The 110,360-nt window shown below is 68.2% G+C and carries 108 protein-coding genes (1 of these 108 only partly in view); 51 read left to right on the forward strand and 57 right to left on the reverse strand.

What is annotated here, in order from left to right:
• Positions 1-749, forward strand: the 3' portion of a protein-coding gene (locus AC1DVU_RS06660) for an APC family permease (protein ID WP_476921646.1). The gene continues 715 nt to the left of window position 1, outside the view; the window shows 749 of its 1,464 coding nt (coding positions 716-1,464); its start codon lies off the left edge, out of view; the stop codon is at positions 747-749.
• A 107-nt stretch (positions 750-856) separates the two neighbouring features.
• Here the strand turns inward: AC1DVU_RS06660 and AC1DVU_RS06665 are convergent, their stop codons facing one another.
• Together AC1DVU_RS06665 and AC1DVU_RS06670 are read right to left on the reverse strand one after the other, a co-directional pair.
• Complete coding sequence (locus AC1DVU_RS06665) at positions 857-2,206, reverse strand: flavin monoamine oxidase family protein (protein WP_476921647.1); 1,350 nt, start codon at positions 2,204-2,206, stop codon at positions 857-859.
• 110 nt (positions 2,207-2,316) lie between these two features.
• A complete protein-coding gene (locus AC1DVU_RS06670; RefSeq protein ID WP_476921648.1) occupies positions 2,317-2,931 on the reverse strand; it encodes a TetR/AcrR family transcriptional regulator in 615 nt (204 codons plus the stop codon).
• 273 nt (positions 2,932-3,204) lie between these two features.
• Here AC1DVU_RS06670 and AC1DVU_RS06675 point away from each other — a divergent pair, with 273 nt between their 5' ends.
• The 3 genes from AC1DVU_RS06675 to AC1DVU_RS06685 all read left to right on the forward strand — a co-directional run bounded on the left by AC1DVU_RS06675 (position 3,205) and on the right by AC1DVU_RS06685 (position 7,105).
• Positions 3,205-4,350: an acyl-CoA dehydrogenase family protein gene (locus AC1DVU_RS06675; RefSeq protein ID WP_476921649.1), complete on the forward strand. Its 1,146-nt coding sequence runs from the start codon at positions 3,205-3,207 to the stop codon at positions 4,348-4,350.
• Positions 4,351-4,396: 46 nt separating this feature from the next.
• Positions 4,397-5,800, forward strand: a complete 1,404-nt coding sequence (locus AC1DVU_RS06680; protein WP_476921650.1) for an NAD(P)-binding protein — start codon at positions 4,397-4,399, stop codon at positions 5,798-5,800.
• A gap of 99 nt (positions 5,801-5,899) precedes the next feature.
• Positions 5,900-7,105 (forward strand): MBL fold metallo-hydrolase, encoded by a 1,206-nt coding sequence (locus tag AC1DVU_RS06685; RefSeq protein ID WP_476921651.1) that lies wholly within the window; start codon positions 5,900-5,902, stop codon positions 7,103-7,105.
• A 388-nt stretch (positions 7,106-7,493) separates the two neighbouring features.
• Here AC1DVU_RS06685 and AC1DVU_RS06690 read toward each other — a convergent pair whose 3' ends face one another.
• The gene (locus tag AC1DVU_RS06690) at positions 7,494-8,963 is read right to left on the reverse strand and encodes an MFS transporter (protein WP_476921652.1); all 1,470 of its coding nucleotides are present in this window, start codon (positions 8,961-8,963) and stop codon (positions 7,494-7,496) included.
• Positions 8,956-9,603 (reverse strand): TetR/AcrR family transcriptional regulator, encoded by a 648-nt coding sequence (locus AC1DVU_RS06695; protein WP_476921653.1) that lies wholly within the window; start codon positions 9,601-9,603, stop codon positions 8,956-8,958. The genes AC1DVU_RS06690 and AC1DVU_RS06695 overlap by 8 nt, the downstream gene beginning before the upstream one ends.
• 65 nt (positions 9,604-9,668) lie before the next feature.
• On the opposite strand from AC1DVU_RS06695, the gene AC1DVU_RS06700 reads away from it, so the two are divergent.
• On the forward strand, positions 9,669-10,028 hold the full coding sequence (locus tag AC1DVU_RS06700) for a DUF1801 domain-containing protein (protein ID WP_476921654.1): 360 nt from the start codon (positions 9,669-9,671) through the stop codon (positions 10,026-10,028).
• Between the two features lie 12 nt (positions 10,029-10,040).
• On the opposite strand, the gene AC1DVU_RS06705 is transcribed toward AC1DVU_RS06700, so the two are convergent.
• Positions 10,041-11,081 carry a saccharopine dehydrogenase family protein gene (locus tag AC1DVU_RS06705; protein WP_476921655.1) on the reverse strand — a complete coding sequence of 347 codons (1,041 nt, stop codon included), beginning with the start codon at positions 11,079-11,081 and terminating at the stop codon, positions 10,041-10,043.
• A gap of 72 nt (positions 11,082-11,153) precedes the next feature.
• Between AC1DVU_RS06705 and AC1DVU_RS06710 the strand changes: the two genes are divergently transcribed.
• Complete coding sequence (locus tag AC1DVU_RS06710) at positions 11,154-12,098, forward strand: GlxA family transcriptional regulator (protein WP_476921656.1); 945 nt, start codon at positions 11,154-11,156, stop codon at positions 12,096-12,098.
• Between the two features lie 12 nt (positions 12,099-12,110).
• On the opposite strand, the gene AC1DVU_RS06715 is transcribed toward AC1DVU_RS06710, so the two are convergent.
• Positions 12,111-12,866 carry an endonuclease/exonuclease/phosphatase family protein gene (locus AC1DVU_RS06715; protein WP_476921657.1) on the reverse strand — a complete coding sequence of 252 codons (756 nt, stop codon included), beginning with the start codon at positions 12,864-12,866 and terminating at the stop codon, positions 12,111-12,113.
• 62 nt (positions 12,867-12,928) lie between these two features.
• Here AC1DVU_RS06715 and AC1DVU_RS06720 point away from each other — a divergent pair, with 62 nt between their 5' ends.
• Positions 12,929-13,507 carry a hypothetical protein gene (locus tag AC1DVU_RS06720; RefSeq protein ID WP_476921658.1) on the forward strand — a complete coding sequence of 193 codons (579 nt, stop codon included), beginning with the start codon at positions 12,929-12,931 and terminating at the stop codon, positions 13,505-13,507.
• Here AC1DVU_RS06720 and AC1DVU_RS06725 read toward each other — a convergent pair.
• The 10 genes from AC1DVU_RS06725 to AC1DVU_RS06770 form a co-directional block, all read right to left on the reverse strand.
• Positions 13,476-13,982, reverse strand: a complete 507-nt coding sequence (locus AC1DVU_RS06725; protein WP_476921659.1) for a nitroreductase family deazaflavin-dependent oxidoreductase — start codon at positions 13,980-13,982, stop codon at positions 13,476-13,478. The two genes, AC1DVU_RS06720 and AC1DVU_RS06725, sit on opposite strands and share 32 nt — an antisense overlap.
• Position 13,983: 1 nt before the next feature.
• Positions 13,984-14,487 (reverse strand): pyridoxamine 5'-phosphate oxidase family protein, encoded by a 504-nt coding sequence (locus AC1DVU_RS06730; protein WP_476921660.1) that lies wholly within the window; start codon positions 14,485-14,487, stop codon positions 13,984-13,986.
• A 132-nt stretch (positions 14,488-14,619) separates the two neighbouring features.
• Complete coding sequence (locus AC1DVU_RS06735; protein WP_476921661.1) at positions 14,620-15,642, reverse strand: zinc-dependent alcohol dehydrogenase family protein; 1,023 nt, start codon at positions 15,640-15,642, stop codon at positions 14,620-14,622.
• 68 nt (positions 15,643-15,710) lie between these two features.
• Entirely contained in the window at positions 15,711-16,172 is a 462-nt protein-coding gene (locus AC1DVU_RS06740) for a MerR family transcriptional regulator (protein ID WP_476921662.1), read from the reverse strand.
• A gap of 19 nt (positions 16,173-16,191) precedes the next feature.
• Positions 16,192-16,908, reverse strand: coding sequence for a hypothetical protein (locus AC1DVU_RS06745; RefSeq protein ID WP_476921663.1), 717 nt, complete (start codon positions 16,906-16,908; stop codon positions 16,192-16,194).
• Between the two features lie 91 nt (positions 16,909-16,999).
• The gene (gene alc, locus AC1DVU_RS06750; RefSeq protein WP_476921664.1) at positions 17,000-18,007 is read right to left on the reverse strand and encodes an allantoicase; all 1,008 of its coding nucleotides are present in this window, start codon (positions 18,005-18,007) and stop codon (positions 17,000-17,002) included.
• Positions 18,004-19,359, reverse strand: coding sequence for an allantoinase AllB (gene allB, locus AC1DVU_RS06755; protein WP_476921665.1), 1,356 nt, complete (start codon positions 19,357-19,359; stop codon positions 18,004-18,006). Before allB ends, alc begins: the two co-directional genes overlap by 4 nt.
• A 3-nt stretch (positions 19,360-19,362) precedes the next feature.
• A complete protein-coding gene (gene pucL / locus AC1DVU_RS06760) occupies positions 19,363-20,268 on the reverse strand; it encodes a factor-independent urate hydroxylase (RefSeq protein WP_476921666.1) in 906 nt (301 codons plus the stop codon).
• 4 nt (positions 20,269-20,272) lie between these two features.
• Positions 20,273-20,605, reverse strand: coding sequence for a hydroxyisourate hydrolase (uraH, locus tag AC1DVU_RS06765; protein ID WP_476921667.1), 333 nt, complete (start codon positions 20,603-20,605; stop codon positions 20,273-20,275).
• A gap of 37 nt (positions 20,606-20,642) precedes the next feature.
• Positions 20,643-21,905: a DUF6986 family protein gene (locus AC1DVU_RS06770; protein ID WP_476921668.1), complete on the reverse strand. Its 1,263-nt coding sequence runs from the start codon at positions 21,903-21,905 to the stop codon at positions 20,643-20,645.
• Between the two features lie 37 nt (positions 21,906-21,942).
• On the opposite strand from AC1DVU_RS06770, the gene uraD reads away from it, so the two are divergent.
• Entirely contained in the window at positions 21,943-22,443 is a 501-nt protein-coding gene (gene uraD, locus AC1DVU_RS06775) for a 2-oxo-4-hydroxy-4-carboxy-5-ureidoimidazoline decarboxylase (protein WP_476921669.1), read from the forward strand.
• Here uraD and AC1DVU_RS06780 read toward each other — a convergent pair.
• Entirely contained in the window at positions 22,415-24,607 is a 2,193-nt protein-coding gene (locus AC1DVU_RS06780; RefSeq protein ID WP_476921670.1) for a malate synthase G, read from the reverse strand. The two genes, uraD and AC1DVU_RS06780, sit on opposite strands and share 29 nt — an antisense overlap.
• Before the next feature lie 326 nt (positions 24,608-24,933).
• Between AC1DVU_RS06780 and AC1DVU_RS06785 the strand changes: the two genes are divergently transcribed.
• The 5 genes from AC1DVU_RS06785 (at position 24,934) to AC1DVU_RS06805 (ending at position 31,180) form a co-directional block, all read left to right on the forward strand.
• Positions 24,934-26,367, forward strand: coding sequence for a xanthine dehydrogenase small subunit (locus tag AC1DVU_RS06785; protein ID WP_476921671.1), 1,434 nt, complete (start codon positions 24,934-24,936; stop codon positions 26,365-26,367).
• Positions 26,364-28,787 carry a xanthine dehydrogenase molybdopterin binding subunit gene (gene xdhB / locus AC1DVU_RS06790; protein WP_476921672.1) on the forward strand — a complete coding sequence of 808 codons (2,424 nt, stop codon included), beginning with the start codon at positions 26,364-26,366 and terminating at the stop codon, positions 28,785-28,787. The genes AC1DVU_RS06785 and xdhB overlap by 4 nt, the downstream gene beginning before the upstream one ends.
• Complete coding sequence (xdhC, locus tag AC1DVU_RS06795) at positions 28,784-29,611, forward strand: xanthine dehydrogenase accessory protein XdhC (RefSeq protein WP_476921673.1); 828 nt, start codon at positions 28,784-28,786, stop codon at positions 29,609-29,611. Before xdhB ends, xdhC begins: the two co-directional genes overlap by 4 nt.
• A gap of 70 nt (positions 29,612-29,681) precedes the next feature.
• Positions 29,682-30,713, forward strand: a complete 1,032-nt coding sequence (locus AC1DVU_RS06800) for a Gfo/Idh/MocA family protein (protein ID WP_476921674.1) — start codon at positions 29,682-29,684, stop codon at positions 30,711-30,713.
• Complete coding sequence (locus AC1DVU_RS06805) at positions 30,710-31,180, forward strand: heme-degrading domain-containing protein (RefSeq protein ID WP_476921675.1); 471 nt, start codon at positions 30,710-30,712, stop codon at positions 31,178-31,180. Before AC1DVU_RS06800 ends, AC1DVU_RS06805 begins: the two co-directional genes overlap by 4 nt.
• 2 nt (positions 31,181-31,182) lie before the next feature.
• Here the strand turns inward: AC1DVU_RS06805 and AC1DVU_RS06810 are convergent, their stop codons facing one another.
• Complete coding sequence (locus AC1DVU_RS06810) at positions 31,183-31,836, reverse strand: TetR/AcrR family transcriptional regulator (protein WP_476921676.1); 654 nt, start codon at positions 31,834-31,836, stop codon at positions 31,183-31,185.
• 56 nt (positions 31,837-31,892) lie between these two features.
• Here AC1DVU_RS06810 and AC1DVU_RS06815 point away from each other — a divergent pair, with 56 nt between their 5' ends.
• From AC1DVU_RS06815 to AC1DVU_RS06825, 3 genes are read left to right on the forward strand one after another with little or no spacing between them, the layout of a single operon-like run.
• Positions 31,893-32,579 carry a class II aldolase/adducin family protein gene (locus tag AC1DVU_RS06815; RefSeq protein WP_476921677.1) on the forward strand — a complete coding sequence of 229 codons (687 nt, stop codon included), beginning with the start codon at positions 31,893-31,895 and terminating at the stop codon, positions 32,577-32,579.
• Positions 32,576-33,526, forward strand: a complete 951-nt coding sequence (locus tag AC1DVU_RS06820; protein WP_476921678.1) for a carbohydrate kinase family protein — start codon at positions 32,576-32,578, stop codon at positions 33,524-33,526. Before AC1DVU_RS06815 ends, AC1DVU_RS06820 begins: the two co-directional genes overlap by 4 nt.
• A gap of 43 nt (positions 33,527-33,569) precedes the next feature.
• On the forward strand, positions 33,570-35,081 hold the full coding sequence (locus AC1DVU_RS06825) for a flavin monoamine oxidase family protein (protein WP_476921679.1): 1,512 nt from the start codon (positions 33,570-33,572) through the stop codon (positions 35,079-35,081).
• A 63-nt stretch (positions 35,082-35,144) separates the two neighbouring features.
• Here the strand turns inward: AC1DVU_RS06825 and AC1DVU_RS06830 are convergent, their stop codons facing one another.
• From AC1DVU_RS06830 to AC1DVU_RS06855, 6 genes are all read right to left on the reverse strand, one after another.
• A complete protein-coding gene (locus AC1DVU_RS06830) occupies positions 35,145-35,951 on the reverse strand; it encodes an ABC transporter permease (protein ID WP_476921680.1) in 807 nt (268 codons plus the stop codon).
• Complete coding sequence (locus AC1DVU_RS06835) at positions 35,948-36,871, reverse strand: ABC transporter ATP-binding protein (protein ID WP_476921681.1); 924 nt, start codon at positions 36,869-36,871, stop codon at positions 35,948-35,950. Before AC1DVU_RS06835 ends, AC1DVU_RS06830 begins: the two co-directional genes overlap by 4 nt.
• Positions 36,872-36,973: 102 nt before the next feature.
• Positions 36,974-37,711, reverse strand: a complete 738-nt coding sequence (locus AC1DVU_RS06840) for an SDR family NAD(P)-dependent oxidoreductase (protein WP_476921682.1) — start codon at positions 37,709-37,711, stop codon at positions 36,974-36,976.
• Between the two features lie 7 nt (positions 37,712-37,718).
• Entirely contained in the window at positions 37,719-39,185 is a 1,467-nt protein-coding gene (locus AC1DVU_RS06845; RefSeq protein WP_476921683.1) for an aldehyde dehydrogenase family protein, read from the reverse strand.
• Between the two features lie 11 nt (positions 39,186-39,196).
• Positions 39,197-40,477, reverse strand: coding sequence for an NAD(P)/FAD-dependent oxidoreductase (locus AC1DVU_RS06850; RefSeq protein WP_476921684.1), 1,281 nt, complete (start codon positions 40,475-40,477; stop codon positions 39,197-39,199).
• A 25-nt stretch (positions 40,478-40,502) separates the two neighbouring features.
• The gene (locus AC1DVU_RS06855) at positions 40,503-41,177 is read right to left on the reverse strand and encodes a haloacid dehalogenase type II (RefSeq protein ID WP_476921685.1); all 675 of its coding nucleotides are present in this window, start codon (positions 41,175-41,177) and stop codon (positions 40,503-40,505) included.
• A gap of 198 nt (positions 41,178-41,375) precedes the next feature.
• Between AC1DVU_RS06855 and AC1DVU_RS06860 the strand changes: the two genes are divergently transcribed.
• The 6 genes from AC1DVU_RS06860 to AC1DVU_RS06885 all read left to right on the forward strand — a co-directional run bounded on the left by AC1DVU_RS06860 (position 41,376) and on the right by AC1DVU_RS06885 (position 46,907).
• Positions 41,376-42,059, forward strand: coding sequence for a GntR family transcriptional regulator (locus tag AC1DVU_RS06860; RefSeq protein ID WP_476921686.1), 684 nt, complete (start codon positions 41,376-41,378; stop codon positions 42,057-42,059).
• Positions 42,060-42,338: 279 nt separating this feature from the next.
• Positions 42,339-43,271: an ABC transporter substrate-binding protein gene (locus tag AC1DVU_RS06865; RefSeq protein WP_476921687.1), complete on the forward strand. Its 933-nt coding sequence runs from the start codon at positions 42,339-42,341 to the stop codon at positions 43,269-43,271.
• Positions 43,272-43,306: 35 nt separating this feature from the next.
• Positions 43,307-44,194, forward strand: a complete 888-nt coding sequence (locus AC1DVU_RS06870) for an amino acid ABC transporter permease (RefSeq protein ID WP_476921688.1) — start codon at positions 43,307-43,309, stop codon at positions 44,192-44,194.
• A complete protein-coding gene (locus AC1DVU_RS06875; protein ID WP_476921689.1) occupies positions 44,191-44,979 on the forward strand; it encodes an amino acid ABC transporter ATP-binding protein in 789 nt (262 codons plus the stop codon). The genes AC1DVU_RS06870 and AC1DVU_RS06875 overlap by 4 nt, the downstream gene beginning before the upstream one ends.
• Positions 44,976-46,166, forward strand: a complete 1,191-nt coding sequence (solA, locus tag AC1DVU_RS06880) for an N-methyl-L-tryptophan oxidase (RefSeq protein WP_476921690.1) — start codon at positions 44,976-44,978, stop codon at positions 46,164-46,166. The genes AC1DVU_RS06875 and solA overlap by 4 nt, the downstream gene beginning before the upstream one ends.
• A 66-nt stretch (positions 46,167-46,232) precedes the next feature.
• The gene (locus tag AC1DVU_RS06885; protein WP_476921691.1) at positions 46,233-46,907 is read left to right on the forward strand and encodes a haloacid dehalogenase type II; all 675 of its coding nucleotides are present in this window, start codon (positions 46,233-46,235) and stop codon (positions 46,905-46,907) included.
• Positions 46,908-46,938: 31 nt separating this feature from the next.
• Here the strand turns inward: AC1DVU_RS06885 and AC1DVU_RS06890 are convergent, their stop codons facing one another.
• Complete coding sequence (locus AC1DVU_RS06890; RefSeq protein ID WP_476921692.1) at positions 46,939-47,610, reverse strand: GntR family transcriptional regulator; 672 nt, start codon at positions 47,608-47,610, stop codon at positions 46,939-46,941.
• Positions 47,611-47,675: 65 nt separating this feature from the next.
• Here AC1DVU_RS06890 and AC1DVU_RS06895 point away from each other — a divergent pair, with 65 nt between their 5' ends.
• The 4 genes from AC1DVU_RS06895 (at position 47,676) to AC1DVU_RS06910 (ending at position 52,254) form a co-directional block, all read left to right on the forward strand.
• Positions 47,676-48,944: an aminotransferase family protein gene (locus AC1DVU_RS06895; protein WP_476921693.1), complete on the forward strand. Its 1,269-nt coding sequence runs from the start codon at positions 47,676-47,678 to the stop codon at positions 48,942-48,944.
• A 36-nt stretch (positions 48,945-48,980) separates the two neighbouring features.
• A complete protein-coding gene (locus tag AC1DVU_RS06900; protein ID WP_476921694.1) occupies positions 48,981-50,477 on the forward strand; it encodes an NAD-dependent succinate-semialdehyde dehydrogenase in 1,497 nt (498 codons plus the stop codon).
• Positions 50,474-51,580: a tartrate dehydrogenase gene (locus AC1DVU_RS06905; RefSeq protein ID WP_476921695.1), complete on the forward strand. Its 1,107-nt coding sequence runs from the start codon at positions 50,474-50,476 to the stop codon at positions 51,578-51,580. The genes AC1DVU_RS06900 and AC1DVU_RS06905 overlap by 4 nt, the downstream gene beginning before the upstream one ends.
• Positions 51,581-51,645: 65 nt before the next feature.
• Entirely contained in the window at positions 51,646-52,254 is a 609-nt protein-coding gene (locus AC1DVU_RS06910; RefSeq protein ID WP_476921696.1) for a glyoxalase, read from the forward strand.
• A gap of 55 nt (positions 52,255-52,309) precedes the next feature.
• On the opposite strand, the gene AC1DVU_RS06915 is transcribed toward AC1DVU_RS06910, so the two are convergent.
• The 8 genes from AC1DVU_RS06915 to pcaH form a co-directional block, all read right to left on the reverse strand.
• On the reverse strand, positions 52,310-52,666 hold the full coding sequence (locus AC1DVU_RS06915; protein WP_476921697.1) for a DUF1622 domain-containing protein: 357 nt from the start codon (positions 52,664-52,666) through the stop codon (positions 52,310-52,312).
• Between the two features lie 28 nt (positions 52,667-52,694).
• Positions 52,695-53,378: a 3-oxoacid CoA-transferase subunit B gene (locus AC1DVU_RS06920; RefSeq protein WP_476921698.1), complete on the reverse strand. Its 684-nt coding sequence runs from the start codon at positions 53,376-53,378 to the stop codon at positions 52,695-52,697.
• Entirely contained in the window at positions 53,375-54,046 is a 672-nt protein-coding gene (locus tag AC1DVU_RS06925; RefSeq protein WP_476921699.1) for a 3-oxoacid CoA-transferase subunit A, read from the reverse strand. The genes AC1DVU_RS06920 and AC1DVU_RS06925 overlap by 4 nt, the downstream gene beginning before the upstream one ends.
• Positions 54,043-55,230 (reverse strand): thiolase family protein, encoded by a 1,188-nt coding sequence (locus AC1DVU_RS06930; protein ID WP_476921700.1) that lies wholly within the window; start codon positions 55,228-55,230, stop codon positions 54,043-54,045. The genes AC1DVU_RS06925 and AC1DVU_RS06930 overlap by 4 nt, the downstream gene beginning before the upstream one ends.
• On the reverse strand, positions 55,227-56,426 hold the full coding sequence (pcaDC, locus tag AC1DVU_RS06935; RefSeq protein ID WP_476921701.1) for a bifunctional 3-oxoadipate enol-lactonase/4-carboxymuconolactone decarboxylase PcaDC: 1,200 nt from the start codon (positions 56,424-56,426) through the stop codon (positions 55,227-55,229). The genes AC1DVU_RS06930 and pcaDC overlap by 4 nt, the downstream gene beginning before the upstream one ends.
• Entirely contained in the window at positions 56,423-57,667 is a 1,245-nt protein-coding gene (locus tag AC1DVU_RS06940) for a lyase family protein (protein WP_476921702.1), read from the reverse strand. The genes pcaDC and AC1DVU_RS06940 overlap by 4 nt, the downstream gene beginning before the upstream one ends.
• Complete coding sequence (gene pcaG / locus AC1DVU_RS06945; RefSeq protein ID WP_476921703.1) at positions 57,664-58,233, reverse strand: protocatechuate 3,4-dioxygenase subunit alpha; 570 nt, start codon at positions 58,231-58,233, stop codon at positions 57,664-57,666. Before pcaG ends, AC1DVU_RS06940 begins: the two co-directional genes overlap by 4 nt.
• 76 nt (positions 58,234-58,309) lie before the next feature.
• Complete coding sequence (pcaH, locus tag AC1DVU_RS06950; RefSeq protein ID WP_476921704.1) at positions 58,310-59,077, reverse strand: protocatechuate 3,4-dioxygenase subunit beta; 768 nt, start codon at positions 59,075-59,077, stop codon at positions 58,310-58,312.
• A 67-nt stretch (positions 59,078-59,144) separates the two neighbouring features.
• Here pcaH and AC1DVU_RS06955 point away from each other — a divergent pair, with 67 nt between their 5' ends.
• The 3 genes from AC1DVU_RS06955 to AC1DVU_RS06965 are packed head-to-tail and all read left to right on the forward strand — an operon-like array spanning position 59,145 to position 62,652.
• Entirely contained in the window at positions 59,145-59,897 is a 753-nt protein-coding gene (locus tag AC1DVU_RS06955) for an IclR family transcriptional regulator (RefSeq protein WP_476921705.1), read from the forward strand.
• Between the two features lie 59 nt (positions 59,898-59,956).
• Positions 59,957-61,132 (forward strand): 4-hydroxybenzoate 3-monooxygenase, encoded by a 1,176-nt coding sequence (locus tag AC1DVU_RS06960; RefSeq protein ID WP_476921706.1) that lies wholly within the window; start codon positions 59,957-59,959, stop codon positions 61,130-61,132.
• A 44-nt stretch (positions 61,133-61,176) separates the two neighbouring features.
• Positions 61,177-62,652 (forward strand): aldehyde dehydrogenase family protein, encoded by a 1,476-nt coding sequence (locus AC1DVU_RS06965; protein WP_476921707.1) that lies wholly within the window; start codon positions 61,177-61,179, stop codon positions 62,650-62,652.
• 12 nt (positions 62,653-62,664) lie between these two features.
• On the opposite strand, the gene AC1DVU_RS06970 is transcribed toward AC1DVU_RS06965, so the two are convergent.
• Genes AC1DVU_RS06970 through AC1DVU_RS06995 form a run of 6 tightly spaced genes read right to left on the reverse strand, consistent with a single transcriptional unit; the run spans position 62,665 to position 69,201 of the window.
• Positions 62,665-63,768, reverse strand: a complete 1,104-nt coding sequence (locus AC1DVU_RS06970) for an NAD(P)-dependent alcohol dehydrogenase (RefSeq protein ID WP_476921708.1) — start codon at positions 63,766-63,768, stop codon at positions 62,665-62,667.
• Positions 63,769-63,792: 24 nt separating this feature from the next.
• On the reverse strand, positions 63,793-65,271 hold the full coding sequence (locus AC1DVU_RS06975) for an aldehyde dehydrogenase family protein (RefSeq protein ID WP_476921709.1): 1,479 nt from the start codon (positions 65,269-65,271) through the stop codon (positions 63,793-63,795).
• Positions 65,272-65,299: 28 nt separating this feature from the next.
• Positions 65,300-65,761, reverse strand: a complete 462-nt coding sequence (locus AC1DVU_RS06980) for a MaoC family dehydratase (RefSeq protein ID WP_476921710.1) — start codon at positions 65,759-65,761, stop codon at positions 65,300-65,302.
• Entirely contained in the window at positions 65,758-67,308 is a 1,551-nt protein-coding gene (locus AC1DVU_RS06985; RefSeq protein ID WP_476921711.1) for an acyl-CoA synthetase, read from the reverse strand. The genes AC1DVU_RS06980 and AC1DVU_RS06985 overlap by 4 nt, the downstream gene beginning before the upstream one ends.
• A gap of 38 nt (positions 67,309-67,346) precedes the next feature.
• Positions 67,347-68,246, reverse strand: coding sequence for an amidohydrolase family protein (locus tag AC1DVU_RS06990; RefSeq protein WP_476921712.1), 900 nt, complete (start codon positions 68,244-68,246; stop codon positions 67,347-67,349).
• A gap of 4 nt (positions 68,247-68,250) precedes the next feature.
• On the reverse strand, positions 68,251-69,201 hold the full coding sequence (locus AC1DVU_RS06995) for an SDR family NAD(P)-dependent oxidoreductase (RefSeq protein ID WP_476921713.1): 951 nt from the start codon (positions 69,199-69,201) through the stop codon (positions 68,251-68,253).
• Positions 69,202-69,423: 222 nt separating this feature from the next.
• Between AC1DVU_RS06995 and AC1DVU_RS07000 the strand changes: the two genes are divergently transcribed.
• From AC1DVU_RS07000 to AC1DVU_RS07040, 9 genes are all read left to right on the forward strand, one after another.
• The gene (locus AC1DVU_RS07000; protein WP_476921714.1) at positions 69,424-70,617 is read left to right on the forward strand and encodes an ABC transporter substrate-binding protein; all 1,194 of its coding nucleotides are present in this window, start codon (positions 69,424-69,426) and stop codon (positions 70,615-70,617) included.
• The gene (locus AC1DVU_RS07005; RefSeq protein WP_476921715.1) at positions 70,614-71,393 is read left to right on the forward strand and encodes an ABC transporter ATP-binding protein; all 780 of its coding nucleotides are present in this window, start codon (positions 70,614-70,616) and stop codon (positions 71,391-71,393) included. The genes AC1DVU_RS07000 and AC1DVU_RS07005 overlap by 4 nt, the downstream gene beginning before the upstream one ends.
• Positions 71,380-72,057: an ABC transporter ATP-binding protein gene (locus AC1DVU_RS07010; RefSeq protein WP_476921716.1), complete on the forward strand. Its 678-nt coding sequence runs from the start codon at positions 71,380-71,382 to the stop codon at positions 72,055-72,057. The genes AC1DVU_RS07005 and AC1DVU_RS07010 overlap by 14 nt, the downstream gene beginning before the upstream one ends.
• Positions 72,054-72,908: a branched-chain amino acid ABC transporter permease gene (locus AC1DVU_RS07015; protein ID WP_476921717.1), complete on the forward strand. Its 855-nt coding sequence runs from the start codon at positions 72,054-72,056 to the stop codon at positions 72,906-72,908. Before AC1DVU_RS07010 ends, AC1DVU_RS07015 begins: the two co-directional genes overlap by 4 nt.
• Complete coding sequence (locus AC1DVU_RS07020; RefSeq protein WP_476921718.1) at positions 72,905-73,903, forward strand: branched-chain amino acid ABC transporter permease; 999 nt, start codon at positions 72,905-72,907, stop codon at positions 73,901-73,903. The genes AC1DVU_RS07015 and AC1DVU_RS07020 overlap by 4 nt, the downstream gene beginning before the upstream one ends.
• The gene (locus tag AC1DVU_RS07025) at positions 73,900-74,364 is read left to right on the forward strand and encodes a MarR family winged helix-turn-helix transcriptional regulator (RefSeq protein WP_476921719.1); all 465 of its coding nucleotides are present in this window, start codon (positions 73,900-73,902) and stop codon (positions 74,362-74,364) included. Before AC1DVU_RS07020 ends, AC1DVU_RS07025 begins: the two co-directional genes overlap by 4 nt.
• Positions 74,361-75,107, forward strand: a complete 747-nt coding sequence (locus AC1DVU_RS07030) for an IclR family transcriptional regulator (RefSeq protein WP_476921720.1) — start codon at positions 74,361-74,363, stop codon at positions 75,105-75,107. Before AC1DVU_RS07025 ends, AC1DVU_RS07030 begins: the two co-directional genes overlap by 4 nt.
• Before the next feature lie 95 nt (positions 75,108-75,202).
• On the forward strand, positions 75,203-76,321 hold the full coding sequence (locus AC1DVU_RS07035; RefSeq protein WP_476921721.1) for an aromatic ring-hydroxylating dioxygenase subunit alpha: 1,119 nt from the start codon (positions 75,203-75,205) through the stop codon (positions 76,319-76,321).
• Positions 76,318-77,325, forward strand: a complete 1,008-nt coding sequence (locus tag AC1DVU_RS07040; RefSeq protein ID WP_476921722.1) for a PDR/VanB family oxidoreductase — start codon at positions 76,318-76,320, stop codon at positions 77,323-77,325. Before AC1DVU_RS07035 ends, AC1DVU_RS07040 begins: the two co-directional genes overlap by 4 nt.
• A gap of 6 nt (positions 77,326-77,331) precedes the next feature.
• Here AC1DVU_RS07040 and AC1DVU_RS07045 read toward each other — a convergent pair whose 3' ends face one another.
• From AC1DVU_RS07045 to AC1DVU_RS07090, 10 genes are all read right to left on the reverse strand, one after another.
• The gene (locus tag AC1DVU_RS07045; RefSeq protein ID WP_476921723.1) at positions 77,332-78,267 is read right to left on the reverse strand and encodes a fumarylacetoacetate hydrolase family protein; all 936 of its coding nucleotides are present in this window, start codon (positions 78,265-78,267) and stop codon (positions 77,332-77,334) included.
• Entirely contained in the window at positions 78,264-79,196 is a 933-nt protein-coding gene (locus tag AC1DVU_RS07050; RefSeq protein ID WP_476921724.1) for an MBL fold metallo-hydrolase, read from the reverse strand. The genes AC1DVU_RS07045 and AC1DVU_RS07050 overlap by 4 nt, the downstream gene beginning before the upstream one ends.
• Positions 79,197-79,238: 42 nt before the next feature.
• Complete coding sequence (locus AC1DVU_RS07055; RefSeq protein WP_476921725.1) at positions 79,239-79,661, reverse strand: MarR family winged helix-turn-helix transcriptional regulator; 423 nt, start codon at positions 79,659-79,661, stop codon at positions 79,239-79,241.
• Between the two features lie 47 nt (positions 79,662-79,708).
• Positions 79,709-80,647: an alpha/beta hydrolase fold domain-containing protein gene (locus AC1DVU_RS07060; protein WP_476921726.1), complete on the reverse strand. Its 939-nt coding sequence runs from the start codon at positions 80,645-80,647 to the stop codon at positions 79,709-79,711.
• Between the two features lie 121 nt (positions 80,648-80,768).
• Entirely contained in the window at positions 80,769-81,365 is a 597-nt protein-coding gene (locus tag AC1DVU_RS07065) for a hypothetical protein (protein ID WP_476921727.1), read from the reverse strand.
• Between the two features lie 216 nt (positions 81,366-81,581).
• Positions 81,582-82,352: an SCO1664 family protein gene (locus tag AC1DVU_RS07070; protein WP_476921728.1), complete on the reverse strand. Its 771-nt coding sequence runs from the start codon at positions 82,350-82,352 to the stop codon at positions 81,582-81,584.
• Positions 82,349-82,909: a DUF3090 domain-containing protein gene (locus AC1DVU_RS07075; RefSeq protein ID WP_476921729.1), complete on the reverse strand. Its 561-nt coding sequence runs from the start codon at positions 82,907-82,909 to the stop codon at positions 82,349-82,351. The genes AC1DVU_RS07070 and AC1DVU_RS07075 overlap by 4 nt, the downstream gene beginning before the upstream one ends.
• A gap of 9 nt (positions 82,910-82,918) precedes the next feature.
• The gene (locus tag AC1DVU_RS07080; RefSeq protein WP_476921730.1) at positions 82,919-83,626 is read right to left on the reverse strand and encodes a histidine phosphatase family protein; all 708 of its coding nucleotides are present in this window, start codon (positions 83,624-83,626) and stop codon (positions 82,919-82,921) included.
• A 10-nt stretch (positions 83,627-83,636) separates the two neighbouring features.
• Positions 83,637-84,059 carry a DUF4345 domain-containing protein gene (locus tag AC1DVU_RS07085; protein WP_476921731.1) on the reverse strand — a complete coding sequence of 141 codons (423 nt, stop codon included), beginning with the start codon at positions 84,057-84,059 and terminating at the stop codon, positions 83,637-83,639.
• Positions 84,059-84,889 carry an SDR family oxidoreductase gene (locus tag AC1DVU_RS07090; RefSeq protein WP_476921732.1) on the reverse strand — a complete coding sequence of 277 codons (831 nt, stop codon included), beginning with the start codon at positions 84,887-84,889 and terminating at the stop codon, positions 84,059-84,061. The genes AC1DVU_RS07085 and AC1DVU_RS07090 overlap by 1 nt, the downstream gene beginning before the upstream one ends.
• 96 nt (positions 84,890-84,985) lie before the next feature.
• On the opposite strand from AC1DVU_RS07090, the gene AC1DVU_RS07095 reads away from it, so the two are divergent.
• On the forward strand, positions 84,986-85,669 hold the full coding sequence (locus AC1DVU_RS07095) for a winged helix-turn-helix transcriptional regulator (protein ID WP_476921733.1): 684 nt from the start codon (positions 84,986-84,988) through the stop codon (positions 85,667-85,669).
• Here AC1DVU_RS07095 and AC1DVU_RS07100 read toward each other — a convergent pair.
• The 3 genes from AC1DVU_RS07100 to AC1DVU_RS07110 are packed head-to-tail and all read right to left on the reverse strand — an operon-like array spanning position 85,658 to position 90,866.
• Positions 85,658-86,095 (reverse strand): acyl-CoA thioesterase, encoded by a 438-nt coding sequence (locus AC1DVU_RS07100; RefSeq protein ID WP_476921734.1) that lies wholly within the window; start codon positions 86,093-86,095, stop codon positions 85,658-85,660. The two genes, AC1DVU_RS07095 and AC1DVU_RS07100, sit on opposite strands and share 12 nt — an antisense overlap.
• Positions 86,096-86,142: 47 nt before the next feature.
• Positions 86,143-87,432: a Glu/Leu/Phe/Val family dehydrogenase gene (locus AC1DVU_RS07105; RefSeq protein WP_476921735.1), complete on the reverse strand. Its 1,290-nt coding sequence runs from the start codon at positions 87,430-87,432 to the stop codon at positions 86,143-86,145.
• Entirely contained in the window at positions 87,432-90,866 is a 3,435-nt protein-coding gene (locus AC1DVU_RS07110) for a bifunctional proline dehydrogenase/L-glutamate gamma-semialdehyde dehydrogenase (RefSeq protein WP_476921736.1), read from the reverse strand. Before AC1DVU_RS07110 ends, AC1DVU_RS07105 begins: the two co-directional genes overlap by 1 nt.
• Positions 90,867-90,985: 119 nt before the next feature.
• Between AC1DVU_RS07110 and AC1DVU_RS07115 the strand changes: the two genes are divergently transcribed.
• The 4 genes from AC1DVU_RS07115 (at position 90,986) to AC1DVU_RS07130 (ending at position 96,071) form a co-directional block, all read left to right on the forward strand.
• Positions 90,986-91,882, forward strand: coding sequence for a LysR substrate-binding domain-containing protein (locus tag AC1DVU_RS07115; RefSeq protein WP_476921737.1), 897 nt, complete (start codon positions 90,986-90,988; stop codon positions 91,880-91,882).
• 130 nt (positions 91,883-92,012) lie between these two features.
• On the forward strand, positions 92,013-93,188 hold the full coding sequence (locus tag AC1DVU_RS07120; protein ID WP_476921738.1) for a PucR family transcriptional regulator: 1,176 nt from the start codon (positions 92,013-92,015) through the stop codon (positions 93,186-93,188).
• Between the two features lie 172 nt (positions 93,189-93,360).
• Entirely contained in the window at positions 93,361-95,184 is a 1,824-nt protein-coding gene (locus AC1DVU_RS07125) for an amino acid permease (RefSeq protein WP_476921739.1), read from the forward strand.
• The gene (locus AC1DVU_RS07130; RefSeq protein WP_476921740.1) at positions 95,181-96,071 is read left to right on the forward strand and encodes a universal stress protein; all 891 of its coding nucleotides are present in this window, start codon (positions 95,181-95,183) and stop codon (positions 96,069-96,071) included. The genes AC1DVU_RS07125 and AC1DVU_RS07130 overlap by 4 nt, the downstream gene beginning before the upstream one ends.
• A 78-nt stretch (positions 96,072-96,149) precedes the next feature.
• Here the strand turns inward: AC1DVU_RS07130 and AC1DVU_RS07135 are convergent, their stop codons facing one another.
• Positions 96,150-97,709 carry an aldehyde dehydrogenase family protein gene (locus AC1DVU_RS07135; RefSeq protein ID WP_476921741.1) on the reverse strand — a complete coding sequence of 520 codons (1,560 nt, stop codon included), beginning with the start codon at positions 97,707-97,709 and terminating at the stop codon, positions 96,150-96,152.
• Between the two features lie 143 nt (positions 97,710-97,852).
• Between AC1DVU_RS07135 and AC1DVU_RS07140 the strand changes: the two genes are divergently transcribed.
• The 6 genes from AC1DVU_RS07140 (at position 97,853) to AC1DVU_RS07165 (ending at position 105,134) form a co-directional block, all read left to right on the forward strand.
• Complete coding sequence (locus tag AC1DVU_RS07140) at positions 97,853-99,412, forward strand: GMC family oxidoreductase (protein WP_476921742.1); 1,560 nt, start codon at positions 97,853-97,855, stop codon at positions 99,410-99,412.
• A 120-nt stretch (positions 99,413-99,532) separates the two neighbouring features.
• Entirely contained in the window at positions 99,533-101,086 is a 1,554-nt protein-coding gene (locus tag AC1DVU_RS07145) for a sugar ABC transporter ATP-binding protein (RefSeq protein ID WP_476921743.1), read from the forward strand.
• A complete protein-coding gene (locus tag AC1DVU_RS07150; RefSeq protein WP_476921744.1) occupies positions 101,083-102,153 on the forward strand; it encodes an ABC transporter permease in 1,071 nt (356 codons plus the stop codon). Before AC1DVU_RS07145 ends, AC1DVU_RS07150 begins: the two co-directional genes overlap by 4 nt.
• A 51-nt stretch (positions 102,154-102,204) precedes the next feature.
• Entirely contained in the window at positions 102,205-103,341 is a 1,137-nt protein-coding gene (locus tag AC1DVU_RS07155) for a sugar ABC transporter substrate-binding protein (protein ID WP_476921745.1), read from the forward strand.
• Between the two features lie 84 nt (positions 103,342-103,425).
• A complete protein-coding gene (locus tag AC1DVU_RS07160) occupies positions 103,426-104,373 on the forward strand; it encodes an alpha/beta hydrolase (RefSeq protein WP_476921746.1) in 948 nt (315 codons plus the stop codon).
• On the forward strand, positions 104,370-105,134 hold the full coding sequence (locus AC1DVU_RS07165; protein WP_476921747.1) for an SDR family NAD(P)-dependent oxidoreductase: 765 nt from the start codon (positions 104,370-104,372) through the stop codon (positions 105,132-105,134). The genes AC1DVU_RS07160 and AC1DVU_RS07165 overlap by 4 nt, the downstream gene beginning before the upstream one ends.
• 298 nt (positions 105,135-105,432) lie before the next feature.
• Here the strand turns inward: AC1DVU_RS07165 and AC1DVU_RS07170 are convergent, their stop codons facing one another.
• From AC1DVU_RS07170 to AC1DVU_RS07180, 3 genes are all read right to left on the reverse strand, one after another.
• Entirely contained in the window at positions 105,433-105,786 is a 354-nt protein-coding gene (locus tag AC1DVU_RS07170; RefSeq protein WP_476921748.1) for a hypothetical protein, read from the reverse strand.
• The gene (locus AC1DVU_RS07175) at positions 105,779-106,120 is read right to left on the reverse strand and encodes a hypothetical protein (protein WP_476921749.1); all 342 of its coding nucleotides are present in this window, start codon (positions 106,118-106,120) and stop codon (positions 105,779-105,781) included. Before AC1DVU_RS07175 ends, AC1DVU_RS07170 begins: the two co-directional genes overlap by 8 nt.
• Positions 106,121-106,541: 421 nt before the next feature.
• Positions 106,542-107,102 (reverse strand): dihydrofolate reductase family protein, encoded by a 561-nt coding sequence (locus AC1DVU_RS07180; RefSeq protein WP_476921750.1) that lies wholly within the window; start codon positions 107,100-107,102, stop codon positions 106,542-106,544.
• Positions 107,103-107,384: 282 nt separating this feature from the next.
• Between AC1DVU_RS07180 and AC1DVU_RS07185 the strand changes: the two genes are divergently transcribed.
• Together AC1DVU_RS07185 and AC1DVU_RS07190 are read left to right on the forward strand one after the other, a co-directional pair.
• Positions 107,385-108,374 (forward strand): LURP-one-related family protein, encoded by a 990-nt coding sequence (locus AC1DVU_RS07185; protein WP_476921751.1) that lies wholly within the window; start codon positions 107,385-107,387, stop codon positions 108,372-108,374.
• Between the two features lie 406 nt (positions 108,375-108,780).
• Positions 108,781-109,233 (forward strand): pyridoxamine 5'-phosphate oxidase family protein, encoded by a 453-nt coding sequence (locus AC1DVU_RS07190; RefSeq protein WP_476921752.1) that lies wholly within the window; start codon positions 108,781-108,783, stop codon positions 109,231-109,233.
• An 80-nt stretch (positions 109,234-109,313) separates the two neighbouring features.
• On the opposite strand, the gene AC1DVU_RS07195 is transcribed toward AC1DVU_RS07190, so the two are convergent.
• Positions 109,314-109,658, reverse strand: coding sequence for a hypothetical protein (locus tag AC1DVU_RS07195; protein WP_476921753.1), 345 nt, complete (start codon positions 109,656-109,658; stop codon positions 109,314-109,316).
• Positions 109,659-110,360 lie beyond the last annotated feature (702 nt).

Raw genomic sequence — 110,360 nt, forward strand, 5'->3', positions numbered from 1 at the left:
CCAGACCCGAGCGCACGATTCCCCGGGCCACTTACATTGCAGTCGCTTTCCTGGCGGTCTTCTACGCGCTCAGCTTCTGGGTCGTCATCTACGGATACGGCACTGACGGTGCGCTCAAGGAGGCGCAAGGCGACGGGTTCCTCAACATGGTGTTCGCACAAGCCGACACCTATGTGGGAGAGGCGCTGGTCACCGCGTTGCAGCTCCTCATCGTGACGAGCTTCCTGGCGACGATCATCGCCTTCCACAACGCTTGCACGCGGTACTTGTTCTCGCTGGGCCGTAGCGGCATGCTTCCGCGCGTCCTGTCGAGGACACACCCTCGGATGGCGTCGCCGCACTACGCGAGCATGACGCTGAGCGTGATCACGTTCGTGGTCGTCATCATCGCGATGGTCGCGGGTCTCGACCCCTACCTCGAGCTCGGCACCTGGCTCTATGCATCGGGCATCATCGGCGTCGTGGCGGCGCAGGCGCTGTGCGCCATCGCTGTGGTGATGTTCTTCCGACGTGACCGTCGCGGTCACAGTGCGGCGCGCGTCATCGTGGCCCCGCTGTTGGGGTTCATCGGCCTTGTCGGTGCGCTCTACCTGATGGCGAGCAACTTCAGCTACCTCAGCGGCTACACGGACTTCCTGCCCAACGCGCTCATGATCGGCGCCATGCCTGCGGTCTTCGTCCTCGGTGCGGTCCTCCACCGAATCCGCCAGAGGGGATCGGCAACCGTCGAGCCGGCCGACATCGGGTGATCATCTGAAGACACGTGACAGCGGGTGCTCGGTTCTCTGAACCGGGCACCCGCTGGTGTGTGGGCCTCGGGTTGTACAAGACGTTCCTACAGGAGCCTCGAAATCGGCTAAGGCTGACGGCTCAAGATCTCGTCGGCGACACGGTAGCCGGACCGGATCGCGCCGTCCATGTAGCCGTTCCAGACGGTGGATGTCTCGGCACCGGCCCAGTGGATCCTGCCGACCGGCGTGGCGAGCGCATGACCGTATGCGGTCCAGACACCGGCCCCGAGGCGGCCGCCGTAGCAACCGCGCGTGAACTCTTCCGCATTCCAGTCCTGTTGCAGGACGTCGAAAGGCTCGGCGGCCTTCTGCCCGAAGAAGTCGACCAAGGTGTCGACGACGAGCGAACGTCGCTCGTCCTCGCTCAGCTGCTCTGCTTTCCGGGCGAAGGTGCCCTCGATGAACCCGACCAGGACGCCGCATGACGCGTCGGCGGGGCTGTTGTCCAACACGACGTTGAACGCGTGATCGAGGCTCTGCACGAGACCATTCAGTCCGTCCTCGCGCCAGAATGGGGTCTCGTAGCCGACCTGGAACTTGATGACGGAGCCGGCCGGCATCTGCTGGGTCACGGCGTCACGGGAAACGGGCAGGGGAGGGACGTACCGGATGCGACCGGCTAGCGTCGGCGGGACTGCGACAACAACCCGCTGGGCGGTCATCGATCCGCCTTCGTAATCGACGGTGACGCCGGCATCGTCCTGACGAATCGTGCGCACCACCGTGCTCAGGCGGACCTGATCTCCCAGGTCCTCGGCCATCCGCTCGGAGATCCGATGGGTGCCGCCGACGACGCGCTGCTCCTGTGCGCCGCCGGTGGTGGTGATCAGCACGCCCAAGCTCGTGCCGGACCTGACGTAGAACAGGAAGTGCAGCAGCGACAGCTCCGCTGACTCGGCCGAGAACACCGCAGGGATCAGCACGCGAAAGTAGCGCCGCGCAGGCTCGTCATCGGTGGTCGCCACCAGCCAGGCATCGAGGGTCTGCCGGTCCAGATCCTCGGCCTCCGGGGTGTCCCAGGGCGAGTCGACGGACACCGTGGTCGCGAGAGCTTCGAGCTGTGCATGGAGGCGGTTGACCTCCGCGGCTGATTCCGGCGAGAGTCCCCACGTCGCGTCATCGAACCGGTGCGGTTGACCATCCATGTACAGCAGCGAGTCGCCGGTGTCGTACGTGTCGTACCGCTCGAGGCCCAGCTCGTCTGTCAGAGCCTTGGCCACGTCCTGGCTCTCGCCGATCCACTGCCCGCCAAGCTCGACGTCGACGCCGTTGGACAGTGTCCCGCCCAGGGTCCGGCCCCCGACGCGATCGCGCGCTTCCAGCACCGCAACGCTCTTGCCTGCGGCCACCAGCTTGCGGGCGGCCGCGAGACCAGACAGGCCCGCTCCGACTACGACGACGTCAACTTCGCTCATTTCACGCTCAACTCTCATCCAAGTCAGTCGTATGACTGAGTTTGAAATGTACGTGACGGTCCCTTCGGTGGCAAGGGGTTGTTGAACGCGTCGAAGTCGCCACGCGGTCGTTAAGCAGAGGGCGGCGGCTGGATGTCGGCGAGGGAGACGGTCATAGTGATGAGTGCCTCGAGGTCTTGTGCGGATCTGCGATCGTCGGGATCGCAGAGATGCTGCAGGATCAGCCCATCGAGCCCCGCGACGATGAGGCGCGCGAGCTGCTCGAAGGGGACCGCGCACTGTTCGCCGGCCTGGGCGGCCGCGTCCTCGCACCAGCGAGCCACGTTCTCGCTGTAGCGCCGGTACTGCCAGTTGGCCAGGCGCTCGTGTCCGGCCGAGCGCAAGGCATGCGTGGTGAGCTCGTACTGCATGAGTTGCAGCTCTGAGTGACCCGTCACCAGGCTCGACCAGAACGTGGTCAGATTGCGCCGGATGACCTCCTCGAGGCCGCCGTCGCTCGTGGTCGACGTCCCGAGAACGTCGGCGATCTCGTCGTTGACGTCGTCGACAACGGCCTGCAGCAGCTCACGCTTGGACTTGAAGGCATGCTGCATCGTGCCAAGCGGCACCTCGGCCTCAGCTGCCACGGAACGCAATGACGCGTCGGCCACGCCGTCTCGGGCCATGACGCGACGGGCTGCGGCGACGATCTGTTGGCGCCTGACGGGTGCTGAAACGTAGACCATGTCGACCATCTGCAGAGGGGTTGGATGCACGCCATGCTTACACACGCCGCGATTCGGGATCCGGAAAGTTGTGTCGAGCTGAGTCGGATTTCGGCGGGGCCTGCGCGCATGTTCAGCCGCGGCTTGGCAATTACGAGAACCGGCAACCGCAAAGTTCGCGCAATCCCCGTAGAGCGTGCGCTCGATCCGAGTGGATCATCAGTCAGTCATCGGTGCGCCCGAACCACGAAGATCGCTCGGCCACCAGTCACGAACGCACGAGAGGCCGTCGAGATGAAGCGCGACATCTACAACGAGGACCACGAGGACTTCCGGAAGTCCGTTCGAGGCTTCCTGGAGCGGTCGGTCATCCCGAACATCGACCAGTACATCGAGGATCACGCCTTTCCGCGTGAGCTGTGGCTGGAAGCAGGTGCCCAGGGTTTGTTGGGTCTGCAGCTCCCTGAGGAGTTCGGAGGGGCCGGGGTCGACGACTACCGCTTCACTGCGGTCGTCGGCGAGGAGTTCTCGGCGGTCAATGCGGCCCTGCACAGCTGCTGGGGAATCCACGCCGACACGGTTGCGCCCTATCTTGTTGCGCTGTTGACCGACACCCAGCGGAAGCGGTGGTTGCCGGGGGTGGTGTCCGGTGAGATCTGGTGCGCCATCGGCATGACAGAGCCCAGCGGTGGCTCGGACCTCGCAGCCTTGAAGACGACCGCCGTCAGGGACGGCGACTCATGGGTTTTGAACGGCTCGAAGACCTTCATCACGAACGGTTACTCCGCCGATCTCATCGTGGTCGCCGCTCGGACGTCGCCGGAGAAGAAGGCGCGTGGGATCACCTTGTTCGCTGTTGAAGCTGGCGCGGAGGGATTCTCGCGGGGCCGCAAGCTCGACAAGGTCGGACAGGTCGAGTCCGACACGGCTGAGCTGTTCTTCGAGAATGTCCGGCTCAGCGACGACGAGGTCATCGGCGAGGTGGACGGTGGGTTCATCCACATGATGCAGCACCTGCCGCAGGAGCGACTGGGCTCGGCCGTCGGCAACCTGGCACACGCAAAGCAGATCTTGCTCGAGACCCTGGAGTACACCAAGGAGCGCAAGGCGTTCGGTCAGTCCGTCGGCTCCTTCCAGCACAACAAGTTCCTTCTTGCCCAGTTGTTCACTCAGGTCGATGTCGCTCAGGCGTTCGTCGACCAGTGTGTGCGGGCGCATTCCGAGGGAGAGCTCAACGCGATCGATGCTGCCAAGGCGAAGTGGTGGACCTCGCAGACGCAGTCGGAGGTGCTGGACCACTGCGTCCAGCTGCACGGGGGCTATGGCTTCATGAACGAGTACCGCGTCGCGCGTGCGTGGCGCGATGCGCGGGTGACCCGAATCTGGGCGGGGTCGAACGAGATCATGAAGGAACTGATCGGCCGCGACCTGGGCCTCTAGCCCGATCACCTCACCACAACGACATCTCCGGTAGGGACAGAAAAGTATGAAGCTGGAAACCGACTACCTCGTGGTGGGCGCCGGTGCGTCTGGCATGGCATTCGTGGATGCGCTCATCGAGCAGTCATCGGCGGACGTCATCATGGTCGACCGCCGTCACCGCCCCGGTGGGCATTGGCACGACGCCTATCCGTTCGTGCGGCTGCACCAGCCCGCGGCCTGTTACGGCGTTTCCTCGACGGATCTCGGCGCGGACCGGATTGACGCGCTGGGCAACAACGCCGGGATGTACGAGCTGTCGTCGGCGGCCCAGATCTGCAGTTACTTCGCCGAAGTCATGGATCGGGTGCTTTTGCCGTCCGGTCAGGTCAGGTTCCTGCCCATGAGCGAGTACCGGGTGACCGAGGCTGGCGAGCACGTGGTGACTTCGTCGCTGGATGGTGAGGAGGTGGAGATCGTCGTCCGTCGCAAGGTCGTTGATGCGACCTACATCGAGCCCTCGATCCCTTCCACCCACAAGCCGGCGTTCGACATCGACCCAGGAGCAGTGGTCATTCCCCCTAACGACCTGGTCAAGCTGCGAGCCTCGTCGGCGGGATTCACCGTCCTCGGTGCAGGCAAGACAGCGATGGACACCTGCACGTGGCTGTTGGAGAACGGTGTCGACCAGGACTCAATCACCTGGATCAGGTCCAGGGACGTGTGGTCGATCAATCGAGCCTGGACCCAACCCCTCGACCTGGTGGAGTCCCGCGCCCGCTTCAACGCCGCATGGCTCGAGGCTGCCGCAGGCTCCCGGACGGGCACCGAGATGGCGCTCAAGCTGGAGGAGATGGGTGTATTTCTCCGTCTGGATCGCGATGTCGTGCCGACTGCCTTCCGCGGCGCCACCATCAGCGAGACCGAGGTCGAGGGCTTGCGGACCATCTCGAACGTCGTACGGGCCGGTCGTGTGCGCCGCGTCCGCGACGGCGGGGTCGACCTGGTCGACGGCAGCATCGACCTGCCGCGGGATCAAGTGTTCGTCGATTGCACGGCAACGGGCCTTCGAACGCTCGAAGTGCGGCGCGTGTTCGAGCCTGACCGGATCACATTGCAATACGTCACCCCGGGATTTGCCTGCTGGAGCGCCGCGATCCTGGCTGTGGTCGAGGCCAACGTCGAGGACGACGTCACCAAGGAGCACCTGGCTCTTCCCGTCGTCTACACAGGTGACGTTGACGACCTGCTGTCCTTCACCCGGGACTACCTGGTGAGCGCGCAGCGCCGCAGCGAGGTCGCGGACGTCCGGTCGTGGTCGGGTCGAACGCGCCTCAACCCCGCAAGAGGGTTGCGCGAACGGCTGACGGACCCCGAGGTCGCTGGTCCACTGGACACGGCGCGCGAATGGCTTGCACCGGCGATGAAGAACATCGAGGAGCGCGTAGGACCGGTCAAGGACCTCCTATGACCTTGGGCCCCGCCGGATTCGGTGCAACCGTCGCACTGTCTTTGTGCTGGGCATCGGGGTCAAGTTGGCATCATCAAGCACTGAATACCGGAGGCAGACATGAGTGACATGGATTTTGAGCAATTCTTCAATGCGATCCCTGCGAACTACCTGGTCTATGACCTGGACTGGAACATCGTGGCCGTCACTGACGCGACTCTGGGCGACACGTTGACGCGCCAGGAGGTCATCGGGCGCAATCAGTTCGACGTCTTTCCTGACAATCCCGACGCACCCGAGGGATCAGGTCGCAAGGCGATGGAGGCTGCATTGCAGCGGGTCATCGACGAGCGCGCCGGCCATGAGATGCCGGTGACGCGCTATGACATCGCCGATGAGAGCGGCGTCTTCCGAGCGCGGTACTTCAAGCCGGTGAACCAGCCGGTCTTCGACAGCGATGGCAATGTCACCCACGTCATTCACGGGGTTGTGGACGTCACGGAGGCCCACGTTCCCGGCGGCGGCTCCATGACTACCACCACTGCACCTGATGTCCCGATCACCTTGATCGGTGGGCCGACGGCACTGATCGAGTACGCCGGCCTCAGGATTCTCACTGACCCGACGTTCGACGAACCTCAGGCCTACGGCTCGGACCTGACGGGGTATGAGGGCTACACCATCGTCAAGACCGAGTCGCCGGCAATGCAGCCTGAGGAGCTCGGGACTATCGACGTGGTGTTGGCGTCCCACGAGCACTTCGACAACCTCGACCTCTCCGGTCGGAGGTTCTGCGCGGGCGTCCAGCACGTGTTCACCACCGACGTGGTGGCGGACATCGTGCCGGGCGCCGAGGCACTCGTCGACTGGGACATGCGTCAGGTGACGTCCGCGACCGGGCAGGTCGTGACCTTCACCGCGGTGCCGGCGCACCACGGACCGGAGGGCATCTGGCAGGCGATCGGCCCGGTGATCGGGTTCGTCATTGAGTCTCCCGGAGAGAAGACCATCTACTTCTCGGGCGACAACTCCGATGTCGACATCGTTCGTGAAGTCTCGGATCGGTTCCCGAACATCGAGATCGCCCTGCTCAACGTCGGTGGACCGAAGTTCGTCGAGATGCTCGGCGATCACTACATCACCTTCAGCGACGAGACGGCGGCTGACGCGACCGAGGTGCTTGCCGGTGCCACCATCATCCCGGTGCACGCGGATTCCTGGGGGCACTTCACCCAGACGACGGCCAGCATGAAGGCCGTCGCCGAGACGCGCGGTGTCGCCGAGCGCGTTGTCGCCCTGGCGCCCGGGCAGTCGACCACGGCCTGACCCGAGCGCAGTCACTCGTCTGGAGGAGCTGATGAGTCAGTTTCAGATCGTCACCCCGCGATCTCAGAGCTGGAAGCCGATGTCCTTGAGGGATGCGCATCTCCGTCACCACGCCAAAGTGCGGACGCTGTGCGGACGATGGTGCACGGACTGGCCAGTCGCGTGGCATGCGGAGTTGTCCGCGAGCGACGATCGCTTGTGCGCAGTGTGCTCAGATCTGGCAGCGCGCTGAAGTCGAATCGGACAGCGCCAGCGTCCGTCGCCAGACGTCTGTGGAGACTCCTGTTGATGATCGTGGGAGAGCATTAAGGCCCCTGACCAGCAGAAATGCCGGTCAGGGGCCTTTGTCATGTCTGCGGCGCGGGACTGCAAGCCCGACGGGCCGCGATCACTCGGCGAGAGCTGGCTCCGGGGCGGGGGCCGGCGGGGCGACCTTGTTGACGCGGATGAGTGCCAGCGAGGCGATGAGCGCCAGCACCGTCACCACGAGGGCCGCCTGGAAGGCATGCTGCTGACCGGCGACGAAGATGTCGGACTGGCCCGCTGCGGTGCGGGCGCGCTGGCCGATCTCGCCGGCGCGGTCGGCCGCGGCGTGCGCGAAGACCGTGCCGAACGCGGCCAGGCCGATGGCGCCACCGACCTGCTGACCGGTGTTGAGGAGCGCCGACGCGAGGCCCGTCTCGTGCGGCTCAACGCCGTTGACCGCGGTCATGGTCAACGGCACGAAGCTGCAACCCATGCCGAGGCCGAGCAGCAGGAGCGATCCGAGGAACGGCCAGTAGCTGCTGCTCGCGTCGAGCTGTGCGAACGAGATCATGGCGGCGATGGCCAGGATCGGCCCCGCGGTCAGGAACGGGCGTATGCCGATCGTCGGGATGAGCCGGCGGACCACCACGATGGACATGAACATGATCGTCGCCGGCATGGGCAGGAAGCCGATGCCGGTGTGGAACGGACTCCAGCCGTGCACGTTCTGCAGGTACTGCGCCATGAAGTAGAACGTCGTGAAGAGCGCCGCCGCGAGGAACAGCATGATGAGGTACGCGCCGGTGCGGTTGCGGTTGGCGAAGATCCGGAACGGCATGAGCGGGTGGGTCGAGGAGAGCTCGATGAACACGAAGGCGACCAGCAGTGCCGCCGCGATGCCGAGGGTCACCAGGGTGGTCGTGGATCCCCACCCGTCGCTGGCGGCCTTGGTCAGGCCGTAGACCAACGTCGACATGCCGGCGGTCACGGAGATCGCGCCCGGCAGGTCGAGCTTGGTGCCCGAGCCCTGCGACTCGTTGAGCACGCGCGGGGCCAGGAACAGCACGATCGCACCGATCGGGGCGTTGATGAACAGCGCCCAGCGCCAGCTGGCGTAGTCGGTCAGCACGCCGCCGAGCAGCAGCCCGAGCGCGCCACCTGACGCTGCCATGGCCGCGAACACGCCAAAGGCGCGAGCGCGAGCGGCCGGCTCGGTGAACGTCGTGGCGAGCAGGGCGAGCGCGGTGGGCGCGGCGATGGCGCCACCGGCGCCCTGTGCGGCGCGGGCGATGATGAGCATCGCCTCGCTGGTCGCGAAGCCGCCGACCAGTGATGCGGCCGCGAAGATCGAGATGCCGATCATGAACATGCGTCGGCGACCGAAGAGGTCGCCGGTGCGCCCGCCGAAGAGCAGCAGCCCGCCGAAGGCGAGTGAGTACGCGGTGACGACCCAGGTGAGGTTGTCGCGCGAGAAGTCGAGGTCGTCGCGAATGCTCGGCAGCGCGACGTTCACAACGGTGGCATCGAGGACGACCATGAGCTGCGCGACGCAGATCACGGCCAGGGCGAGCCCGCCGTTGCGGGTCGCTTGCGTGGGTGGTGCTTCAGTCATGGGTTGTCTCCGTGTCTGTGGTCGAGATGGGGCGTGCGGGGCGGCCGAGCACGGGGAGCAGCACGCTGCTCACGACCTGCTCGGCATAGGCGCGTCCGGCCGGCTGGCCGGTCATGAGTACTCGCTGCAGCATGAGTGACGGCATGAGGCTCGCGGCCATGGCGATGTCGATGTCGGATCCGAGCTCGCCGCGCTGACGGGCACGTTCGAGGATTCCGGTGATGCGGGCAATGCGCGGCTCCGTGAACCGGACCCGGAACGCCTCGAGCAGCTCGGGCTCGCGGGGGAGCGCGGAGCAGATGCTCGCCATCACCTGCAGCAGCAGCTCCGAGTGCGGGCTGCACGACGCCGCGATCATCAGCTCGATGTCGCCGTCGAGCGAGCCGCTGTCGATCGTGTCGATGGCCGGCTTGAGTGTCGCCATCGCATCGATGACGAGCTCGGCCTTGTTGCCCCACCGGCGATAGACCGTGGCCTTGCCGACGCCGGCCGCAGTGGCGACGGCTTCCATCGTCAAGCGGTCGTAGCCTTCGCGTACGAGGAGGTCGATCGCCGCGTCGATGATCGCCTCGTCGCGGCTCGGGTCGCGCGGGCGGCCACGGCGGGGTTCGTCTGTGATGACGGAATTGTTGCTGGGCACGACGTGGAGCCTATCACGAAACGGAACGAGTCCGTATCGTAAAGATTCTCGGCACGGAGCCGCGCATGAGTACAGTCGCGGTCATGACAGCTGACTGGCGCACCCAGACCGTCGACACCGTGCGGAGTCTCATCGTCGAGGCGGTCCCGGACGTGGTCGAAGAGGCCAAGTGGCGCAAGGCGTCGAACCCCGATGGGGTCCCCACCTTCTCCAGCTCGGGCCTCATCTGCACCGTCGAGACCTACAAGGACAAGGTCAAGGTGACTTTCGCCAAGGGCGCGTCGCTAGAGGATCCGCACGGACTGTTCAACGCGAGCCTGGATGCCGGGACCCGCCGGGCGATAGATCTCCAGGAGGGCGACTCGCTGGACCGCGGCGCATTCGTCGACCTCGTGCAGAGTGCCGTCGCCGTCAACGAGGGCTGAGCCGGCGCAGCACTAGCTGGCGGGTTGCAGCCAGCTTCGCCGCAGCGTGAGCCCCTCGACTTCCTGCTCCAAGGTCGCGAGCACGTCGGCGGCGTCGAACACCTCCCCGGGAGCGACGGCGCCCGGGCCGCGGTGTCGCCCGTCGAGCAGCCGAGCTGCGCCTTCGACCACGATCGGCGCAGTCACGGCGTAGATGTCCTGGCCGGCAGCGCTGACGCGCCGGGTCTCCGTGCCTCGCCGTACGCGGACGTCGACGACGAACTGCTGGGCCGAGCGTCCGAGGTCGTCGGCGGCAGACGGTGGTGGAGTCGTGGTGTTGCGCAGGTCCTCGAGGGATGCGGTGTTGAGGTAGGAGCGGAGCTCGCCCACGTCGAGGTGGCGGTCGATCGTGATGACCTCGGAGAACGGCAGCTCAACGACCGGCTGGTCGCCCATGGGGGAGGGATACGACCAGGTCGCGGTGGGCGCCGGACTGGTCAGCGGGGCCAGCGCCCCGTCACGGATCACCAGCCGGGTGGCGGTGTTGCGTTCGCCCGTGACACGGGTTCCGGCGGTCGGCCACCAGCGGTCGAGGCCGATCGCGACCTCGATCTCGTCCGCACCCGAGGCCCCGTCGAGGGCGCTGGTGACGAGCATGTCGGCGAGCCCGCCGTAGAACGCCATGGCCGGTACGACGGCGACCCCAGCGGCTCGGGCCGCTGCGTCGAGTTCGCTGTAGAGGGCCTGCACGGCCGGCTGCTCGGCAGTGACGTCGAGGTAGTGGGCGCCGGACTCGACGGCGGCACGCGCGAGGGGGAGCGCCGTGTCGAGGAACGGGCCGGCGCAGTTGATGACCGCACCAACCCCGGCGAGCGCCTGGTGCAGCGACTCGGGATCGTCGAGGTCGACAACGCGACGCTCGAGCGCGGGGTGTTCGGACGCGACGGCGGCGAGACGCTCGGCGCTGCGCCCGGCGAGCACCGGCGTGAGCCCGCGTCGCAGCAGCTCGTTGACGACGAAGCGCCCGGTATGACCGGTGGCGCCGAAGACCAGGACGTGTCGTTGTGCGTTCATGCAGACCATTCTGGGGCGACGCGACGGGCGAGGACGAGCGTCCGAAACGACCTCATGCGTACAGTTTCGGACATGCCCCGGGTCGCCCTCGTCATGCACAGGTCCGCCATGCTCTACGAGGCGGCGATCGCCTCGGAGATCTTCGGCGTCGACCGGTCGGACCTTTCCCCCAACGGCGAGTGGTACGACTTCGTCGTCTGCACGGCTGACGGGGTCGCTCACCCCTGGCTGCCGAATGCCCCGACGGAGTCATTCGCGTCCATCCCGTACGCCGACTCGGTCATCGTGCCGTCGACTGAGGACCTCGACGGGGATCCGGACCCCGAGCTGATCGAGGCACTGCGCCTGGCGCATGATCGCGGCGTACGCGTCGCGTCGCTGTGCACGGGGGCCTACGTGCTGGCCGCGGCCGGGCTCCTCGACGATCGCGTCGCGACCACGCACTGGATGCACGTCGACGATCTGGCCCGGCGTTACCCGAAGGTCTCCGTACGAGCCGACCTGCTCTACATCGACGAGGGCGAGGTGCTCACCTCGGCGGGCAAGACGGCAGCCCTCGACCTCTGCATCCATCTGGTTCGCCGGGACCTCGGTGCGACGGCCGCCAACGGGATCGCGCGACGCCTGGTCGTGCCTGCCCACCGCGGCGGAGAGCAGGCGCAAGTCATCACCGCACCGGCCGAGCCGCGCAACCCCGACGGCCTGGCCCCGACGCTGGAATGGGCGCGTGCCCGCCTCGACCAGCCGTTGACGGTGCGTGAGCTCGCCGGGCATGCCCGCCTCAGCACCCGGCAGCTCGCGCGCCGTATGCAGGCCGAGCTCCAGGCCCGGCCACTCGACTGGCTGCACCAGCAGCGCATTCTCCGTGCTCAAGAGCTCCTCGAGCGCACCGACGCATCCGTCGAGCAGATCGCCGCGAGCTGCGGCATGGGCGGCGCCGCCACGCTGCGCCGGCACTTCCACCGAACGGTCGGCACCACGCCGACGGCCTACCGGGCCGCGTTCCGGCTCCGCTGACGCGCTCTCCAGTCAACCCACGTCGACGACCAAAGCACAGTGGTCCGAGATCGGCAGCTGCCGCGCCTCGCCCTTCACCGTCTGCCAGCTGGCGTCAGACAGCACGTGGTCGAGCTGCTCGCGGGGAGCATCGACGGGGAACGTCGGCGTATCGATCAAGCTGCGCATCCCGGTGATGGCGGTCGCGCGCTCGGAGCTCATGTTGAGGTCGCCCAGCAGCACGAGAGGGTGTTCAACGCGGTTCAACGAGGCCATGAGCGTCTTCAGCTGGCGCGCGCCCCACCGCGACACGAACGAGAGGTGCGTGTTCGCCACCGTCAGCATGCCGTCGGGAGTGTCGATGACCGCCGCGACGGCGACGCGCGGCTCGTCCCGCACGAGGGTGGGCACGGGACTGTCGAACCACATCGGCACGCGCATGCGCAGGGTGGGGAGGCGCACCACTTCCCACGCGGCGACCGGGTACCGGCTGAGGAGCGCGATCCCGTACGCCGCAGCGTCCGGGTGTTCGCGGCCGGTCGCGGCGATCCAGGTGGCACCGGGTCCGCCGCTCAGCGCTGCGACGAAGCGGTGGTCGACGGCGCCCATCGCCTCTGCAGCCTCCGCCGTCAGATCGGCGTGGCCGGACCGCGGCTGGCTGCGGTCGACCTCCTGGAGCGCCAGCACATCGGCGTCCAGTGACGCTATCGCTCCCTGGAAGACGTCGAGGTCGACCTCGTGGTCGGACGCCGTACGCCCGTTGAGGATGTTGAAGGTCGCCACTCGCATCGAGAATGACGTACCCCGCTGCGCCGGACATGACACGTCCCAAGACGGGTACACCATCGAACGTGACGGACAGGAAAGACTGGGGCAGGGACCTGCGGGAGGCGTTGAAAGTCGTCGCCGTGAACCTGAAGGAGAGCGGCATCCCCTTCGCGCTTGCTGGAGGCTATGCCGTGTGGGCGCGTGGAGGGCCAGAGCCTGACCACGACGTCGACTTCGTCGTGCCGCAGGACGACGCCGCCAAGGCGTTCGAGCTGTTGGCCGAGCGTGGCTTGAACGTGGTGCACCCGCCAGAGGACTGGCTGTTCAAGGTGTACGTCGATGAGTGCATGGTCGACGTGCTGTTCCAGACCAGCGGGGTGTCCGTGACGCGGGAGACGCTTGCCGACGTCGAGGAGATCGAGGTCGAGTCGATTGCGATGCCGGTCCTCTCGGCGACCGAGCTCATGGGGCAGAGGCTCAACGCGCTCGAGGAGCACGCGTGCGACTTCGGCCGGCAGCTGCCCGTGGCCCGGGCGATTCGTGAGCAGGTCGACTGGCACGAGGTGCGGGCCCACACAGCCGCGAACCCCTACGCCGTCGCGTTCCTGTTCCTGCTCGAGCGCCTCGACATCATCGAGGCTGTTCGCGCGGCTCCAGAATGACCACGGGGATCTCGCGGTCGGCCCAGGTGTCGTACTTCGCGAAGTCCGCATACAGCTCGACGAGCCTGGGCCACAGCTCCGCCTTCTCCGGTGCGGTGGCCACCCGCGCCACCACCTGACGGCCTCGCTCCTTGCGCAGATGAACCTGGGTCTGCGGGTTCGCGACGAGGTTGGCGTACCACTGCGGGTTCTTGGGCAGTCCGCCCTGGGACGCGACCACGATGAGGTCGCGGCCGTTCTCGAGATAGAGCAGCGGGGTGGTGAACGTCGTGCCGGACTTCCGGCCGATGTGCTCGAGCAGCAGCGTCGGGACGGGCTTCCTGAACCCCGCGCCGACCCGCCACTTCGACCCGATCCGGCCGTTGGTCAGCCTGAACGCATGCACCTGGGCCTTGGATCCGTACTTGATCAGCTTGCTGGTGATGGGCGAGTCGAGCCCAGGGGGCTTCTCGTCCGGCAGTGTGAAGCGGCCCATGTCAGACACCTCCAGCCGGCGCCGTCGTGCCGCCGAGGGGGATGGGGTCGAGCCCGAGCTTGCGGTGGTCCCACGACCGGGTGCGCTCCACGTCGAATCGCACCGCGACTCGGTTGTGCAGCATGAGCTCGACGAGTGGCTGCACCTCCTCGGTGTAGGGGCCGTTGTAGCGCTCCCACACACTCACGCCGACCGCCCACAGCGCCTCGGGCTGGTCGACGATCGTGCATCGTCCCTCGAGGGACACCCCGCGGAGGCTGTCGTACGTCTGGCCGTCCTCGACCAGGACGGTGGCGCGCGGGTCCCTCCGGAGGTTGACGGTCTTCTGCGCCTTCGCCTTGGTCTCGAACCAGATGACGCCGTCGATGACGGCGAACCACATCGCCACCGCATGGGGATGGCCGGTACGCCCGAGCGTGACCAACGTGGCAGTGCGGCGGGTCGGGATGAATGCCTCGATCTCCTCGGCGGTCATCGCGACCTGGGAGCGCTGGTTGATGCCCATGACTCTCGTCTCTTCGTCGTCGCCAATGGCCGCAGGGAGGGGCGACCAAGCATTTGCTCGACTCGAACGATAGGGCCGGATCGGCCGATAGTCACGATGCGGGCCCGTCGTGGACCCGCACCGTGCCCGGACTCAGAGCGTCAGCATGACCTTGGTGGCCGTGCGCTCGTCCATCGCCTTGTAGCCCTCGGCCGCCTTCTCCAACGGAAGCGTCAGGTCGAACACCTTGCCGGGGTCGATCGTGCGATCCCAGATCAGCTGGATGAGGTCCGGCAGGAAGCGGCGAACCGGCGCGGGTCCGCCGAGGGCGTGGATGCCGGCGAAGAACAGCTGGATGCCAGGGATCTGGACGTCGTAGTTCACGCCGACATAGCCCATGTGCCCGCCGCCACGCGTGGCGCCGACGGCCTGCATGAACGACTCCTGCGTGCCGACCGCCTCGACGACGGAGTGTGCGCCGTAGCCGCCGGTCAGCTCCTTGATCCTGGCGACGCCCTCGTCGCCGCGCTCCTCGACGATGTCGGTGGCGCCGTAGAACCGTGCGAGCTCCTGCCGCTCGGGGTGGCGGGACATCGCGATGATGCGCTCCGCGCCGAGCTGCTTCGCGGCGAGGATCGCCATCAGGCCGACAGCACCGTCGCCGACGACCGCGACGGTCTTGCCGGGACCGGCCTGAGCCGCCTCGGCAGCGAACCAGCCGGTGCCCAGGACGTCCGACGCCGCCAGCAGGGACGGGATCAGGTCCTCGTCGGGCTGACCAGGGGTGACGACGAGCGTGCCATCGGCATACGGGATGCGCGCCTTCTCGGCCTGCGTGCCGATGTCACCGTGGACGAACGACGCATGGATGCACTTGGACTGGAAGCCGTCCTGGCAGATCTCGCAGGTGTTGTCCGAGATGACGAACGATCCGACGACGAAGTCGCCCGGCTTCATGGTCTTCACGTCGTCGCCGATCTCCTCCACGACGCCGACGTACTCGTGGCCCATCGCGAGGTGGTCTGCCGGCTCGATGCCTCGGTACGGCCACAGGTCCGACCCGCAGATGCAGGTCGCAGTCAGCCGGATGACGGCGTCAGTGGGCTTCACGATCGTCGGGTCGTCTCGTTCCTCGACCCGGACGTCGCCGGGGGCGTACATCACAACTCCACGCATGAATGTCTCCTTGTTTGTTGAACGGCACGCCCGATCCGCGGACCTTCCAGTCCGTCGGGCGCGGTTGGTCAGTGCTGCTTGGTGCGCTTGAGCTCGCCGGCCAGCGCGAAGGCCTCGTTCGACAGATGCTCGACCCGGGCGTCGTCGCCCGCCTCGACGGCGCGCCAGTAGTCGATCTTGAGCTGGACGTAGCGCGCCCTGAGCGCGACATGCTCGGCCTCGGCCGCCAGTCGCTCTCGCTGCGCGCTGAGCAGCTCGATCTGCTCAGCTGCGGCCTCGGGCCCCAGCGCGCCGTTGGCCACATACCTGCGCATGTCCTCCACCGACATGCCGGTGGCGTTCAGGCACGCGACCCACGTGAGCAGGTCCAGGTCTTCGTCGGTGTAGACGCGGTGCTTGCTGCTCTCACCTCGGCTGATCGGCGCGATGACACCGATCGACTCGTAGTAGCGGAGCGTGCTCGCCGGCAGCCCGGTCAGCGCGGCCGCTTCCTTGATGGAGTACGTACGTCCCGTGGTTCCTGTGCTCACTTCTTCAACGGTAGGAACTTCAAGTACTTGAAGTCAACCGCCCGGTTTCCGCCGTGCTCACGCTGCGCCACGCGTAGTAGCCCAGCCCGATCACGCCGGCAGCCATGGGGATGCTCGTGATGAGTCCGAGCGGGCCACTGCCCGGGACGATGAAGGTGAGGATCGTGAACAGCAGGGCGATCGGCACCCAGATCGGCACGACATGTGCCCGGAAGAGACCCACGCACTGCAGGACGGTGCCCAGGATCACGAGGAGCGCGCCGGGGATCAGGAACGCGAAGATGTGGCCTTGATCGTTGTTGGCGGCCTCGATGACAGCGTTCCCGACCTTCCGATCGACGGAAGGATCCGTCGGGTAGAAGTAGGCCGATGCCCAGCCGGCGACTCCGACCGCCTGAGCCGCGATGCCGAGCCACATCAGCGAGCCGCCCACGGTTGCCCAGACGCTGCCGCGTCCGCGGACGAGAAACATGGTGACGAACGCCTGCAGCGTGACGTTGATCAAGGCGATGACCGCGATGGTCCCGAGCAGTCCCCACCACAAGTCGCGGTCCGGCGCGATGTCGGCGTAGGAGTAGGTCTCACCGCCGTCCTCCGGCTCCGGCCAGAAGACCCCGCCCACAGCGGCGCCGATGGCGGTGACTCCCAGCACGATGGCCACGAGCGCGATCCGGGATCGCGTGCTCCTGTCGACGACTGCCGCGGGGTGGTGGTTCGTGATGCTGTCCTCAGTCATGGCGCCTCCGTTCACACCCCGATGGGAGCGACGTTGCAACGTGTCACGACCTGTGTCAATGCCCCGATCGGAGGATCTCGGCCCGCGAGGGTCAGCGGTCGGTGAAGGCCTCCAGAAGTCGCTGGTACGCCTCGGGCTCGATCTCGCCCCACACGCGCAGGCGGGAGATCCCCCCGTCGGGATAGACATCCAGCCTCACGAGCTCGACCGGGTCGGATGCGTCCAAGACCAGGACGTGGCGGGTGTCGGGCAGCACCTGGCGCCGCGTCACGAGCGGGATCCACGACGAGGGCTCGTCGAGATCCTCATGGTTCGTGATGCCGACGAGCTGGACCTCGCCGGGTGCGTTGCCCACGAAGTAGGACGTGTCGATCTCCACCCGGCGTACGCTGCCCCGGCTCGCCAGGGCGACCGTGAGGTGATCGTTGCCGTCGTCCCGGCGCCGGGCGTTCTCCCAGCCCTCGCCCATGCTGCGGGCGCGTCCGGGCAGGAGCACGTGGTCAGGAGCGGAGTAGAAGCGATTGGAGCAGTCGACGACCGTCCCGCCGTTCTCCAGCGCCGCGAGGTCGATCGTCCCGCTGAGCAGGCGAGGATCGGGCACCACCTCCCCGTGGACACGGAGTCGCGCGACACCTCCGTCGGGATAGATCGTCAGGCGTACGTGGGTGTAGCGGTGGGGATCGTCGACCGGGTAGAGGTTCTCGGTGTCGCCCTGCGCCGGGCTCTTGGCGACGAGCGTCGTCCATGACGCGGCGTGCAGCACTTCGGGGCTCACGATGTCGTCGATCTCGGCCGCCTCGATCGAGATGTACGGCGGGTAGTTGCCGGTGAACCACGCGGTGTCGACCACGACACCGTGAACCACGCCCGGAGCGCCGAGCCTGACGATCGCCTGATCGTGCTCGCCGCCGTCGCGCCGCCGCCGCGTCTCCCATCCGTCGTAGACCTTGCCCTTGTGGCCGAACTCCGCTGCTGAGAACGTCGACGGCTCCGGCTTGATGAGGTTCTCTCGCTGGGCGAACAGCTCATCGCTGGCCCAGACGACACTGCCGGCCAGGAGCCGGGACGCCAGGTCGGGATGATCGCGGAAGTCGGTCATGGGTTTCCTCTGCTCAGTAGGTGCCCGCGCGGTTGGGTGTCGGTCGTTCGTGGGCCGAAGATCGGGACTCCTCGCAGCCAGGTCTGCCTGATCGTGCCGGAGAGCCGGCGGCCGTCGTAGGCGCAGACCGCGTTGCGGTGCAGCAGCTGCGCGGCATCGACGGTGAAGACGTCGTGAGGGGCGAAGAACGAGAAGTCCGCGTCGGCGCCCACCTCGAGTCGTCCCTTCGTTCGCAGCCCAGCCCGGTCGGCCGGAGCCTGCGCCATCCACCGAGCAACGTCGGTGAGCTCGTGCCCCCGGCGGTGTGCCTCGGTCCACACCAGCGACAGCCCCAGCTGAAGGGACGAGATGCCGCCCCATGCGAGGCCGAAGTCGCCGGAGTCCAGTCGCTTCAGCTCGGGCGTGGACGGCGAGTGGTCGGAGACGATGAAGTCGATGTCGCCGGCGCGAAGTGCGTGCCAGAGCCGGTCGCGGTTGTCGGCCTCGCGTATCGGCGGGCAGCACTTGAACTGGGTGGCGCCGTCAGGGATGTCCTCAGCGGTCAGGACGAGGTAGTGCGGGCAGGTCTCCGCCGTGAGTCGTACGCCGTCCTGCTTGGCCGACCGGATCATCGGGATGGCGTCGGAGCTCGAGAGGTGAAGGATGTGCGTACGGGCACCGGACCGCTTCGCCTCCTCGATGACGTGGGCTATCGCGAGGTTCTCAGCCTCGCGTGGTCGCGAGTCGAGGAATGTCCGGTAGTCGGTGCCCTGGGCGGGCGGGGCGTGGTCGATCGTGGCGGCGTCCTCGGCGTGCACGATCAGCAGGCCGTCGAAGGCGGCGATCTCGTCCATGGCCGCGCCCAGCTGGTCGGCGTCCAGGTGGGGGAACTCGTCGACCCCCGAGTGCAGCAGGAAGCACTTGAAGCCCATGACGCCGGCATCGTGGAGCTCGCGCAGCGTGCCGAGGTTGCCCGGGACCGCGCCGCCCCAGAACCCGACGTCGACATGGACCTGCGGCCGGGCGGTCTGCTGCTTGAGGTGGAGCGCCTCGACATCGCAGGTTGGCGGGATGCTGTTGAGCGGCATGTCGACCAGGGTCGTGATGCCACCCGCGGCGGCGGCGCGCGTCGCGCTGCTGAATCCTTCCCACTCGCTACGCCCCGGATCGTTGATGTGGACGTGCGTGTCGACGAGACCCGGCATCAGGACCTCGTCGTCCGCCAGGTCGATCACGAGCCGCGCGTCATCGGCGATCGCCGAGTCGAGGTCCTCCACCGCCGCGATCACGCCGTCGCGGATGCCGACGGCCCTGGGGCCGGAGCCCTCGGGGGTGATGGCTGTCGCGGCCCGGACGACGAGATCGAAGGTCATCGCTCAGCAGAACGCCGGTACGGCGGTCCAGGCGTCGCCGGGCGGGGGCGCATCGTCGCGGACGACGCTGGCCTCGATGAGCCCGTACGGCCGGTCCGCTGCGATGAACACCGCGCCGGGATTGTCGGTCCCGAACGGTGACAGGTCGACGAGGAAGTGGTGCTTGTTGGGCGCCGAGAACTTGATCTCCGCGACCTCCGGATGCTGCTCGAGCACGGCCTTGCCCATGCCGTAGAGCGTCTGCTGCAGCGCGAGGCTGTGGATCGTGGCGAACTGCTCCAACAGGATCGTCTTGATGGATGCGTGTGCGGCGTCCCAGTCGACGTCCGTGTGCGCGTAGCGCCACCTGGCCACGAGGGACGTGGCGAGGATGCGGTCGTCGGTCTCCTGAAGGGTCGTGTACTCGTCCTTGAGGAACCCCCGGAACTCCGAGCCGGTGGTCTTGGCCACGACCAGGTCGCCGACCCCGGAGATGACGTGCGTGCGTGCGTCCGCATTTCGGCCCTCGATCGTGACGATGGTGTTGCGGATGCCCTGCCCGCCGCGGACGAACGAGTGGTCATGCCCGGTGCCGCCCACCGGGATGCGGTCCCAGTGATACTCCTCGACGATGACGCGAGCGCCGGTCGCGTGGGGAGTCTGGTGCACGAGGTGCTCGCCGAGCGTCCGCGCATACTCCTCGATCGAGGTGAGCGGTTTCTGCTTGGCGAATGCGAACGCGGTGTTCTTCTGGGTGTCGGTCGGCAGGACCGCCGACTGGTCCCCGGTGACATGGGCGTCCTCGAAGTCCCCGCGCAACGCGGTTGAGACGTTGAGGTCGCGGATCTCGTGGCGCGCCGTGTCGCGGAAGACGCGAACGACGCGGGACTCGGCCTTGCCGTACTGATTGGGTCCAAGCGAGATGGCCACGAGATCAGACTCCTCGATACGTCGAGTACGCGTAGGGGCTCAGGAGCAGCGGTACGTGATAGGGCCACTCGCCGTCGACCACGGTGAACGTGACGCTGATCGAGGGATAGAAGCTCGTCTGGCCCGTCCGCGCGAAGTAGTCCGTCGGGTCGAACGTCAGGCGGTACGTCCCGGCGCCCGGCAGGTCGGGGGTGAGCTCGCGGACCCGGCCGTCCTCGTCGGTCGTGGCATGCGCGACATACGTCGCCCCGTCGTCGACCTGCTCCAGCGTTACCGGGATGCCGTCGCCGGGACGGCCCAGCGTCGCGTCGAGCACGTGGGTGGTGACTCGGGACATGACCTCAGCGCCTTCCGGTTCGCGTCATGGCCCGAGCCTACGACGCATCCGGGCCGGTGAGGCGCTTCGCGAGATGCGCGAGGGTCGCGATGTCCGGAGCCCCGGCGGCTGCGAGGGACTCCGGTGTCGCGGCCCCGCAGTCGAGTGCTCGCAGGATGAACTGCGCCAGCGCTCTGGCGGTCGCCGGCTCGTCCATCACTCCGGAGGCGGCGTCCGACAGGTAGTTCGTCAGTCGCCGGATCGCCGTCGGCAAGCCCTCGTCCATGAACGCGAACACCGCGGCGTAGCGCGTGACGAGCTGCGCCGGGTGGAGATCCCAGCCCTGGTAGATCCCGCGCTCCAACGAGCGCCGGACCAGTCGCGCATGCAGGGCCCAGGCATCGCGAACCTCCTCGGTCGTCCCGACCGGGAGCACGTTGGTCGAGCCGTCCGACATGAAGACGCCCGTGCCGGCGACCGCCACATGCATCGTGGCCTTCGCGTGATCGGCAACCGGGTGCTCCATGCTCTGGAACGCGGGCGCGATGCCCGACGCGGCGGCGTAGTCGTACGTCCCGTAGTGCACGCCGGTGCACCGCCCGGCCGCTGCGTGGATCATCGGCGCCACCGTCGCGCGTCCGTCGGGGCCGAGGATGCTCTGCGAGGTCTCGATCTGGAGCTCGAACAGCAGCGTGTGCGGGTCGAGGCCGTACGCACGTTCGAGCACCTCGCAGGTCTCGACCATGGCCTGCACCTGGGCGACCGAGGTCACCTTCGGCAGTGTCACGACGAAGCCGTCGGGGAGGCCGCCGGTCGCGGCGAGGCCGCGGACCACGATGTCGAGGGTGCGCAAGCCGCGCTCACGGGTGTGCGCCTCGAGCGACTTGAACCGGATGCCGATGTGCGCCGGTCCCGTCGGCAGCTGCGCGACGGTGCGGATGACGTCGACAGTGTCTGCGGCATCGGCGTCCTCGTCGTCCGAGGCCGGACGGTAGCCGTCCTCGAAGTCGATGCGCAGGTCCTCGATCGGCTGATCCGTGAGCTTGCGGGTCACCCGCTGGACGAGGTCGCCCGACGGCGACGACAGGTTGAGGGCCTCGAGCAGGACGTCAGAGCCGTGGGTGTCCAGGGCGAGCAGCGCGTCCTGCGACCACGTGTGGATGACCTCGGCGTTGGACCGATTCGCCGGCACATAGACGGTGTGCAGCGGTTGACGTACGCCACGATCCCCCGGGTAGTGCTCGGCGAGGAGGGCGTCCGCATCACGGAGTCGCTCCGCGGCAGTCGTCAGCAGCTGGGCCAGTACGTCTTCGTCAGGCATGGTGTCACCCTCCTCGGGGAACCCTATTGTGTTGCGGATGAACACGACACGTCTGCTCGACGGCATCAATGCCCGCGCGGACTGGGTCGGTGCCGAGCTCGAAACGGTCTGCACCAGCAAGGAATGGCAGCGGCGTCTCATCGACGGCGGTCCCTACGTGAGCGCCGATGCCGTCTACGCGCGGTCCGACGAGGCGGTCGCGGGACTGTCGGCCGACGACTTCGACGAGGCCCTGGCCGGGCACCCGAGGATCGGCGAACGCGCGCAGGACGGTCACAGCGCGTTGTCTGCGTCGGAGCAGAGTGGCATGAGCTCGGCGACCGATGAGCTGACGCGCCTCATGCGCGCAGGGAACCTCGAGTACGAGGAGCGGTTCGGCCGGGTCTATCTCGTGTGCGCGACCGGCCTGAGTGCGCACGAGCTGTATGCGCGCCTGATGACCCGCCTGGACAATGACGACGCGACGGAGGACCGGGTCGCGCGGGGCGAGCTCGCGAAGATCAACCGACTCAGGCTTCGCCGGCTCCTGGAGGAGTGACGGCTTTCTTGGCGCGACGTCCTGCGTGGAGGATCGGCTCGGTGTAGCCGCTGGGCTGCGTCGTGCCCTCGAGGATCAGTCGCCGGGTCGTCTGGAACGCGATGCCCTCGAATCCCGGCGCCATCGGCTCGTAGCCCGGCTCGCCGGCGTTCTGGCCGTCGACGACCTCGGCCATACGCCGCAAGGTGGCCTCAACCCGCTCGATGTCGACCACTCCATGCCGGAGCCAGTTGGCCACGTGCTGCGACGAGATGCGGCAGGTTGCCCGGTCCTCCATCAGCTGAACACCATGGATGTCGGGCACCTTCGAGCAACCGATGCCGGCGTCGATCCAGCGGACGATGTAGCCGAGCGCACCTTGGATGTTGTTGTCGAGCTCGGCCTGGATGTCGTCGTCGGACCACGACGAGGGGTCGCCGAGCGGGATCGTCAGGAGCGCGTCGAGAGGGCCGCGAGCCCGTTGCGAGATCTCGGCCTGACGGGCTGCGACGTCGACCCGGTGGTAGTGCGTCGCGTGCAGCGTGGCGGCGGTGGGGGACGGGACCCAGGCGCACGAGGCGCCCGCCTCCGGGTGCTGGATCTTCTGGGCCAGCATGTCGCGCATGCTGTCGGGCGCCGCCCACATGCCCTTGCCGATCTGGGCCCGGCCGCGCAGCCCGCACGCCAGGCCGATGTCGACGTTCGAGTCCTCGTACGCCGAGATCCACGGCTGGGCCTTCATGTCCGCCTTGCGCACCATCGGCCCCGCCACCATCGCCGTGTGGATCTCGTCGCCGGTCCGGTCGAGGAATCCGGTGTTGATGAACACGAGCCGATCCCTAGCGGCGTGGATGCACGCGGCGAGGTTGAGCGTCGTGCGCCGCTCCTCGTCCATGATGCCGACCTTGAGTGTCCGCGGTGGCAGCCCGAGCACGTCCTCGACCCCCTCGAACAGCCGAACCGTGAAGTCGACCTCGGCGGGGCCATGCATCTTGGGCTTGACGATGTAGATCGAGCCGGTTGCGGAGTTGCGCCGCTGCGTGTTGCCCTTCAGGTCGTGGATTCCGCCGAGCGCCGTCATGAGCGCGTCGAGGATGCCCTCGGGAACCTCGTGCCCGTCGCGGTCGAGGATCGCGTCGGTCGTCATCAGGTGACCAACGTTGCGGACCAGCATCAGGGACCGTCCGGGGATTGTGGAGGTCTCGCCGGTGACCGTCGTGAACTCCCGGTCGGGGTTCAGCGCTCGCACGAACGTCGTCCCGCCCTTGGTCACCTCGGCCGTGAGCGTGCCCTTCATGAGCTGGAGCCAGTTGCGATAGCCGAGCACCTTGTCGGCCGCATCGATCGCGGCCACCGAGTCCTCGAGGTCCATGATCGTCGTGACGGCCGATTCCAGCACGATGTCGCTCACCCCGGCCGGATCGGTGGCCCCCACGGGATGCCCGCGATCGACCTGGATCTCGATGTGGAGGCCGTGGTGCACCAGCAGCACCGCCTCGGGCGCCGACGTCGAGCCGCGGTGTCCGACGTACGCCGTGGGATCGGCCAGTCGTGCCGACCGTTCGTCGCCCAGGCCCACCAGCAGGCCGTCGCCGTCGACCTCGTACCGGACGGCGTCGCGATGGCATCCGCCGGCGAGAGGCACCGCGACGTCCAGGAACTCACGACCCCAGGCGATGACCTGCTCACCTCGCTTGGGGTTGTACGCCGGGGTGACGGCCAGCTCGCCGTCCGTGTCGATCGCGTCTGTCCCGTACAGCGCGTCGTACAGCGATCCCCACCGCGCGTTCGCGGCGTTCAGGGCGAATCGCGCGTTGAGCAGCGGGACGACGAGCTGCGGACCCGCGAGCGTCGCGATCTCGGCATCAACGCCCTCGGTCGAGATCTGGAAGTCCTCCGGCTGGTCGGCGAGATAGCCGATGCTGCGGAGGTGTTCCTCCTGCGCGACTGTGTTGGTCGGGTCAACCGAGTCTGCGCTCCAGTAGTCGTCGATGGCCGTCTGCAGGGCTTCCCGGCGCTGCAGGAGCTCGCGGTTCTCGGGGACGAGTCGGTGGATCAGCGCGTCTGCTTCGAGCCAGAACCTCTCCTCGTCGAGGCCGGACCCGGGCAGGGCCTCGTCAGCAACGAAGCGGTGCAGGACAGGGTCGACCGAGAGATCCCCGACGGCGATCCGGGACTGCGTCATGGTGGGCTCATTTCTGCTATGGACTCGTACTCACCGTTGACTTAGCATGACCGCAAGTCGGACCTGACCGAAAGACTGAGCGGAAGGAGCCCACATGGTCGAGCACCAGATCCTTCCTGCGGACCTCCGCAAGTATGCGCACGAGTCCGCCTGGACCCGCGGCTGCGTGGCTCACGGAGCAAGAACCGCACAGCGCTGATTTCGCTGCCGCACGCCCTCGTCCGCGCACGAGCGCACCTTGGGGTGACGGCGCCCACGCTGGAAACCCGGCCGCGGCTTGAGCCGCCAACCCTCCGGTCGACCCCTATCGAGGACCCTTGATTCCCATGTCGAAGAACACCGCCACCGTCAACGGGGTGGCGCTGCCGCTCGAGCTGACCCATGCCCACGCCTCAGCCCTCGACTGGCTGCGGGACCAGGGACTGACAGGTGCCAAGGAAGGCTGCGCCGAGGGTGAGTGCGGGGCTTGCTCGATCATGGTCGCTCGGCCGGGCCTTGAGACGCCCACCGAGTGGGTGGCGCTGAACGCCTGCCTGGTGCCGGCCGCGACGCTCCTGGGGCAGGAGGTCGTCACGTCGGAGGGGCTGGGAACGCCGGCGGCGCTGCACCCGGTGCAGCGTGAGATGGCGGTGCGCGGTGGATCGCAGTGCGGCTACTGCACGCCGGGATTCGTGTGCAGCATGGCCGCGGAGTTCTACCGCGCCGATCGTCAGTCCGGCGCCGACGGCGTACCGGATCACGGCCCCAACGGGTTCGACCTGCACGCCTTGAGCGGCAACCTGTGTCGCTGCACCGGATACCGGCCGATCCGCGACGCCGCGTACGCCCTGGGCGAGCCGGCCGCCGACGATGACATCGCGCTTCGTCGGGACCTGCCGCCGCCAAGCGTGACGCCCGGACGTGTCTTCGGGATCGGCGGCGAGCTGGTCCGGCCGTCGAGCCTTGCTGGGACCCTCGACCTGCTCGCCGAGAACCCCGATGCGGTGCTGGTGGCCGGATCGACGGATCGTGGGGTCGAGGTCAACCTGCGTGGCGACCGGCCGGCCCTCACGATCGCCATCGATCGCCTCACCGAGCTGCGTCAGCTCGAGGTCGGACCGGCGTCTGTCGAGATCGGTGCGGCCCTCAGCCTCACGGAGATCGAGCGCATGCTCGGCGGTGCGATCCCGCTGCTTGACCAGATGAACCCGCAGTTCGCCTCCCGGCTGATCCGCAACAGCGCGACGCTGGGTGGCAACCTCGGGACCGGGTCACCCATCGGTGACGCACCTCCGGCCCTGCTCGCGCTCGATGCGACGGTCGTGCTGGCGTCACGTGGCGGCGACCGTGAGGTGCCGCTGGCCGACTACTTCACGGGTTATCGGCAGAGCGTGCGGCGGCCCGACGAGATCATCCGGTCGGTTCGCGTGCCGATGCCGGTCGCCCGGATCACCGCGTTCCACAAGATCGCCAAGCGTCGGTTCGACGACATCTCGAGCGTCGCGGTCGGCTTCGCCGTCGAGGTGGAGGACGGACACGTGTCCCGGGCCCGAATCGGCCTCGGGGGAGTGGCCGCGACCCCGATCCGGGCGCGCGCCACGGAGGACGCGTTGGCGGGCATGCCGTGGACTCGAGAGACCGTGGAGTCGGCCTCGGCGGTCCTCGCCGGAGAGGGCACCCCGCTCGACGACCACCGCGCGAGCGCGCGCTATCGCACCGCGATGCTCGGCACCGCATTGCGAAAGCTGTACGCCGAGCACGAGGCGGGTGAGCCGGCATGACGGCACTTTCGGACCGCCCGGTCGGCGCCACGGTCGGGATCCCGCTCGAGCACGAGGCGGCAGCCCTGCACGTCACGGGCGAGGCGCTCTACACCGATGACCTCGTGCCGCACACCAAGAACGTGCTGCATGCCTGGCCGGTGCAAGCACCGCACGCCCACGCCCTGGTCACCCGCCTGGAGACCGCTCCGGCGTACGAGGTGCCCGGCGTCGTACGAGTCCTCACAGCCGCAGACGTCCCGGGCCACAACGAGGCCGGCGTGAAGGGCGATGAACCGTTGTTCCCGTCCGAGGTCATGTTCTGGGGCCACGCGGTCTGCTGGGTCCTCGGGGAGACCCTTGAGGCCGCGCGCCTCGGTGCGGCTGCCGTCGTCGTTGAGTACGAGCCCTTGCCCTCGGTGCTGACGCTGGCCGAGGCCATCGAGCTCGGCTCGTTCCAGGGCGGACAGCCGACCGTCACCCGTGGCGACGTCGAGACCGGTCTCGCCACCTCCGTGCACGTGTTCAGCGGCGAGCTCGACCTCGCGGGGCAGGAGCACTTCTACCTTGAGACGCACTGCTCGCTCGCCCAGGTCGCGGACGACGGCACGATCTTCGTCCAGAGCAGCACGCAGCACCCCTCGGAGACGCAGGAAATTGTCGCCGAGGTGCTCGGGATCCACAGTCACCAGGTCGTGGTGCAGTGCCTCCGGATGGGCGGCGGGTTCGGCGGCAAGGAGATGCAGCCGCACGGCTTCGCGGCGATCGCGGCCCTCGGGGCTCGCCTGACCGGCCGGCCCGTACGACTGCGGCTCAACCGCACGCAGGACATCACGATGTCGGGCAAGCGCCACGGCTTCCACGCGCAGTGGCGCGTGGGCTTCGACCCCGACGGAATGCTGCAGGCGCTCGACGTGACATTGACGTCCGACGGCGGATGGAGCCTCGACCTGTCCGAGCCGGTCCTGGCTCGCGCGCTCTGTCACGTCGACAACGCCTACTGGATCCCGCACGTCCGGGCCAACGGCCGCATCGCCAAGACCAACAAGACCTCGCAGACCGCGTTCCGCGGCTTCGGCGGGCCGCAGGGCATGCTCGTGATCGAGGACATCCTGGGCCGATGCGCTCCGCTGCTGGGCCTCGACCCGGCCGACCTCCGCAGCCGCAACTTCTACCGCGACGGCCACGCGACGCCGTACGGCCAGCCGGTCCGTCACCCCGAGCGGCTGGCGCGGGCCTGGGACCAGGTCCGCGACGACAGCGACTTCATGGCGCGCTCGGCGGCGATCGAGGAGTTCAATGCCGAGCACGAGCACGTCAAGCGTGGCCTGGCGATCACGCCGGTGAAGTTCGGCATCGCGTTCAACTTCACGGCGTTCAACCAGGCTGGCGCCCTCGTCCACGTCTACAAGGACGGTTCGGTCCTCATCAACCACGGCGGGACCGAGATGGGGCAGGGGCTGCACACCAAGATGCTGCAGGTGGCCGCGACCACGCTGGGTGTCCCGCTGGCCAAGGTGCGCCTCGCGCCGACGCGTACGGACAAGGTGCCCAACACGTCGGCCACTGCGGCCAGCTCCGGTGCTGACCTCAACGGCGGGGCGATCAAGAACGCGTGCGACCAGATCTTGGCCCGACTGCGGCCCGTCGCAGCCAAGGTCACCGGGGTCCCAGAGGCCGAGGTGCGGTTCGTTGACGGAATGCTCGCCGGTGTCTCGTGGGGCGAGATCGTCCGGCTCGCCTACTTCGATCGCATCCAGCTGTGGGCCGCCGGCTACTACCGCACCGCGGGCCTGCACTGGGACTCGTCGACCATGACGGGGGAGCCGTTCAAGTACTTCGCGTACGGGGCTGCCGCTGCCGAGGTCGAGGTGGACGGGTTCACCGGCGCCTACCGAACCCGTCGGGTCGACATCGTGCACGACGTGGGTGACTCGCTCTCGCCGCTGATCGACCTCGGACAGATCGAGGGTGCGTTCGTCCAGGGCGTCGGCTGGCTGACGCTCGAGGACCTCCGTTGGGACGTGGGCGACGGGGAGAGCCGGGGGCGCCTCGCGACGCAGGCGGCGAGCACGTACAAGCTGCCGAGCTTCTCGGAGATGCCGGAGGAGTTCAACGTGTCCCTGCTGCCCAACGCCACCGAGGACGGTGCGGTCTACGGATCCAAGGCGGTCGGTGAGCCGCCGCTGATGTTGGCGTTCTCGGTCCGCGAGGCGCTGCGGCAGGCTGCGGCGGCGTTCGGGCCACGCGGACTGAGTGTGGAGCTCGCCTCGCCGGCGACCCCCGAGGCGGTGTTCTGGGCCGTCGAAGCGGCACGCGCGGGCCACGACGGATCGCCGCACGTGGGTTATCCCGGCGACGTACCCGACCAGCCCGAAGGGCCGCCGCTGCGGCCCCGGTCGGAGCGGGCGCAGCACGAGCTCGAGGAGTCGGACGCATGAACTGGCTGAGGGCCGTCGAGCACCTAAGGGACGCGCGCGTCCCCGGAGTCCTGGTGACGTTGACGCAGGTACGCGGTCACGCCCCGCGTGCCGTCGGGGCCAAGATGGTCGTCACGGCGGAGGAGACGTGGGACTCGATCGGTGGTGGCAACCTCGAGGAGGTGGCCATCGCGGCGGCCAGGTCCCTCATCGCGCGAAGAAGCGCCGACGTGGAGACGCACACGATCCAGCTCTCGGACAAGGCACCGCTGCAGCACGGCGTGCAGTGCTGCGGCGGTGAGGTGACGGTGCTGCTCGAACCGCTCGCCGTGGTTCCGTCGGTGGCGATCTTCGGCTTGGGGCATGTCGGCCTCGAGCTGGCTCGCATCCTCAGCCGACACGACCTGGACCTGCACCTCGTGGACTCCCGGGCAGACCAGCTCACCCCGAGCCGGCTGGCGCCGCTCGACGACGCCATCGCACGCGTGCACGTGCACAATCACCCGATCCTCCCCGAGCTGGTCCTCGGCGAGCTGCCGCCGGGCTCGCACGTCCTGATCATGACCCACGACCATGCGGAGGATGCAGCGTTGTGTGATGCCGCCGTGCGCGCCTCCCACCTCGCGTCGATCGGGCTCATCGGCTCGGCGGCCAAGTGGGCGCGCTTCCAGCGCAAGCTCGCCGACGAGGGGCATCGGCCGGAGGACATCGCCCGCATCGTGACCCCTATCGGGTTGGGTGACATCCGAGGCAAGGACCCGGCCACGATCGCCGTCAGCGTGGCGGCCGCGTTGCTGCGGCAGTTCGAGCAGGAGTCCGCCCCGTCTGCCCGAGTCGTGCCCTGAGTGGGCACCGCACCGGTGCTGCTTCACTTGACCTTGGCACCCACCTCGACGCCCAAGGAGCACTGATCACATGGACCCGGTCAAGATCGGACTGGTCGGCTACGGCTTCGGCGGCAGGTACTTCCACGCCCCGCTGATCGCATCGGCGCCGGAGTGCGAGTTCGTCGGTGTCGTGACGACGTCGGCCGAGCGGCGCGGTCTCGTGGCAGAGGAGCACCCGGGCGTCGGGCTGTTCGACTCGCTCGAGGCGTTGGCGGCTGCCGGTGCCGAGGCAGTGAGCATCTCCACGCCGGCCGACACGCACTCGGACCTCACGGACGAGGCGATCGGGCTGGGCTTGTCGGTCGTCTGCGACAAGCCCTTCGCCCTGGACCCCGCCGCGGCCCGCCGTTCCGTTGAGCTTGCCGCTGCGCGCGGGGTCACGTTGAGCCCGTACCAGAACCGTCGGTGGGACTCCGACTTCCTGACCGTCTGCGCTCTGGTCGATGACGGGACGCTGGGAGAGGTCAGCAGGTTCGAGTCGAGGTTCGAGCGATACGCGCCGGAGAACGGTCCAGGTGCGTCCGGCGGTGGCACCCTGCTCGACTTCGGCGCGCACCTCGTCGACCAGGCACTCGTCCTGCTGGGCCCGGTGGAATCCGTGTACTCGGAGTCCCGCACCCGCGAGACCGGCCTCGACGACGATGTCTTCGTGGCACTGAGCCACACCAGTGGCGGCGTCTCGCACCTGTGGGGAAGCTGGAGCCAGTACGCCTCGGGTCCGCGCTTCCGGGTCACCGGCTCAGAGGCGTCGCTGATCGTCACGACGGGCGACACGCAGGAGGCGGCACTGATCGCTGGTGTGAGCCCGTCGACGAGTCCCACTTGGGGCGCCGAGATCGCATCCGACCTCGACCGGGTCTTCACGGTGAAGGGCTCGGTGGCGGTCACGCTCAAGCCTGGAGCGTGGGACACCTACTACCCGACGTTCGCCAGAGCCGTACGCGGCGAGGGCCCACCGCCGGTCGAGGCAGCCGATGCGGTCGCGACGGCAGACGTCCTCGAGGCGGCCCGCATCAGCGCCGCGACCCACGAGACCGTACGGCCGGGAGCAGCTGCATGACCGGCCGGGAGCTGCTCGACGAGCTCGAGGCCCAAGAGGCGCGACTCGTCTTCGACCGCTTCGACGAGCAGACGGCCTGGGATGTGGGAGTCGCCCTGCGCGACGCGGGACTTGCTGCCGGGCTGCCGATCGCGATCTCGATCCGGCGCAACGGTCAGGAGCTCTTCCATGCTGCGCTGCCCGGCGCATCGGCCGACAACGACGGCTGGCTCGCACGCAAGAGTGCTGTCGTCGATCGCTACGGCCGATCGTCGCTTCGCGTCGGCGAGGAGTTCCGGGTTCGCGGCGGGTCGTTCGACGAGGACTCGCGGCTCGACGTGAACCGTTACGCGGCGCACGGCGGCGCGTTCCCGATCCTGCTGCGGGGGACTGGCTGCGTCGGCACCGTGGCAGTCTCAGGCCTGCCGCAGCTGGAGGACCACCGGCTCGTCGTCGAGACGCTCGAGGCCGTGCTCGGAACCGCCTGACCTCAGGCCGACTTGAACCGGGTGGTGATGCTGGCGACGTAGCTGCGCAGCATCGTCTTCGCTTCCGCCATCAGGTCGGCATCGCCGGAGTCGCTGTTGCGGAACGCCTCCTGCGTGATGGCGTCCGAGGCCAGCATGGCCGCGTGGCAGACCGTGCCGAGCTCGGGAGCGTCGCCGGCGATCTCCTGCGAGATGAGGATCTGGCGCAGGCCTTCGGCCATGACGCGCTTGTGCGCACGGTCGGCCTCGCGAAGGTTCTCCGACAGCAGCCCACCGAACCAGATCGCCCGCAGGCTCGCGTCGGTGCGGTAGAGGTCGGTGTAGACGTCGAACAGCATGCCGACCGGATCGGCCCACTTGTCCGTGCGCGACTGGGCGACCAGGTCGTCCATGAGCGACTCGAACCGGGTGAGGCAACGAGCCGCCAGGGCATCGAACAGCGCCTCCTTGTCGGGGAAGTAGCGGTAGATCGTGCCCACCGCGATGCCGGCCTCGGCCGCGACCCGCGTGGTCGTCACGGCATTGGCGCCACCGCGTGCCAGCAGTCGGTCGGCCGCGTCAACGGTCTGCTCGATCTTGGCCTGGCTGCGCATTTGCTGCGGGGCGTTGCGCAAACGTGACTGCCATGCGGGTTCGACCGAGACGGGGGCGCTCATCAAAAATCTCCGACCAAAATAGCGAAAGTGAATTCTCTTTCATGTATCTTACACGGATGCAGAGCACCTCAGCGGTGGACGAGCTGCGTGGCGAGATCGCCGCAGCATGCCGACGCCTTGCCGGCGACGGGCTCGTCATCGGTACGGCCGGCAATGTCAGCGCCCGCGTCGACGACCTCATCGCGATCACGGCCACGGGTGCGGCCTTCGAGCAGATGACCGCCGAGCAGGTCTCGGTCGTCGACCTGACGGGCAGGGTGGTGCTGGGCTCGCTGGCGCCGACGTCGGAGCTCGAGCTTCACCTCGGCATCTACCGCGACTTCGGAGCGGGTGCTGTCGTTCATACCCACGCCCCCATGGCGACGGCGGTCGGCTGCGTCGTCGACCTGCTGCCGTGCGTTCACTACCAGATGCTGCTGCTCGGCGGCGATGTCCGCGTCGCCCCCTACGCCACGTTCGGGACTCCCGAGCTCGCCGCGAACGTCCGCGCTGCACTCGCGGGACGCCCCGCCGCCCTGATGGCCAACCACGGCGCCGTCACTTACGCGGATGACCTGGCCAAGGGCGTCGAGCTGGCGCTGCTGCTCGAGTGGGCGTGCACGGTCTACTGGCACGCCGCAGCGATCGGGACCCCTCGCACCCTCGACGCCGAAGCGCAGACCGCCGTCATCGATGCCGCCATCCAACGGGGATACGGCAGCAGCCGACCAGCCGACGCGCACCAAGAGAAGGACTCCGCATGACCGACAACGACATGACCGTGATCGCGATGGGCGTGCACGTCCTGGACGTCCTCGTCCGCCCCGTCGAGGAGATCCCCGAAGGCCAGGGCGGCCAGCTGGTCGAGCAGATCAAGATGACGGCTGCAGGCTCCGCCGGTGGCACCGCTCTCACCCTGGCCAAGCTCGGGGCAACGGTTCACAGCGCGGGCGCGATCGGCGCCGATCCGATCGGTGACCTCCTGCTGACGCTGCTCGAACGCGACGGCGTGGACACCTCGATGCTCGTACGCCGTGACGGCGAGCAGACGTCGTCGAGCGTCCTGCCGATTCGACCGGACGGTTCACGACCGGCGTTCCACGTCATCGGCGCCAACGGCACGTACGGCCCCGACGATGCTCCGTGGGACGCCATCGCCTCCGCGACGCACCTTCACCTGGGTGGCCCGGAGTTCATGGGCGGCGAGGCTGCGGCGAAGATCCTCGCCTTCGCGCGCGAGCGCGGCGTCGTGACCTCGGCAGACTTCCTGGCTCCCGGCGAACCCGGCCTGCTCGACTGGATCGCGCCGGCACTGCCGCACCTGGACTACGTGCTCCCCAACGAGGAACAGGTGCTCGGCTTCACCAGCACGACCGACCTGATCGATGGCTGTCGCAAGCTGATCGAGCTCGGCGTGGGCTGCGTCGCCGCGACCGCCGGCGCCGACGGAGCGATCGTGGTCGACGCGACCTCCGAGACCAGGGTCCCGGCGTTCGCCGTCGACGTCGTCGACACGACCGGCTGCGGAGACGCCTTCTCCGCCGGATTCCTGCGCGGCCTGTCCCTCGGACGTACGCCTGCCGATGCCGCCACCCTCGGCTGCGCCGCGGCCGCCCTGGTGGCCGGTGGCCTCGGCAGCGACCACGGCGCATTCGACCTCGCCGCGGCCCTCGAGTTCACCCAGACCGAGCTGTTGGAAGCAACGAGCTGATCGATCCACTCCCACTCCCTCTCAGAAGCCAGGCAGGTTCCGCATGAATGACGACATCACCACTGCAAGCGGCGCCGGTGCGCCCAGCCGCCGCACGGTCCTGCGTGGCCTGACGATCGGCGGCGTGGTCGCCGCTTCAGGACTGAAGTGGACGTCATCCGCCGAGGCGGCGACCCTGCAGGGATCGCTGCCCGCCTCGGTCGACGTGGTGGTCGTCGGAGGCGGCCTCTCCGGACTCGTCGCAGCTCGCCAGCTCCGTGCTGCGGGCAAGTCGGTGCTGGTCCTGGAGGCGCGGGACCGGGTGGGCGGCCGCATCCTCAACCACACGCTCTCCGGAGGCTCGGTCATCGAGGCCGGTGGCGCGTTCGTCGGACCGACCCAGGACCACATCCTCGGGTTGGCCAAGGAGGTCGGCGCCACGACGTTCAAGGAGTACGTCGCGGGGGAAAACGTCTACGTCACCAACAACCAGCCGCCGCAGCGCTTCACCGGCACGGTCCCTCCTGACCCGCTGATCCTGGCTGACGCCGCTCTCCTCCAGCTGCGCATCGACCAGATGGCCGCGGCGACGCCGATCGACAAGCCCTGGACGCGCAAGGACGCGCAGGTTCTCGACAGCATCTCGGTGGACACCTGGCTGCGCCAGAACTCGGTCCTGCCGCAGGTACGTACCTTGTTCCTGAGCTACCTGCAGCCGACGTTCGGCTCCGACGGCCTCGACGTGTCGATGCTGTTCTTCCTCTGGTACATCGCCGGCGCGGGCAACGAGACCAACGTCGGCACGTTCGAGCGCTCGTCGGACACCGCGAACGGGGCGCAGGACTCCCGGTTCGTGCTCGGCAGCCAGATCGTCCCCCTGCGGGTCGCCGCCGATCTCGGCGACGCGGTCGCCCTCAATGCCGCTGTCCGCAAGATCGAGCAGAGTGCCGACCAGGTGACCGTCACCAGCGACCGGGGCACGGTGCGCGCCAAGCGGGTCATCGTCGCGTGCCCGCCGCCGATGGTCCTGGGGATCGACTGGTCTCCTCCGCTGCCGCCTCGTCGTGAGCAGCTGCTCCACCGGATGCCGATGGGTGCGCTGATGAAGTGCGACGCGGTGTACGCCAAGCCGTTCTGGCGCGACAGCGGGCTCTCGGGCTTCGGCCTCTCCGACAGTGGGGCCGTCCGGGTCTGCTTCGACAACAGTCCCGCGGACAGCTCGGTCGGCGTCCTGCTGGCATTCGTCGGCGGGTCCAACTGGAACAAGTACGGCAACATGTCGCTCGCCGACCGGCGCACGGCGGTCCTCGAGGGATTCGCCAAGCTGCTGGGGCCGGCCGCGCTCAACCCGATCGAGTACACCGAGCACGACTGGACCCACGAGCAGTGGACGACCGGCGGGCCCGTGGCGGTCCAGGTGCCCGGCGCGCTGACGACCTTCGGCGACACGATCCGTACGCCGTTCCAGCGGGTCCACTGGGCCGGCACCGAGACGTCGACCTACTGGGCCGGCTTCATGGACGGCGCCGTGCGCGCCGGCAAGCGAGCCTCGCGGGAAGTCCTCGACCTTCTGTGACCCACACAGAGAGCCCCTGACCAGCAGGAATGCTGATCAGGGGCTCCTGAGGGAGGGTGCGCGCTACTTCACCTCGGACCGCATCAGGGACCAGAGGCCGAACGCCATGGGTGCGATCAGCCAGACCACGCCGGTGACGGCGAGGTTGGCCCACTGCTCGGCGTTCAACGACCCGTTGAACAGGGCGCCCTGGGCGTAGTTGAAGTCGACCCACGGCTGCAGGTTGGCGAACCAGTCCTGAGTCGCCGCCAGGACCTCGGTGATGGCCGTCAGTGCGAACGAGTAGACGAAGTAGGCGACGATCGCGGCTGACGAGTTGCGGATCACGACACCGAGCATGAAACCGACCAGCATCCCGAGGACCTGGGCGAGCACGATGTTCGCCAGGTCGACGAAGCCGGCGTCCCAGACCGGGTCGATGCCGAGGATGGCCGAGCCGGCGACGGTGCCGACCGCGCCGATCGCCATGGCGATGAGCATCGACACGACACTGATCCCGACGGTCACGGCGGACTTGGCGGCGATCGCCCTGCTCCGGTGCGGCACGAGCGTGAAGGTCGTGAGCCCACTGCGTTGGCTCCACTCGCTCGTCACGGACAACACGGCGACCATCGGCAGGATGATGGCCATCGGGAAGCCGATCGCGGTGGCGAACGTCGAGTAGGTGAGCTCGGAGTCCGGTGCCCACAGCAGTACGGCGCCGGTGGCGAGCAGGGAGGCGATGCCGATGCTCGCCATGAGCCAGAATCCGGCCCGTGTGTCGAAGCACTTGCGCAGTTCGACGGAGAAGAGCCGCGTGAACGGGATGGGTCGTGGTTCAGGCCTTTCGACCCGGGCCGTGGTGATGGGCTCGGCGGTCATCGTGCTCATGCTGCTGCTCCTTCGGTGATGGTCTCGCGTTGGGTGTCGGCGGTGAGCTCGAGGAACATCTCCTCGAGGCCTGCGCCATCGGCGGGTCGCAGCTCGAGGAGCGGGACGCGCGCATCGAGGGCGACCTTGCCGACGAGCTCGGTGTCGGCCTCGACCCGCAAGACGTCGTCGCCTCCGGTCGCGGCACTGGCCGTGTACGTGATGCCGGATGCGGACAGCGCCTGCGCGAGTGTCACGACGTTGTTCGTACGCACGAGGGTGCCGGCCGTGGCAAGCAGCTCGGACTTGGCGCCCTGGGCGACGATCCGGCCGTTGCCGATGACCACGAGGTCGTCCGCGATGACCTCGATCTCGTGCAGCAGGTGCGACGACAGCAGCACGGTGGCGCCTTGGTTGGCATACCCCCGCAGCAGGTCGCGCATCCAGCGGATACCCGCCGGGTCGAGACCGTTGGCCGGCTCGTCGAGGATCAGGACCTCGGGCTCGCCGAGCAGCGCGGTGGCGATGCCGAGCCGCTGCCGCATGCCGAGTGAGTAGTTGCGGACGCGACGGTCGGCCTCGCTCGGCGTCAGGCTGACGAGCTCGATCATCTCGTCGACCCGCGACGCGGGGAGGCCCATCGTGCGCTGGGCGACGGTGAGGATCTCGCGACCGGTACGTCCGGCGTGCTGGGCTGAGGCGTCGAGGAGCACGCCGACCTCGAGGCCCGGGTTGGGCAGGTCGCGGAAGTGGCGGCCGCACACGGTGACGTGACCGGAGGTGGCCGGCGTCAGGCCGACCATGACCCGCATGGAGGTGGACTTCCCGGCACCGTTGGGGCCGAGGAATCCGGTGACCCGGCCGGGCCGAGCCGTGAAGGTGACGTCGTCGACGGCCGTGAAGCCGCCGTATGTCTTGGTGAGGGAATCGACTGTGATCATGGACCCACTGTCGGTGCCACCGGCGCCCTGGCACATCAGGGAAGTCGCGAGCCGCACCCCGTACGCACCCCTGAGCTGACCCTGAGGCCGGCCCCTACGTCGTCAGTACGCCGTGTAGCCACCGTCGACCGGCAGCACGGCGCCGGTGACATAGCTCGACTCGGGCGAAGCCATGAAGAGGACCGCGTCGGCCACCTCCTGGGGTGTCGCGAGCCTGCGCAGGGGAATCGCCGACTCGCGCATGCGCCTGTACTCCACTGGATCGGGCTGGCGCTCGAACGATGCCTCGATGATCTCGGTGGAGGTCAGACCTGGCGCGACGACGTTGACCCTGATCCTGCGGTCGGCCAGCTCGATCGCCGCCCCTCGCGCCAGCGCGATCAGCCCGCCCTTGGCGGCGGAGTACATCGTCTCTTCCGGCTTGCCGACCATGCCGAGGCGTGAGCTGACGCAGACGATCGAGCCGCCGCCGTCCGGCAGCAGCGGGATCGTGTGCTTCATGACCGTGAACGCGCTGAGGAGATTGCCGTGCAGCACATCCTGGGCATCGGCCAGCTCCATGTCGACGATGCGGGCACTGACCTGCCGGCCGTGACACAGGACCACGATGTCCAGGTGGCCACCGCAGTGCTGCGCGGCGCGACCGGCCAGGTCGCGGACGAAGTCCTCGTCGTTGAGGTCGCCGCTCACATACAGATCGCCGTCGTCAGGCTTGGCGAGCTCCGGCTTCCGACCGGTCAGGACCAGGCGCGCGCCCTCCCGGCTGAGTGTCTGGGCGACAGCCGTGCCGATGCCGCTCGTCGCGCCGGTCACCAGCGCGTTCAGCCCCTCGAGCCGCATGTGCCGGTCAGCCGGCCAGGTTGATGATGGTGTTCTTGGGCTCGGTCATGGCCTCGACCGCGAACTGCACGCCTTCGCGACCGATGCCGGAGCCCTTGAACCCGCCGAACGGCATCGAGTCGATTCGCAGGTCGCTCGTGCCGTTGACGACGACCGCGCCGCTGAGCAGCTGGGCCGAGACCGTGAACGCGGTCTGGACAGATCGGGTGAACACACCCGCCTGGAGTGCGTACTCGCCGCTGTTGGCCGCGGAGACTGCGTCGGCGAGGTCGTCGAACGGGATGATCGTGACGACCGGCCCGAAGACCTCGTCCGTGAGGATCTGGGCGCCTTCGGCCACGTCCGTGAGGATCGTGGGCTTGTAGAAGGCACCCGTACGGGTCCCGCCGATCTGGATGACGGCCCCGTCGGCGGCAGCGCTGTCGACCCAGTCCTCGACGCGTCGGGCCGCGGACTCGTCGATCAGGGGACCGATGTCGGTGTCGGGATCCATCTTGCTGCCGACTTTGAGGCGACGCGTGGCGTCGACGGCCTGGCTGAGGAAGTCCGCATAGATGGACGCGTCGACATAGACGCGCTGCACAGACAGGCAGTTCTGTCCTGCGACCCCGAAGGCGCCGGCGACAACCGCCTCGACGGCGCCTGCGAGGTCAGCGTCGTGGCACACGATCGTCGGGTTGTTGCCCCCGAGCTCCATCAGCATCTTGCGGGGACCTGCTGCTGCCGTGATCTTGGCGGCAGTGCTGGGTCCACCGGTGAACGACACGACAGCGACTCGTTCGTCCGTCACCAGCGACTGGCCGGTGTGCGCGCCGCCGCAGATCACCGCGATGCGCCGTGCCGGCACACCGGCAGACACCAGCAGGTCGACGAAGGCCAAGGCGGTCAGCGGCGTGTGGTCCGAAGGCTTCAGGACCACCCCGTTGCCACCGATGAGCGCCGGCCCGACCTTGTGCGCGACGAGGTTGAGCGGATCGTTGAACGACGTCAGCGCAGCCACCACGCCCACAGGCTCGCGGGTGAACCAACCGATCTTGTCCCGTCCGTTGCGGCTGGCCTCGAACGGGATCGTCTCTCCCTTGAGGAACACCCCGGCCTCGGAGGACAGGCGCAAGGTCTCCGTGCAGCGCGCCACCTCACGGCGTGCCTCGGCCAGGGTCTTGACGCCCTCCGACGCGATGAGGTGGGCGAACCGGGTGGACTGCTCCTGCATCAGGCGCGCGGCCTCGCGGAGGCTCTCGCTCCGCGCCCACAAGGGCCAGTCCTCGTTGAGCACCGACTCGTGAACCCCGGAGACCGCGGCGGCGACATCAGCCGGCGAGGAGTCCGCGACGTATGCCAGCAGTCGACCGTCCTCCGGGTCGGTGACCGGCACCGTCAGGTCGTCGCGCTGCCACACACCATCGATGAAGGCGCCCCCGGGCATCGTGAGCGCAGGCTCCTCGGTCATCACGCACTGTTCCGATGTCGACATCGCGGCGCTCCTCAGCTGTTGATTCGGTCGATGATCTTGGCGCCGCCCCCGATGAACGGCAGGAACCACGGTGGGCCGAAGTGGCCCGGCACGGCGCGGTAGGGGAGCTGCTCCCAGGCGTTGCTGGACGGCTTGCCCAGCATCGAGAGCGCCATCTGCTTGCCCATGTAGGCGGCCATCTGGACGCCGTGCCCGCTGTAGCCGAGCGAGTAGTGGATGCCGTTGTGCTGGCCCGCGTGGACCATGCGGTCCATGCTCAGATCCACGAGGCCACCCCAGGTGTAGTCGATGCGGGTCGAGGCGAGGTACGGGAAGACCGTGGTCATCGCGTCCTTGAGGATCTCCGCGCTCTTGAGGTCGGAGTCCGGGCTCGACAGCGCGAACCTGGCTCGTCCACCGAACAGCAGCCGGTTGTCCGGCGTGATCCGGAAGTAGTAGGTGAGCATCTTGCTGTCGGCGGCCATGCGCCGGTTGGGCAGGATGCGGTCGACCGTCTCCTGCGGCAGCGGCTCGGTCACGACGATGAAGCTGCCCACCGGGATCGTCCGGCGCCGGAGCCATGGGGTCACGGCGCCGGTGTAGCCGCTGGTCGCGATCAGGACTTGATCGACCTGTGTCGTCCCGCGACTCGTGTGGACCGTGTGGCCACTGCCCGCGCGCTCCGCCAGCTTGGTGACGGCCGCGTCTTCGCAGATCGTGACACCCGCGCGCGCCCCGGCTCCGGCCAGACCGTGTGCGAACTTCCCGACGTGCATACCGGCGCCGAGCGGATCCACCATGCCGCCGGCATAGAAGTCGCTCCCGATCTCACGGTGGAGATCCTGCTTGCCGACGACGCTGACCGAGTAGTCGGCCGCGTCCGCGAGGATCTGCTGGGTCTTGCGCATGCCGTCGACCTGCTTGGCGTTCATGGCAAGGCTGAGCTTGCCCGAGCGCTCGAAGTCGCAGTCGATCGAATTCTCCTTGACCAGGTCCTCGATCGTGTCGATCGCCCGGTTGTACTCGGCGAACATCTCGATCGCCCGGTCGCGGCCGTATCGCTTGATCGCCTTGCCGAGGCCGATGGCCAGCCCCGTGGTGGCCATGCCGCCGTTGCGTCCGGAGGCGCCCCAACCGACCGTGTGCTGGTCGAGCACCACGACGCTCGCGCCGTTCTTGGCGGCTTCAAGGGCCGCGGACAGGCCGGTGAAACCGGCGCCGACGATCGCGATGTCGGCGCGCTCGGGCACCGGGTTCTGGCGGTAGTCGCCAGAGGGTGTCGCGGTGTCGAGCCAGTACGGCGTGAGCTTCATGATGTGTCTCCTGGTGCTTGCGGGGTCAGATCCCGAGGAGCGTGTTGAGCTCGTCGAGTGATTGCACGGTCGTGTAGTTGTACGCGGGGCTCTCCGGGTCGTAGCCGCGCTCGAGGTAGACCTTGTTGTCGAAGCCGAGGTCATCAGCCGGCATGACGTCGTAGCGGGTGTGCGACGACACGTGCAGGAAGTCCTCGGGAGACGCGTCGAGCTGCTTGACCATGTACTCGAACGCCTCGTAGCGCGGCTTGTAGAAGCCCGCCTGCTCGGCCGTGTAGACCGCGTGGAACTCCGCCTCGAGCTTGGGAACCGCGACGTCCAGGAATGTGGTGTCGGCGTTCGAGAGGATCACGAGCTTGAAGTGCTCGGCCATCTTCTTCAGCGGTTCGACGACGTCGGGGTGAGGTCCCCAGGAGAGAACTGCGGCGGCCAGCTGTGCGCCGGCGTCCTCGTTGACCTCGAGGTTCCACCGTGCGCAGGTGCGGGCGTAGGCGTCGTGCAGCACCTGCTCGTAGGAGTAGAACTCGCCGCAGACCTGGTCATAGCGGTACTTGCTGAACTGGCGGAGGAAGACCTCGATCTCCGGCTCCGCCAGGCGATCGCCGATCAGACGGCGGGTCGTCGGGGTGATGTCGAAGTGGATCAGCGTGCCGTAGCAGTCGAACGAGATGTACTTCGGGCGCCGGAGGCTGTTCGTCATGGTCTTCCCATCAGTCAGGTGAGTGATGTGGCGAGCCGTGCCGGCAACGCCTGGATAAGAAGGTAACCCACCAAGTGCAGATTGTCGACCGTCGGCAATAGGTTTGTTGACAAGTTACTCTTGAGTGATCAAGATACGAAGGCGACTCAGATTGCCGTGACGCTTCGCGGCGCTGATCATCAACGAGGGGAGCCATCCGTGACGGAGTCCGGCCTGAGCAGGCTGAAGGCGTTGGAGCGCACCTCGACGTCGGACCGCATCAGCAGCGACCTGCGACAGATGATCATCGAGGGCTCGCTGCTGCCCGGTGAACAGCTGGGTGAGGCACGGATCGCCGACCAGCTGGGTGTGTCGCGCGCGCCGGTTCGCGAAGCTCTCCAACAGCTCGTGCAGCAGAAGCTCGTGGTGGCCACCCGCAACAAGGGCGTCACGGTCGTGAGCTTCACGCCCTCTGACATCTGGGAGATCTACGACGCCAGGTGTGCCATCGAGAGCCATGCGGCGGTACGCATCCTCGAGGGCGGACCAGGGACGCGCGTCCGCGCAACCGATGCGTTGCGGACGGCTCTCGGCGCCTTGGCCGCGGCAGTCAAACGCGGAGATCCCAGGGAAATCTCGACAACGGACCTGAGCTTCCACATGACGCTCGTCGCCATGGCGGACAACTCTCGCCTCGTCGACGCCTACGCGATCCTCTCTGCGCAAGCGCTGACCTGCATCAACCGACTGGAGATCGCTCTGCCGTCCGGTGAGGAGATCATCGACGACCATGGCGGACTCATCGACGCCCTCGCCACGGGCGAACGGGACGTGGTCGTCAAGGCCATCACCGATCACCTTTCCAGTGCTGCGACCAACCTCACCGCTCGGCCGGCTGAGTAGTTGACGCTCTTCGAAAGCCCCGACACCCGCTGGGTGATCGGGGCTCTTCTGCGCGCCCGCTGTGTTGGGAAGCTCGAGAGCTCTGCCGACCTGAGTCCGGTCGCGCCCGCACGGGTCCGGATGACGTTCCGGCTGTCGCGATGTGTCAGGTCGTCGCGTCGGCCTCACCGGCCCGGTTGCAGGAAAGTCGGCAAAACTTTTTCTTGCAGATTGTCGACAATCGTCCGAGAACGTGCTTCGATGAGTGAATTCATTCACATCGCTTGAAGGGAACGACCCATGAGAGTCGGAACAAAACTCGCAGCAGCCGCCCTCGGATCAGTGCTCCTGGTCACGACCGCCGCTTGCGGCAGCGACACGAGCAGCTCTGATGGAGGCGGTGCCCGGAAGAGTTCCTTCGACATCGCGACGGTCAAGGCTGACCCAGCAGTGGAGAAGTTGGTCCCGGCCGACCTCAAGCAACAGGGCAGCCTGACGATGGCGGCGGATCTGCACTATCCGCCGACCTCCTTCCTGGCGGAGGACAACAAGACGCCGGTCGGCTACAACGTCGAGATCGCGCAGCTGCTGGGCAAGAAGATGGGGCTGAAGATCAAGATCAAGAACGTCTCGTTCGACAGTGTGATCCCCGGCATCGCCGCCGGACGCTACGACTTCACGGCGACGAACATGACACCGACACCCGAGCGCCTGCAGGTGCTGGACATGATCAAGTACTGGTCCGACGGTTCGTCGGTGGTCGTCAGCAAGGGCAACCCTCAGAAGTTCAAGATGGCTGCTGGATATCAGTCGTTCTGCGGGCGAAAGATGGCGGTCATCACTGGCACGACGCAGCAGGAAACCTACGTGCCGGAGATCTCCAAGGCATGCAAGGCCAGCGGCAAGCCCGCCATCGACTCGGTGATCCTGCCGAATGTCCAGGCGGCGCTGACGCAGCTGTCGTCCAAGCGGATCGAGGCAGTGTTCTATGACACGCCGTCGCTGGCCTGGGCTGCCAAGCAGCAGCCGCAGGCGTTCGAGCTGCTGCCGAAGCAGTACGTCAAGACTGAGGGCGACAACATCGTCGCCCTTGGACTGGCGAAGGGCTCGCCTCTGACGCCGGCGCTGCACGCGGCGATGCAGTCGTTGATTGACGGGCCCGAGTACAAGGCGACACTGGACAAGTGGAACCTTGGCGCCGGCGCCATTCCCAGCGCGTCAGTGGCGAAGTAATGACCACCGTCCTATCTGAGAAGGAGGTGACCCGCATGGATGCGACCGAGAAGCCGAGGCTGCACAGGCGGGGGTGGCTGGAGTACGCCGCATGGACAGCGTGTGTGCTGGTCGCTGCGGGTGTGGCCCACACCCTGATCACGAACGAGAACTTTCAGTGGGACGTGGTGGGCAAGTACTTCACGGCCCCGACGGTGCTACGGGGTCTGCGGCTGACGATCGTCTTGACGGTCGTGGTGATGTTCTTCGGCACGATCTTGGCGATGGGTGTCGCGGTGATGCGGGCGTCTGCGATCAGGCCGGTGCGGTTGCTGGCGTCGGCGTACATCACGTTCTTTCGTGGTACGCCGGTGCTGGTGCAGCTGATCTTCTGGTTCAACATCGCGGCGCTGTACCCGAACATCGCGATCGGGATCCCGTTCACCGACATCTCCCAGGGGGTGGACGTCAACAAGCTGCTTAGCGCGACGACGGCGGCGATCATCGGGCTGTCGTTGAACGTGGCGGCCTACCTGGCCGAGATCATCCGTGGGGGGTTCGCCTCGGTCGACCGGGGGCAGATCGAGGCGGCGGACTCGCTGGGGATGAGCAGCGCGACCAAGCTGCGGCGGATCATCATCCCGCAGGCGATGCCGACGATCATTCCGGCGACCGGCAACCAGGTGATCGGGATGTTCAAGGAGACCTCACTGGTCAGCGTGCTGGGTGTGGCCGAGCTGCTGCAGAGCACCCAGCTGATCTACGCCCGTACGTACCAGACCATCCCACTGCTGATCGTGGCGTGCCTCTGGTACCTGATCATGACCCTGGCGTTGAGCTACCCCCAGTCACTGATCGAGAAGCGGTACTCGCTGGTCAGGTCACGGGTCAGCAACCAACCCGTCATCCTCGATGACGTCCTGGTAGGAGGGGAGGCACGATGAACGGCGAAGCAATGGTCAACGCTGACGGAACCGTGTTCGCTCGCGGGCTGCGCAAGACATACGGCGACCGGGTGGTGCTCGACAGCATCGACCTCGACGTCGCGTGCGGTGAGATCGTGTGCATCATCGGTCCCTCAGGGTCGGGCAAATCGACGCTTCTGCGCTGTGTCGATGGGCTCGAGGAAGCCGACCGCGGAGTCCTGCGTGTCAATGGTCAGGACCTGGGATTCATCGAGACCGAGAACGCGTATCGGGCCCTGGGCCGTGCTGAGGTCGCGGCACAGCGCACCCGCATCGGGATGGTGTTCCAGCAGTTCAACCTGTTCCCGAACATGACGGCCCGGGAGAACGTGATGTCCGGGCCGGTGCTGGTCAAGGGCGCGCCGAAGAAGCCTGCTGCCGAGCGTGCTGACACGTTGTTGTCGAGCGTTGGCCTCGAAGGGCATGGCGACCACTACCCGTGGCAGCTGTCCGGTGGTCAGAAGCAGCGCGTCGCGATCGCCCGGGCCTTGGCGATGGACCCCAAGGTGATGCTCTTCGACGAGCCCACCAGCGCCCTTGACCCCGAACGGGTCGGTGAGGTTCTGGCTGTCATGAAGGGCCTGGCCGAGCAGAGCATCACGATGCTCGTGGCCACCCACGAGATGGGCTTCGCCAGGGAAGTTGCCGACAAGGTCATCTTCATGGACGGCGGCCTGATCGTCGAACAAGGCCCGCCCGCCGCCGTCCTGGGCAACCCGCAGGAGCCGCGCACTCAGCAGTTCCTCGAGAAGGTGCTCGTATGAACGATGGCCGCCTCGAAGCGGACGTTGTGGTCGTCGGGGCCGGCTCAGTGGGAAGCATGGCCAGCTGGCAGCTGGCCGAACGCGGTCTGCGGGTCATCGGAGTCGACAGGTTCTCGATCCCCGGCCCCTTCTCCGCCTACGCCGGCGAGTCCCGCATCTTCCGCAAGGTGTACGTCGAAGGTGGGCACTACACGCCCATCCTGCAGAGGTCACAGGATCTGTGGCGTGATCTGGAGAAGGCCAGCGGGACCCGGCTGCTCAACACGACGGGCGCGGTCACGATCTATGACGAGCTCAATCCGCGGTTGGCATCCCTCCTGGCGGCTGCGCAAGAGAACGGCCTCGACAGCGAGCTTCTGCGGGGTGATGAGGCCAGGAGCAGGTATCCCGAGCACCTGATCAGGGACACCGATGTGACGATCTTCGACCCTGAGGGCGGCTACCTGAGCTCGGAGAAGGCCGTGACGGCAGCCCTGATGGAGGCCACCCGGCTGGGCGCCACGTTCCTGGGAAACCGGAAGGCGCACAGCGTCGAGACGTACGGTGACCGCTACATCGTCCGGACCGATCAGGAAGAGATCATCGCCTCCCGGGTGATCATCTCGCAGGGCAACGGTGCGGGAGCAGTGTGCAAGGAGCTCGGTGTTCACCTTGCGGTTCGGCCGCAGGTGCTGACCTGGTTCCCCATCGCGGACCCATCAGCATTCAGCAGGGCAGACCTGCCGGTCTTCCTCAGGCGTGCGGAGGAGGACGGACGGTCGGACGACGTCCAGTTCTACGGGTTCCCGAGCGCTGACGGTTGGACGGTGAAGGCCGTGGCGAGCGTCTTCCTGGACGAAGTCGAGTCGATGGAGCAGCCTCCTACCTGGGACCCTCGGCACCTGGACCCGATCCGGGCGTGGGTCCGGGAATTCATCCCGGCACTGATACCGGACCCGGTGCGGGTTGCCACGTGCGCGGACGGATATCTCCCCGACGACACCGGAGCCTTGGGGACGGTGCCCGGAATGGACGGCGTCGTCGTGGCGGTCGGGTTCTCCGGCCACGGCTTCAAGATGGCCTCGGCGCTGGGAGCCGTTGCCGCCGACCTCGTGGCGGACGGCACCACGGCCACCGATGTCGGCTTCATGAACCCTGCCAGGTTCCTCGGACCCGACGCGCGACTCACCTCATTGGCTCTGAGCTAGAAGCAGCACTTATTCACATTCACCTTGTGTCAACCGTGATGCAAGACGACCAGGAACGGACGAATCATGACCACCACAAACTTCCGGCCGAAGTACATCTCCTTCGATGTCTACGGCACGCTGATCAGCTGGGACACCGATCCCACGACCCTCCGGCTGCTCGCAGGCCGCCTGCCCGAAGAGCAGTGGCCGACGTTCAAGAAGGTGTTCCGCGGCTACCGCTACGACGAGGTCTGCGGCGACTACAAGCCGTATGAGCAGATCCTCCAGGACTCCTTCGACCGGGTGTGCAAGCGGTTCGGCATCGGGCCGACCCCTGGTGCCGGCGCAGAGTTCGCTGAAGCCGTACGCAGCTGGGGTGCCCACGATGACGTGCCGGCTCCGCTGAAGCTCATGGGTGAGAACTACAAGCTGGTCGCTCTGTCCAACGCGGACGACAGCTTCCTGGACATCAGCATTCCCCGGCTCGGTGCGGATTGGCACGCCGTGCTGACCGCCGAGCAGGCCCAGGCCTACAAGCCGCGCTACCAGGCCTTCGAGTACATGCTGGACACCCTGAACGCCACGCCGGAGGACTTCCTGCACATCTCGTCGCACACGCGGTACGACCCCATGCCGATGCACGACATGGGATTCCGGAACCTGGTGCTGCTGGATCGTGGCTATGACCCCGTCACCGACGGCTACGACTACGTCGCGATGCAGTCTCTGGACGAGGTCAACAAGCACCTCGGCCTGTAGTTCATCCCTCCCTGCACGGCCAGCGAAGCGGTCAGTCGCGGCCGTGCAGGATCTCGAGGATGCGCTTCTGGTTACGTTCGATGTGGGTCCGCACGTGATGTGCGGCTGAGGTGGGGTCGCCGGACTCGATGGCCTCGAGGATCTCGCGGTGCTCGGTGAGGATGTCCTCCGGGTTCTCGAACTCGCGGTCCTCGAGCGACAGCACCGTGAGGTAGAAGCGGAGCTCGACCAGCAGGTCGGCGCAGAAGTCGTCGATCCGGCTGCTGTGCAGCATCGAGACGATCGTGGCGTGGAACGCGAGGTCCACGTCGACGATGCGGAGCACGTCGTGCGTGGCGGCGGCTTCGACCAGGTCGTCGTAAGCCTTGCGCAACGCAGCCAGCTCTGTCTTCCCCGCAGGGCGGGACACTGCGGCAGTTTCCAGTCGCTCGCGAGCAGCGTAGAGCTCCTCCACCTTCTCGGGGGTCGGGGAGATGACGACGGCGCCGCGGTTGACCTCGTGCCGCACCAGGCCGCTCAGCTCGAGGATGCGGACGGCCTCGCGAACCGTGTTGCGGGCCACCCCCAGCTCGGTGGCGATGGCGCTCTCGCGCAACCGGGCGCCGGGGGCGAAGGCGCCGGCGACGATCCGGGAGGCAAGTCCGGCGGCGACCTGCTGCGCGGCGGTCGACCGGGTGACGACGAGACCGTCGAGTGCTGACATACCCCGAACAATAGCCCTTCTCGACCTCTTGCGCGCTACAGTTCAACTGTTCTACAGTTGAACACATGACGACCACCTCTCACGCTGAAACAGGCGCATCGCTGTGGAATCCGCAGGCGCACATGCCGACCGCTCGCGCCAAGCGCCTCGTGATCGCCGGGGGACAGGGCGCGTGGCTGGAGACATCGACCGGTCAGCGGCTGCTGGATGCCACGGCGAGCCTGTGGCACGCCAACATCGGCCACGGCCGCGAGCGTCTCGCGCGCGCTGCGTACGACCAGATGGTGAAGCTAGAGACCTATCACACGTTCGGACGCTTCTCGAACGAACCCGCCCTCGTGCTGGCCGATCGCCTGGCCGAGATGGGTCCCATCCCGGGCGCCAAGGTCATGCTGACCAGCGGGGGATCGGACTCGGTCGACCTCGCGTGCAAGCTGGCCCGTCGCCACTGGCAGCTCGAGGGCCGCGGGGACAAGAAGATCATCCTCAGCCGTGACGGTGGCTACCACGGCCTGCACGCCTTCGGGACGAGCGTCGCCGGGCTGCAGTACAACCGCGATGGCTACGGCACGCCGTCGCTGGTCCCGGAGACCGCTCGGATCTCCACCAACGACATCGAAGCCGTACGCCGGTCGGTGACGGAGGTCGGCCCCGAGAACATCGCGGCGGTCATCGCCGAGCCCGTCATCGGCACGGGTGGTGTGATCGGTCCCGCCGAGGGATACCTCGAAGGGCTCGAAGAGCTCTGCCGACGCCACGACATCCTCCTGATCGCCGACGAGGTGATCACCGGCTTCGGCCGCACCGGTCGGCAGTTCGCGTCCCAGCGCTGGGGCATCCGCCCGGACCTGGTGACGATGGCCAAGGGCGTCACCTCCGGCTACGCCCCGCTCGGTGGTGTCCTGGTCGCGCCGCAGGTGGCCGACCGATTCTTCGAAGGAGCGGACGCGCCGATGTTCCGCCACGGCCTGACCTACTCCGGACACGCCACCGCGTGCGCGGTCGCGCTCGCCAACCTCGACGTCATCGAGGAGGAGCAGCTGGTCGAGCGCGCGGCTCGGCTGGAGAACGTCCTGGAGAAGGTCGTCGCACCACTCGCCGACCACGAGCTGGTCGAGGAGGTCCGCGCCGGTGCCGGCTTCATGGCAGGCATCCACCTGCACGACGGCGTGGTGGGGGACTTGATTGCCGAGGCCTGCACGGACGCCGGCGTGCTGATCCGCGTCATCCACGACAACACGCTGCAGATCTGCCCGCCGTTCGTCACGACCGAGGACGAGCTCGACCTGATCGCCACCACCATCGCCCAGGCGCTGGACGCCCAACAGGCCTAGTCGGCCGCCCCTTCCCGTCCCGAGAAAGACGACATCATGACCCAGACCCAGCTCGCCCCATCCGCCAGCTCGCTCGACTCTGCCGCCGTACTGGCCGAGGTTCCGCAGGACCTGTTCCTCGCCGGGAAGTGGACGCCGGCCACCGGCGGACGGCGGATGCCGGTGATCAATCCGGCCACCGGCACCGAGCTGGCCGAGGTCGCGAATGCTGACGAGAACGACGCCCGGGTCGCGGTGGAGGCGGCTCGGCAGGCGCAGCGATCCTGGGGACGCACTCCCGCGCGCGTACGGTCCGAGATCCTCTACCGCGCGTACGACCTGATGGTCGAGCGCACCGAGCACCTCGCGCACGTGATGACGCTGGAGATGGGCAAGACGCTGGCCGAGGCCCGTGGCGAGGTCGCGTACGCTGCAGAGTTCTTCCGCTGGTTCGCCGAGGAGGCCGTACGCGTCGACGGTGGCTACAGCCACCGCCCGGACGGCGCCGCCCGCAACCTGCAGGTCAGGCAGCCCGTTGGCCCCTGCTTGTTGATCATCCCGTGGAACTTCCCGCTGGCCATGGGCGCGCGCAAGATCGGCCCCGCGATCGCGGCTGGTTGCGTGAGCATCCTGAAGCCGGCGCCGCAGACGCCGCTCTCGTCGCTGGCGCTCGCGCAGATCCTCACCGAAGCCGGACTCCCCGAGGGCGTGCTGAGCGTGCTGCCCACCAGCCAGTCGGCCGAGGTCGTCAAGGTGATCCTCGACAGCGGCGTCGTCCGCAAGCTGTCCTTCACGGGCTCCACGGCCGTCGGCAAGCACCTGCTGGCGCAAGCCGCCGACGGTGTCCTGCGGACATCGATGGAGCTGGGTGGCAACGCCCCGTTCCTCGTGCTGGAGGACGCCGACCTCGACCGCGCGGTGGAGGCGGCCTTCCAGGCGAAGATGCGCAACATGGGCGAGGCGTGCACTGCCGCCAACCGCTTCTTCGTCCACGCAGCTGTGGCCGAGGAGTTCTCCACACGGCTCGCCGCACGTATGGGCGCGCTGGTCGTCGGCGACGGCACGGAGGTCGGGGTCGATGTCGGACCGCTGATCGATGAGGCGAGCCGGCAGAAGGTTCGTACGTTGATCGCGGATGCCGTCGACCGAGGCGCATCGGTGCTGGTGGGAGGCGACAGCCCGGATCGGCCGGGCTACTTCGTCCACCCGACGGTGCTGCTCAACACCCACCCCGACAGCGCGCTGACCTCGACCGAGATCTTCGGCCCGGTCGCGGCGATCCAGACGTTCACCGACCTCGACGAGGTGATCGACCGGGCGAACGACACCGAGTGGGGTCTGGTGGGATACGTCATGACCCAGGACATCGACAACGCGCTCGACGTCGCCGAGCGACTGGAAGTGGGCATGGTCGGCATCAACTCCGGCGTTGTCTCGAGCCCGTCGGCGCCGTTCGGCGGAGTCAAGCAGTCCGGCCTCGGCCGCGAAGGCGGACGCGTCGGGATCGACGAGTTCCTCGAGATCAAGTACATCTCGATCCCGGTCCGGTCATGACAGCGCCCGCGTACACCGTCGACGTCATCGCCGGCGACGGGATCGGTCCCGAGGTCATGGCGGCCGCCGTCTCCTGCGTCGACGCGATAGCGCCCGCTCTGGGGTTCACGATGAGCTGGCGGACCCGCGAGTGGGGTTCGGACCACTTCCGTGAGCACGGACGGATGATGCCGGTCGACGGCCTCGATCAGATGTCCACGGGCGACGCCATCCTGCTGGGCGCCGTTGGCGACGTCGACATTCCTGACGACGTGACCCTGTGGGGACTGCTGATCCCGATCCGCAGGGAGTTCGAGCAGTACGTCAACCTGCGACCGGTCCGGCTCCTGCCGGGAGTGACCTCGCCGCTGGCTGGCGTTGACCGGCTCGACCTCGTCGTCGTCCGGGAGAACGTCGAGGGGGAGTACTCCGAGGTCGGCGGGCGGATGTATCGCGGGCTGCCGGAGGAGATGGCCGTGCAGGAGTCGATCTTCACCCGAGCCGGGGTGGCGCGAGTGGCCACGTATGCCGCCGAGCTCGCCCAACAGCGTCAGGGCCGGCTCATCTCGGCCACGAAGTCCAACGGCATCGTGCACACCATGCCGTTCTGGGACGAGGTTGTGCAGGGCTGCGTCGACGCGACTCCCGGCGTGGCCGTGGAGAGCGTGCTGATCGACGCCCTCGCAGCGCGCCTGGTCCTTCGACCCCAGTCGATCGACGTCATCGTCGCTTCCAACCTGTTCGGCGACATTCTCTCGGACCTCGCGGCGGCAGCCGCTGGATCGATCGGAGTGGCTCCGAGCGCCAACATCAACCCTCCGCGCAAGCACCCCTCGATGTTCGAACCCGTGCACGGGTCGGCGCCCGACATCGCCGGGCAGGGTGTCGCCAACCCCGTCGGTCAGATCTGGTCCGCGGCCATGATGCTCGAGCATCTCGGTGAGCCGGTCGCTGCTCGGGTCCTGGTTGAAGGCATCGAGGCAACACTGGCCGAGGGGATTCGCACCCCTGACCTGGGCGGAACGGCGTCGACCAAGGAGGTCGCCGAGGCGGTCGTACGACATGGTGCGCGCATCCTGGCTGCAGGACTTCCCTCAGGATGGGTGCTCGCCGAGTCGTCGTGACGAGGGGTTGAGACGGTCAGGAATCAAGAAGCGGACCTGGCGAGCGCGCACCTAGCGTGAATGCCATGACCTCMATCAACAACATCACCCTCGAAGCGGCCGACCCGACGTCCGCCGCCACCTTCTACGACACCGCCTTCGGGCTGGGCGCCCAGGTACGCGTACGTGCCTCGGGCGCCCCGTCCGACGGCTTCCGAGGCTTCACGATGTCACTCGTCGTGTCCCAGCCCGCCAATGTCAACGCGCTGGTCGACGCGGCCCTCTCCGCGGGCGCCACGGCGCTGAAGCCGGCCGCCAAGTCCTTCTGGGGCTACGGCGGCGTGGTGCAGGCTCCCGACGGGTCGATCTGGAAGATCGCGTCGTCGTCGAAGAAGGACTCCGGGCCGACGACGCGGGACATCGACGACGTCGTGCTCCTGCTCGGCGTGGACGACGTCAAGGCGACGAAGGCGTTCTACGTCGGCAAGGGGCTGACCGTGGGCAAGAGCTTCGGCAGCAAGTATGTCGAGCTCGAGACCGCCAACATCAAGCTCGCCCTCTACGGTCGCCGCGCCCTGGCCAAGGACGCCGGCGTCCCGCCCGAGGGAAGCGGCTCGCACGGACTCGTGATCGGCGGCGACGCAGGATCGTTCACGGATCTCGACGGGTTCGCCTGGGAATCCAGCGTGCGCTGAGGGGGATCTCATGTGCCCAGTGCTGTGGAGGCAAGCGCTCGTCGAGGCGTACGGGTTAGGTGGCGACCTCCGGAGTGACGGCCTTCTGCCAGGGCCAACGTCCGGTGATCTCCAGCTCGAGCGAGAAGCTGAGGAACGTACGAATGAGGACGATGGTCCCGAGGACGCCGACGCTGCGGAGCGTGGGCGTCACCGCGACGGTCCGGATGATGTCGGCGGCGACGAGGAGCTCGAGCCCTAGCAGGATCGAGCGGCCGAGGAATCGCCGGAAGTCGCGGTAGACGTTGGCCTCGCGACGGACCAGACCGCGAACGGCGGATACGGTCGCTGCCACCGCGCCGACGACGATGACGATCGTGCCGGCAGCGTCCATGGTCTTGCCGGTGAGCTCCACCCAGTCCTGGAAGTCCATGCGCCGAGACTAGCTCCGAACGGCATCATCAAGGCAGGCGTTTGAGCTCGAGGTCAAGCCGGCCGGCGAGCTCGTCGACTGTGGTGCCGAAGGTCTCGATGACCGTGACGCCGCCTGCGCCGACGAGGACCGTGGCGAGCTCGGTGTAGACCCGGCTGACGCAGGCCAGGCCGGTCAGCGGGTAGGTGCACTCGGGCACCAGCTTCGCCGCACCGTCTTTCCCGAACAGGGTCATCATGACGAAGACGTCCTTCGCGCCGATCGCGAGGTCCATCGCGCCGCCGACTGCGGGGATGGCGTCGGGTGCTCCGGTGTGCCAGTTGGCGAGGTCGCCATGCTGCGACACCTGGAACGCGCCGAGGACGCAGACGTCGAGGTGGCCGCCACGCATCATGGCGAAGGAGTCGGCGTGGTGGAAGTACGAGGCGCCGGGCAGCTCGGTGACGGGCACCTTGCCGGCGTTGGTCAGGTCGGTGTCGATCTGCTCGCCGACGGCGGCCGGGCCCATGCCGAGCATGCCGTTCTCGGTGTGCAGGACGATTCCGCTGGCGGGGGAGAGGTGGTCGCCGACCTGGGTGGGTTGGCCGATGCCGAGGTTGACGAACGAACCGTCGGGGATGTCGCGCGCCACGGTCTGGGCCATCTCGTCGCGCGTCAGCGGTCCACGGTCGAGGTGCTCGATCGTGCGCTCGACGGTCACGGTGATGGTCATGAGGTCTCCTGTCCGACGCGGACGATGCGGTCGACGTAGATGCCGGGGGTGACGACAGCCTCGGGGTCGAGCTCGCCGATCGGCACGACGTGGGTCACCTGGGCGATCGTCGTGGCGGCGGCGGTGGCCATGACCGGCCCGAAGTTGCGTGCGGTCTTGCGGTAGACGAGGTTGCCCAAGGGGTCACCGGCGTGCGCGCCGATCAGGGCGACGTCGCCGTGGATGGGCAGCTCGAGGACGTAGTCGCGGCCGTCGATCGTGCGAGTCTCCTTGCCCTCCGCGAGCGGTGTGCCGACGCCGGTGGGGCAGAAGAACGCGCCGATGCCCGCGCCGGCCGCGCGCATCCGCTCTGCGAGGTTGCCCTGCGGCACGACCTCGAGCTCGATCTTGCCGGCGCGGTAGAGCTCGTCGAAGACGTACGAGTCGGACTGCCGGGGGAACGAGCAGACGACCTTGCGGACGCGGCCCGCGGCGAGCAGGGCGGCGAGGCCGGTGTCGCCGTTGCCGGCGTTGTTGCTGACGACCTCGAGGTCGGTCGCGCCCTGCTCGATCAAGGCGTCGATCAACGCGACCGGCATCCCGGCCATCCCGAACCCGCCGACCAGCACGGTCGAGCCGTCCTTGATGCCGTCGACGGCCTCGAGGGCCGACTCGGCGACGAGCGTCATCGGGTCGACTCGTTCTCGAGCACGACGGCGAGGGCCTGGCCGACGCCGATGCAGATCGCGGCCACACCCCACTGCTCGCCCGACTCGACCAGCCGCTTGGCGAGGGTGCCGACGATGCGGGCGCCGGATGCGCCGAGCGGGTGGCCGATCGCGATCGCGCCGCCCTTGGCGTTGACGATGTCGGGGTCGACCTTCCAGGCGTCGACGCAGGCCAGGGACTGCACCGCGAAGGCCTCATTGAGCTCGACCGCGCCGACATCGGACCAGGAGATGCCAGCGCGTGACAGCGCCTGGTTGGCCGCCTCGACCGGCGCGAAGCCGAAGTCCTGCGGGTCGAGGGCATGCACGCCGCGACCGGCGATGCGCGCAATCGGGTCAGTGCCGATCGTTCCGGCCGCCGCCTCCGAGCCGATCAGCAGCGCGGAGGCCCCGTCGTTGAGCGGCGACGCATTGCCTGCAGTGATGGTCCCGTCGGGCCGGAACGCCGGCTTGAGCGCCGCCAGCTTCTCGGCCGTCGTGCCGGGCCGGATCGACTCATCTCGCGTCAGGTCGGCGCCCTCGACCGGCGTGACCAGGTCGTCGTAGAAGCCAGCGGTCCAGGCGGCGTCGGCGAGCTCGTGCGATCGGGCTGCGAATGCGTCCTGCCGCTCGCGGCTGATGCCGAACCGCTCCTGGAGCTGTTCGTTGCACTCGCCGAGCGAGACCGTCCACTCCTTCGGCATCCGGTCGTTGACCAGGCGCCAGCCCAGCGTCGTGGAAACGGCGGTGGTGTCCCCGGCCGGGAACCCGCGCGCGGGCTTGGGCACCACCCATGGAGCACGGGTCATCGACTCGACGCCACCGGCGACGACCACGTCTGCGTCACCGGTTTCGATCGCCCGGGACGCCATGATCGCCGCGTCCAGGCTCGACCCGCACAGCCGGTTGACCGTCGTCGCCGGGACGCTGGTCGGGAGCCCGGCCAGCAGCACGGCCATACGTCCGACATTGCGGTTGTCTTCACCAGCGCCGTTGGCATTGCCCCAGAACACATCGGCGATCTCGCCCGGATCCAGGCCCGGCACCTTCGCCAGGACGGCCGACAACGCGGTCGCGGCGAGGTCATCCGGGCGTACGCCCGACAAGGCGCCGCCGAACCGCCCGAAGGGCGTCCGGCTCGCGGCATAGATGTGGGCGCTGGTCATCGGGGCTCCTGATCGATCTCGGCCAGGACGTCCTGGGCGATGCGGAACGCGGTGTTGGCCTCGGGGACGCCGCAGTAGATCGCGGTCTGCAGCAGCAGCTCCTTGATCTCGTCGTTCGTCAGGCCGTTGGTGCGGGCGGCGCGCAGGTGCATCGCGAGCTCTTCGTGGTGCCCTCGCGCGACGAGTGCGGTGAGCGTGATGAGGGAGCGGCTGCGTCGGTCGAGACCGGGACGTGTCCAGACCGATCCCCAGGCGTACTGCGTGATGAAGTCTTGGAAGTCGGCGGTGAAGTCGGTCGTGCTGGCGACCGCGCGGTCGACGTGCGCGTTGCCGAGCACCTCGCGGCGCACGGCCATGCCGGCCTCCTGCACCTCCGCGACAGTGGGGGACGGGGCAGTGTCCGGCTCGCCGGCCACGTGCTCGCGGATCAGGCGGGCGACCTCGTCCGGTCGTTCGGCGGGTGCGAGGTGCGCGACGTCGTCCAGCACGACCAACCGCCCGTGCTTCACGCCGGCCGCGATCTCCTCGAGGCTCGACGGTGGGGTGGGTACGTCGTGCGCGCCGGCGATCGCGAGCACAGGGGTCGTGATCTCGTGGAGCTGGTGGCGCACGTCGAAGGCCGCGAGCGCCTCGCACACCAAGGCGTATCCCTCGCGGTCTGCGTCCTGCAAGGAGTGGAGGAGGGTCGCGCCGGTGTCAGGCTCGCGCTCGAGGAATCCAGGGGCGAACCAGATCGCGGCGGACTGCTCCAGCACCACGGGCGTACCGGATGCCCGTACGGTGGCGGCGCGGTCGTGCCACGCGTCCGGCTGGCCGATCGTCGCGCCGGTGCACAGCAGCACGGCGGCGTCGATGCGGTCCGGTGCGTCGAGCATCAGCTGCAGGCCGACGGCGCCGCCGGCGGAGTCGCCGGCATACGCGAACGACGTGCCCTGCTCACCGCGTTCGGCGAGCATGTCGTCGACCATCGCGAGCACGCCGGCGGCGAGCTCGGCGACCGTGAACGGCTTCGCCTCGGCGACATTGCTGCCGTGACCTGGCAGGTCCCAGGCCAGCACCTCGAAGCTGCTGGAGAGTTCGGCGGCGCACGACGACCAGAGCGCACGCGCAGAGGTGCCGAGTGAAGGACCGAGCACCAGCAGCGGCCGGGCGGGCGAGCCGCCGAGCCGTACGGCGGTGATCTGGGGGACGGTCATGCGTTCTCCTCGAGGAAGATCCGAGCGCGGTCGACCGCGCCGGCGACGAGGTCGACGGTGATGCCGAGGTACGTCGTGGGGTCAGGGTCGGCCTTCTCGTCGAGCAGCTCGGCGATGACGCGTCGCTCGGCAAGCACGTCGTCGGCGGAGTGGTCGAGCGTCGCGCTCATGCGGTCGGCGTCGACGTGAAGGCCTTGCAGCAGCTCGGTCGTCTGTGACGCGGCGACGACGGTGCGGCGGCCGAGGGTGTGCAGCGTCGACCACTCGGCGTGCCAAACCCCGTCGGGCCGCTGGTCGCCGGCCGTTGCCGAAGCCAGGTGCAGGGTGGACGCGAGCGCGGGTGCCGTCACAGCGGTGCGTCGGATGAGGACGGAGAGGATGGGGTTGTGCTTGTGCGGCATCGTCGACGAACCGCCGCGCCCTTCGGCAGCGGGTTCGGCCAGCTCCGCGATCTCGGTGCGTGACAGCGTCGCGACATCGGTGGCGACATGCCCCCACGCGTCCGTGCAGGACACCAGCGCGTCGGCCGTACGGGTGACCGGCCCGCGCGAGGTGTGCCAGGGCCGAAGCTCGCGAAGGCCGAGGGCCTCCGCCGTGATCGTGACCAGCTCTGCGGCGACGAACGGTGCGTCGTCGAGCCCGCGCAGCGATGCCAGCTCGCTGGATGCCGCAAGGGTGCCGACGGCACCGCCGAGCTGCACCGGCAGCAGGGCGCGGGCATCGACGACCAGGTCGGCCGCGTCGAGGATGCCGTCGAGCCATCCGGCGGCAACAGCGCCGAACGTCGTGGGGACGGCGTGCTGGGTGAGCGTACGGCCGACCATGGGCGTCGACGCGTGCCGCTCGGCCAGGATGGACAGCGCGATGACCTGCGAGCGCAGCTCGTCCAGGAGCCGGTCGAGGACGGCGCGCAGCGCGAGCATGAGCGCCGTGTCGAGCACGTCCTGGCTGGTCAGGCCCCGATGCAGCCACGTGGCGCTGTCGATGCCGGTGCGGGCGCGCAGCATCGCCACGAGCGCCGGCACCGGATTGCCGGTTGCCTCGGCGGCACGCGCGAGCTCGGCGACGTCGTCGGAGGTGACGAGGCCCGTGAGGTCGCTCTCGCTCAACGCGGGCGCGAGGCCGGACACGACCAGGGCGTCGAGCCACGCGTTCTCCACCTGCACCATCGCGTCGAGCAGCGTGGCCTCGGACATCAGCTCACCGGCGCGTTCGTCGCCGGGCCAGAACAGATCAGTCATGCCGTCAGTCTGCCGTTGCCGGTAAACGTGAGGAAGACCGTCTCCTGTTCACCCTGGAGGTGGATGTCGAACATGAGCCCCGAAGCGTCGACGGTTGCCACGAGGGTGTCGCGTCGGTCTTCAGGCAGGGCTGCGAGGAGCGCGTCGTCGGCCAGGGACGGGTGCCCCGGCACATACGCGCGGGTGAACAGCCGGTCGAGGAGCCCGCGGGCGAACACCGCGACGGCGAAGAACGGCGCGCTTCCCGGTTCGGTGGCGCCGGGCAGCAGGGTCGTGAACGAGTAGTGCCCGGTGGCGTCGGTGGCGGCGCGGCCCCAGCCGGTGAACGTCCAACCGTCCCGGTGCAACGAGCCCGGCTCCTGGACGATGCGCCCGTCGGCGTCGGCCTGCCAGATCTCGATGAGCGCGTCAGGGATCGGGGCACCTGCGCCGTCGAGGACGGTTCCGTGCAGGTGAATAGCATCGGGGCGCCCGGCCGGCACGAGCTCGTCGCCACCCTCGTACGGCAAGCCGTAGTGGAAGAACGGGCCGACGGTCTGGCCGGGAGTCGGGATCAAGGCGGTCATGCCGTCACCTCCAAGAAGAGCCCACGATACGGAGGTGACGGCATGACAGCCTCATGGTTCGCTCGCTGGCGCTCGCTCATGCGTCCTCGTCCTCCATCCACGTGCGGTGGCTGCCGGTCAGCACGATGTCCCAGCGATAGCCCGTGCTCCACTCGGGAGTCGTGAGGTCGTGGTCGTACGTCGCGACGAGTCGCGCGCGGGCATCCGCGTCGGTGATCGACTGATAGATCGGGTCGAGGGCGAAGAGGGGATCGCCCGGGAAGTACATCTGCGTGACCAGGCGCTGGGTGAAGTCCGTGCCGAACAGCGAGAAGTGGATGTGCGCGGGCCGCCAGGCGTTGCGGTGGTTCTTCCACGGGTACGGCCCGGGCTTGATGGTCTGGAAGGAGTACGAGCCGTCGGCGCCGGTCAGGAGTCGGCCCGCGCCCGTGAAGTTGGGGTCGAGCGGCGCGGGATGCTGATCGCGCTTGTGGATGTAGCGACCGCCCGCGTTGGCCTGCCAGATCTCCACGAGCTGGTGCGCGACCGGACGGCCATCGCCGTCGACGACCCGCCCGGCGACGGTGATGCGCTCGCCGATCGGCTCGCCGCTGTGCTGGATCGTCAGGTCGGCCTCGAGCGGGCTGACGTCCTGCGGTCCGAAGCATGGTGCCCAGCGCTCGATCGTCTCCGGATCGGCGTGGTGCAGGTCCTTCGTCGGGTGCCGGAGGACGCTGCTGCGGTACGGCGGGTAGTCGAGGAGTGGCTGCGCCTCCCGCCGGCCCCGGGCCTCGTACGACTTGGAGGCCGCAGCGATCTCGTCGCTGATCTCTGCCTGTGTGGACAGCTCGGGTGCCTGGGTCACGCAGAGCACGCTAGGCGCGGCAGGCGGATGGTGCGAGACTTGGCTTCCACTGAACGAAAGGGACACCGTGGCCGGCAACAGCGCGCAGGCCGGGGTCAGCGTGGCCTCGCGCGTGCTCGCGCTCCTGGGCGCCTTCGACGCCGAGCACCGAGCGCTGACGCTGAGCGAGATGGCCCGCCGGGCTACCCTGCCATTGCCCACCGCTCACCGCTTGGTGTCCGAGCTCGTCGAGTGGGGCGCTCTGGTCAGGCGGAGCTCGGGGGAGTACGTCATCGGGCGCCGGCTGTGGGACCTCGGACTGCTCTCGCCGACCCAGTCGGGACTCCGCCAGGTCGCCTCGCCGTTCCTGCACGACATCTACGGAGCGACCCTCGCGACGGTGCACCTCGCGGTGCGTGATCACCTCGACGTGCTCTACCTGGATCGACTCTCCGGCCACGCGTCCGTGCCGGTCGTCAGCCAGATCGGCTCACGGCTGCCGCTGCACGCGACGGGCGTCGGCAAGGTGCTCCTGGCGTACGCCCCGGAGGACGTCCAGACCGCTGTGCTGTCCAGCCTCACCCGCATCACCCCGTACACGATCACGCAGCCCGGGCTCCTGCGCGATCAGCTCCGTCGGGTGCATCGCGAGGGGTACGCGACGACAGTCGAGGAGATGAGCCTCGGCGCGTGCTCGGTGGCGGTGCCGATCCGGGCCCCGAACGGGCAGGTCGTCGCGGCGCTCGGCATCGTCGTGCCGAGCCTCAAGCGCGACCGGGCGAAGCTGGTCGCCGCGCTCCAGGTCGCGGCGCAGGGCGTTGGCCGCAGCATCGGAGAATAATTCCACTGGGCGAAAGCAGGTGATGGTGCGCGGGCGACTCGTGGGCTTTGACTGACCACATGCGTACTGAAGTCGCCATCATCGGCGCCGGCCCCGCGGGCCTCCTGCTGTCCCACCTGCTCGCCCAGGACGGCATCGAGTCCGTGGTCATCGAGACCCGCTCCGCCGACTACGTCGCCTCTCGGATCCGTGCCGGCGTGCTGGAGCACTCCACGGTCGAGCTGCTGGAGTCGGTCGGCCTCGGGGAACGGCTGCGACGCGAAGGCGACGAGCACCGCGGCATCTACCTGCAGTGGCCAGAAGAGCGCCATCACATCGACTTCGTCGACCTGACCGGCCGCAGTGTGTGGATCTACGGCCAGACCGAGGTGCAGAAGGACCTCGTCGCCGTGCGAGCCAGCGCTGGTCAGGAGATCCACTACGAGGTCTCCGACACCGCGCTGCACGACCTCGACTCCGAGCACCCGTACGTGACGTTCACCGATGTCGATGGCGCGGCACAACGAATCGACGCCGATGTCGTCGTCGGCTGCGATGGTTCGTTCGGGCCCAGCCGCGGGGCGGTCCCGGACTCGGTCAAGAAGTCGTGGGAACGCGTCTACCCGTACTCCTGGCTCGGCATCCTCGCGGACGTCGCCCCCTCGACGGACGAGCTGATCTACGCCTGGCACCCCGAAGGCTTCGCGATGCACTCGATGCGTTCGTCGTCCGTCAGCCGCCTCTACCTCCAGGTCCCCAACGGGACGGACGTGGCCGACTGGTCCGACGACCGCATCTGGGAGGGCCTGGCGACTCGGCTGGGGCACGGACAGGACGGCTGGACGCTCAACCCCGGTCCCATCACCGAGAAGAGCGTCCTGCCGATGCGCAGCTTCGTCCAGACGCCGATGCGTCACGGCCGGCTCTTCCTGGCCGGCGACGCCGCGCACATCGTGCCCCCGACCGGCGCCAAGGGCCTCAACCTCGCCGTCGCCGATGTCGGCATCCTCGCGCCCGCCTTGGCTTCGTTGCTGCGAAAGAAGGACTCGACCCTCGCCGACTCGTACTCCGACGACGCGCTGCGGCGGGTCTGGCGCTGCACGCACTTCTCGTGGTGGATGACCACGATGCTCCACACGAGCGACGACCCGTTCGACGCCCAGCTGCAGCTCTCCCAGCTGCGCTGGGTCACCTCCAGCGAAGCCGGCGCCGCCGGCCTCGCGGAGAACTACGCCGGCCTGCCCATCGGGTTCTGACGTGACCACCATCCTGTCCCGCGACCGACCGAGGAGCCTCCATCATGTCCAGTTCTGAAGCAGTCCAGCAGACGCATCTCATCGCCGGCGAGTGGCGTCCATCCGAGGATGCCGCGACGTTCGAGCGGGCCAACCCGTTCACCGGAGACGTCGTGACGATCGGGTCCGCGGCCAGTCGTGCGGACACCCGCGCAGCGATCGACTCGGCCGCTGCGGCCTTTCCCACCTGGTCCGGCATGTCTGCGAAGGAACGAGGCACCCTGCTCGAGGCCGCTGCGGACCTCATGACCGAGAGAGCGCCGCAGATCGCCAGGACCATGACGGAGGAATGCGGCGCCACCTTCGGATGGGGCATGTTCAACTGTCAGCTCGCCTCGGGGATGCTCCGCGCGGCGTCCGCGATGACGGACGCGGCAGAGCAGGCCCGCGAGACGATTCCCTCGGGCGTACCGGGTCTCAACGCCACCGCAGTCCGGAGCCCGGCAGGTGTTGTGGCGGCGATGGCCCCGTGGAACGCGCCTGTCATCCTGGCGACCAGGGCCGTCGCGGCGCCGCTAGCATTCGGCAACACCGTGGTCCTCAAGGCCTCCGAGAAGTGCCCACGAGTCCATGCGGCCGTCGCCGGCGTGCTGCACGACGCAGGCCTGCCTGCCGGTGCCATCAACCTCATCGTGCACAGTGCCGACGGGGCACCGGACGTTGTCGACGAGCTGATCGCGCACCCTGCCGTGCGCCGGGTCAACTTCACGGGCTCTACCAAGGTCGGCCGGATCATCGCCGCCAAGTGCGCCGAGCACCTCAAGCCCTCGGTCCTCGAGCTCGGAGGCAAGGCGCCCATGATCGTGCTCGACGACGCCGACCTCGACCTCGCCGCGTCCGCCGCGAGCTTCGGTGCCTTTATGAACTCCGGTCAGATCTGCATGTCGACCGAGCGGATCATCGTCGAGCCGGCAGCGTCGGAGGCCTTCCAGGCCAAGCTCGTCGACCGGGCCCGAGCCCTCGTGGCCGGCGACCCACGGGACGAGACGACGATGATCGGCCCGGTCGTCGATGACGCGAGCCGGCGGCACGTCCTGGAGCTGATCGAGGATGCCCGCAGCAAGGGTGCCAGGCTGCTGGCCGGTGGGGAGGACCAGGGCGGCAACGTCCTGACTCCTGCCGTCGTCGCCGGCGTGACACCTGCGATGCGGCTCTACAGCGAGGAGTCCTTCGGGCCCGTCGTCGCACTCGTGGACGCGGCAGACACCGACGACGCGATCCGCATCGCGAACGATTCCGACTACGGCTTGGCTGCGGCGATCTTCACGAGCGACCCGGAGCGGGGTCTCGAGCTCGCCGGCCGCGTCGAGTCAGGGATATGCCACGTCAACGGCTCGACGGTGCACGACGAGCCGCCGATGCCGTTCGGCGGGGTCAAGGCCTCGGGCTGGGGGCGGTTCGGCGGCAGCGCGGCGCTCCACGAGTTCACCGAGCTGCGCTGGATCACGGTCCAGGACGGCGAGCGGCACTACCCGATCTGAGCCGACCCGCACTCAGAAGCGCAGGACCGGCTTGATCGTGACCCCCGACGCCATGTCCTCGGCGGCCTGGGTGATCTCGTCGAAGGCATAGTGCGTGATGAGCCGGTCGATCGGCAGCCGACCGCTCTGGACGAGCTCGACGAGGGTCGGGATCAGCGTCCTGGTCTCGGCGTCGCCGAGGGTTAGTCCAGTGACGGTACGCCCGGGGATCATGAAGTTGACGTCGATCGGCACTTCGGAGCCGAACGCCGGTGCGCCGACGATGACCGCCGTGCCGCGAGCGGCCAACGCGAGGACAGACATCCGCAGCACGTCGACGTTGCCGGTGCTCTCGACGACTCCGTCGACACCGCGGCCACCCGTCAGGTCGGCGACAGCCTCGTTGAGGTCGACCTTCGTTGTGTCGATGACAGCTGTCGCACCGAGCTCGGTCGCGAGCTCGAGGCGGGCGGGAGCGCGGTCGGCGACGATGATCGTCGTCGCCGGGGTGAGACCCGCGGCCATGAGCGCCGAGAGGCCGACAGCGCCTGCTCCGGTGATGAGGATCGACGACCCGGGGCGCGGCTCGAGGACGTTCCAGATCGCGCCGACACCGGTCATGACGCCGCAGCCGAGTGGAGCCAGCAGGTCGAGCGGCGCGTCGGCGTCGACCTTGACGATGCTGCGCTCGTCGACGATCGCGTGGCGAGCGAAGCTCGACTGGCCGAAGAAGTGCCCGCCGATCGCCTTGCCCTCGCGCGTGATGGGGGAGCTGCCGTCGGCGCGCTGGCCGCCGATCAGGTTGGCCGTCAGCCAGCTGTCGCAGTAGGCCGGGTGGCCGCTGCGGCAGGCGCCGCAGTGCGCACATGAGGTGAACGACAGCAGCACCTGGTCACCGGGCACGACTGACGTGACACCGGCGCCGACCTGCTCGACGACGCCCGCGCCCTCGTGGCCCAGAACGCCGGGCAGCGGGAACGGCAGGGCGCCGTGAGCGACGCCGAGATCGGTGTGGCACAGGCCCGCGGCGGTCATGCGGACCAGGACCTCGTCGTCGCGCGGCTCCTCGAGCCCGATCTCCTGGAGGGCGAAGCCGCTGCCCGCTGACTCGACGACTGCTGCTGTGGTGGTGGTCATGGCGTTCTCCTTGGGTGGGCCGGCTCAGGCCAGCGAGACGAGGACGGACTTGGTACGCGTGTAGGCGTCGAGCGCTTCAGGGCCGTACTCGCGGCCGTGGCCGGAGGACTTCACGCCGCCGAACGGCATCGTCGGGTCGAGCATCGCCCAGTCATTGACCCAGACGATGCCGGCGTCGAGCTGGGCGGCGACCCGGTGAGCCCGGGCCACGTTCTCGGTCACGAGCCCGGACGCCAGTCCGTACGCCGTGCTGTTGGCCATCTCGATGGCCTCCTCCTCGGTGTCGAACGGCTGCACCGTGAGCAGGGGCCCGAAGACCTCGTCCTGCACGACACGCGACGTGTTGGGCAGGTCCGCGATCACGGTCGGCTCGACGAAGTAGCCCGGCAGGTCGGGCCGTCCGCCGCCGGTGACGATGCGACCGCCCTCGGCGCGGGCCTGGGCGATGAATCCCTCCGCCTTGGCCCGGTGCTGCTCGGCGGCCATCGGGCCGATGACGGTCTCGGGGTCGAACGGATCGCCGAGCGGGACGCCGGGGACGGCCTGCGAAAGGATGCCGAGCACCGTCTCGTACAGGCTGGAGTGCACCAGCAGACGCGGGCCGGCCATGCAGAACTGACCGGTGTTGAACACGAAGCCCTTGATGGCCGAGCCGATCGCCTTGTCCAGGTCGGCGTCCTCGAAGATGATCTGCGCGGCGTTGCCGCCGAGCTCGAGCGTGATCGGCACGAGTGCCTCACCCGCGACGGCCGCGGCATGGCGTCCGACCGCGGTCGAGCCGGTGAACGCGATCTTGTCGACGCCGGGGTGGTTCAGGAGCGCATCGCCGGCGACCGGTCCGAGGCCCGTCACGATGTTGACGACACCGTCGGGCACTCCGGCCTCGGCGAAGATCTCGCCCATCAGCAGCGCGCTCAGCGGTGCGATGTCGGCCGGCTTGTGCACGACCGTGTTTCCGGCGGCCAGGGCGGGCGCGAGCTTCGTGCTGCTGAGGATCAGCGGGAAGTTGAACGGGGTGATCGCCGCGACGACGCCGAGCGGCTCGCGCCGGGTGTACGCCAGCGCCGGGAAGTCAGTGGACCGCGTCGATCCCTCGATGGCCTGTGCCAGGCCGGCGTAGTACTCGTACTGGTTGGCGGCCGTCGTGACGTCGACCGGGCGGCACAGCGAGACCGGCTTGCCGACGTCGATGCTCTCGGTCGCGACGAGCTCGTCCGCACGCTCGCGCATCAACAGCGACACCCGGTGCAGGATGCGGCCACGTTCGCGAGCCGGCAGGGCTGCCCACGCAGGGCCGGCGGCACGCGCAGCCTGCACGGCGGCGTCGATGTCAGCGGCGCCCGCCTCGGCGACCGTGGTGATCACCTGCGTGGTCGCCGGGTCGATGATGTCGGTGCGGCCACCGTCGGCGGCCTCGACCCAGCGTCCGCCGATGAAGAGCTGGCGGGGGGCGATCGTGGGACGCGCGAGGGTGGGTTCTGCGAGGTGCTCGGTTGCGGTCATCGTGGTCACGTTCCTTCGTCGGTGCGGTTCAGGAGTGGTAGTAGCGGTGCACCATCTGCGCGATGCAGGCGGGCTTCGGGGAGCCGTCGAGCTCCATCGTGGCGTCGATCGTGGCCTGGATCCCGCCGCGCCCGACGTCCTCGGCTCCGGCGAGCGTCGCGCTGAGCCGGACCTTCGAGCCGGCCGGGACCGGGGTGGGGAAACGCACCTTGTTGAGGCCGTAGTTGACGGCCATGTCGATCTGCCGGAACTCCAGCATCGACGACCACAACGGGATCAGCAGGGACAGCGTGAGGTAGCCGTGGGCGATCGTGCCGCCGAACGGCCCGGTCTTGGCGCGCTCGACATCGGTGTGGATCCACTGGTTGTCGTGGGTCGCGATGGCGAACAGGTCGATGTCCGACTGGGGAATGGCGAGCCACTCGCTCGTGCCCAGGTCTTCGCCGATCATTGTCAGCAGGTCCTGGGGTCGGTCGATCTCGATGGTCATGCGTGGCCTTTCGGTGGTGAGGTACGGGCTCGTTCGCGCAGGGGTGCGCGGAGGATCTTTCCGGTGGCGGTGCGGGGGAGGTCGTCGACGAACTCGACGCTCTGCGGGATCTTGTAGCGGGCCAGTCGGCCCTCGAGGTGCTGGCGCAGAGCGGCTTCGTCGAGCGTGGCGCCGTCGGCGAGGACGACGAAGGCGTGGCCGACCTCGCCCCAGCGCTCGTCGGGCTTGGCCACGACGGCGACCAGGTCGATGCCGGGCAGCTCGGCGATCACGGCTTCGACCTCGGCGGGATAGATGTTCTCGCCGCCGGAGATGATCATGTCCTTGACCCGGTCGACGACCTGGGCCCAGCCGTCCTCGTCGACGCGCACGACGTCGCCCGTACGCAGCCAGCCGTCGGCGCTCATCGCTTCGGCGGTGTCGCCGGGGCGGTCCCAGTAGCCGGTGAAGACGTGCGGTCCGCGGACCAGGAGCTCGCCCTGTCCGGGGCCGTCGATGCGCTCGCGCAACGGGGTCTCGAGGGTCGTGTCGGTGAAGAAGTGCGGCACGCCGGCCGAGACGGGATGGTCGGCGATGCCCTCGGGCACCGCCATCAGGATGCCGGGCGCCGCTTCGGTCAGGCCGTAGCCCTGCTGCACCTGGACCCCGCGGTCGAGCCATTTCCGGGCGACGCGGGCGAGGACCGGCGAGCCGCCGTAGACGACGTAGCGCAGCGACGACACGTCCCGTCGCTCCCAGTCGGGGTGGTCGCAGATCATCTGCAGCATCGTCGGCACCGCCGCGAACCCTGTGGCCCGGCGCTGCTCGAGCAGCTCGAGGAACGGGCCGGGGTCGAACTTCGGGACCACCACGACGGTGCCGCCCTTGAAGAACGTCGGCATCGTGATCTGGCCGAGCCCCGTGACGTGGAACAGGGGTGCGGCGCAGATCGTGACGTCCGTGCTGGCCAGGTCGACGTGGGCGAGCTGGTTGACGGTGTTCCAGGTGATGTTGCCGTGGCTGAGGACCGCGCCTTTGGGGCGGCCGGTCGTGCCGGACGTGTAGAGGATCAGCGCCGGGTCCTCGAGCTCGATCCGGGTCGTGTGGTTGGCCGGGTCCTCGGGCTCGGCCGGCGTCGAGCGTACGAGCGCGCGCAGCTCGTCGACCGAGAGCACGTGTTGCACGCCGAGCGACTCCGGGTCCGCCTCGGCGACGGTCGCCGCGCACTCGGGCCCGTAGACCAGCAGGCGCGCACCGCTGTCGCGGAGCATGTAGGCGATCTCGCTGCCGGCGAGCCGGGTGTTGAGCGGGACGAAGATCGCCCCGCGACGTCCGGACGCGAACAGGCACTCAAAGGTCGAGATCGCATTGGGGCCGAGGTAGGCCACGCGGTCCCCACGACCGATGCCGAGCGTGCGCAGGGTCGTCGCGAGGTGCTCGACGCGGGAGGCCAGCGTCGCGTAGTCGAGCTCCTCGTCGGGTCCGACGAGGGCTGTGCGGTGCGGGCTGATGCGGGCGCGGCGCATGGGCCACGAGCCGATCCCGTGGTCGTGGACAGTCGTGCTCACGGCGCCCGCCTTCCTCACGGTCGGCCGTACGTCTGTCGTCATGACGACGACCCGAGGCCGAGGACCCTGACTGCATTGTCCTTCAGAATCAGCGGTCGAACCTCGTCCTTGAGCGGCAGATCCGCGAAGTCCTTGAGCCAGCGGTCCGGCGAGATGAGCGGGAAGTCCGACCCGAACATGACCTTGTGCTTCAGGAGGCTGCCGGCGTACTTCACGAGCTGCGGCGGGAAGTACTTCGGCGACCACCCGGACAGGTCGATGTGGACGTTGGGCTTGTGGGTCGCCACGGCGAGCGCCTCGTCCTGCCAGGGAAACGACGGGTGGGCGATGATGATCGGCAGCTCGGGGAAGTCGACCGCGACGTCATCGAGCCGCATCGGGTCGGAGTACTTGAGCCGGATCCCGCCGCCGCCGGGCAGACCCGAGCCGATGCCGGTCTGGCCGCTGTGGAACAACGCGGGCAGGCCGTGCTCGGCGATGACCTCGTAGATCGGGTACGCCGCGCGGTCGTCGGGCCAGAACGCCTGGACGCTCGGGTGGAACTTGAAGCCGCGGACGCCCTCCTCCTCGATCAGCCGGCGCGCCTCGCGGGCGCCTGCCTTGCCCCGTGCCGGGTCGATGCTGGCGAAGGGGATCAGGACGTCGGCGTTGCGCGCGGCCGCCTCGATGACCTCGGTGTTGCTGAGCCGGGGGTGGCCGAGCGCCGACTCGGCGTCGACCGTGAACACCACGGCGGCCATGAGGCGGCTGCGGTAGAACTCGGCCAGCTGGTCGAGTGTCGGCGGACCGTCGCCTTCGGTGCCGAAATAGGCGTCAGCGCCCGCACGCAGCTCGTCCGGCAACGAGTAGTGCCCGCAGCCGTCCACCTCCGCGTGGGTGTGAACGTCGACGGCGACAATGGTGTCGACGTCGATCGCGCACGTGTAGCGCGTCGTCACGGTCTCAGGCCCCTTCGCGCTGCGTCGTCGGGATCTTGGGCAGCGGGATGCCGTACGTCTCGAGGGACTCGCCGACCGACGAGTCGAACGCCTCCGCGATCGCGTCGGCACTCCAGCCGCCATCGAGGAAGGCGCTGCGGATCTCGGTGGGGTGCGACCACAGGGAGATGCGGTCGCCGCCGATGCCGATGCACTGGCCGGTGATGTGGCTCGACGCCTCGGAGGCGAGGAACACGACGAGCCCGGCGACGTCCTCGGGCGGGCCGAAGGAGGCGGCGCGGCGTACGACCGAGGGGATCGGCTCGCCGGCCTTCATCGCCTCGACGTACGGGGCGAGGAACGGGATCGTCTCGGTCATGACGGTGGCGGCGTTGGGCACGACCGCGTTGACCGTGACGCCGGCCTTGGCGCACTCCATGGCCCAGGTCCGTGCCATGGCGGCGATGCCGGCCTTGGCGGCTGCGTAGTTCGTCTGGCCGAAGTTGCCGCGCTGGCCCGCCGGCGATCCGGCGAGGACGAGGCGTCCGCCCTCGCCGGCCTCGCGGAAGTGCTTCATGGCCTCGCGGGCGCACGTGAACGTGCCGCGCAGGTGCACGTGGATGACGGCGTCGAAATCCTCGTCGCTCATGTTCCACAGCACCTTGTCGCGCAGGATGCCGGCATTGGTCACCATGACGTCGAGGCGGCCGAACTCGTCGACCGCGCGGGACACGAGCTGCTGCGCGGCCTGGCTGTTGCCGACCGCGACGGGCTCGGCGACAGCGGTGCCGCCGGCGTCGGCGATCTCCTCGGCGACCTGCTTGGCCTGCGTCTCGTCGACGTCGTTGACGACGACCCTGGCTCCGGCCTCAGCCAGCGCGAGGGCGTACGAACGACCGAGCCCCTGACCACTCCCGGTGACGATGGCGACCTTGCCGTTGAGCTGCATCAGTGAGTGCCTTTCAAAAGTATTCATCAGGAAACCTGTTAGTCGGGAACAGTGTGGACGGGTCCGCGGGCCTTGTCAACCACCTCTCATGTCGGGGAGTTTGGGCGCGGATTCGAGGGTCTTGACAGTCCTTGTGATGTGGCTCATACTCCACTGTCAGGTTGCCTGATCATCAGGAAACCTGAATGAAAACTCTGGGAGCCGACGCTAGCTCGGACAGCGCGGGCACCCTCTCACCGAGGAGTACAGATGAGATCCACACGACTGATGGCCCTGGGCCTTGCCGCTGCGCTCGGGCTGGCCGCCTGCGGTTCCGGGGGGAGTTCCGCAAGCGATGACAGCGGACCGATCACGATCGGTATGGTCGCGCCACTGACCGGCCCGTTCGCGCCGCTCGGCAACGGTGACAAGGCCGCGGCGGTGCAAGAGGTCGCCGCGATCAACAAGGCCGGCGGCATCGACGGTCGCAAGGTCAAGCTCATCGTCGTCGACGACAAGTCCGACGTGCCCCAGTCGGTTACGGAGTACGGGAAGATGGCCGTCAACAAGGACATCAGCCTGATCCTCTCGTCGGCCAACGTCAGCGCCTCGACCGCGATCGGCCCGACGGCCCAGAGTCGCAAGGTGCCGACCCTCACGCTCGGCCCGGTGGCCGCGTTCGTCGACGGCAGCAACCCCTACGCATTCACGATCCCGGCCAGCCCCAAGGCGTACGCCGAGCAGCTCGTCGACTACTTCGTCGACCAGGGCGTCAAGACCCTCTCGATCGCGTACAGCGGCAAGGACCCCTACGGCCAGAAGGGCAACGACGGGACCAAGGCGGCGGCCAAGGCAGCGGGAATCGACGTCGTGATGGACGAGCCGCTGGATCTGGCCGCGACCGACTTCACCCCGCTGGTCACCAAGGCCAAGAAGGCGGGCGCAGACGCGTTCCTCGTCTGGGCCGCCGGGCCTGCCCCGGTGATCCTCGCGAAGCAGCTCCAGGGCTCCGGCGTCAAGATGATCGGCACCGGCGCGAATGCCTCCAACCTCTTCACCGAGCCTGCGGGCGATGCGGCTGAGGGCATGATCATGGCCAGCAGCATCGCGGTGCCCGGCAAGGATCTCCCGGACGGGGCGCTCAAGTCGCTCATCGACGCGTTCGCCAACCCGTGGATGGCGGCCAACAAGGGCATCTTCCCGCCCCAGTTCGCGTTCGACGGCGTCACCGGCATCCAGCTGGCGAAGGCTGCCATCGAGAAGGCCGGGTCGTCCGACCGCGAGGCCATCCGCAATGCCCTTGAAGGCCTTGACGTGCTGACGCCGACCGGCCGGTTCCACTACACCAAGACCGATCACAGCGGGCTCGACAAGACCGCCGTGGCCATCGTCGAGGTCAAGGACGGCGCGTTCACCGCGACGGACTTCAGCCGCAAGCAGTTCGAGACCGAGCTGCCGAAATGACCATGCTCCTGCAGGTCCGTGCAGCCACGAAGTCCTTCGGTGGGGTGGTTGCCGCGCACGACGTCGATCTCGACGTCGCGCGTGGCGAGCTGCGGGGCATCATCGGTCCGAACGGCGCCGGCAAGTCGACGCTGTTCAACCTGGTCAGCGGACACCTCCGGCTCGACTCCGGATCCATCACCCTCGACGGCCAGCGCATCGACCGGCTGGCGCCGCACGTGCGAGCCCGCCGTGGCGTGTCGATCGTGTTCCAGGGTGCGCGCGTGTTCCCCGCCATGACGGTCCTCGAGAACGTCATGGTGGGGGCACACGCCCGTACGCGGGCCGGGATCTTCTCGGCGGCGCTGCGCCTGCCCGCGCAACGAGCCGAGGAGCGGGAGATCGTGACCGCTGCCCACGACGCGCTCGAGCGGGTGGGACTGGCCGACTGGGCCGACCGGCCGGCCATCGACCTCCCGCTCGGGCAGCAGCGACGCATGCAGGTCGCCCGCTCACTCGCGGCGCAACCGACCGTCCTGCTGCTGGACGAGCCCGCATCAGGCCTGCGCGCCGACGAACGCGAGGACTTCGCGGTGCTCGTCGAGCAGCTCAAGGACATCGGGACCACGATCCTGCTCGTCGAGCACGACGTGGCCCTGGTCATGCGACTCGCCGACTCGATCACGGTCCTGGATCTCGGCACGGTCATCGCCGAGGGCAAGCCGGACGAGATCCGGGCCGATCAACGCGTCATCGACGCCTATCTGGGAGCGGGTGCCACTCATGCTCACCGTTGACGACGTCGTCGTCCGTTATGGATCGGCCACCGCGCTGGACGGCGTGAGCCTCCGTGCTGAGGCCGGCGAGATGGTCGCACTGATCGGGCCCAACGGGGCCGGCAAGTCGACCCTGGTCAATGCCATCTCCGGACTGGTGCCGATCGAGTCCGGGTCGATCGTGACGGGCGGCCGAGTTGCCCAGGTGCCCGAGGGTCGGCAGATGTTCGCCGACATGAGTGTCATCGACAACCTCGTCCTCGGCGCGTGGCGTTCGGGCGACCGGGACCCGTCGCGGATCTTCGACCTGCTGCCGGCGCTGCGCGACTTCGCCGACCGCAAAGCCGGCACGCTCTCGGGAGGCCAGCAGCAGATGGTCGCCGTGGGCCGCGCACTGATGGCCGATCCGCAGATCCTGGTCATCGACGAGCTGTCCCTCGGCCTGGCGCCGCTGATCGTCGCCGACCTCGCGGAACACCTGCGAACCATCAACCGGGAGCACGGCACGACCGTGGTCCTGATCGAGCAGGAGGTCGGGCTCGCGCTCGAGCTGTGCTCACGCGCGTACGTGCTGGAAGCCGGCCGGATCACGGTTTCGGGAACGACCGAGGAGCTGGCCGACAGCCCCGCGGTGCGAGCCGCCTACTTCGGTGGTCTCGACGTCGGGAAGGACATGCAGTCATGAGCGACCTCATCACCTACCTCGTCTCGGGGATCGCCCTCGGATGCACGTTTGCGCTGGTCGGCAGCGGCTTCGTCGTCATCCACCGGGTGACCCGCGTCGTCAACTTCGCCCAGGGCACGTTCGCGGTGTTCGGAGGCTTCATCTCCTACTCGCTGCTCAACGGCGTCCTGCCGCAGGGACTGGCCCAGCTGGTCACCATCGCGGCGTGTGGGCTGATCGGACTCCTCGTCGGGGTCATCGCGATCGGCAAGCCCGGCACCGATCCGTTGATCGCGCTCATCGTGACCCTCGGGGTGTCGATCTTCTGCGCCGCGGTGTTCATCACCGCGTGGGGGCAGGACCCGGTCTCACCGCCGGGACTGAGTGGCTCGGTGTCGATCCTCGGCGCTGACATCCAGCGCCAGCGCCTGTTGGTCGTCGTCGCGACGCTCGTGACCTTCGTCGCCCTGTCGCTGTTCTTCAGTCGCACGTATGTCGGCAAGGGCCTGACGGCGTGCGCGTCCAACCCCCGCGCCGCGGCGCTCGTCGGCATCAACGTGCGGCGGATGGGCTTCATGGCCTTCGCCGTGGGAGGTGCCCTCGGCGGACTCGCCGGCGCCCTGATCTCGCCGTCGGTGGCGCTGTCGTTCAGCTCCGACCTGCCGTTCGCGCTGAGTGGCTTTGCCGCCGCGGTGTTCGGCGGGCTGACCAGTCCCGGCCGTACGCTCCTGGGCGGCGTGGTCCTGGGGGTCACGGGGCAGCTCGTCGCGGGCTATCTCGACGGTTCCTACCAGACCGAGGTCGCGCTGTTGATGATGCTCGCGATCATGGTCGTCCGCAGCAGCACGTTCGTCACTGAGGAGGCCAAATGAGCGCCACGCTCGTCACCAGTCGTCGTACGACCTGGCTCACCCACGCCACGATCGCGGTGCTCGCCGCCGTCGCGCTCGCGATGCCGATGCTCATGGCCGACGTCACCTTCTTCATGCAGATGGTGCTCGCCGCGATCGTCGTCACCGGGCTGTCGCTGCTGATGGGATACGCCGGCCAGGCGTCCCTCGGCCAAGGCGCCTTCTTCGCGGTCGGCGCCCTCACGGTGGGCGTCGGCACGACCACCTGGGCGCTGCCACCCCTGGCGGCGTTGGTCCTGGCGCCGGTCCTGGCCTCGGCGTTCGCCGCCGTCGTGGGCATCCCACTGCTGCGCCTGCGAGGGCACTACCTGGCGTTCGGCACCCTGGCGCTCCTGCTCATGGTCGTCGCGGCGATGAGCACGTTCGACTACCTCGGGGGTGCCTTCGGCATCAGCGGCATCCCTCCGCTCGCCGTCGGCACGTTCGAGCTCACCGAGCCGAGGGACTACGCGTACGTGGCGCTCGGTTGTCTCGCGCTGGTGCTGGTCATCAGCCGCAACCTGATCAGCAGCCGGTTCGGCCGGGGCATCCAGGCACTGGCCGGCAGTGAGACCGCGGCGGCCTCGGCCGGTGTCGCGGTGTTCAGGGCCAAGCTCACGGTGTTCGCCATCTCGGCCGCGTTCGCGGGCCTCGCCGGGGCGCTCTCGGCGTTCTACACGCCGTTCATCAGCCCGGACTCGTTTCCCGCCTCGCGCTCGTTCGAGTACGTCATCATGGCCGTCGTCGGAGGTCTCGGCGCGCTGTGGGGCGGGGTGGCCGGCGCCATCGCGATGTCGGTCGTGATCGAGGTCCTCAACCGCATCAGCACGCAGCCCGGCTTGCCGGCGACGGCCGGCCCGATCCTGCAGTACGCGGCGTACGCCGTGCTGCTCATCCTGGCGCTGCTGTGGATGCCACGCGGGCTGATCTCGGTGCTGCACGGCATACGCGGGCGCCTGGCTGTGATCCGCACATGAGCACACAGGTTGTGACCGAGGAGCCGGTCGAGACGTCACTGCTCTATCTGCTCAAGCAGGTCGAGCTGGCCGTTCGGGGCCGCGTCGACGCCGCGGCGGCCGAGCTGGGTCTGACGATGCCGAAGTTCGTCGCGATGAGCGTCCTCGCCCGCCATCCGGGCATGACGGCTGCGGACCTTGCCCGGCGGTCCTTCGTCCGGCCGCAGAGCATGGCGGCCGTCGTGACGTCGCTGGAGTCGCTGCGGTTCATCACCCGCTCGCAGGATCCTGCCGATCGCCGCAACCATCGGCTGACCTTGACGACGGAGGGGAATCGGCTCGTCGAGGAGCTGTCGTTCCTGGTGCGCGAGATCGAGGACACGATGTTCGCGGACTTCACGCAGGCGGAGCGGATGATGTTGCGCGAGCTCCTGGTGCGCAGCCGCAAGGCGTTGCCGCACGAGGTCCGGGCCGGCGCATGACCGAGACGACGACGTCGGTCACCTCGAAGGTCCTCGCGATCCTCGATGCGTTCAGTCCCGAGCAGCCCGAGCTCACGCTCAGCGAGCTCGCCGCCCGAACCGGGCTGACCCTGCCGACGCTGCATCGGCGCGCGGCGGAGCTCGTCGAGTGGGGAGCGCTCGAGCGTACGGAGTCGAGCCGCTACCGGATCGGGCTGCGGCTCTGGGAGGTCGGCACCCTGGCGCCCCGGGGCCTGGGTCTTCGCGAGCACGCGCTGCCGTTCCTCGAAGACCTCTATGTCGTGACCCGCCAGAACGTGCAGCTTGCCGTGCGCGAAGGGCTCGAGCTCGTGTTCGTCGAGCGCATCGCCGGGCGGGGCGCAGTGCCGGTGCTGACGCGGGTCGGCGGTCGCTTCTCGCTGCACGCGACCGGGGTCGGGCTGGCACTGCTGGCGCACGCACCGGCCGAGGTCCAGGAGGCGGTCATCGCCGGGCCGCTGCCGGCGTACACCTCGTTCACGATCATCGACAGCGGACGACTGCGACGAGAGCTCGCGGAGGTGCGGCACCGCGGCTACGCCGTGAGCGACCGCATGGTCACCGACGACGCGCTGTCCGTCGCCGCTCCGGTCCATGGACCTCAGGGCAAGGTCGTGGCGGCGGTGTCCCTGGTGACGTCGGCGGCCGATGCGCGTCCGCATGCGTTGGCGCCGGTCGTACGCACGGCGGCTCGACAGATCTCCCGAGCGCTCGGAGCGCTCTGACTTTCATTGGCTGAAAACGCCGTCGCGCCGGAAAGGTCACCGGACGGATGCTCGAGAGGTCATCGCACGACCTCGCATCGCAGACAGGAACGGACATGTCGCTCGTCGATCAGGACGCCGTCACCGCCAAGATCTTCCCGCACCCGCTCAACGCGTGGTACGCCGTCGCGTGGGACCACGAGGTCAGCAACAAGGGCCTGCTGGCGCGCACCATCGCCGGCATCCCGATGGCGATCTACCGCACCGGCGACGGTCGCCCGGTCGCGCTCGCCGACGCCTGCTGGCACCGCCTCGCCCCGCTCTCGATGGGCAAGCTGATCGGCTCGGACGAGGTGCAGTGCCCCTATCACGGGCTGACGTACAACTCGGCCGGACGATGCACCGCGATGCCGGCTCAGGAGACCATCAACCCCAGCGCGATGGTGCCGTCATACCCGGCGGTCGAGCGCTACCGCTACATCTGGGTCTGGCCCGGCGACATGACGCTCGCCGACCCGGACCTGATCCCCGACATGCACCAGATGGACTCGCCCGAATGGGCCGGCGACGGCCTCACGATCGACGCCCCGTGCAACTACCAGCTGATCCTCGACAACCTGATGGACCTGACCCACGAGGAGTTCGTGCACGGCTCCAGCATCGGCCAGGCCGAGCTCAGCGAGTCGGAGTTCCACACCCGCCTCGAGGACGACGGCAGTGTCACAGTCTCGCGCTGGATGCACGACGTCGCACCGCCGCCGTTCTGGCTCGAGAACATCCGCGACCGCTTCCCCGACTTCGAGGGGCATGTCGACCGCTGGCAGATCATCCACTACTACGCGCCGTCGACGATCTGCATCGACGTCGGCGTCGCGAAGGCCGGCACCGGAGCGCCGGAGGGGGACCGCAGCCAGGGCGTCAACGGGTATGTCATGAACACCATCACCCCGAGGACCGATCGAAGCTCGCACTACTTCTGGGCGTTCATGCGCAACTACCGGCTCGACAGCCAGCTCATCACCACGCAGCTGCGCAACGGCGTCAAGGGCGTGTTCGCCGAGGACGAGGCGATGCTCAAGGCGCAGCAGGAGGCGATCGACGCCAACCCCGAGCACGCGTTCTACAGCCTCAACATCGACGCCGGCGGCATGTGGGTGCGCCGGATCCTCGATCGCATGCTGCAGGCGGAGGGACGCACTGGCGCCGAGGTGCCGACCGCGTCACCGGCGCGATGAGCGTCGACAACCGGGCCGAGTGGCGCCTCGGCCACGTCGTCGAGTCGGTGCCGGTCGCGCGGGACATCCGCCGCATCACGATCGAACGGCCGGGAGCCGCTCCCGGTCGGGCCCGGCCCGGTACGCATCTCGACGTGCGCGTGCGGCTTGATGGCCGCGAGGACCTGCGGTCGTACTCCGTGGTGGAGTCCGACGACGACGGCCGACGGCTGACGATCAGCGTGCTGCGGGTGCCGGAGTCGCGCGGTGGCTCGGTGTTCATGCACGGCCTGCAGGTCGGCGACCAGTTAATGACGACGCAGCCACTGCAGAACTTCCCGCTGCGGGTCGGTGCCACGCGGTACGTGCTGGTGGCCGGGGGAGTCGGCATCACGGCGCTCGTCGCAATGGCTCGGGTGCTGCGCGAGCTGAAGGCTGACTACTCGCTCGTGTACGTCGGGCGCAGCCGCGAGCAGATGGCCTATCTGTCGTCGCTCGCGGAGCTGCACGGAGAACGGCTCGAGGTGTACGTCGATGACGAGGGTTCCTCGCTCGACGTCGCTGAGCTGGTTGCGGGTGTCGGCGTCGATCCGCGGGCACCCGGGACGGAGATGTACGTATGCGGCCCGATCAGGCTGATGGACGGCGTGCGCCGGGCCTGGGCGCGCGAGGCGCTGCCGCCGGCCAACCTGCGCTTCGAGACGTTCGGCAGCAGCGGCTGGTTCGACGCCGAGGAGTTCGTCGTACGGGTGCCACAGCTGGGAGTCGAGACGACCGTCGGCTCCGGCTCCACGATGCTCGAGGCGTTGACCGCCGCCGGCGCCGACATGATGTACGACTGCCGCAAAGGGGAGTGCGGCCTGTGCCGGGTCGACATCGGCGCGGTGGACGGGCTCATCGACCACCGCGACGTGTTCCTGAGCGAGCGGCAGAAGGAGCGCGACGACGCAGTCTGCATCTGTGTGTCCCGGGTCGTGTCGGGCCCTGACGGACGAGCGCCGGCGCTGACCCTCACCCTGCCCTGAGGGGTCTCAGCTCTGGGGGTCGGGGGTGCGCGGGGTCAGCGGCTCGCGCACGTCCGGGCCGGCAACGACCTGGTTGGCGATCTCGCCGATCCCCTCGACCCGCATGCGCACGACGTCGTCTGCCTGCAAGGGCCGGTGGCTGTCGCGACCGTGGCGCCCCCACCCCTCGGCGAGGCAGCCGTTGCCGCAGGTCCCTGAGCCGAACACGTCGCCCGGGCGCACATCGGCGCCCCGCGAGGCATAGCTGATCATCTCGGCGAAGCTCCATGACATCGAGCTGAGCCGGTCGCGACCGATGAGCTCGTCCCCGATCCACACCTCCATCGCGAGGTCGAAGCCCAAGCCCTTTGCGTGGGGCTCGAGCTCGTCGGCGGTCACGAGCCAGGGACCGAGGGTCAACGACCCGTCCTTTCCCTTGCACGGGCCCAATGGCCCCTGCATCTCCTCGAACTGCAGGTCGCGGGCGGACCAGTCGTTGACGATCGTGTAGCCGAGGATCGAGTCCTGTGCTTCGGCAACCGTGAGGTCGCGCCCACCCCGGCCGATGATCGCGGCGACCTCGAGCTCGAAGTCGAACGCCCGACTTCCCGGCGGGATCGGCACGTCGTCGTTGGCCCCGACGACTGCTGCGGGGTTGGTGAAGTAGAACAGCGGTTGGCGGTACCAGACGTCGGGCACGACGGGCCCTGGGTTCGCGAGCATCGAGACCCCCAGGACGTGCTGCTCGAACACCATGAAGTCACGTATGGATGCCGGCTCCACGGGTGGCAGGAGACGCACGCGGTGGACAGGCACACGAATGTCTCGGTCGAGTGCAGCCCGTCCGGCCTCGTCGAGTCCATCGTCGAGCACCGTGCGGATCTCGGGAGTGGGCCAGATGTCGGCTCCGTCTGTCACGCCGAGCCCGACGTGGCCGGCGTTCTCGTAGCGGACCCACTTCATCGGGACACCAGGTGATCGTGCAGGTTCGCCATGCAGCCGAACAGCTCGGGCCCGGTGCCCGGAGTCCCGCCGTCGAGCTCGCGGTAGATCGTCTTGACGTTGACCGCGAGACGTTCACTTTCCGGCCAGCCCGCGAATGGCCCGAGGTCGATCGACTGGGCCGCCTCGTTGCTGTCCATGCCGCGCAGATGGCATGCGATCGCACCCTCGTGAATGTGCTCGACGTAGTCGATCATGGCGCGCACTGCGGCGATCGTGCCGACGGGTCCGTGCCCCGGCACGACGTGCTCGACGCCCAGGTCGATGATCGTGCGGCACGCGTCGAGCCAGCGCTGAGCCGGCCCAGCCCAGATCAGTGGGGTGCCGCCCGCGAAGACGATGTCGCCGGTGAAGACCGTACGGGCCGCTGGCACGTGCACCAAGGTGTCGCCGAGGGTGTGGGCAGGGCCCACGTCGATCAGCTCGACGTCCCACCCGCCCACGAGCAGCTCCCGACGTCCGGTGAACGTGCTGCTGGGGTAGGTCGGCGTGATCCCGCTGAAGTCGAACCGGCCGAAGATCGATCGGACGTACCCGCCGGTGGGATCGGGCAGGTGGAGCAGTCCGGCGACCCGGTCTGGCCCGACGAGCATCATGTCGTCGACCGAGCCTGCCGCCGCGATGATCTCGACGTCGCGCACCAGTTGATTGCCGAACCAGTGGTCGCCGTTGCCATGTGTGTTGACGAGGCGGGTGACGGGGATGCCGTGCGATGCCTGCGGCAAGGCGTGGAGCATCTCGGTGGTCGACGGCAGGTCGAAGAGAGTGTCGACGAGAAGCGCCTCGCGGTCGCCGACGATCAGCCCCGCGTTGCTCAGCCCCCAGCCGCCGTCACTCTGGACCCACGCCCAGCAGGGGCCGTTGACGTGTGACCACTCCGTAGCGAGCATCCAGACAATTTAACAGGAAACCTGATGAAAATCCATGCTCTCTCAGGTCTCCAGGCTCGTCCGGCACTCCGCCAGGAAGCGCCGGAGCAGGGCCGTGTCCGAGGTGCTGAGGGCACCGGTCATCTGCTTCTCGATGGCCGCGACGTGCGGGCGACGCTCCTCCAGGATCGCCCGGCCCTCGGGCGTCAGCGCGATGAGCAGACGACGCTTGTCGTCCGGGTCGCGATGGCGCTCGATCAGGCCGCGATCCTCCAGGATCAGGACCATGTCGGCCATCGTCTGGGCGGTCACGAACGAGTTGCGGGCCAGCTGCGCCGAGCTGATGTCGCCGTGGCGTTCGAGCACGGTCATCGCGGTGTACTGCAGGGCGGTCAGGCCGACGGGTCGCATCAGCTCGTCGAGGCGGGCTCGCACGGACAGCTCGAGCTGCTTCACGAGGTAGAGGAGCGTGGGGTTTCCGGCCATGCGCCCATTCTGGCTGATCAGAGGCGCTTGACCGGGGATGCGCGGGCTCAGGTCGTCTCGGGTGCGGTGAGGGTCGTGGCCCGTTGCACATGGCGTGCGATCAGGGCGTAGACCTGGCGAGCCTTGTCGTCGTCCTCGGCGTCGTACCCGTGATCGGCGTCGGCCACGTCGTGATGCTCGACGAGGGCGCCCGCCTCGCGGAGGCGGTCGGCGTACGCCACGCCCTCCGCACGCAGGAGGTCCAGTGCCGCCGTGATGACCAGGGCCGGCGCGATGCCGTGGAGATCGGCCGTGTCGGCCGGGTTGGCAGGGGAGACCAACGGATCGAGACGGTCCTGGGGATCGGGCACGTACGAGCCGTCGAAGACCTCAGCCATCCAGGGACGCAGCTTCGGCTTGGGAGTCGCAGCGTGCTTGTCCTTGGCGCTGGTCGCCAGGTCGAGCGGCGGGTAGTGGAGCACCTGCAAGGCGGGTGCGGGACCGTCCTGCTCGAACGCCTGGCGCGCCACCGCGGCGGCCAGCCCGGCGCCGGCGCTCTGTCCGCCGACCGTGAGCCGGCTGCCGTCCCAGCCGTGCTCGGCACCGTTGGCCGCGACCCACTGGACGACCTCGTACGCCTGCCGGGTCGGGGCCGGGAACGGGTGCTGCGGGGCGACGACGTAGTCGACGTTGATCACCACGACGCCGGCCTCTGCCGCGACGAACCGGCACAGCGGGTCATCCAGGTCGATGATCGGGATGACGTAGCCGCCGCCGTGGAAGTTCACGTGGACCGCGGGTGCAGGGCCGCCAGTGGCGGGGAGGTAGACGACGGCGCGAGCCGGCGCGACCGACGTCGGGATCGTGATCTCGTGACTGTTCCCGGCGAACTCCGCGAGGCGCTCGTACGGGGAGGCGCCTTTCCCTGATCGCGCGGCCAGGGCGACGACGCGTTGGAGGGTCTTGGCAGCGAACGCGGCCACCGCAGGTCGGGCCAGGATGGACATGTGTCTCCGATCGGCGGGGGAGACCTGTGCTAATCATCAGGTTTCCTGCTTATTATCGAAGATTAGCACGACGACGGCCGTCGCGGAATGGGTCACCGCGGACGACGGGTCGCGTTCTGGATCACTCCGCTGAGGGGGTCGGGACCGACGGCTCCGCCTTCTTGGGCGCCGGCTCCTGAGTCGTCTCAGTAGGGGCCGGCTCCTGGGTCTCGGTGGACAGGCTCTTGGAGGTCGGTGCCGACGTGGTCGGCTCCTTGGTGGGCGCCGATGCCGTCGATGGTGCCGGGGCGGCGGTCAGGTAGGTCATGTGGATCCACAGGTTCGACGTGGTGCCGAAGATGCTGTTGTTGGCGCAGATGTGCTGCCCATTGCGATACAGGAGGACGTTGGCATAGCCGGTGCCTCCGGAGATGCCGGCCTGCACCTGCAGCTGGGAAACCCGCTCGTCCTCGTCCGCCTGGGCGGAGATGACCTGCTCGCCGGCGTTGCGGTCGAAGTTGATCCGCAGGTCGCACTTGTTCACCAAGGTGATCCCGGTGATGCCGACGGCGGCGTGCGTGGAGTTGGTGTGGAGCTGGACGGTCGTGCCGAGCCGGACCACGCCGCCGCGGACCAGGATCCTGCTCTGGGACTCAGCCGCAGGCACGCTGTCGGGGCTGAAAGCAGCGTAGGCGGCGGTGCCGCCCATCCCCAGGCCGACGACGGTCGTGAGCGTCACGAGAACGCGCCGCGTCCTCAGTCCGCCCGGACGACCTCGATGCCGGCGCGGCGCGCTCCCGCGATGTGCCGCTGATGCGCGCCGTGACGTCGAAAAACCCTTGATACCCACCCGAGAAAAAGACACGCTGTCGATCCTGCCTCGGGCAAGACCTCGATCCCAGAGCCCATGAGGATCAGATACACGTGGTCACAAATGACCAGCTGGTACTGACGCTCAGAACGGCGGCCAGGGGATCGCCGGCATGTCGCCGCGCGGCGCCGGGAAATGAGCCTGACGCAGCAGGCGCTCGCACCGGGTCGCGAGCACGGCGATCTCGGCCTCGGTCAGCAGGGCGGCGAGCGTGACACCGAGATCGGCGGCCAGCGCTGATCGGACACGCTCGACGCCTTCGAGCTCGTCGGTCCAGAGCTCGCGGCCCAGCCACCCCCACAGGACGGTGCGCAGCTTGTGGTCGGTGTGGAACGTGAGCCCGTGATCCACGCCGTGACGGTGTCCGTCCGCCATCTCGAGAACATGGCCACCCTTGCGGTCGGCGTTGTTGACGACGATGTCGAACACCGCCATGCGGCGCAGCGCAGCTGAGTCCTCGTGAATCAGCGACACCGGGCGGTCGCGCTCGTCGAGGCCGTCGAAGACGTGGCACCAGCCTTCGTCGGGCATCCCGTCGGTCGCCACCAGCGTGACGGCCTGCTGCGCCGGATCGGTCTCCTGCCACAGCTGAGCCATCCCGGGACCCAGCGGACCGTCGCGCAGCCAGGTGGACGGGGCGATGTTCCACCCGAACGCCTCGGACACGGCATAGGCCGCGACCTCGCGATGGGCCAGGTTGCCGTCCGGGAAGTCCCACAGCGGTCGCTCGCCGGCGATCGGCTTGTAGACGACCTTCACGTCGCCGATCTGACCGAGGAACGTCGCATTCGACGCCGGCATGATCCGACTCGTCACCTCGAGGTCACCCTCGACGAGATCGGCGGTGAACGTCACCGGAACCCTTCGGGCAGCTCGCAGATGTGGTCGTCGGAGTCCATCGGGAGGCGGCACAACGGGCAGATCGGGCGACCGGCCCCGACGACCTCGCGGGTGCGCTTGGCGAAGGCGCGGGCCGTGCCGACCGGGATGCGAATCAGCAGCGCCTCCTCCGGCTCGACCTCGATGACCTCGATGTCGTCGAGCTCGTCGACGTCGACCTCGATGATGGGGAACGCCTCGATGACGATCTGGGCCGTCGTCGGGTCCCAGCCGAGGCTCATCACGCCGGCGCGGAACTGCTCGTCGATGGGCAGCTCCAGCGGATCGTTGTCCACGAGTCCCTCAGGAGTCAGCGCCGGCACGCTGTACGGGTTGCCGTCCGTCGCCATGAGCTCGTCGAGGACCTCCTCGACCCTCTCGGCGAGCGCAGCGGACTGGTCCTTCTCGAGTGCGACGCTGACGATCCGGTTGCCGGCGCGGGCCTGCATGTAGAACGTACGAGCGCCGGGTTGCCCGACCGTCCCGATCACGAACCGGTCAGGCCAGTCGAAGCCGTGGACGATGGGGGGCATGTAGCCATGTTAGGAGCGAGCCCGAGGGGAACCCTCGGGGCCTGCTCCGCCGCCGACCGGCGCGTCAGTCGTGCTGGGGGTCGCGTCGAGCCAGGAGAGGTCGCCGGCATCGGTGTTGACGGCCACGACGTCCGGCCGGTCCGGGGTGTATCTCACGATCGATGCCGACGCCGGATTGACATGGATGCGCTGGAACAGGTCGAGGTCCATCCCGAGGGCGTCGGCCAGGATCGACTTGATGATGTCGGCGTGACTGACGGCCGCCCAGATCGCGCCCGGTCCGTGCTCGGCCTCGAACGCCGCGTCGAGACGCCGGATCGCGGCGACGGCCCGGGCCTGCATCGCGACCATCGACTCCCCGCCGGGGAACGTGGCAGCCGATGGCTGCTTCTGCACCACCGACCACAGGTCCTCCTTGGCGAGGTCGGCAAGTGCCCGGCCCTGCCACTCGCCGTAGTCACACTCCGTGATGCCTTCGTCGATCGGCATCGGCGGGGAACCGCGTTGCTGGTCGAGGATCGCCTGCGCGGTCTGCTGGCAGCGTTCCAGCGGGCTCGAGACGATGCCAACGAGGGGCACCGCCGCGAGGCGCTCGCCCGCTCGCTTGGACTGGTCCGTGCCGAGCCCGTCGAGCTCGACGCCGGCCGTGCGGCCGGCGAGCACGCCGCTGGCGTTCGCGGTCGTACGCCCGTGCCGCACCAGGATGACTGTGGCCATGCCTGCGAGCCTAGAGCTTGTCTCCTACAGCAGGCTCGGTTGAGCCCGCGGCGACGCGTCGCTGCCAGACGATCAACGCGGGCGGAGCGACCAGCTCGAGCACGATCGCCACGAGTGAGACCGGGTGCGGTCGACCGCGCTGCTGCCACGACCTGAGCCGCGCCAGGCCACCGACGAAGAGCGTGGCGAGCGACCCGGTCACGGCGGGGGACCGCTCGGCCCGGGGGAGCTGCGACCAGATGACGGCTCCCCAGGCGAGCTTGAACACGTTGGCGTAGCGCAACGAGCTGTCGACCGTGGGAGTCACCTCCGGCGATCCGCCCGGCACTCCCTGAGCACCTCGCGCGATCTCTCCCGCCGCGCTGGCCGCGGGGATCGCAGCCATGGCTCCCAGCGCCCATTGCAATCGCCGACGACTCGTCGCGTCAGTCATCACGACACCTTGCTCGTGCTTGCTGCTGCGAACACCGCGTCGTTGACCGCGGTCGGCGACATCGCGAGGAATCGCTTCTGCACCCGGCTGAGGTTGTCGGTCAGGTAGCGACGGCGCGGGTGCCGCGACGTCAGCGCCCGATCGACGGCCTTGACGACCTTCTGGGGATCTCCCGCGAGCTTCTGGAAGCGGGGGATGAGCTTGCGGGTGCCGGCCAGATGCGGGGCGTACAGCTCTTGGTGGTGCTCGGACAGCTTCGTGACCATGCGGTCGTGGTCGACGAGCGCGTCACCCCACATGTCGGTGCGGGTGGGCCCGGGCTCGACGAGCGAGACCCGGATGTCCCACGGCCGCAGCTCCATGCGCAGCGCGTCGGCGAGGGACTCGATCGCGTACTTCGACGCGCTGTAGGCGCCGCTCCCCGGCAGGGTGATCAGACCGCTGACCGACGACATGAAGACGATCCGGCCACCGGCCGCGCGGACGTGCGGCAGCGCCGCCTGGGTCACGCCGATCTGGGCCGTGACGTTGACGTCGAGCTGGCGCGACAGATCGTCCAGCGACAGTCCCTCGACCGGGCCGTTCACGATGATGCCGGCGCTGTTCACGACGCCGTCGAGCTTGGCCGGGAGGCGCTCGGACAGCCCTGCGAGCGATGACCGGTCGGTGATCTCGAGGGGGACCGCGTGCACCCGGTCCAGACGATCGAGTCGCTCGAGATCGGCGTCGGATCGCGCCGTCGCGTACACGTCCCAGCCCCGTTCGCTCATGTGCTGGGTGATGGCCAGGCCGATTCCTCGGCCGGCGCCTGTGACCAATACGGAAGGCATTGCTTCTCTCCTGACGGCTGCGACACTGCCAGATGCAGTATACGAATCATATAGTGTCCGATCCCAAAACATATGTCAATGTTGTAGGATGGAGACATGACGACGAAGACGTACGGTCAGATGTGCTCGATCGCGCGCTCGCTCGACGTGCTCGGCGAGCGGTGGAGCATCCTGGTCGTTCGCGAGCTGCTGCTCGGGCCGAAGCGGTTCAAGAGCTTGCTGGCTGCTCTGCCCGGGGTCGGCAGCAACCGGCTCTCCGACCGGTTGAAGGGGCTCGAGGAGGCGGGGATCGTCCGACGGACCACGCTGCCGGCGCCCGCCGCGGTCCCGGCCTACGAGCTCACCGACGAGGGCGAGCGCCTGCGCGGGCCGCTGGTCGCTCTGGGACTGTGGGGGCTCGACCTGCCCGTGGACGAACGCATCGACCCGCAGACCCTGCGTGCCGAGCTCATCGCGATGGCTCTCGCGGGCATGCAGACGAAGCTGCTGGACCGCACCCGTCGTGACGCGTTCGAGTTCCACGTCGGGGACGAGGTGTTCCACCTGCAGCTGCGGGACGGACGGTTTCGCGCACAATCGGGCCCGTCGCCGAGCGATCCGGTCGTCAGCGTGGCCTGCGATCTGCAGACGTTCACCGATCTCGCGCTGCGTACGCTGACGCCGGCCCAGGCGATCAAGGACGGACGCGCGACGATCCTGGCCGGGGCGCGCAGCGCATTGACCGAGCTCTACCGCGTGCTGGTCTATGTCCCACACGCCCCGTTGCCGTCACCCGCCTAGACGATGCGACGACACACGTGCTGCACGGCGGCGGAGGGCGTCGGACCACCGACGGCGTTCCTCGTCGGTCCGGGGCGGGGCTTGTCGGACTTCGCACGGCTTCCCATCGTCGCCCAACGCGACCATCGTGAAGTAGCAGCTGTTGGTGTGCCTCCGGACCCCCGTCGTGACGTCCTCGGTCTCGACGCGGATGCCGACCTCGAGCGAGGATCGTCCGGTGTAGTTGACCGACGCCAGCAGGGTGACCAGGTCGCCGATGTGCACCGGACTGTGGAAGCGCACCTGGTCGACTGACGCCGTCACCATGTACTGGCGGGTGAAGCGGCTCGCGCACGTGTAGGCGACCTGATCCAGGTACTTGAGGATGAGACCGCCGTGCACGTTGCCGGCAAAGTTGGCCATCTCCGGTGTCATGAGGATGGTCATGGTGAGGTCGCGCTCGAGGCGTTCTTCTGTGGGCGGGAGGCCTCGCGTCACGGGTAGAGGCCGCGGATCTGGTGCGCTTCGGCCACGCGCTGCACGGCGATCACGGTCGCGGCCTCGCGCAACGTGATGCCGAGTCGCTGCGAGCTCTCGACGACCGCGGTCCAACCGGCCAGCATGCGCTGGCGCAGTCGCTCCTCGACCTCGTCGGCCGACCACCAGTACGCCTGGTTGCCCTGCACCCACTCGAAGTACGAGACGATCACGCCGCCCGCGTTCGCGAGGATGTCGGGGACGACCAGGACTCCGTTGGCGCGCAGGACCTGGTCCGCCTCCGCCGTCGTCGGCCCGTTGGCACCCTCGACGACGACCGTCGCGCGAACCTGCGCGGCATTCGCCGCGTTGATGACACCTTCGACCGCCGCCGGAACCAGGAGATCGACGTCGAGCGTCAGGAGGCTCTCGGGATCGAGGGGCTCGGCCTCGGCGAACCCGAGCACCGTGCCGCTGACAGCGACGTGCTCACTCAGGCGTTCGACGTCGATCCCGTTGCTCGCCTGGACGGCGCCGTACTGGTCGCTGATCGCGACGATCCGCACGCCGGCGTCGGCAAGGAACTGAGCGGCTGAGGCGCCCACCTTGCCGAATCCCTGCACGGCTGCCGTCGCGGAGGTCGGGGCAACGCCCACGTGCTGCAGCGCGGCCAGCGCCACCTGCGCGACGCCGCGAGACGTCGCGGTCGAACGGCCAAGCGAACCGCCGATGCTGACCGGCTTGCCCGTCACGACGCCGGGAACGGTGTATCCCGCGTTGACCGAGTACGTGTCCATGATCCACGCCATGGTCTGCTCGTCGGTGCCGATGTCGGGTGCCGGGATGTCCTTGTCCGGCCCGAGCACCGGCTGGAGCTCGCTGGCGTACCGGCGGGTCACGCGCTCGAGCTCGCCCTTGGAGTAGAGGCGCGGGTCGATCGTGACGCCACCCTTGGCGCCGCCGTACGGCACGTCGAGAAGGGCGCACTTCCAGGTCATCCACATCGCCAGCGCACGCACCTCGTCGAGCGACACGTCGGGGCTGTAGCGCAGTCCGCCCTTGGTCGGGCCCCGCGAGAAGTTGTGCTGCACCCGGTATCCCGTGAGGACCTCCATGGTGCCGTCGTCGCGACGCAGCGGGATGCTGACCCGGGTCTCCCGCCGGGCGCTGCCGAGCAGCTGTCCGAGTCCACTGCTGTAGCCCAGCAGCTCCACCGCGAAGGCCAGCTGCGCCTGTGCGTCGGCGAGAGCGTGCTCGCCCGGGCTCCGCTGTGTCGTGCCGGTGGTCGGTTCTTCGGTCAGTGTCATCAGATGATCCCGTCGGTGAGGTGGTCAGGCGTGCCGAATCGATGTGCGGTGATGCTGATGGCCTGCTCCTCGAGGAACGGCAACAGCTCGAGCCGGCCCGACTCCGTGACGCGGTTGGCGTACACGGCGAGGTCGGGTCGTCCGCCGGTCGGGCGTGCGAGCGAGGAGGCAGGTGCGCCGATCAAGCGGATTCGTGCCTGCTGGATCGCGTCGGCGGCCTCCAGCCATTCGGCCTCGGGTTGCGTCGCGACCGTGACACCAAGCTCGGCGAGCGCGGCGTTCAGGGCAGCCGGCAGGGCAGCCGGCGTTGAGACGGTGAGCTCGGAGCCGGCGAGCAGTCCCGCGCCCACGACACGAACAAGTGTCGGCAGGGGAGTGTCGACAGACAGCCGTACGAGGACCGGGGTCGGGACATAGCGGAAGAGGTTGCGCTCGGCGGTCAGCTGCGAGACGTCCTTGGCCTGCCCGAACTCGTCACGCCACGCCACGGCGTCACTCGCGAACGAGCGGGTGAGGAAGTCCAGCTGCCACGGCGCGAGATCGAGCTCGTCGGTGACACCCAGCAGCCGTTCGATGACCGGCGACAGCTCGGCGCTCTCGGCGGTCGAGCGGGCGCACTCCCAGGAACCGAGCCCGACGAGGTAGTTGGGTCCGCCGGCCTTGAACCCGGGTCCGACGGCAGACTTCTTCCAGCCGCCGAACGGCTGACGCTGGACGATCGCGCCGGTGGTGCCGCGGTTGACGTAGAGGTTGCCGGCCTGGACCCGGTCGAGCCAGGTCGCGATCTCTGCTGGGTCGAGGGAGTGGATCCCCGCCGTGAGCCCGTAGTCGACCTGGTTCTGGATGTCGATCGCATCGTCGAGAGTCGCGGCGGTCATGATGCCGAGGACAGGGCCGAAGAACTCGGTGAGGTGCACGTGGGAGCCGCGTTGGACCCCTTCGCGTACGCCAGGGCTCCAGAGCTGACCTTCGTCGTCGAGCCGGCGCGGCTCGACGAGCCACGACTCGCCGGGCGCGAGGGTCGTGAGCGCCTCCAGCAGCTTCCCCTGGGCGGGCTCGATCAGTGGGCCCATCTGGGTCGTGGCGTCCTCGGGGCGGCCGACCGTCAGTGACGTGACGGCATCGACGAGCTGGTCGCGGAACCGGCGTGAGGTTGCGACGGATCCGACCAGGATCACGAGGGACGCGGCCGAGCACTTCTGGCCCGCGTGGCCGAACGCGGAGTAGACGACGTCCTTGACGGCGAGGTCGAGGTCGGCACTGGGGGTCACGACGACCGCGTTCTTGCCGCTCGTCTCGGCCAGCAGTGGGAGGTCGGGCCGGAACGAGCGGAACAGTTCCGCGGTCTCATACCCTCCGGTGAGGATCACGCGGTCGACGCGGGAGTCGGACACGAGCCTGCGTCCCAGTTCGCCCTCGTCGAGGTGGACGAGGTGCAGGACGTCGCGTGGCACGCCCGCCTCCCAGAGCGCGTCGACCATGACCGAGCCGCATCGTGCTGCCGGGGCGGCGGGCTTGATGACGACGGCCGATCCGGCGGCCAGGGCCGCGAGCGCCGACCCGGCCGGGATCGCGACCGGGAAGTTCCACGGGGGAGTCACCACGGTCAACGCCGAGGGCATGAACCGGGCACCGTCGACCTCGTCGAGCTCGCGGGCGAGGTGGGCGTAGTAGCGGGCGAAGTCGATCGCCTCGGAGATCTCCGGGTCCGACTGGTCGAGGGTCTTGCCGGCCTCGGACGCCATGACCTCCGCAAGGTCGCCTCGACGGGTCTCGAGCACGTGCGCGGCGCGCTCGAGGATCTCTGCACGCTCCGACCCCCTGAGCAGGCCCCAGTCCGCACCGGCGGTCGCTGCGGTCGAAAGCACGGTGTCCACCTCCAGGACGGTCGAGAGCGTGTGGCTCGCGACCAGGTCGTCGCCGAGCGTGGAGGTGGCCACGCGGGAGAGGATCCCTCGGGCCCAGCGGCGGTTGTCCGGAAGTGAGGAGTCCGTGTCGGGCGCGTTGCGGAACTCTGTCCCGGTCTCTTCGGGAGGCGGGAGGAGCCGGCTCTGCGTACGGTTCGGCGCGGGAACGTCGGCGTCAAGCGCCGCCAGCGACTCGAGGAAACGCTCCTTCTCCCGCTCGAACAGTGCTTCATCGTCGTGGAGGTCGAACACGGCCGACATGAAGTTGTCGTGGCTCGCGCCCTCCTCGAGCCGCCGGATCAGGTACGCGATCGCGACGTCAAACTCGCGTGGGTGCACAACCGGCGTGTAGAGCAGGAGACCGCCGACGTCCTGCTTGACGGCCTCGGCCTGTCCCTGCGCCATGCCCAGGAGCATCTCGATCTCCATGCTGTGGCGCACCCCGCGCTCGCCGGCGAGCAGCCAGGCGTACGCGAGGTCGAACAGGTTGTGGCCCGCGACGCCGATCCGCACGTTGTCGATGTGCTCGGGTCGCAACGCGAAGTCGATGACGCGCTTGTAGTTGGTGTCGGACTCCTGCTTGGTGCTCCAGGTCGCGAGCGGCCAGTCGTGCAGCGACGCCTCGACCCGCTCCATCGGCAGGTTGGCGCCCTTGACGACGCGGACCTTGATCCCCGCGCCGCCCTTGGCCCGCCGCTCGGCGGACCAGGCCTGCAGCCGCATCATCGCGCTCACGGCATCTGGCAGGTATGCCTGCAGGACGATGCCGGCCTCGAGGCCGAGGAGGTGGGGCTTGTCGAGGATCGCGGTGAAGACGGCGATCGTGAGGTCGAGGTCGCGGTACTCCTCCATGTCGAGGTTGATGAACTTCGGCGTGGAGGACGCTGCGGCCTGCTCGAACAGTGGGGTCAGGCGCTCCACGACGTGCTCGACGGCCTCGTCGAATGCCCAGGCCGAGTGGGGGCCGATGGTCGACGAGACCTTGATCGACACGTAGTCCACGTCCGGACGGGCCAGCAGCTTGTGGGTGCCATCGAGCCGGCGCGCGGCCTCCTGGTCGCCGAGCACGGCCTCGCCCAACAGGTTGACGTTGAGTCGGGCTCCGCGGCGGCGGATCTTCGCGATGGCCTTGCCGAGGCGGGCGTCGGTGGCGTCCACGATCAGGTGGCCGACCATCGATCGCAGCGCGCGTCGTACGAGCGGGATCACCAGGCGGGGAAGGACGAGTCCGGCCGCGCCTCCGAGGCGTACGGCTGTGCGCAGGTGCCAGGGGAGGAACGACGGCACGTCCCGGGCGAGGGTCGCGAAGTTGCGCGCGGCGACCTTCGGATCCTCCGGTCGGATCACCCCGTCGATGAACCCGACCGTGAAGGGCAGTCCCCGGGGATCCTTCAACACGCCGGCCAGCTGCGTCGCTGCGCGGTCGGGTGGCACCTCCGCTGCGCTCGCGAGCCAGCGCCGTACGAGCGCGATCGTCTCGTCGGCGAGCGCGAGCGTGTCGGGTGCGCGGTGGGCGACCTCAGTCATGTGCAACCTCGGGGAATCTAGGCGGTTTCGTAGGACCAGTGTGTGAGCCGCATCAGTTAAGGTAAAGCGAAGTTTTCTGACTGGTATTCGTCAGAATTGATGATGAATAGGAGACCGTCGTGCTGGATGTCCGCCGACTCAAGCTGCTGCGCGAGCTGCAGCTCCGAGGCACCCTCGCCGCAGTCGCTGCGGCCCTCCACCAGAGTCCGTCGTCGGTCTCCCAGCAGCTGACCCTGCTCGAGAAGGAGGTCGGCGTCGAGCTGCTCCGCAAAGTGGGCCGCAAGGTCCAGCTGACGCCCGAGGCCGAGATCCTGGTGGGCCACGCGGCGGCGGTCCTGGAGCGACTCGAACAGGCCGAGTCGGACCTGGCGGCCTCGCTCGAGGAGGCCAGCGGCACGTTGCGCCTCGTCGCGTTCCAGTCGGTCGTGCTGGCTCTCATTCCTGCGACATTGACGATCCTGGCGCGCGACCATCCTGGTCTTCGCGTGACGATGACCCAGCGCGAGCCCGAGACCGCCCTCTACGAGACCTCGGCGCGCGACTTCGACCTCGTGATCGCCGAGCAGTACCCCGGCCACGCGGCGCCGTGGTACTCCGAGCTCGACCGGATGGACCTGACGACTGACGCGATCCGGTTGGCCGTGCCGCCGAAGGGGCAGCCCTGGTCGGAGATCACCTCGATCCAGGAGGCTGCGGACGCCCCGTGGGTCATGGAGCCGCAAGGCGCCGCGTCGAGGCACTTCGCGGAGCAGGTGTGTCGTTCGGCCGGATTCGAGCCCGACGTCCGGTTCGAGACGGCGGACCTGCAGGCCGAGATCCGGCTCATCGAGTCCGGCAACGCGGTCGCCCTGCTGCCCAGCCTGCTGTGGAGAGGCCGCGAAGTGCCGGTCACGCTCCATGATCTCGACGACCTGCCGCGGCGCACCATCTTCACCGCGACCCGCCGGGCGTCCGCACGGCATCCCGCCGTCCTGGCCTGCCGTGAAGCGCTGGCGACGGCGGTCGGTACGTCGTAGGGCCCGATCCGCAGCCGCCGCCGGCACATGTCAGGTCATTTGTCCGGATGTCGAGACATATGGTGTCGAGGTTGTTATCCCGGCCCGGAAGCGAGGATGCTCGGGAAGATGCTGGGATCGGGGGAACGGCATGCGACCTGAGTTCCAGGACGTCGTCGACGAGGTGTCGCGGCTGCTCGGCAGACCCGTGACGCTCGAGGACCGCAACTTCAACCTCGTCGCCTTCGCCTCGCACGACGCGCAGGTCGACGACGTGAGGCTGCGCTCGATCCTGCAGCGCCACTCCACCCGTGAGGTGCAGGACTGGTTCGAGAACTTCGGCATCGCGACGAGCGACGTGCCACTGCGCACCCCCACCTCCGCGCAGCTCGGCGTGGTCAGCCGGCTCTGCCTTCCCGTCCGCTGGAACGGGGTGACGTACGGCTACCTGTGGCTGCTCGACGAGGATGCCGGGATCGACGAGTCGCGCGTGCCTGCCGCGATGACCCTCGCCGACCGGGCCGGCGCCCTGATGGCCCAGCAGGCCCGCTCGCGCGAGGACCTCAGGTTCACGGTCCAGGACCTGTTGTCCGCGGACCCGGAGGCGGTCCAGCGGGCCGCGACGGAGATCCACGCTCTCGGCATCATCGGCCCTGACGTCCCGGTCGTGGCGATCGAGCTCCGCCTGGTGACCGCCGGCCCGGCTCAGCTCGTGCCCATGAACCTGTGGCGGCTGCCGCGGACCGTCCTGGCCGCTAGCGGTGACGAGCACAACACGCTCCTCGTGCCGGTGGGGGAGAACGGTCTCGAGCTCGCCCGAGACGTCGCCCGGCAGGCGAGGGAGCTGTATGCCGAACGACTTCCCGCGTCCGCACGCGAGGGGCTCGTCGCCGGGATAGGCGGTGTCCAGCCGAACCTCTCCGAGGCCCGGGCCAGCTGGCTCGAGGCCAGGCTCGCGACCCGAGTCGCCGAGGCGGTGCCGACCCTGCGCCCGATCGCCGCATGGTCGGAGCTCGGGGTCTACCGGCTGCTGGCGTGTGGTCCCGACAAGGCCCTGACCAGTGCGGTGCTCGATCCGGCCGTGCTCCGGCTGCTGGAGGAGGATGCGGACCCCGATCTCCGGGACACCGCCCTGGCCTACCTCGACGCGGCCGGCAACGTGCAGGACACCGCGACGGCGCTCGGGGTCCATCGGCAGACCATCTACTACCGCGTCCAGAAGATCGAGCAGGTCACCGGTCTTGACCTGTCTCGCGGCGACGACAGGCTGGTGCTGCACCTCGGCCTCGTCATGGCGCCGTTCGTGACCGACTCCGGCCAGGCGTGAGTCGGTTGTGCATCTGTCACACCACACGTCGACGAGATTCGTATGTCTGTCGATCGCCGCCCCTCGCGCTGAGGTCTAGGTTCAGACGAATCACCCACGGCAGAGCCTTAGCCGCCCGCTCTCCCTCAACTGCCCGTCACCACGTCATCGACGCATCCCTTTGGAGACACGCATGTCAGCCGGACCCGAGCTCAAGAAGACCCTGACCCAACGCCAGCTCTCGATGATCGCGATGGGAGGTGTCATCGGCGCCGGCCTGTTCGTGGGATCAGGCGCGGTGATCGGCGACGCCGGCCCTGGCGCCTTCATCACGTACGCCGCGACCGGAGTCCTCATCATCATGGTGATGCGGATGCTGGCCGAGATGGCCGTGGCGAACCCCTCCACCGGCTCGTTCGCCGACTACGCGCGCAACGCGATGGGCGGCTGGGCCGGCTTCTCGGTGGCCTGGCTCTACTGGTACTTCTGGGTCATCGTCGTGGGGTTCGAGGCGGTGGCAGGAGCCAAGATCATCCAGTACTGGGTCGACATCCCGTTGTGGATCTCGGCCCTGGTCCTGATGGCTCTCATGACCTCAACCAACCTGTTCTCGGTGTCCTCGTTCGGCGAGTTCGAGTTCTGGTTCGCCGGCATCAAGGTCGCGGCGATCATCTTCTTCATCGTCTGCGGCAGCCTCTTCGTGATCGGTGCCTGGCCCGACAAGGGACTCGACTTCAGCAACCTGTGGGACCACGGCGGCTTCATGCCGAACGGCCCGACCGCACTGTCCGCAGGCGTGGTCACGGTCATCTTCTCGATGGTCGGTGCCGAGGTCGCGACGATCGCGGCCGCCGAGTCCGAGAACCCCGAGCGCGCCGTCGCCAAGGCCGCCAACTCGGTCATCACCCGCATCTGCCTGTTCTTCGTCGGCTCGGTGTTCCTGCTCTCCGTGATCCTGCCCTGGAACTCCCAGGACCTCTCCGGATCGCCCTTCGTGGCAGCGTTCACCGAGATGGGCATCCCGTATGCCGACGACATCATGAACGCCGTCGTCCTGACCGCGGTGCTCTCGTGCCTCAACTCCGGCCTCTACACGTCCTCACGGATGCTGTTCGTCCTGGCTGCCCGCCGCGAGGCACCCGCACAGCTCGTCAAGGTCAATGGCCGCGGAGTGCCGATGGTCGCGATCCTCGCGTCGTCGGTCGTCGGGTTCCTCTGCGTCATCGCTGCCGCGATCGACGAGGACGGCGTGTTCCTGTTCCTGCTGAACTCCTCGGGCGCGATCATCCTGTTCGTCTACCTGCTCATCTCGATCTCCCAGATCCGGCTTCGCCTGCGGGTCGACGACTCGACGCTGAAGGTCAAGATGTGGCTGTTCCCCGTGCTGTCGATCCTGACCGCGCTCGGCATCCTCGGCGTGCTGCTGCAGATGGCACTGACCGACAGCGTCCGCTCACAGCTGGTGCTGAGTCTGCTGTCGTGGGCCGTCGTGGTCGTGCTCTATGCCGTCAACAAGTTCGTCCTCAACCGTTCCGGCGACGGGGCGCCGGCCTCGACCGAGCAGGCGCGCCGCGTCCTGGTGCTGGCCAACGAGACAGCCACGTCCGGTGAGCTCCTCGACGAGCTGCGGCGCATCGATTCCGAGGGCGCAGCGACGTACTTCGTCTGTGTGCCGGCCAGTCCGGTCGAGACGGGTCAGGCGGCCGTCAACGGTCCCGTCAACGTATGGGACGCCACCGCACTCGCCGCACGGGAACGGCTCGAGTACACCCTCGAGACGCTCAGGTCGGAGAACCTTGACGCATCGGGCGAGCTGGGCGACTACCGCCCGCTTCGCGCGCTCAGTCACGCCGTCGAGACGTTCCGGCCCGACCAGATCGTGATCGCCACGCGGCCGCTCGCGGACTCGGTGTGGCAGCGCTACGACGTGGTCGACCGGGCCCGGACGACTTACCCGATCCCGGTCACCCATGTCATCGCGACCCCTCTCGTGGCCGCCACGGTGGAGGACGCGTGACTGTCGTCGCCGGGTGCACCCTCAAGGAGAGCGGCAATGCCAGCCTGGAGCTGGCCGCCACGCTCGCCCGGTCGACGGGGGAGGACGTCGTGGTCGCGGTGGTCGTCAGCGCGGCCTGGCCACCCAGCACCGAGCGCGTCGACGCGGAGTACCGCACGTTCCTCACGCAGCGCGGCGAGCAGGTGATCGCGCAGGCCAAGGAGTGGATGCCGGCCGACATCGACGCCAGCTTCGTGCTGCATCACGCCGCGTCGATCCCGACCGGGCTGGTGGAGGTGGCGCAGCTGCATGACGCGAGCGTTCTCGTGCTCGGGTCGTCCGAGAGCGGCGGCCTGGGCCATGTGGCGCTAGGCAGTGTGGCCGAACGCATCGTGCACAGCTCGCCGGTCCCGGTGGCGCTCGCGCCTCGCGGGTTCCGGGCCGAGCCGGGTGGGCGGGTTCGCCGGGTCACTGTCGCGTTCAACGGCACCCCCAAGGACCGGGCCCTCGTACGCTCCGCAGCCGCCTATTCCGCCCGCACGGGCGGCTCCTTGCGGGTCGCGTCGTTCTCGGTGCGGCCCAAGATGCTGTTCGCCGCGACGCTGGCCGGCTCCGGCGAGGACCTCGTGGTCGACGAATGGTCCCGGCAGACCGGCAAGGTCATCAACGAGGAGCTCGATCACCTGAGCAGCCTCCCGGATGTGCCGAGTCGGCTCGAGTCGGTGATCGGCGAGGGGTACGGCTGGCGTGAGGCGATCGGCCAGGCGCAGTGGTCGATGGGAGATGTCCTGATGGTCGGGTCGAGCTCCCACGGTCCCCTCGCCTCGGTGTTCCTGGGGTCGCGAGCCTCCAAGATCCTCCGGTACGCGCCGGTGCCGGTGATTGCCGTGCCTCGTCCCCGCACGTAGACGAGGAAAGGCCCCTGACCAGCAGACTTGGTCAGGGGCCTTCGTCGTGCGCGGGGGAGGGATCCCGCGACGCTGGGGTCAGGCGGTCGTGCCCGGACCGGTGCCGAGCGGCACGCCCGCTGCGACGGAGTCCGGAAGCGCCTTGCTCGGGTCGATCGAGATGGTTCGCGAGGTGAGGTACTCCTGGACGGCGGTCACGCCGTGCTCGCGGCCGATGCCGGAGTTCTTGAAGCCTCCGAACGGCGAGCCGAGGTCGGCCGCCATCGTGTTGACCGCATACGTCCCGGCACGCACCCGGCGAGCGACGTCGAAGCCGTGCGCGTCGTCGGCGGTGAAGACCGCTCCGGCCAGGCCGTACTCGCTGTCGTTCGCGATCGCGACGGCGTCATCCTCACCCTGGTGCGGGATCAAGGAGATGACCGGACCGAAGATCTCCTCGCGGGAGGCAGTCATCTGGTTCGTGGCGTCGGTGAGGAGGGTGGGCTCGTAGTACCAGCCGCGATCGAGGTGCGAGGGCCGGCGCCCGCCGACCTTGACGGTCGCGCCCTCCGACACGGCGCCGGCGACGTACGCCTCGACGCGATCGCGGTGTGCGGCCGTGATGAGCGGGCTGACGACGGTGTCGAGCTCCATCGGGTCACCGACCTTGAGCGAGGAGAACGCGTCGGCGAGCGCATCGGCGTACGTCGAGTACTGCGACTCGGGCACCAGGATGCGGGTCTGTGCGGCGCAGTTCTGGCCGGCGTTCACCCCGACACTGGCGCCGATCAGGATCGGCAGGATGTCCTCGAGACGGGCGTCCTCCAGCACGATGGCAGCGGACTTGCCGCCGAGCTCGAGGACGCAGGGCCTGATCAGCTGGCCGCAAGCAGCGGCGATCTTGCTGCCGACCGCTGCAGACCCGGTGAAGCTCACCATGTCGACGCCCGGATGGGTGACGAGGTATGCCGACTCGTCCGCGCGCGCGGCGACGATGTTGACGACGCCGGGCGGCAGGCCGATCTCGCGGCACACCTCGCCGACCACGAACGAGGCGAGCGGGTTGGGCTCGGTGACCTTGATGACGACGGTGCATCCGGCGATCAGCGCCGGCGCGACCTTCTGGCCGATCGCGGCGAGGGCGAAGTTGTATGCGGGGAACGATGCGACGACGCCGACGGCTTCCTGGAGCACGAGGCTCTTGCCCGCCATCGGGATGATGCTGCCGCCCTCGGACTTGCCGGCCAAGGGGGAGAGGTCGCTGACGCGTACCTCGGCCATCTGCAGGGACCGGCCGACCTCGGCGTTGTAGTTGAGGCTCATGACCGGGGCGACGGCCTGGTAGACCTGCGAGAGGAACAGCGTGCAGCCGGACTCCTCGGTGATGAGCTCGGAGAGCTCCTTGGTCCGCGACTCGAGACCACTCGCGAGCGCCTCGAGGTAGGTGGCGCGCTCGTCTGGTGACATCCGCGGCCAGGGCCCGGAGTCGAAGGCCCTCCGCGCGGCTGCGACGGCGGCGTCGATGTCGGCGCGTGCCGCGGCAGGGACCCGCCCGATCCGCTCCTCCGAGCGAGGGGAGATGACGTCGAGGACATCGGTGCCCTGCGCCTTGTGCCAGTCGCCGTCGATGAAGAAGGAGTCGTGATCGCGCATGTCCATGGGGGAGGCCTAACCAAGATGAGGTGAATTCGGTTTAGAGAACGGTATCCGCATGTGTCGCAGGCCACAAGACCCATTGCCACACTTCCTGAACTGAGTTAGATTCATGACATCAGAACCGGCACGACGAACGAGGATCCGACATGACCACCCAGACGAACTCCCCCCAACAGTCAGCGCCAGGCAGGCGAGTCATCGTGGTCGGCGGCGGCTCTGCCGGCTGCGTCATGGCCTCCCGGCTCTCGGAGGATCCCTCGACCGAGGTCGTGCTCGTCGAAGCCGGCCCGGACTACGAGGACATCGACGAGCCCGCTGCGGCCAACGTGCGCAATGCGTGGCTGTTCGGCTTCACGAGCCACGACTGGGGCTACGTCTCGGACGACCACATCCCTGAGTCGACCAACACCCCTGACTTCGCCATCGTGGAGCAGGGTGTCCTCCCGGTGTTCGCCGGCAAGGTCACCGGTGGCGGATCGTCGGTCAACGCGACCAACGCCCTCCAGCCGACCAAGCTGGACATGGATCGCTGGGTCGGCCTGGGTGCGACGGACTGGACGTGGGACGAGGTCCTGCCCTATCTGCAGAAGATCGAGAGCGACCCCATCGGGGGAGAGCGGCACGGCAGCGAAGGGCTGGTGCCGATCCACCGCTGGACCGCCGACAACGGGCTGCGGCCGTTCATGCAGGCATTCGTCGACGCGTGCGCCGAGCAGGGGCATCCGGTGACGGCCGACCTCAACGGCGAATCGCAGCGCGGCGCGGGACCCGTGCCGCTCAACCAGCGCGACGGCGTGCGCCAGAGCTCCGCGGTGACGTATCTCAAGGCTGCCCGCGGACGCCCCAACCTGACCGTGATGGACGACCAACAGGTCGACCGCGTGCTGTTCGACGGCACCCGCGCGATCGGGATCCTGCTCGTCTCGGGCGAGGAGCTGTTCGCCGACGAGGTCGTGCTGTCGGCCGGCAGCATCGGCAGCCCGGCGATCCTCATGCGCTCCGGCGTCGGCCCGAAGCCGCTGCTCGACGACCTGGGCATCGACATCGTCTCGGAGCTCGACGGGGTCGGCCAGAAGCTCGGCGACCACCCGCTGGTCTACATGACGTACGAAGCGGATCCTGACGCGATCGGTGAGCTGCTGCCGCCGCTGCAGACGATGCTGGTCTTCAGTTCGGGCGGGCCGGACTCGGCGCTCGAGCCCGACCTCCATGCGATCCCGTTCACCCTCGAGCCGGGACTCATGATCGTCGCCGTGGGACTCGTACGCCCGCTGTCGATGGGCAGCGTCTCGATCCGGTCGCGCGACCCGCTGGAGAAGCCGCAGATCCTGCTCAACCTGATGCACCACCCCGACGACCTCAAACGCCTCGCCGCGGGTGTCGCGCACGTCCGCGAGATCGTCGCCTCGCCGAGCCTCGAGAAGTACGTCGGGGCGGAGCTGTGGCCTGGTCCCGACGTGGTCGATCGCGGCGACATCAGCCGCGCCGTGCTCGAGGCCAAGAACACGTACGTCCACATGGTCAGCACCTGCAGCATGGGTGATCCGGGCCTTCCGTGGGCCGTCGTGGGCCAGGACGGCGCGGTGCACGGAACGCAAGGTTTGAGGGTCGTCGACGCCTCGATCATGCCCGTGATCCCGTCGGTGCCGACCAACTTCACGACCATGATGATCGCCGAACGGTGCGCTGACCTGATGCGCCGCTGAGTCCGGCGCGCGGCGAAAACCGAAACCTCGCCGAACCCTTGCCAAGGGTGAAACGCATCTGTACAGTCCCTAACTGAAGTCGGTTCAAGTGACCGGGGTCACAACGAGAGGAGCCAGCGAATGAGCATTTCCGAGAACGTGGGCGCAGGCGAAACCGTCCTGGCACCTGCCCAGACGGAGACCGTGCTGCGCGTCGATGGCCTCTCGAAGACGTTCCCCGGAACCCGGGCGCTCGACGATGTCAGCATCGAGATCGCCCGCGGTGAGATCCACGCCCTCATGGGCCAGAACGGCTCGGGCAAGTCGACGTTGATCAAGCTCCTCGCCGCTTACCACTCGGCCGATCCCGGCGCCGTCGCCGAGATGGACGGTGCCGAGTTCGAGATCGGCAAGTCCGTCCCACACGGCCTGCGCTTCGTCCACCAGGACCTCGGCCTGATCCTCGAGCTCAGCGCCCAGGACAACCTGGCCCTGCGCGGCGGCTTCGCCCGCGGCTTCGGCGGCCGGGTGCTGTGGCGCCAGCAGGAGGCGGAGACCCGCCGGATCCTCGCGGCGTTCGACGTCGACCTCGACATCCACCGCCCCCTCGCCGCCGCGACTCCGGTCGAGCGCACCGTCGTCGCGATCGCCGCGGCGCTGCAGGGCTGGGACGGCGATGGTGTCCTCGTGCTCGACGAGCCCACCGCGGTGCTGCCGCACGACGAGGTCCAGCGTCTGTTCGACGTCGTGACCCAGGTCCGCAAGCGCGGCACCAGCATCCTGTATGTCTCGCACCGCATGGACGAGATCTTCACGCTCGCCGACCGCGTCACCGTGCTGCGTGGCGGCCGGCGCGTCGGCACGTACGACATCGACGGCCTCGACAGCCGCGCGCTCGCGACCCTGATGGTGGGCAACGACGTCGATCCGGACTTCCGCGCCGACGTCGTGGCCCGCACGGACACCGCCGTGACGCTCGAGGCGAAGGACGTGCGCGGCAAGTGGCTGCGCGGCGTCAACCTCGAGGCGCATGCGGGGGAGATCCTCGGCATCGCCGGCCTCGCCGGAGCGGGCACGCTCGAGCTGCCGTACGTCCTCGCCGGACAGGGCGGGCCCCTCGCCAGTGGCGAGATCCGCCTGCCGGGCCGATCCGACCAGTGGCACGACGTCCGCCAGGCCGGCGACCTCGGCATCCCGCTCGTCCCGTCCGACCGGCAGACCGAGGGCGTCATCGCGGAGTTCTCCGTCGGGGAGAACCTCTCGCTGTCGTCACTGCGGAGCCTCGGCCGTCCGGGGCACCTGTCCGCGGGACAGGAACGCAGCCTGGTCCAGCAGTGGAGCGACCGGCTCGACGTCGTCGCCGCCGGACCGTCGGCCCCCATCTCAACTCTCAGCGGCGGCAACCAGCAGAAGGTCGTCCTCGCCCGTTGCCTCGCGATCTCACCGGACGTCCTGGTGCTGTGCGAGCCGACGGCGGGCGTCGACATCGGTACGCGCGTGGCGATCTACCGGATCATCGCCGACCTGGCTGCGTCCGGGCTGACGGTCATCGTGGCGTCGTCGGACGAGGGCGATCTGTTGGCGCTCTCGACGCGCATCCTCGTGCTTCGGCACGGGGTCGTCGCCGAGGAGCTCGCAACCGACGGGTTGACCAAGAACGAGCTCATCCGAGCAATCGAAGGAGCGGGACAGTGAGCATCAAGGTCGAGGAGAAGACTGTGGCAGCACCGAGCGCGACCAGCGAAGGGGCCACCTCCGGCGGAGCGTCGCGATGGGTCAACCTGCTGGCATTCGACAAGATCGGCGCGATCTACGTCTGGATCGCGATCGTCGTGGTGTTCTCGTTCTGGGCACCCGACACGTTCCCCAACATCACGACGGCGAAGCAGATCCTCAACTCCAACGCCATCACCGGCCTCGCCGCCCTCGCGGTGACGATCCCCTTGGCGGCCCGGGTATTCGACCTGTCGTTCGCGCTCAACATGACCCTCTGTGGTGTCGCGGTGGCGCACTTCGTCGTCGATGGCGTCCCGCTGGGCCTGGCCTTGGCGCTGGGTGTCCTCATCGGCCTCGCGGTCGGCCTGATCAACGCGACCGTGGTCGTCGTGATGAAGATCGACTCGTTCATCGCGACCCTCGCGACCGGATCACTGATCCAGGCCCTCATCACGCTCGTCACCAACGACACCCCGATCAGCGACGCGAAGCTGTCGGGCGGCTTCTCCAAGATCGGCCAGACGACGGTCGGCGGCATCACGCTGCCGGTGCTCTACTTCGCCGCCGTCGCCGTGGCGATCTGGTACCTCCTCGAGCACACGGCCACCGGTCGCCGGCTGTATGCCACCGGGTTCAACCCCGATGCCGCACGGCTCGCCGGTGTCAGCGTCGCGCGGCTGCAGTTCATGACCCTTGTGACGTCGGGCGTGCTGGCCGGCGCGACCGGGATCGTGCTGGCATCGATCCTCGGTGGTGGCTCGCCGACCGCCGGCACCCCGTACCTGCTGCCCGGATTCGCCGCGGTGTTCCTCGGCGCGACGCAGCTCAAGAACGGCCGGTTCAACGCCGGCGGCACGATCATTGCGGTCCTCCTGCTCGGCACCGGCACGACCGGTCTGGGACTGGCGAACGCTCCGCAGTGGTCGGGCGCCCTCTTCGTCGGCATCGTCCTGATCGCCGCACTCATGGTGACGGGCCTGCAGCGCCGCACCACGTTGTCCGCCCGCGCACCTGCGGCGGACGAGCCCGAGCCGCAACCGGCCTGACCACCTCCCTCCAACTCTCGGGGCGTTATGTCCACACAGAAAGTGAGAAAAATGTCCAAGCAACCTGGCAGCTTCCGCGGCCGTACCAAGGGCGGTGCGCTGGCGATCGTGCTCGCAGCACTTCTCGTCATGGCATCGGCGTGCGGCAAGAGTGATGCATCCAGCTCGTCGTCGGTCGACAACGCCGGGCTCAAGGCAGCCGAGGCCACCGTGGCCAAGGCGTCCGAACGGCCGACCACGATCCCAGTCACCGAACCCGTCGGCAAGCCGATCCCCACGGGCAAGAAGATCACGTTCGTCAGCTGTGGCGTGGAGGCCTGCGCCATCCAGGGCCCGATCCTCGCGGCCGGCGCCAAGTCGCTCGGTTGGACGGTCGACCAGGTCGCGACCGACGGCTCCGCGGAGAAGGTGCAGGGCGCCATCGACTCGGCCATCCGCAACGGTGCCGACGCGGTCATCCTCAACGCAGCCGACAAGGATGCGTACGCCAAGCAGATCGCCGACGCCAAGAAGGCCGGCGTCCAGTTCGTGACCTGCTGCTCGCTGGCCACCGCCGGCGACGGGCTGCTCTACAACACCGCGACCGACAAGCAGAACGGTCCGATCGGTGACTACCTCGCTGCTGAGGTCGTGTCCTCGAGCAAGGGCAAGGCCAACGCGCTCTACGTCAACATCTCGGCGTTCCAGATCCTCAAGCAGGTCGGCGAGTCGTTCGACGCCGGCGTCAAGAAGTACTGCTCGAGCTGCTCGGTCGACAATCTCGACATCCCGCTGACCTCGCTGGGCAAGGACGCGCCGGACCGGATCATCTCCTACCTGCGCAGTCATCCGAAGGTCAACTACGTGGCGCTGTCGGTCACAGATGCGCTCGGCGCAGGTCTCCCGGCTGCGCTGAAGGCGGCCGGGCTGGGCGACAAGGTCACGATCGTCGGCCAGGGTGGAGGCACGCAGAACTTCACCGACATGAAGGCAGGCTCGATCGATGCCCTCGTCCCGGCTGACCTGTTCTCGTACGACTACCTGATGCTCGACGCACTGGCTCGCCACTGGGCCGGAGTGCCGGTCAACGACGCCGGTCCGCCGTACTGGCTGGTCAAGAAGGACACTGTCCCGACGGACACGTCCAAGCCGTTCCCGGTGATCGAGGACTACAAGGCGCAGTACGAGAAGCTGTGGGGCGTTTCGTGAGCCGCAGCTGAACCCACGCATCCGGCATCGGCGTCCCTCCAGGCGCCGGTGCCGGATGTTCCACATCCCCTTGCAGGAGAACTCATGATCGAAAGCGACATCCGTTCGTACGAGCTCGACATCGACGTGACGGACTCGCTGCCGTTCGTCTCGACCGCCACCACTCTCCGCGCGTCGGTGTGGCCGGTTGAGCGTCCGAGAGCCGTGCTGGTGTGCTGGCCCGGTGGGTCTTACAGCCGCACGTACTGGGACTTCAGCGTGCCGGAGCGCCACGGCTACAGCTTCGCCGAGCACATGACGGCCCGCGGTTTCACCGTCGTCGCCGTCGATCCGCTCGGTGTGGGGGAGAGCTCGCGACCCGGGGACGTCGACCTCGTGACGCTCGAGTCGATGACCGACGCGGCCACCGCGGCGGTCCGCCAGCTGCGCGAGCGCCTGGCACCTGAGGGAGTCCCGGTGATCGGCATCGGCCACTCGCTGGGCGGTTGCCTTTCCCTGGTGGAGCAGGCGCGGCACGGCAGCTACGAGGCCGTCGCGAACCTGGGTTTCACCCACGGGGCCAAGCCGATCCACTCGCCCGGTTCGACCGGCCCGGAGCCTGAAGCGCTCGCCGTTGCCGTTGAGCACGCGAAGGCCTTCTTCGGTGGACAGTGGGACGACGGGTACGCCCTTGCGCCGCGCGAGCCCAATCATGCGTGGCTGCACGACCCGGATGTGCCAGCCGACGTGATCGCAGAAGACGATCGCCAGGCATCGGCGTGGCCGCGCCAGTCGTACGTCGGTGCGTTGCTCTCGGGACACTCCGGGTCATACGCGGCGCAGGTCTCGTCTCCGGTGTTCGTCGCTTTCGGCGAGCACGACGTGCCTGAGCACCCGCATGACGACATCGGCTACTACCAGGGCAGCGGCGACGTGACGCTCATGGTGCTCCCGGCGAGTGCGCACTGCCACAACTTCGCGGGCACCCGTGCCTTGTTGTGGGACCGCCTCGCGGACTGGGCAGGCAGGTTCGACAGAGCGGCGTCTCGATGACGAGTCGGCTGGCCGGGCGCTCGGCGCTCATCACCGGCGCCGCCAGCGGCATCGGCGCAGCCGTTGCCGAGCTGTTCCACGCGCAGGGCGCGACCGTCATGCTGACCGACGTCACCGACGACGCGGGTCTGGCGTTGGCCGCACGACTGGGCGACCGGGCGACGTATCGGCACCTCGACGTCACGTCGGAGGACGGTTGGTCCGCCGTCGTCGCCGAGCTCGAGGCGTCGAGCGCCGGCTGGACGACACTCGTGACCTCGGCGGGTGCGGCGCTGCGCGGTCCACTGGCGGACACTTCCGTCGAGGATCTGCGGCGGCTGCTGGACCTGAATGTGATCGGCACCTTCCTCGGCGTACGCGCAGCCGCTCGCTCGATGACCGGGCCTGGCGCGTCGATCGTCACGATCGCGTCGCTGCGCGGCATCGAGGCGACCGCGGAGCTCGGAGCCTATGGCGCATCGAAGGCCGCGGTGACCCTGATGTCGCGCGTCGCCGCCCTCGAGGTCGCCGGCCGCGGCATCCGGGTCAACACGATCTGTCCCGGCAGCATTGCGACGCCGATCACCGACCGGCCCGACTTCGACGGCACCGACTGGGAAGCGTACGTCCGAAGCATCCCGCTCGCGCGTCGCGGCACCGCTGACGAAGTCGCCCAGGCGGCGCTGTTCCTCGCCTCCGACGACAGCGCGTACATGACGGGCACCGAGCTCGTGATCGATGGCGGTACGGCAGCCGGACGGACGACCCCAGTCACCGGCTGACTTGGTCGCGGGAGAAGGTCGAGCCCCGGATCGCCCTGTCTGCAGGTGGTGCCCTATTCCGCCCGCTAAGACGTAGTAGCAGTCGAAGGCATCGACGTCGAGGGCAAGACCGGCGGCCATTAGGAGCAGGACAAAACTCAAGGGCCCGGCGTCACTCGCCCGGGACGCCGCGGGCGGCACGCGGCTCGTCGATGTGAGCCGAGAGCTGGTGGGGCTGTGCGGTCCTGCGCAATCTGGGGCCGCAAGACCGCTTCCGCGATCGCGCGGTACGACGCACGAGGCCGCGGCACTCCAGCTGTTACGGATCGATCGGCAGCACTTCCTCTACGTGAGGTGCTGCAGGCGCATGATGACGACCTCCCTCAGTGAAGTGGTTCCAGGCAGCGCCTAGGTCCGCAACGCCTTTCGAGGCCATACCGGAACCGGCCCTGCTCAGGGTTGATGCGATATGGGAAATGTCATGGCCGATCGAGTCGCCGTACGAGCCCTCGAAGCTGGCGGCCTGCAGAGCGGTCCCAGTCGTGCCGACTGAAGTGGCCGCTGCCTCGATTGCTACCGCCCCGGCGAGACGTAAGGCGGCAGCTGCCGCGTGCGCCTCGATCTCAGCTACGTCGGCAACGACTGCAGTGGCGTCGTGAACCAAGTCATCCATGATGCTCTCCCTCGGACGGAGTTGAGTCGCGATTGAGAATTGCGAGCGTCGCTTGAGCGCGAGCGACAGTTTTCAAGGCGGCATCGATGTCTGCCTGCACGAGGATGTTCCGTGCTGCAGTTCCTTCCTCGTCCGCTCTGTCCGTCATGGCACGTACGAGGTCGTCTCGCCTCGCGTCTAGTCCGTCCCCCAGCTCAACGATTCTCTGCAGATGCTTGGCAGCTTCGCTCCGCCGCTGTTCGGCCGGCGCCAGAGCTGCTGCCAGATCGGCCAACGTGGAGAACGCCTGCCGCATCTCGTCGAGCTGCGAAGGGTCGATAGCGGCTTCGTCCATGGCAGCCATACTCCTCGCGCGGTGTACGAATGGCAACGGGTGGGCACGGGGCGCGTGGTGAGGGCCCGACGCTACGCCACCCACGCTCCCTGCTCGCGGGCCGGACATATCAGGGGCCGCTCCCGCGCGCGTGCCGCGAGGAGCTCCATGGGTTGCGGCACATGTGTCCCCAAGTGCGGTTTGAGCCGCCCCTCGTGGGCGAACCTCTCATCCCGGCTACGAACACCGCTGCCCCGGTACGACACCGCCTCCCCGATCTGCTTCGAGGACTTTCTGGGTACGCCGGTGGTAGCGACCAACCGCACCGATCCGAGCTGCGTCACTCCGCCGCAAGCGCGCAGTCTCGAGTCGGCGTGTCATTCGGTGAGTGAGGAACGGTGGTGCAGTTTCTCGGGTCGCCATGCATGCGCGACGCACCGGCTCAGTGGCGGACGGCGTACCGGATGTGGGTCGCCTCGGGGGTGTCGATCACTTGGCGGATCTCGAGTTCGATGAGCCCGGGCAATACGTCGAAGAGGCGGCGACCCTCGCCCAGGAGGACAGGGATCTGGTGGATCTGGATTTCGTCGAGAACACCGGCCTCAAGGGCTCGTTGTGCGACGTTGGCGCCGCGGACCTGGACATTCTTGTCGGCCGCGGCACCCTTCGCCTGTGCCATTGCGCTCTCGATGCCATCGGAGACGTAGGTGACCAAGGGGTAGCCCCAGCGGGCAGCCGGAGGGGGCGGGCGATGGCTGGGCACGAAGATGGGAAGCCCGCCGTGCGAGCCGCCCCAGTGATCCATGAGTTCCGCAGTCCGGCGGCCGGCAAGGATCGCCCCTGCCGCGCTCCACTCGTCCTCGAACTGCTTGACCGGTCGCGAGAGATCCCGCGACTCGGCCCACGCGTGGAGCCGCTCGCCATCCTCACCACCAAGGTAGTCGTTGACGTCGGCGACAAAGCCGTCAACCGAGACCGACATATCGAGCACGGAGATTGACATGGTTCCTCCTTGATTCGCTTCTGGTTGGCGCGACCGTGACGCTACGCCTCTGTCATCACCACGAACGGGCGAAGCCCAATCCGACACCACGCCCAGCAAAAGGACTGATTCTCCTGACGATCACTCACGGCCTTCAGGAAGGAGATGTTCTGCGGAGTCTTAGAGGGCTTCATGATTGGTCCCGGTCAAACATGCGTCTTATCGCCGCGAATCTCGCTGGCAGCGATCGCGCACCTGGTCTGTTCCAGATTGTTTGCGGCCGGACGCTGGTAGCCTCGCCGCGTGACTGAGTCGTCCGCGGGATGGCATCCTGACCCATTTGGCCGCTACGAGCTTCGCCACTGGGACGGGTTCACGTGGACGGAGCACGTCGCCACCCGGGGAGACCAAACGACAGATCCTCCAGGCGCGACCCCACCGGTCCTAGAGGCACTTGCTCCGCAAGTTCCGAGCGGTTGGCATCCCGACCCGCTCAAGAGACACGAGCTTCGCTACTGGGACGGCTCCGGGTGGACTGAGCACGTCTCGTCGCGAGGGCGTCAAAGCGTTGATGCGTTCACCGACGCGGCGGCGGCCATCGTTGAGACCCCCGCGCCGGCCATGCCTCCCGCAAACGCGCCGGCCGTGCTCGCGGCGGACCGCCATGCACAGAGGATTCAGAAGCAGGTTCAAAAGGCTGGCTTGGCCGATTCATCTGGGTCCGCCGACCGAGCCATCTTCAATGAGCCGGTCCTGGTGATCAACCAGAAGGGCAAGCTCGTTGAGCTGCGCGCCGAGTTCGCTATCCACGACCAGCACGGGCGACAGCTCGCCGCTGTGAAAGGCAAGCGGATGTCGAGCCGGATGCAGGTGGTCGATATGCAGGGCCGACAACTTCTTGAGCTGAGACGGGAAGGTTCGGTGCTCAGTTCCAAAGTCGCCGTCTCCGGCGAGAATGGCGCCAAGATCGGACGCATCGTTCCGTCTTGGAGCATGAAGGATGTCGATCGCGCCTACAAGATCGAGGGATCTAGCAACGTGCTGATCGGCGCAGTGTTCTCGGAAGACCTGCTCGGGAACCGGCCAAAGCACCGGCACCGAGAGTTCAACGTTCAAGACGCGAATAGCACTGTGGTCGCTCGCATCAGCAAGACGCGCGCAGGCGTCGCCAAGGAGTTGTTCACTAAGGGAGACAACTACGTGCTGAGCATCCCAGGTTCATTGCCAGACACGCTCCGGTTGATCAGCATCGCCGTCGTACTCACACTCGACGCCGCATACCACCAGCAGTAGTCCCGACCGCGCGACCCGCGCAGGTACGTCTTTCCGCCGCGACTGCGACGGGTATCTGCAGAGCCCACGACGCCGCGTGAGCGAGTCGTAACTTGTCTCGGTCAAAGAAGCTCGGTCGCATCGGCGCCGGTGGTGGCTAGAAGCCAACGGCCTCCTCCGAGATCCTGGCCGACGAAAAGGGGGCGCACCTGCGCCGCGCTCCGATTGAGAGCAGCGGACTACTTCGCCGCCTGCGGGATGACCCAGATTCCATCATCCGATGACTGAAATGATCTCGTGGCCATGGCGTCGTAGTGTTCTCGTACCCGCGCCCGGCGGTCGGCGGGTGGGTAAGGACCAACGCCCCTACGTGGGCCTCGGAGCCCGTGTGACGCTGGTCAACAGAGGTGGGAGGGAGGTGTTCAGCATGTCCGACCCCGTGCAGCTCAGTTACTGGCAGTGTGAGTCGGTCCTTCGCTCCGAGGTCCTGGGACGCATCGCGTTCTCAGCACCTGACGGCCCGCACATCGTGCCGATCAACTACTCGGTGGTCGATGAGGCGATCGTCGTACGCACCTCGCCTGACAGCCTCCTGGCCAATCATGGTTGCGGCGTCACAGTTGCCTTCGAGGTCGACTACATCAACCACAGCTACCGCCGCGGTTGCAGCGTCGTGGCCCGTGGTGAGACGGACATCGTGACGGATCCGGCTGTGGTGGCGCACATCCACCGGGTATGGGAACCACAACCGTGGGCCGGCGGCACGCGGCCCTTGCTCCTCCGACTTCGGTGGAGAGAGCTGAGCGGACGCCAACTGGATCCCAGCTGGGATCCGCTGTCCGAGCTGCCGGTACGCCGGACTGAAAGCAGACCTCGCTGACTCATTGGCCGACCTACGTCGCCGGCGTCTAGGCAACGGCTACCTTGGCCGCCGACCCGCATCATTTCGCCGCGAAACCATCAGGCCGGGGCGCGCCGAGCAGCGCGGTACAGGTAAATGGTTGTTCCTATAGCAGTCGCGGCGAGGGCGATCAGGACGAGGAAGGGAATCAGTGGTGACGAGTGTGGTTCGCATACCTTCGGCTCGTCATTGACTTGCGTGCAGGAATAGCCCCCCACTGATCCGCCTATCAACAGCAGGATCGCGACGAGGGCTACCGGAATCGCTACGACGGCCCACTTCTGGCCGAAGCTCCACCGCCGCGACGTTGAAGCGAGGTACAGGCCGATACCGATTCCTAGCGGTCCGAGGATCAGCCCAAACGATGAGAGGCCAAGGGCCCAGTTCTCACGGCGATAATCCATGCAGGCGACACTCCAAGGCTTCGAACACGAAGCCCAACAGTAGCGACGATCGCCACCTCAGGCGGCGATTCCCCGGAGTTCGCGAACGACAAGAATCGGCCACCAATTTGCGGTCCTGACTCAGGAGGGCACCATCAGCCCCACGCGTCATACCGCAGCTTCCGCCGCACGTCGGCCGGGCGAGAACTTATGAATTGTCGCGTTGCACAACCGAGGCGCGCGTGCCAACCTGGCGGCGATCGATCCATCGCTGCCTATACGAATGTGCAACGAAAAACAGTAGTGCCAAGACAAGGCCCAAGCCAAAAGCAGTAAACGCTCCGACGGTAGCGCTGTGATTGATCAAGCCGACCACAACCCCGAGGTACACACCGCCCACCGCACCCTTGAGCGCCGCATCCTGCGACGTATCAGCGATATGGGTCCACCGCTCCCGACGAGTCGCACCTCTTGGCGCAGTGTCGCGCGCATCCAAGATGGCCATGGCGCCCATGAAGACCATCCAGACGCCCCAGAACACGCTCGAGTCCCGCGCCTCGGGCTCTTTCCGAAAGGCGAAAGCGAAAAGGAACCACACCGCGGCGCAAACCAGAAGCGCGACTCCTGGCCAAGAGCGTCGCCGTCGGCTTTTGACGATTCCCACACTGTGACAATCGCGCACACGCCAAGCATTGGCAACCTTGGTCGCCTCGGTGGAGTTGC

The sequence above is a fragment of the Aeromicrobium sp. P2_G6 genome (genome assembly GCF_056403535.1).

Excerpts from the sequence above, each read along its gene's own strand:
- AC1DVU_RS06895 (WP_476921693.1), top strand. The coding sequence starts at position 47,676 with ATGACGACCACCTCTCACGCTGAAACAGGCGCATCGCTGTGGAATCCG.
- AC1DVU_RS07190 (WP_476921752.1), top strand. The coding sequence starts at position 108,781 with ATGTCCGACCCCGTGCAGCTCAGTTACTGGCAGTGTGAGTCGGTCCTT.
- AC1DVU_RS07125 (WP_476921739.1), top strand. The coding sequence starts at position 93,361 with ATGTCAGCCGGACCCGAGCTCAAGAAGACCCTGACCCAACGCCAGCTC.
- AC1DVU_RS06800 (WP_476921674.1), top strand. The coding sequence starts at position 29,682 with ATGGACCCGGTCAAGATCGGACTGGTCGGCTACGGCTTCGGCGGCAGG.
- AC1DVU_RS06780 (WP_476921670.1), bottom strand. The coding sequence starts at position 24,607 with ATGACGCAGTCCCGGATCGCCGTCGGGGATCTCTCGGTCGACCCTGTC.
- AC1DVU_RS06870 (WP_476921688.1), top strand. The coding sequence starts at position 43,307 with ATGGATGCGACCGAGAAGCCGAGGCTGCACAGGCGGGGGTGGCTGGAG.
- AC1DVU_RS06900 (WP_476921694.1), top strand. The coding sequence starts at position 48,981 with ATGACCCAGACCCAGCTCGCCCCATCCGCCAGCTCGCTCGACTCTGCC.
- AC1DVU_RS06925 (WP_476921699.1), bottom strand. The coding sequence starts at position 54,046 with ATGACGCTCGTCGCCGAGTCGGCCCTCGAGGCCGTCGACGGCATCAAG.
- AC1DVU_RS06920 (WP_476921698.1), bottom strand. The coding sequence starts at position 53,378 with ATGACCATCACCGTGACCGTCGAGCGCACGATCGAGCACCTCGACCGT.
- AC1DVU_RS07095 (WP_476921733.1), top strand. The coding sequence starts at position 84,986 with ATGACGACGAAGACGTACGGTCAGATGTGCTCGATCGCGCGCTCGCTC.
- AC1DVU_RS07090 (WP_476921732.1), bottom strand. The coding sequence starts at position 84,889 with ATGCCTTCCGTATTGGTCACAGGCGCCGGCCGAGGAATCGGCCTGGCC.
- AC1DVU_RS07155 (WP_476921745.1), top strand. The coding sequence starts at position 102,205 with ATGTCCAAGCAACCTGGCAGCTTCCGCGGCCGTACCAAGGGCGGTGCG.
- AC1DVU_RS06710 (WP_476921656.1), top strand. The coding sequence starts at position 11,154 with ATGCCCCGGGTCGCCCTCGTCATGCACAGGTCCGCCATGCTCTACGAG.
- uraD (WP_476921669.1), top strand. The coding sequence starts at position 21,943 with ATGAACACGACACGTCTGCTCGACGGCATCAATGCCCGCGCGGACTGG.
- AC1DVU_RS06855 (WP_476921685.1), bottom strand. The coding sequence starts at position 41,177 with ATGACGAACAGCCTCCGGCGCCCGAAGTACATCTCGTTCGACTGCTAC.
- AC1DVU_RS07010 (WP_476921716.1), top strand. The coding sequence starts at position 71,380 with ATGCTCACCGTTGACGACGTCGTCGTCCGTTATGGATCGGCCACCGCG.
- AC1DVU_RS06785 (WP_476921671.1), top strand. The coding sequence starts at position 24,934 with ATGTCGAAGAACACCGCCACCGTCAACGGGGTGGCGCTGCCGCTCGAG.
- AC1DVU_RS06845 (WP_476921683.1), bottom strand. The coding sequence starts at position 39,185 with ATGTCGACATCGGAACAGTGCGTGATGACCGAGGAGCCTGCGCTCACG.
- xdhC (WP_476921673.1), top strand. The coding sequence starts at position 28,784 with ATGAACTGGCTGAGGGCCGTCGAGCACCTAAGGGACGCGCGCGTCCCC.
- AC1DVU_RS07110 (WP_476921736.1), bottom strand. The coding sequence starts at position 90,866 with ATGACTGAGGTCGCCCACCGCGCACCCGACACGCTCGCGCTCGCCGAC.
- AC1DVU_RS07005 (WP_476921715.1), top strand. The coding sequence starts at position 70,614 with ATGACCATGCTCCTGCAGGTCCGTGCAGCCACGAAGTCCTTCGGTGGG.
- AC1DVU_RS06810 (WP_476921676.1), bottom strand. The coding sequence starts at position 31,836 with ATGAGCGCCCCCGTCTCGGTCGAACCCGCATGGCAGTCACGTTTGCGC.
- AC1DVU_RS07080 (WP_476921730.1), bottom strand. The coding sequence starts at position 83,626 with ATGGCCACAGTCATCCTGGTGCGGCACGGGCGTACGACCGCGAACGCC.
- AC1DVU_RS06665 (WP_476921647.1), bottom strand. The coding sequence starts at position 2,206 with ATGAGCGAAGTTGACGTCGTCGTAGTCGGAGCGGGCCTGTCTGGTCTC.
- AC1DVU_RS06980 (WP_476921710.1), bottom strand. The coding sequence starts at position 65,761 with ATGACCATCGAGATCGACCGACCCCAGGACCTGCTGACAATGATCGGC.
- AC1DVU_RS06670 (WP_476921648.1), bottom strand. The coding sequence starts at position 2,931 with ATGGTCTACGTTTCAGCACCCGTCAGGCGCCAACAGATCGTCGCCGCA.
- pcaG (WP_476921703.1), bottom strand. The coding sequence starts at position 58,233 with ATGACCGCCTTGATCCCGACTCCCGGCCAGACCGTCGGCCCGTTCTTC.
- AC1DVU_RS06805 (WP_476921675.1), top strand. The coding sequence starts at position 30,710 with ATGACCGGCCGGGAGCTGCTCGACGAGCTCGAGGCCCAAGAGGCGCGA.
- AC1DVU_RS06735 (WP_476921661.1), bottom strand. The coding sequence starts at position 15,642 with ATGCGTGGAGTTGTGATGTACGCCCCCGGCGACGTCCGGGTCGAGGAA.
- AC1DVU_RS07165 (WP_476921747.1), top strand. The coding sequence starts at position 104,370 with ATGACGAGTCGGCTGGCCGGGCGCTCGGCGCTCATCACCGGCGCCGCC.
- AC1DVU_RS07195 (WP_476921753.1), bottom strand. The coding sequence starts at position 109,658 with ATGGATTATCGCCGTGAGAACTGGGCCCTTGGCCTCTCATCGTTTGGG.
- AC1DVU_RS06960 (WP_476921706.1), top strand. The coding sequence starts at position 59,957 with ATGCGTACTGAAGTCGCCATCATCGGCGCCGGCCCCGCGGGCCTCCTG.
- AC1DVU_RS07020 (WP_476921718.1), top strand. The coding sequence starts at position 72,905 with ATGAGCGCCACGCTCGTCACCAGTCGTCGTACGACCTGGCTCACCCAC.
- AC1DVU_RS07175 (WP_476921749.1), bottom strand. The coding sequence starts at position 106,120 with ATGGACGAAGCCGCTATCGACCCTTCGCAGCTCGACGAGATGCGGCAG.
- AC1DVU_RS07000 (WP_476921714.1), top strand. The coding sequence starts at position 69,424 with ATGAGATCCACACGACTGATGGCCCTGGGCCTTGCCGCTGCGCTCGGG.
- AC1DVU_RS07120 (WP_476921738.1), top strand. The coding sequence starts at position 92,013 with ATGCGACCTGAGTTCCAGGACGTCGTCGACGAGGTGTCGCGGCTGCTC.
- AC1DVU_RS07140 (WP_476921742.1), top strand. The coding sequence starts at position 97,853 with ATGACCACCCAGACGAACTCCCCCCAACAGTCAGCGCCAGGCAGGCGA.
- AC1DVU_RS07180 (WP_476921750.1), bottom strand. The coding sequence starts at position 107,102 with ATGTCAATCTCCGTGCTCGATATGTCGGTCTCGGTTGACGGCTTTGTC.
- AC1DVU_RS06705 (WP_476921655.1), bottom strand. The coding sequence starts at position 11,081 with ATGAACGCACAACGACACGTCCTGGTCTTCGGCGCCACCGGTCATACC.
- pcaDC (WP_476921701.1), bottom strand. The coding sequence starts at position 56,426 with ATGACCGTCCCCCAGATCACCGCCGTACGGCTCGGCGGCTCGCCCGCC.
- AC1DVU_RS06700 (WP_476921654.1), top strand. The coding sequence starts at position 9,669 with ATGAGTACAGTCGCGGTCATGACAGCTGACTGGCGCACCCAGACCGTC.
- AC1DVU_RS07075 (WP_476921729.1), bottom strand. The coding sequence starts at position 82,909 with ATGCCCCCCATCGTCCACGGCTTCGACTGGCCTGACCGGTTCGTGATC.
- AC1DVU_RS06865 (WP_476921687.1), top strand. The coding sequence starts at position 42,339 with ATGAGAGTCGGAACAAAACTCGCAGCAGCCGCCCTCGGATCAGTGCTC.
- AC1DVU_RS07100 (WP_476921734.1), bottom strand. The coding sequence starts at position 86,095 with ATGACCATCCTCATGACACCGGAGATGGCCAACTTTGCCGGCAACGTG.
- AC1DVU_RS06890 (WP_476921692.1), bottom strand. The coding sequence starts at position 47,610 with ATGTCAGCACTCGACGGTCTCGTCGTCACCCGGTCGACCGCCGCGCAG.
- AC1DVU_RS06835 (WP_476921681.1), bottom strand. The coding sequence starts at position 36,871 with ATGATCACAGTCGATTCCCTCACCAAGACATACGGCGGCTTCACGGCC.
- alc (WP_476921664.1), bottom strand. The coding sequence starts at position 18,007 with ATGACCGACTTCCGCGATCATCCCGACCTGGCGTCCCGGCTCCTGGCC.
- AC1DVU_RS06905 (WP_476921695.1), top strand. The coding sequence starts at position 50,474 with ATGACAGCGCCCGCGTACACCGTCGACGTCATCGCCGGCGACGGGATC.
- AC1DVU_RS07025 (WP_476921719.1), top strand. The coding sequence starts at position 73,900 with ATGAGCACACAGGTTGTGACCGAGGAGCCGGTCGAGACGTCACTGCTC.
- AC1DVU_RS06715 (WP_476921657.1), bottom strand. The coding sequence starts at position 12,866 with ATGCGAGTGGCGACCTTCAACATCCTCAACGGGCGTACGGCGTCCGAC.
- AC1DVU_RS07160 (WP_476921746.1), top strand. The coding sequence starts at position 103,426 with ATGATCGAAAGCGACATCCGTTCGTACGAGCTCGACATCGACGTGACG.
- AC1DVU_RS06975 (WP_476921709.1), bottom strand. The coding sequence starts at position 65,271 with ATGACCGCAACCGAGCACCTCGCAGAACCCACCCTCGCGCGTCCCACG.
- AC1DVU_RS07145 (WP_476921743.1), top strand. The coding sequence starts at position 99,533 with ATGAGCATTTCCGAGAACGTGGGCGCAGGCGAAACCGTCCTGGCACCT.
- AC1DVU_RS06940 (WP_476921702.1), bottom strand. The coding sequence starts at position 57,667 with ATGACTGATCTGTTCTGGCCCGGCGACGAACGCGCCGGTGAGCTGATG.
- AC1DVU_RS07030 (WP_476921720.1), top strand. The coding sequence starts at position 74,361 with ATGACCGAGACGACGACGTCGGTCACCTCGAAGGTCCTCGCGATCCTC.
- AC1DVU_RS07055 (WP_476921725.1), bottom strand. The coding sequence starts at position 79,661 with ATGGCCGGAAACCCCACGCTCCTCTACCTCGTGAAGCAGCTCGAGCTG.
- AC1DVU_RS07040 (WP_476921722.1), top strand. The coding sequence starts at position 76,318 with ATGAGCGTCGACAACCGGGCCGAGTGGCGCCTCGGCCACGTCGTCGAG.
- AC1DVU_RS06840 (WP_476921682.1), bottom strand. The coding sequence starts at position 37,711 with ATGCGGCTCGAGGGGCTGAACGCGCTGGTGACCGGCGCGACGAGCGGC.
- AC1DVU_RS06675 (WP_476921649.1), top strand. The coding sequence starts at position 3,205 with ATGAAGCGCGACATCTACAACGAGGACCACGAGGACTTCCGGAAGTCC.
- xdhB (WP_476921672.1), top strand. The coding sequence starts at position 26,364 with ATGACGGCACTTTCGGACCGCCCGGTCGGCGCCACGGTCGGGATCCCG.
- AC1DVU_RS06915 (WP_476921697.1), bottom strand. The coding sequence starts at position 52,666 with ATGGACTTCCAGGACTGGGTGGAGCTCACCGGCAAGACCATGGACGCT.
- AC1DVU_RS07105 (WP_476921735.1), bottom strand. The coding sequence starts at position 87,432 with ATGACACTGACCGAAGAACCGACCACCGGCACGACACAGCGGAGCCCG.
- AC1DVU_RS06690 (WP_476921652.1), bottom strand. The coding sequence starts at position 8,963 with ATGACTGAAGCACCACCCACGCAAGCGACCCGCAACGGCGGGCTCGCC.
- AC1DVU_RS06815 (WP_476921677.1), top strand. The coding sequence starts at position 31,893 with ATGCAGAGCACCTCAGCGGTGGACGAGCTGCGTGGCGAGATCGCCGCA.
- AC1DVU_RS06875 (WP_476921689.1), top strand. The coding sequence starts at position 44,191 with ATGAACGGCGAAGCAATGGTCAACGCTGACGGAACCGTGTTCGCTCGC.
- AC1DVU_RS06930 (WP_476921700.1), bottom strand. The coding sequence starts at position 55,230 with ATGACCAGCGCCCACATCTATGCCGCGAGCCGGACGCCCTTCGGGCGG.
- uraH (WP_476921667.1), bottom strand. The coding sequence starts at position 20,605 with ATGTCCCGAGTCACCACCCACGTGCTCGACGCGACGCTGGGCCGTCCC.
- AC1DVU_RS07085 (WP_476921731.1), bottom strand. The coding sequence starts at position 84,059 with ATGACTGACGCGACGAGTCGTCGGCGATTGCAATGGGCGCTGGGAGCC.
- AC1DVU_RS07060 (WP_476921726.1), bottom strand. The coding sequence starts at position 80,647 with ATGTCCATCCTGGCCCGACCTGCGGTGGCCGCGTTCGCTGCCAAGACC.
- solA (WP_476921690.1), top strand. The coding sequence starts at position 44,976 with ATGAACGATGGCCGCCTCGAAGCGGACGTTGTGGTCGTCGGGGCCGGC.
- AC1DVU_RS07035 (WP_476921721.1), top strand. The coding sequence starts at position 75,203 with ATGTCGCTCGTCGATCAGGACGCCGTCACCGCCAAGATCTTCCCGCAC.
- AC1DVU_RS07170 (WP_476921748.1), bottom strand. The coding sequence starts at position 105,786 with ATGGATGACTTGGTTCACGACGCCACTGCAGTCGTTGCCGACGTAGCT.
- AC1DVU_RS06820 (WP_476921678.1), top strand. The coding sequence starts at position 32,576 with ATGACCGACAACGACATGACCGTGATCGCGATGGGCGTGCACGTCCTG.
- AC1DVU_RS06965 (WP_476921707.1), top strand. The coding sequence starts at position 61,177 with ATGTCCAGTTCTGAAGCAGTCCAGCAGACGCATCTCATCGCCGGCGAG.
- AC1DVU_RS06850 (WP_476921684.1), bottom strand. The coding sequence starts at position 40,477 with ATGAAGCTCACGCCGTACTGGCTCGACACCGCGACACCCTCTGGCGAC.
- AC1DVU_RS06830 (WP_476921680.1), bottom strand. The coding sequence starts at position 35,951 with ATGAGCACGATGACCGCCGAGCCCATCACCACGGCCCGGGTCGAAAGG.
- AC1DVU_RS07050 (WP_476921724.1), bottom strand. The coding sequence starts at position 79,196 with ATGCTCGCTACGGAGTGGTCACACGTCAACGGCCCCTGCTGGGCGTGG.
- AC1DVU_RS06745 (WP_476921663.1), bottom strand. The coding sequence starts at position 16,908 with ATGACTGAGGACAGCATCACGAACCACCACCCCGCGGCAGTCGTCGAC.
- AC1DVU_RS06725 (WP_476921659.1), bottom strand. The coding sequence starts at position 13,982 with ATGGGCCGCTTCACACTGCCGGACGAGAAGCCCCCTGGGCTCGACTCG.
- AC1DVU_RS07135 (WP_476921741.1), bottom strand. The coding sequence starts at position 97,709 with ATGGACATGCGCGATCACGACTCCTTCTTCATCGACGGCGACTGGCAC.
- AC1DVU_RS06685 (WP_476921651.1), top strand. The coding sequence starts at position 5,900 with ATGAGTGACATGGATTTTGAGCAATTCTTCAATGCGATCCCTGCGAAC.
- AC1DVU_RS06730 (WP_476921660.1), bottom strand. The coding sequence starts at position 14,487 with ATGGGCATCAACCAGCGCTCCCAGGTCGCGATGACCGCCGAGGAGATC.
- AC1DVU_RS06680 (WP_476921650.1), top strand. The coding sequence starts at position 4,397 with ATGAAGCTGGAAACCGACTACCTCGTGGTGGGCGCCGGTGCGTCTGGC.
- allB (WP_476921665.1), bottom strand. The coding sequence starts at position 19,359 with ATGACCTTCGATCTCGTCGTCCGGGCCGCGACAGCCATCACCCCCGAG.
- AC1DVU_RS06885 (WP_476921691.1), top strand. The coding sequence starts at position 46,233 with ATGACCACCACAAACTTCCGGCCGAAGTACATCTCCTTCGATGTCTAC.
- AC1DVU_RS07015 (WP_476921717.1), top strand. The coding sequence starts at position 72,054 with ATGAGCGACCTCATCACCTACCTCGTCTCGGGGATCGCCCTCGGATGC.
- AC1DVU_RS06970 (WP_476921708.1), bottom strand. The coding sequence starts at position 63,768 with ATGACCACCACCACAGCAGCAGTCGTCGAGTCAGCGGGCAGCGGCTTC.
- AC1DVU_RS06995 (WP_476921713.1), bottom strand. The coding sequence starts at position 69,201 with ATGAATACTTTTGAAAGGCACTCACTGATGCAGCTCAACGGCAAGGTC.
- AC1DVU_RS07045 (WP_476921723.1), bottom strand. The coding sequence starts at position 78,267 with ATGAAGTGGGTCCGCTACGAGAACGCCGGCCACGTCGGGCTCGGCGTG.
- AC1DVU_RS06770 (WP_476921668.1), bottom strand. The coding sequence starts at position 21,905 with ATGCCTGACGAAGACGTACTGGCCCAGCTGCTGACGACTGCCGCGGAG.
- AC1DVU_RS06825 (WP_476921679.1), top strand. The coding sequence starts at position 33,570 with ATGAATGACGACATCACCACTGCAAGCGGCGCCGGTGCGCCCAGCCGC.